This is a genomic window from Fortiea sp. LEGE XX443, from assembly GCF_015206815.1.
GTDB lineage: Bacteria > Cyanobacteriota > Cyanobacteriia > Cyanobacteriales > Nostocaceae > Nostoc_B.
Genome location: NZ_JADEXZ010000004.1, coordinates 1 through 115,343, shown reverse-complemented (window position 1 = coordinate 115,343; position 115,343 = coordinate 1). Strand labels below are relative to the sequence as shown.

General features: G+C 41.1%; 97 protein-coding genes, 2 tRNA genes and 7 pseudogenes. 52 read left to right on the top strand and 54 right to left on the bottom strand.

The features are described 5' to 3' along the window. Positions 1 to 23 precede the first annotated feature (23 nt). Together IQ259_RS03270 and IQ259_RS03265 are read right to left on the bottom strand one after the other, a co-directional pair. Positions 24 to 338 (bottom strand): hypothetical protein, encoded by a 315-nt coding sequence (locus tag IQ259_RS03270; protein WP_193880753.1) that lies wholly within the window; start codon positions 336 to 338, stop codon positions 24 to 26. 747 nt (positions 339 to 1,085) lie between these two features. Continuing rightward, positions 1,086 to 1,631, bottom strand: a complete 546-nt coding sequence (locus IQ259_RS03265; protein ID WP_193880751.1) for a DUF721 domain-containing protein — start codon at positions 1,629 to 1,631, stop codon at positions 1,086 to 1,088. Positions 1,632 to 1,756: 125 nt separating this feature from the next. On the opposite strand from IQ259_RS03265, the gene IQ259_RS03260 reads away from it, so the two are divergent. From IQ259_RS03260 to IQ259_RS03225, 8 genes are all read left to right on the top strand, one after another. Beyond that, positions 1,757 to 2,986, top strand: a complete 1,230-nt coding sequence (locus IQ259_RS03260; RefSeq protein WP_193880749.1) for a hypothetical protein — start codon at positions 1,757 to 1,759, stop codon at positions 2,984 to 2,986. Between the two features lie 84 nt (positions 2,987 to 3,070). Further along, on the top strand, positions 3,071 to 3,778 hold the full coding sequence (locus IQ259_RS03255; protein ID WP_193880747.1) for a PspA/IM30 family protein: 708 nt from the start codon (positions 3,071 to 3,073) through the stop codon (positions 3,776 to 3,778). A gap of 162 nt (positions 3,779 to 3,940) precedes the next feature. Next, on the top strand, positions 3,941 to 4,729 hold the full coding sequence (locus IQ259_RS03250) for a PspA/IM30 family protein (RefSeq protein WP_193880744.1): 789 nt from the start codon (positions 3,941 to 3,943) through the stop codon (positions 4,727 to 4,729). A gap of 208 nt (positions 4,730 to 4,937) precedes the next feature. After that, the gene (locus IQ259_RS03245; protein WP_193880741.1) at positions 4,938 to 5,273 is read left to right on the top strand and encodes a co-chaperone YbbN; all 336 of its coding nucleotides are present in this window, start codon (positions 4,938 to 4,940) and stop codon (positions 5,271 to 5,273) included. A 67-nt stretch (positions 5,274 to 5,340) separates the two neighbouring features. Further along, on the top strand, positions 5,341 to 6,540 hold the full coding sequence (locus IQ259_RS03240) for an LL-diaminopimelate aminotransferase (RefSeq protein WP_193880738.1): 1,200 nt from the start codon (positions 5,341 to 5,343) through the stop codon (positions 6,538 to 6,540). 211 nt (positions 6,541 to 6,751) lie between these two features. Beyond that, a complete protein-coding gene (locus IQ259_RS03235) occupies positions 6,752 to 7,288 on the top strand; it encodes a hypothetical protein (RefSeq protein ID WP_193880735.1) in 537 nt (178 codons plus the stop codon). 215 nt (positions 7,289 to 7,503) lie between these two features. After that, positions 7,504 to 8,490 (top strand): NF038130 family PEP-CTERM protein, encoded by a 987-nt coding sequence (locus IQ259_RS03230; protein WP_193880732.1) that lies wholly within the window; start codon positions 7,504 to 7,506, stop codon positions 8,488 to 8,490. Positions 8,491 to 8,892: 402 nt separating this feature from the next. Next, entirely contained in the window at positions 8,893 to 9,909 is a 1,017-nt protein-coding gene (locus IQ259_RS03225) for a carboxylesterase (protein ID WP_193880729.1), read from the top strand. Between the two features lie 42 nt (positions 9,910 to 9,951). Here the strand turns inward: IQ259_RS03225 and IQ259_RS03220 are convergent, their stop codons facing one another. Continuing rightward, positions 9,952 to 10,446 carry an ureidoglycolate lyase gene (locus IQ259_RS03220; RefSeq protein ID WP_193880725.1) on the bottom strand — a complete coding sequence of 165 codons (495 nt, stop codon included), beginning with the start codon at positions 10,444 to 10,446 and terminating at the stop codon, positions 9,952 to 9,954. Between the two features lie 79 nt (positions 10,447 to 10,525). On the opposite strand from IQ259_RS03220, the pseudogene IQ259_RS03215 reads away from it, so the two are divergent. Next, positions 10,526 to 10,777, top strand: a pseudogene (locus IQ259_RS03215) (hypothetical protein); the annotation flags it as partial. Positions 10,778 to 10,956: 179 nt separating this feature from the next. Here IQ259_RS03215 and IQ259_RS03210 read toward each other — a convergent pair. Continuing rightward, positions 10,957 to 11,649 carry an N-acetylmannosamine-6-phosphate 2-epimerase gene (locus IQ259_RS03210; protein ID WP_193880722.1) on the bottom strand — a complete coding sequence of 231 codons (693 nt, stop codon included), beginning with the start codon at positions 11,647 to 11,649 and terminating at the stop codon, positions 10,957 to 10,959. Between the two features lie 55 nt (positions 11,650 to 11,704). Beyond that, on the bottom strand, positions 11,705 to 13,714 hold the full coding sequence (locus IQ259_RS03205) for a GAF domain-containing sensor histidine kinase (RefSeq protein ID WP_193880719.1): 2,010 nt from the start codon (positions 13,712 to 13,714) through the stop codon (positions 11,705 to 11,707). 137 nt (positions 13,715 to 13,851) lie between these two features. Between IQ259_RS03205 and cobN the strand changes: the two genes are divergently transcribed. Together cobN and IQ259_RS03195 are read left to right on the top strand one after the other, a co-directional pair. Continuing rightward, the gene (gene cobN, locus IQ259_RS03200; protein ID WP_193880715.1) at positions 13,852 to 17,742 is read left to right on the top strand and encodes a cobaltochelatase subunit CobN; all 3,891 of its coding nucleotides are present in this window, start codon (positions 13,852 to 13,854) and stop codon (positions 17,740 to 17,742) included. Positions 17,743 to 17,760: 18 nt separating this feature from the next. Then, complete coding sequence (locus IQ259_RS03195) at positions 17,761 to 18,912, top strand: peptidoglycan-binding protein (protein ID WP_193880711.1); 1,152 nt, start codon at positions 17,761 to 17,763, stop codon at positions 18,910 to 18,912. Between the two features lie 109 nt (positions 18,913 to 19,021). Here the strand turns inward: IQ259_RS03195 and IQ259_RS03190 are convergent, their stop codons facing one another. From IQ259_RS03190 to lipA, 4 genes are all read right to left on the bottom strand, one after another. Then, complete coding sequence (locus tag IQ259_RS03190; protein ID WP_193880708.1) at positions 19,022 to 19,477, bottom strand: Fur family transcriptional regulator; 456 nt, start codon at positions 19,475 to 19,477, stop codon at positions 19,022 to 19,024. Between the two features lie 346 nt (positions 19,478 to 19,823). Continuing rightward, positions 19,824 to 21,074, bottom strand: coding sequence for an RNA polymerase sigma factor SigC (sigC, locus tag IQ259_RS03185; protein WP_193880705.1), 1,251 nt, complete (start codon positions 21,072 to 21,074; stop codon positions 19,824 to 19,826). A 525-nt stretch (positions 21,075 to 21,599) separates the two neighbouring features. After that, entirely contained in the window at positions 21,600 to 22,523 is a 924-nt protein-coding gene (locus IQ259_RS03180; RefSeq protein WP_193880892.1) for an NAD(P)H-dependent glycerol-3-phosphate dehydrogenase, read from the bottom strand. Positions 22,524 to 22,570: 47 nt separating this feature from the next. Continuing rightward, entirely contained in the window at positions 22,571 to 23,461 is an 891-nt protein-coding gene (lipA, locus tag IQ259_RS03175; protein ID WP_193880702.1) for a lipoyl synthase, read from the bottom strand. A 199-nt stretch (positions 23,462 to 23,660) separates the two neighbouring features. Here lipA and IQ259_RS03170 point away from each other — a divergent pair. Then, positions 23,661 to 23,734 (top strand) — tRNA-Pro (locus tag IQ259_RS03170). Between the two features lie 208 nt (positions 23,735 to 23,942). Here the strand turns inward: IQ259_RS03170 and IQ259_RS27025 are convergent. Both IQ259_RS27025 and IQ259_RS03160 read right to left on the bottom strand, forming a co-directional pair. Further along, a complete protein-coding gene (locus IQ259_RS27025; RefSeq protein WP_228014338.1) occupies positions 23,943 to 24,095 on the bottom strand; it encodes a hypothetical protein in 153 nt (50 codons plus the stop codon). A 210-nt stretch (positions 24,096 to 24,305) separates the two neighbouring features. After that, the gene (locus IQ259_RS03160; RefSeq protein WP_193880700.1) at positions 24,306 to 24,518 is read right to left on the bottom strand and encodes a hypothetical protein; all 213 of its coding nucleotides are present in this window, start codon (positions 24,516 to 24,518) and stop codon (positions 24,306 to 24,308) included. 414 nt (positions 24,519 to 24,932) lie between these two features. Between IQ259_RS03160 and IQ259_RS03155 the strand changes: the two genes are divergently transcribed. Further along, positions 24,933 to 25,751, top strand: a complete 819-nt coding sequence (locus IQ259_RS03155; protein ID WP_193880697.1) for a TlyA family RNA methyltransferase — start codon at positions 24,933 to 24,935, stop codon at positions 25,749 to 25,751. On the opposite strand, the gene IQ259_RS03150 is transcribed toward IQ259_RS03155, so the two are convergent. The 3 genes and pseudogenes from IQ259_RS03150 to IQ259_RS03140 form a co-directional block, all read right to left on the bottom strand. Next, positions 25,748 to 26,026: a Calvin cycle protein CP12 gene (locus IQ259_RS03150; protein WP_193880694.1), complete on the bottom strand. Its 279-nt coding sequence runs from the start codon at positions 26,024 to 26,026 to the stop codon at positions 25,748 to 25,750. The two genes, IQ259_RS03155 and IQ259_RS03150, sit on opposite strands and share 4 nt — an antisense overlap. A gap of 280 nt (positions 26,027 to 26,306) precedes the next feature. After that, complete coding sequence (locus IQ259_RS03145) at positions 26,307 to 27,656, bottom strand: GTP-binding protein (RefSeq protein ID WP_193880889.1); 1,350 nt, start codon at positions 27,654 to 27,656, stop codon at positions 26,307 to 26,309. Between the two features lie 190 nt (positions 27,657 to 27,846). Then, a pseudogene (locus IQ259_RS03140) lies at positions 27,847 to 28,152 on the bottom strand (Uma2 family endonuclease); the annotation flags it as partial. 421 nt (positions 28,153 to 28,573) lie between these two features. Between IQ259_RS03140 and IQ259_RS03135 the strand changes: the two are divergent. Genes IQ259_RS03135 through IQ259_RS03120 form a run of 4 tightly spaced genes read left to right on the top strand, consistent with a single transcriptional unit; the run spans position 28,574 to position 33,274 of the window. Further along, positions 28,574 to 29,767, top strand: a complete 1,194-nt coding sequence (locus tag IQ259_RS03135; protein WP_228014336.1) for a DUF4331 domain-containing protein — start codon at positions 28,574 to 28,576, stop codon at positions 29,765 to 29,767. Between the two features lie 5 nt (positions 29,768 to 29,772). Next, complete coding sequence (locus IQ259_RS03130; RefSeq protein ID WP_193880684.1) at positions 29,773 to 31,128, top strand: tetratricopeptide repeat protein; 1,356 nt, start codon at positions 29,773 to 29,775, stop codon at positions 31,126 to 31,128. After that, positions 31,125 to 32,603, top strand: a complete 1,479-nt coding sequence (locus IQ259_RS03125) for a nickel/cobalt transporter (protein WP_193880681.1) — start codon at positions 31,125 to 31,127, stop codon at positions 32,601 to 32,603. The genes IQ259_RS03130 and IQ259_RS03125 overlap by 4 nt, the downstream gene beginning before the upstream one ends. A gap of 53 nt (positions 32,604 to 32,656) precedes the next feature. Next, a complete protein-coding gene (locus IQ259_RS03120; RefSeq protein WP_228014335.1) occupies positions 32,657 to 33,274 on the top strand; it encodes a PEP-CTERM sorting domain-containing protein in 618 nt (205 codons plus the stop codon). Positions 33,275 to 33,615: 341 nt separating this feature from the next. On the opposite strand, the gene IQ259_RS03115 is transcribed toward IQ259_RS03120, so the two are convergent. Next, complete coding sequence (locus IQ259_RS03115; protein ID WP_228014334.1) at positions 33,616 to 35,766, bottom strand: ATP-binding protein; 2,151 nt, start codon at positions 35,764 to 35,766, stop codon at positions 33,616 to 33,618. Positions 35,767 to 35,936: 170 nt separating this feature from the next. Between IQ259_RS03115 and IQ259_RS03110 the strand changes: the two genes are divergently transcribed. Beyond that, entirely contained in the window at positions 35,937 to 36,077 is a 141-nt protein-coding gene (locus tag IQ259_RS03110) for a hypothetical protein (RefSeq protein ID WP_193880675.1), read from the top strand. Beyond that, positions 36,074 to 36,754, top strand: a complete 681-nt coding sequence (locus IQ259_RS03105) for a Uma2 family endonuclease (RefSeq protein ID WP_193880672.1) — start codon at positions 36,074 to 36,076, stop codon at positions 36,752 to 36,754. Before IQ259_RS03110 ends, IQ259_RS03105 begins: the two co-directional genes overlap by 4 nt. Positions 36,755 to 36,840: 86 nt before the next feature. Here the strand turns inward: IQ259_RS03105 and IQ259_RS03100 are convergent, their stop codons facing one another. The 6 genes and pseudogenes from IQ259_RS03100 to IQ259_RS03075 form a co-directional block, all read right to left on the bottom strand. Further along, positions 36,841 to 37,308: a DUF29 domain-containing protein gene (locus tag IQ259_RS03100; RefSeq protein WP_193880669.1), complete on the bottom strand. Its 468-nt coding sequence runs from the start codon at positions 37,306 to 37,308 to the stop codon at positions 36,841 to 36,843. Then, on the bottom strand, positions 37,301 to 37,756 hold the full coding sequence (locus IQ259_RS03095) for a DUF29 domain-containing protein (RefSeq protein ID WP_193880666.1): 456 nt from the start codon (positions 37,754 to 37,756) through the stop codon (positions 37,301 to 37,303). The genes IQ259_RS03100 and IQ259_RS03095 overlap by 8 nt, the downstream gene beginning before the upstream one ends. A gap of 506 nt (positions 37,757 to 38,262) precedes the next feature. Continuing rightward, positions 38,263 to 42,687, bottom strand: coding sequence for a HEAT repeat domain-containing protein (locus IQ259_RS03090; RefSeq protein ID WP_228014333.1), 4,425 nt, complete (start codon positions 42,685 to 42,687; stop codon positions 38,263 to 38,265). A gap of 18 nt (positions 42,688 to 42,705) precedes the next feature. Continuing rightward, on the bottom strand, positions 42,706 to 43,131 hold the full coding sequence (locus IQ259_RS03085; RefSeq protein WP_193880663.1) for a hypothetical protein: 426 nt from the start codon (positions 43,129 to 43,131) through the stop codon (positions 42,706 to 42,708). Positions 43,132 to 43,202: 71 nt separating this feature from the next. Next, the gene (recN, locus tag IQ259_RS03080; protein ID WP_193880660.1) at positions 43,203 to 44,948 is read right to left on the bottom strand and encodes a DNA repair protein RecN; all 1,746 of its coding nucleotides are present in this window, start codon (positions 44,946 to 44,948) and stop codon (positions 43,203 to 43,205) included. A 360-nt stretch (positions 44,949 to 45,308) separates the two neighbouring features. Then, a pseudogene (locus tag IQ259_RS03075) lies at positions 45,309 to 45,449 on the bottom strand (transposase family protein); the annotation flags it as partial. Here IQ259_RS03075 and IQ259_RS27715 point away from each other — a divergent pair. Together IQ259_RS27715 and IQ259_RS03070 are read left to right on the top strand one after the other, a co-directional pair. After that, positions 45,397 to 45,582, top strand: a complete 186-nt coding sequence (locus IQ259_RS27715; protein WP_339383935.1) for a hypothetical protein — start codon at positions 45,397 to 45,399, stop codon at positions 45,580 to 45,582. The pseudogene IQ259_RS03075 and the gene IQ259_RS27715 sit on opposite strands and share 53 nt — an antisense overlap. Before the next feature lie 54 nt (positions 45,583 to 45,636). After that, positions 45,637 to 45,921 (top strand): annotated as a pseudogene (locus tag IQ259_RS03070) (transposase); the annotation flags it as partial. A gap of 20 nt (positions 45,922 to 45,941) precedes the next feature. Here IQ259_RS03070 and IQ259_RS03065 read toward each other — a convergent pair. The 4 genes and pseudogenes from IQ259_RS03065 to IQ259_RS03050 form a co-directional block, all read right to left on the bottom strand. Beyond that, a pseudogene (locus tag IQ259_RS03065) lies at positions 45,942 to 46,682 on the bottom strand (transposase); the annotation flags it as partial. 165 nt (positions 46,683 to 46,847) lie between these two features. Then, positions 46,848 to 47,345 carry a hypothetical protein gene (locus tag IQ259_RS03060; protein WP_228014332.1) on the bottom strand — a complete coding sequence of 166 codons (498 nt, stop codon included), beginning with the start codon at positions 47,343 to 47,345 and terminating at the stop codon, positions 46,848 to 46,850. A gap of 194 nt (positions 47,346 to 47,539) precedes the next feature. Beyond that, the gene (locus tag IQ259_RS03055) at positions 47,540 to 48,823 is read right to left on the bottom strand and encodes an acetyltransferase (protein ID WP_193880654.1); all 1,284 of its coding nucleotides are present in this window, start codon (positions 48,821 to 48,823) and stop codon (positions 47,540 to 47,542) included. Positions 48,824 to 49,191: 368 nt separating this feature from the next. Beyond that, positions 49,192 to 49,383 (bottom strand): hypothetical protein, encoded by a 192-nt coding sequence (locus tag IQ259_RS03050; RefSeq protein WP_228014331.1) that lies wholly within the window; start codon positions 49,381 to 49,383, stop codon positions 49,192 to 49,194. Positions 49,384 to 49,907: 524 nt separating this feature from the next. Between IQ259_RS03050 and IQ259_RS27020 the strand changes: the two are divergent. Further along, positions 49,908 to 50,090 (top strand): annotated as a pseudogene (locus IQ259_RS27020) (ISAs1 family transposase); the annotation flags it as partial. Between the two features lie 309 nt (positions 50,091 to 50,399). Here IQ259_RS27020 and IQ259_RS03045 read toward each other — a convergent pair. The 4 genes from IQ259_RS03045 to IQ259_RS03030 all read right to left on the bottom strand — a co-directional run bounded on the left by IQ259_RS03045 (position 50,400) and on the right by IQ259_RS03030 (position 54,617). Next, positions 50,400 to 51,014: a hypothetical protein gene (locus tag IQ259_RS03045; RefSeq protein WP_193880650.1), complete on the bottom strand. Its 615-nt coding sequence runs from the start codon at positions 51,012 to 51,014 to the stop codon at positions 50,400 to 50,402. A gap of 258 nt (positions 51,015 to 51,272) precedes the next feature. After that, positions 51,273 to 53,201: an ABC-F family ATP-binding cassette domain-containing protein gene (locus IQ259_RS03040; RefSeq protein WP_193880647.1), complete on the bottom strand. Its 1,929-nt coding sequence runs from the start codon at positions 53,199 to 53,201 to the stop codon at positions 51,273 to 51,275. A gap of 70 nt (positions 53,202 to 53,271) precedes the next feature. Continuing rightward, positions 53,272 to 53,688: a DUF1824 family protein gene (locus tag IQ259_RS03035; protein ID WP_193880644.1), complete on the bottom strand. Its 417-nt coding sequence runs from the start codon at positions 53,686 to 53,688 to the stop codon at positions 53,272 to 53,274. An 80-nt stretch (positions 53,689 to 53,768) separates the two neighbouring features. After that, a complete protein-coding gene (locus IQ259_RS03030) occupies positions 53,769 to 54,617 on the bottom strand; it encodes a prohibitin family protein (protein WP_193880880.1) in 849 nt (282 codons plus the stop codon). A 141-nt stretch (positions 54,618 to 54,758) separates the two neighbouring features. Between IQ259_RS03030 and IQ259_RS03025 the strand changes: the two genes are divergently transcribed. From IQ259_RS03025 to IQ259_RS02930, 20 genes are all read left to right on the top strand, one after another. Beyond that, positions 54,759 to 56,567, top strand: coding sequence for an ABC transporter ATP-binding protein (locus IQ259_RS03025; protein ID WP_193880641.1), 1,809 nt, complete (start codon positions 54,759 to 54,761; stop codon positions 56,565 to 56,567). Positions 56,568 to 56,632: 65 nt separating this feature from the next. Then, a complete protein-coding gene (locus IQ259_RS03020) occupies positions 56,633 to 57,061 on the top strand; it encodes a hypothetical protein (protein WP_193880639.1) in 429 nt (142 codons plus the stop codon). A gap of 170 nt (positions 57,062 to 57,231) precedes the next feature. Beyond that, positions 57,232 to 57,873 carry a bifunctional 2-polyprenyl-6-hydroxyphenol methylase/3-demethylubiquinol 3-O-methyltransferase UbiG gene (locus IQ259_RS03015; protein WP_193880637.1) on the top strand — a complete coding sequence of 214 codons (642 nt, stop codon included), beginning with the start codon at positions 57,232 to 57,234 and terminating at the stop codon, positions 57,871 to 57,873. 259 nt (positions 57,874 to 58,132) lie between these two features. Further along, the gene (htpG, locus tag IQ259_RS03010) at positions 58,133 to 60,103 is read left to right on the top strand and encodes a molecular chaperone HtpG (protein ID WP_193880635.1); all 1,971 of its coding nucleotides are present in this window, start codon (positions 58,133 to 58,135) and stop codon (positions 60,101 to 60,103) included. A 141-nt stretch (positions 60,104 to 60,244) separates the two neighbouring features. After that, positions 60,245 to 60,481, top strand: a complete 237-nt coding sequence (rpmB, locus tag IQ259_RS03005; RefSeq protein ID WP_193880633.1) for a 50S ribosomal protein L28 — start codon at positions 60,245 to 60,247, stop codon at positions 60,479 to 60,481. Positions 60,482 to 61,023: 542 nt separating this feature from the next. Next, positions 61,024 to 65,994 (top strand): hormogonium polysaccharide biosynthesis protein HpsA, encoded by a 4,971-nt coding sequence (hpsA, locus tag IQ259_RS03000; RefSeq protein ID WP_193880632.1) that lies wholly within the window; start codon positions 61,024 to 61,026, stop codon positions 65,992 to 65,994. 34 nt (positions 65,995 to 66,028) lie between these two features. Beyond that, complete coding sequence (gene hpsB, locus IQ259_RS02995) at positions 66,029 to 66,724, top strand: hormogonium polysaccharide secretion pseudopilin HpsB (protein ID WP_193880630.1); 696 nt, start codon at positions 66,029 to 66,031, stop codon at positions 66,722 to 66,724. A 46-nt stretch (positions 66,725 to 66,770) separates the two neighbouring features. Beyond that, entirely contained in the window at positions 66,771 to 67,760 is a 990-nt protein-coding gene (hpsC, locus tag IQ259_RS02990) for a hormogonium polysaccharide secretion pseudopilin HpsC (protein ID WP_193880878.1), read from the top strand. Positions 67,761 to 67,799: 39 nt separating this feature from the next. After that, positions 67,800 to 68,471, top strand: a complete 672-nt coding sequence (locus tag IQ259_RS02985; protein ID WP_193880628.1) for a Tfp pilus assembly protein FimT/FimU — start codon at positions 67,800 to 67,802, stop codon at positions 68,469 to 68,471. Positions 68,472 to 68,686: 215 nt separating this feature from the next. Beyond that, the gene (gene hpsE / locus IQ259_RS02980; protein ID WP_193880625.1) at positions 68,687 to 69,658 is read left to right on the top strand and encodes a hormogonium polysaccharide biosynthesis glycosyltransferase HpsE; all 972 of its coding nucleotides are present in this window, start codon (positions 68,687 to 68,689) and stop codon (positions 69,656 to 69,658) included. A gap of 24 nt (positions 69,659 to 69,682) precedes the next feature. Beyond that, on the top strand, positions 69,683 to 70,666 hold the full coding sequence (gene hpsE, locus IQ259_RS02975) for a hormogonium polysaccharide biosynthesis glycosyltransferase HpsE (RefSeq protein WP_193880622.1): 984 nt from the start codon (positions 69,683 to 69,685) through the stop codon (positions 70,664 to 70,666). Continuing rightward, positions 70,663 to 71,658 carry a glycosyltransferase gene (locus tag IQ259_RS02970; RefSeq protein WP_193880619.1) on the top strand — a complete coding sequence of 332 codons (996 nt, stop codon included), beginning with the start codon at positions 70,663 to 70,665 and terminating at the stop codon, positions 71,656 to 71,658. Before hpsE (IQ259_RS02975) ends, IQ259_RS02970 begins: the two co-directional genes overlap by 4 nt. 18 nt (positions 71,659 to 71,676) lie before the next feature. Further along, entirely contained in the window at positions 71,677 to 72,345 is a 669-nt protein-coding gene (locus IQ259_RS02965; protein WP_228014330.1) for a Tfp pilus assembly protein FimT/FimU, read from the top strand. Positions 72,346 to 72,380: 35 nt separating this feature from the next. Beyond that, entirely contained in the window at positions 72,381 to 73,052 is a 672-nt protein-coding gene (locus IQ259_RS02960; protein ID WP_193880613.1) for a TIGR04282 family arsenosugar biosynthesis glycosyltransferase, read from the top strand. Positions 73,053 to 73,301: 249 nt separating this feature from the next. Beyond that, on the top strand, positions 73,302 to 74,141 hold the full coding sequence (locus IQ259_RS02955; protein WP_193880609.1) for an HpsJ family protein: 840 nt from the start codon (positions 73,302 to 73,304) through the stop codon (positions 74,139 to 74,141). Between the two features lie 130 nt (positions 74,142 to 74,271). Beyond that, the gene (locus IQ259_RS02950; protein WP_193880608.1) at positions 74,272 to 75,159 is read left to right on the top strand and encodes a glycosyltransferase family 2 protein; all 888 of its coding nucleotides are present in this window, start codon (positions 74,272 to 74,274) and stop codon (positions 75,157 to 75,159) included. 432 nt (positions 75,160 to 75,591) lie between these two features. Further along, the gene (locus IQ259_RS02945) at positions 75,592 to 76,365 is read left to right on the top strand and encodes a DUF502 domain-containing protein (RefSeq protein ID WP_193880605.1); all 774 of its coding nucleotides are present in this window, start codon (positions 75,592 to 75,594) and stop codon (positions 76,363 to 76,365) included. 104 nt (positions 76,366 to 76,469) lie between these two features. Continuing rightward, complete coding sequence (gene nusB, locus IQ259_RS02940; RefSeq protein WP_193880602.1) at positions 76,470 to 77,111, top strand: transcription antitermination factor NusB; 642 nt, start codon at positions 76,470 to 76,472, stop codon at positions 77,109 to 77,111. Positions 77,112 to 77,325: 214 nt separating this feature from the next. Next, positions 77,326 to 78,870 carry a signal recognition particle-docking protein FtsY gene (ftsY, locus tag IQ259_RS02935; protein ID WP_193880599.1) on the top strand — a complete coding sequence of 515 codons (1,545 nt, stop codon included), beginning with the start codon at positions 77,326 to 77,328 and terminating at the stop codon, positions 78,868 to 78,870. A gap of 844 nt (positions 78,871 to 79,714) precedes the next feature. Next, a complete protein-coding gene (locus IQ259_RS02930) occupies positions 79,715 to 81,106 on the top strand; it encodes a PP2C family protein-serine/threonine phosphatase (protein WP_193880596.1) in 1,392 nt (463 codons plus the stop codon). Between the two features lie 176 nt (positions 81,107 to 81,282). Here the strand turns inward: IQ259_RS02930 and IQ259_RS02925 are convergent, their stop codons facing one another. Next, positions 81,283 to 81,909: a hypothetical protein gene (locus IQ259_RS02925; RefSeq protein WP_193880593.1), complete on the bottom strand. Its 627-nt coding sequence runs from the start codon at positions 81,907 to 81,909 to the stop codon at positions 81,283 to 81,285. A 115-nt stretch (positions 81,910 to 82,024) separates the two neighbouring features. Between IQ259_RS02925 and psbP the strand changes: the two genes are divergently transcribed. Together psbP and IQ259_RS02915 are read left to right on the top strand one after the other, a co-directional pair. Continuing rightward, positions 82,025 to 82,570, top strand: a complete 546-nt coding sequence (gene psbP, locus IQ259_RS02920) for a photosystem II reaction center PsbP (protein ID WP_193880590.1) — start codon at positions 82,025 to 82,027, stop codon at positions 82,568 to 82,570. A 96-nt stretch (positions 82,571 to 82,666) separates the two neighbouring features. Continuing rightward, positions 82,667 to 83,266: a nucleoside triphosphate pyrophosphatase gene (locus IQ259_RS02915; RefSeq protein WP_193880587.1), complete on the top strand. Its 600-nt coding sequence runs from the start codon at positions 82,667 to 82,669 to the stop codon at positions 83,264 to 83,266. A 303-nt stretch (positions 83,267 to 83,569) separates the two neighbouring features. On the opposite strand, the gene IQ259_RS02910 is transcribed toward IQ259_RS02915, so the two are convergent. From IQ259_RS02910 to IQ259_RS02890, 5 genes are all read right to left on the bottom strand, one after another. Further along, positions 83,570 to 84,073, bottom strand: coding sequence for a phosphate-starvation-inducible PsiE family protein (locus IQ259_RS02910; RefSeq protein WP_193880584.1), 504 nt, complete (start codon positions 84,071 to 84,073; stop codon positions 83,570 to 83,572). 316 nt (positions 84,074 to 84,389) lie between these two features. Then, a complete protein-coding gene (locus IQ259_RS02905) occupies positions 84,390 to 85,739 on the bottom strand; it encodes a hypothetical protein (RefSeq protein ID WP_193880580.1) in 1,350 nt (449 codons plus the stop codon). After that, on the bottom strand, positions 85,736 to 86,158 hold the full coding sequence (locus tag IQ259_RS02900; protein WP_193880577.1) for a hypothetical protein: 423 nt from the start codon (positions 86,156 to 86,158) through the stop codon (positions 85,736 to 85,738). Before IQ259_RS02900 ends, IQ259_RS02905 begins: the two co-directional genes overlap by 4 nt. After that, positions 86,146 to 89,436, bottom strand: a complete 3,291-nt coding sequence (locus IQ259_RS02895; protein ID WP_228014329.1) for a CHAT domain-containing protein — start codon at positions 89,434 to 89,436, stop codon at positions 86,146 to 86,148. Before IQ259_RS02895 ends, IQ259_RS02900 begins: the two co-directional genes overlap by 13 nt. A 134-nt stretch (positions 89,437 to 89,570) precedes the next feature. Continuing rightward, the gene (locus IQ259_RS02890) at positions 89,571 to 89,720 is read right to left on the bottom strand and encodes a hypothetical protein (protein ID WP_193879959.1); all 150 of its coding nucleotides are present in this window, start codon (positions 89,718 to 89,720) and stop codon (positions 89,571 to 89,573) included. Positions 89,721 to 90,239: 519 nt separating this feature from the next. Between IQ259_RS02890 and IQ259_RS02885 the strand changes: the two genes are divergently transcribed. From IQ259_RS02885 to IQ259_RS02875, 3 genes are all read left to right on the top strand, one after another. Beyond that, the gene (locus tag IQ259_RS02885; protein WP_193880574.1) at positions 90,240 to 90,524 is read left to right on the top strand and encodes a hypothetical protein; all 285 of its coding nucleotides are present in this window, start codon (positions 90,240 to 90,242) and stop codon (positions 90,522 to 90,524) included. Between the two features lie 189 nt (positions 90,525 to 90,713). Beyond that, positions 90,714 to 92,120 (top strand): folate/biopterin family MFS transporter, encoded by a 1,407-nt coding sequence (locus IQ259_RS02880; protein WP_193880571.1) that lies wholly within the window; start codon positions 90,714 to 90,716, stop codon positions 92,118 to 92,120. A 38-nt stretch (positions 92,121 to 92,158) separates the two neighbouring features. Further along, positions 92,159 to 93,661: a carotenoid oxygenase family protein gene (locus tag IQ259_RS02875; protein WP_193880568.1), complete on the top strand. Its 1,503-nt coding sequence runs from the start codon at positions 92,159 to 92,161 to the stop codon at positions 93,659 to 93,661. 15 nt (positions 93,662 to 93,676) lie between these two features. Here the strand turns inward: IQ259_RS02875 and IQ259_RS02870 are convergent, their stop codons facing one another. The 6 genes from IQ259_RS02870 to IQ259_RS02845 form a co-directional block, all read right to left on the bottom strand. After that, positions 93,677 to 93,925, bottom strand: a complete 249-nt coding sequence (locus IQ259_RS02870) for a hypothetical protein (RefSeq protein ID WP_228014328.1) — start codon at positions 93,923 to 93,925, stop codon at positions 93,677 to 93,679. A 23-nt stretch (positions 93,926 to 93,948) separates the two neighbouring features. Continuing rightward, positions 93,949 to 94,386 (bottom strand): DUF29 domain-containing protein, encoded by a 438-nt coding sequence (locus IQ259_RS02865; RefSeq protein ID WP_193880565.1) that lies wholly within the window; start codon positions 94,384 to 94,386, stop codon positions 93,949 to 93,951. Between the two features lie 342 nt (positions 94,387 to 94,728). After that, complete coding sequence (serS, locus tag IQ259_RS02860; protein WP_193880562.1) at positions 94,729 to 96,009, bottom strand: serine--tRNA ligase; 1,281 nt, start codon at positions 96,007 to 96,009, stop codon at positions 94,729 to 94,731. A 110-nt stretch (positions 96,010 to 96,119) separates the two neighbouring features. Further along, a complete protein-coding gene (locus IQ259_RS02855; protein ID WP_193880559.1) occupies positions 96,120 to 96,737 on the bottom strand; it encodes an NTP transferase domain-containing protein in 618 nt (205 codons plus the stop codon). Then, the gene (locus IQ259_RS02850; protein ID WP_193880556.1) at positions 96,719 to 97,870 is read right to left on the bottom strand and encodes an XdhC/CoxI family protein; all 1,152 of its coding nucleotides are present in this window, start codon (positions 97,868 to 97,870) and stop codon (positions 96,719 to 96,721) included. The genes IQ259_RS02855 and IQ259_RS02850 overlap by 19 nt, the downstream gene beginning before the upstream one ends. Before the next feature lie 521 nt (positions 97,871 to 98,391). Beyond that, positions 98,392 to 99,258, bottom strand: coding sequence for an NAD(P)-dependent oxidoreductase (locus IQ259_RS02845; protein ID WP_193880553.1), 867 nt, complete (start codon positions 99,256 to 99,258; stop codon positions 98,392 to 98,394). Positions 99,259 to 99,389: 131 nt separating this feature from the next. Here IQ259_RS02845 and IQ259_RS02840 point away from each other — a divergent pair, with 131 nt between their 5' ends. Then, positions 99,390 to 100,286, top strand: coding sequence for a LysR family transcriptional regulator (locus tag IQ259_RS02840; RefSeq protein ID WP_193880550.1), 897 nt, complete (start codon positions 99,390 to 99,392; stop codon positions 100,284 to 100,286). Positions 100,287 to 100,351: 65 nt separating this feature from the next. Here IQ259_RS02840 and IQ259_RS02835 read toward each other — a convergent pair whose 3' ends face one another. Beyond that, positions 100,352 to 101,641 carry a Glu/Leu/Phe/Val dehydrogenase gene (locus IQ259_RS02835; RefSeq protein WP_193880547.1) on the bottom strand — a complete coding sequence of 430 codons (1,290 nt, stop codon included), beginning with the start codon at positions 101,639 to 101,641 and terminating at the stop codon, positions 100,352 to 100,354. A gap of 210 nt (positions 101,642 to 101,851) precedes the next feature. Between IQ259_RS02835 and IQ259_RS02830 the strand changes: the two genes are divergently transcribed. Further along, positions 101,852 to 101,925 (top strand) — tRNA-Val (locus IQ259_RS02830). A gap of 17 nt (positions 101,926 to 101,942) precedes the next feature. On the opposite strand, the gene IQ259_RS02825 is transcribed toward IQ259_RS02830, so the two are convergent. Beyond that, positions 101,943 to 102,674: a transposase gene (locus tag IQ259_RS02825; RefSeq protein WP_228014327.1), complete on the bottom strand. Its 732-nt coding sequence runs from the start codon at positions 102,672 to 102,674 to the stop codon at positions 101,943 to 101,945. A gap of 137 nt (positions 102,675 to 102,811) precedes the next feature. Next, complete coding sequence (locus IQ259_RS02820; RefSeq protein WP_193880544.1) at positions 102,812 to 104,656, bottom strand: tetratricopeptide repeat protein; 1,845 nt, start codon at positions 104,654 to 104,656, stop codon at positions 102,812 to 102,814. A gap of 220 nt (positions 104,657 to 104,876) precedes the next feature. Here IQ259_RS02820 and IQ259_RS02815 point away from each other — a divergent pair, with 220 nt between their 5' ends. Next, positions 104,877 to 105,332 carry a GFA family protein gene (locus IQ259_RS02815; RefSeq protein WP_339383927.1) on the top strand — a complete coding sequence of 152 codons (456 nt, stop codon included), beginning with the start codon at positions 104,877 to 104,879 and terminating at the stop codon, positions 105,330 to 105,332. Between the two features lie 15 nt (positions 105,333 to 105,347). Here the strand turns inward: IQ259_RS02815 and fetB are convergent, their stop codons facing one another. Beyond that, positions 105,348 to 106,124: an iron export ABC transporter permease subunit FetB gene (gene fetB / locus IQ259_RS02810; RefSeq protein ID WP_193880538.1), complete on the bottom strand. Its 777-nt coding sequence runs from the start codon at positions 106,122 to 106,124 to the stop codon at positions 105,348 to 105,350. Between the two features lie 484 nt (positions 106,125 to 106,608). Between fetB and IQ259_RS02805 the strand changes: the two genes are divergently transcribed. Then, entirely contained in the window at positions 106,609 to 107,757 is a 1,149-nt protein-coding gene (locus IQ259_RS02805) for a DegT/DnrJ/EryC1/StrS aminotransferase family protein (protein WP_193880535.1), read from the top strand. Between the two features lie 339 nt (positions 107,758 to 108,096). Here the strand turns inward: IQ259_RS02805 and IQ259_RS02800 are convergent, their stop codons facing one another. Next, a complete protein-coding gene (locus IQ259_RS02800) occupies positions 108,097 to 108,843 on the bottom strand; it encodes a DUF561 domain-containing protein (protein WP_193880533.1) in 747 nt (248 codons plus the stop codon). A 314-nt stretch (positions 108,844 to 109,157) separates the two neighbouring features. Here IQ259_RS02800 and IQ259_RS27015 point away from each other — a divergent pair. Then, a pseudogene (locus IQ259_RS27015) lies at positions 109,158 to 109,250 on the top strand (Uma2 family endonuclease); the annotation flags it as partial. Positions 109,251 to 109,614: 364 nt separating this feature from the next. Here the strand turns inward: IQ259_RS27015 and IQ259_RS02795 are convergent. From IQ259_RS02795 to IQ259_RS02760, 8 genes are all read right to left on the bottom strand, one after another. Next, positions 109,615 to 110,382: an MBL fold metallo-hydrolase gene (locus IQ259_RS02795; protein WP_193880531.1), complete on the bottom strand. Its 768-nt coding sequence runs from the start codon at positions 110,380 to 110,382 to the stop codon at positions 109,615 to 109,617. Positions 110,383 to 110,385: 3 nt separating this feature from the next. Next, positions 110,386 to 110,985, bottom strand: coding sequence for an aminodeoxychorismate/anthranilate synthase component II (locus tag IQ259_RS02790; protein ID WP_193880529.1), 600 nt, complete (start codon positions 110,983 to 110,985; stop codon positions 110,386 to 110,388). Between the two features lie 136 nt (positions 110,986 to 111,121). Further along, positions 111,122 to 111,574 carry a diacylglycerol kinase family protein gene (locus tag IQ259_RS02785; RefSeq protein WP_193880527.1) on the bottom strand — a complete coding sequence of 151 codons (453 nt, stop codon included), beginning with the start codon at positions 111,572 to 111,574 and terminating at the stop codon, positions 111,122 to 111,124. Positions 111,575 to 111,707: 133 nt separating this feature from the next. Then, on the bottom strand, positions 111,708 to 112,214 hold the full coding sequence (ybeY, locus tag IQ259_RS02780) for an rRNA maturation RNase YbeY (RefSeq protein ID WP_193880525.1): 507 nt from the start codon (positions 112,212 to 112,214) through the stop codon (positions 111,708 to 111,710). A gap of 44 nt (positions 112,215 to 112,258) precedes the next feature. Next, complete coding sequence (locus IQ259_RS02775) at positions 112,259 to 112,414, bottom strand: DUF3285 domain-containing protein (protein ID WP_193880523.1); 156 nt, start codon at positions 112,412 to 112,414, stop codon at positions 112,259 to 112,261. Between the two features lie 136 nt (positions 112,415 to 112,550). Continuing rightward, a protein-coding gene (gene prfB / locus IQ259_RS02770; RefSeq protein WP_193880520.1) for a peptide chain release factor 2 occupies positions 112,551 to 113,673 on the bottom strand; the annotation gives its coding sequence in 2 pieces (ribosomal slippage) (positions 112,551 to 113,600 and positions 113,602 to 113,673; 1,122 coding nt in all). Positions 113,674 to 113,800: 127 nt separating this feature from the next. Next, complete coding sequence (locus tag IQ259_RS02765; RefSeq protein WP_339383934.1) at positions 113,801 to 114,382, bottom strand: peptide chain release factor-like protein; 582 nt, start codon at positions 114,380 to 114,382, stop codon at positions 113,801 to 113,803. Positions 114,383 to 114,422: 40 nt separating this feature from the next. Continuing rightward, positions 114,423 to 115,343, bottom strand: a 921-nt coding sequence (locus IQ259_RS02760) for an IS4 family transposase (protein WP_193880517.1), incomplete at its 5' end; no start/stop codon positions are given.

Here is a 115,343-nt window from a genome sequence, read left to right as displayed (position 1 = left end):
CTGAGTCTACTAAGAGATAGTGGCTAAATTAGCACTGCCTTAGTCTCAGCCTCTTCAGGAATCAAATTAGGTATTTCCTCAATAGGCATAACAGCTATATTGTCGGCAACAGAAGCTAGAGAATGGGAAGTATCTAAGACTGGTGTTGCATCTGGCAAACTCCAAGAATCTTCTAAAGTTTCCCAAGAAGGGGCAAAAGGTGGTAGCGCTAAAGAGCAAGCTTTCCAACTGGCTTGCACAGGCGCTCCCAACTGTTGGCATGTTCCGCCACGGCGACCTTCTGGCTTGTAATGACGACAATATCTACAGGCAGATGTCAAAAATTTGCTCGGTTTCATTTGAGTTCATCTTTAGTGCTGTTCAGGGCTGATTTACATGTTTATATTTTGCGCTTAGATATAAATACGGAAATTGCCAACAAATTATTATTTACTCTAGGTTCTAGCGATCCCAGCATCAAAATAAACTTCAGGATGTTTTTATAATCTCGTTATATTTTTAAATGATTACGAAAGTAGCTACCTATTAATTTTTGGCTAAAAATAGCTAGGGATCAATGCTAAAAGTCAAGCTTTAGATTTAAATTTGGTTTACTTTTGCGCCTAAACCAAGCTTATATATAGCTAATCAACGATAAAATAGTGTATATATTGTAGCCATTTAAATATAAATTTACACAAGTATTACTGAGATATCAACAGTAAAAATTTATTGGCTAAGAAATACTGTTTACTAGATTCAGTATCCAGTAACTTGAGGAATCTGGGTTGTGTGTCTCGATAAATACGTTGTCTGGCAAGTTAACTTTCCAGAGTTAAAAATTATCTGTGTCCCTGTGTTAGCTTCAATCCGTCAATTAGTTTTTGACAGATTACTACTGAGGCTTGAGACAATTTTGAACATAGAAAGCACCTAAAATCCTTTCTAGATCAACAGAATTGGCTGGCCGCAGTTTTCAGCTAAATCTTTAGTTATTTGGGTAAATCTCAACTCAAAACCCTAATTATTAATTTCTAACTTTTTCTTGAACAGCTAGAAATTAACTCCAGATTTCTTAAGTATTTCCCAGTAGATGGATTGACTGTTTAAAACTGCTTAGAAGCACAAATAGCACACACTTGCCAGCGCTGGAGTTCACCGGGAGGAGTAGGAGATTGACATTGGGGACAAAGAGGTAAACCATGCGATCGCACCTGCATCTTTTCAGCCCATTGGCCAAACGCAGTCTGGGCATTTTCCAGTACAGGCGGCTCATCACGGCGAATATTACTCAAATTCCCTAAATAACTAGGATGTTCCTGGGGCAAACCTGTGAGTTGTTGTTGTGGTTTTGCTGACGGACGCTGCCAACCAGCTGTAGAGAACCGAATATCTACCAAAGGCTTAGGCAATTTTTCATTTAACTGTAAAAGTATAATTTGGCGTTTAAAAGCCAGATTCTGCGCCCAAGCAGCGCTAGAAGTCGCCACGCGCAAAACATCACGCTGAATCACCAACGGTTGGGTATGGTTAATTACCACGGCACCTACCACTTCTGCCCAAAATTGAAGCACCTTTTGAAATGGTTGCTCTTGCCATCTGGCTTGCTGTTCCAGAACGCCTAAAATATCATTGATTGATTTCAAAGACATCCTTATTCTAAGTGCTGAAATTCAAGATATTTCAAGAAAGTTGATAGTGATGCGAAAATTTTCGCTAGTATTAGCACAAATTATCTAAAGTTAATCCAACACTCTAGGTTAGAGGCAGACAGGCAATGAGTCAAAACTCACCCATAGATTCCGGTATTCAATTATCTAAAACACCTGGGTTGAAGCCAGCACTAGCCGCCGCCTTGGCCAGTTTGGAAGTGCAGCTAGATCAAGAGTTGGCTAGATATCGTCGCTCACGTATAGCATCAAAGACAGCTTATCAGCCACGGGCAGCATATATTAGCACTCAACCTCAGGCAGTAACAGAAATAACTGCATTGGCAGGTAAAATTCAACTACCGATAATAGAAGTAGAAACCAGTATACCGCCTGCACCAGTAACAGAAGCGCCTCTAGAAAAATCAGCGGCCAAGACAGAGGCAGAACAAAAGCCTCAACAGCCATCTTCTACCGATTCGAGCCAAACACAAATTCCTTTACCATCGTCAAATTCTACTAGCAGTATAGTGCCTGCGGTTGCTAACGCTGCTCAAAGTGAAAATCTGATGTCGGCAAAGGAAACCCCTAGCCAGCCAGAAGATTACCTAGAATCAAGCGAAGCATTGCTTCGGAGTTTGACAGATGAACAACAACAAACAAAGCCACCCAGTAATTCTAATGATAGTCTGCTATCACCTTTAGGTATTGGCTCCATGTTGTTGTTGTTGTTGGCTAGTCTAACCTTGGGTTACATAGTATTTAATCCTAAAAGCTTGCCGCAGTTGAGTCTAGATAAAATATTCAACAGCAATTCCGCTTCTAGTGCCGATAGAACTCAGACTCAGGTAGAGGAAAACCCGCCTCAACCCCCAATCCAGACTGAACTTACACCTATACCCAAGTATCCAAATTTGGCTGCTAAAGAGTTTCCAGAACTTAAAAATCCTAACGATATAGTTGGCTTACAACCAAAAATTCCCTCAACTGCGATCGCACCTGTGAATCCGCCTGTGGTAATTCCCACACCAATCACGCCGCCAGTTATTAACCGATTACCAGAAGTGCAGCCAGTACAACCGCCTATCGCTACAGTACAACCTTCACCTGTGCCAACCATCACTCCACCACAGGTAAACGCCCAAATCAAACCAGCAGCAGATGGGTTCTATCATGTCGTGATGGATAATGAGGGCGATCGCTCTGTTGTTGCTATACGGCAAGTAGTTCCCGATGCTTATTTATCGCCCAACAAAAAACTTATTTATCTCGGTGCTTTAAAAACCCAAGAGCAAGTTCAAAAAAGATTACAAGAACTACAAGCCCAAGGAATTAAAGCGCGAGTGCAGCAGCCATGAGTGACAAAAATTTACGATAGGATGAGGAAAACATCTACAAAATGCTCTGCCTGTTGACTGGCAACACATGAATGGAGAGCCGACATGGAATTAATCAAGCGTATCCTGCGGGTGATTCTTGCTAACCTCAATAGTTTGATAGGCAGTGCAGAAGATCCAGAAAAAATTTTGGAACAAGCCGTCACAGAAATGCAAGATAATTTGGTGCGATTGCGACAGGGAGTAGCACAAGCCATCGCTACCCAAAAACGCACCGAACGTCAGGCAATTGCGGCCAACTCTACGGCTGAAGATTGGTATCGCCGCGCCCAATTGGCCCTGCAACAAGGCAATGAACTTTTAGCAAGGGAAGCTCTTACCAAGCGTCGCGCCTACCAAGAAACCGCTACATCCCTCTCCAATCAAATAGGGCAACAAACTGAAATTGTAGAGCGATTAAAGAAGGATATGCGATCGCTAGAAGTGAAGATTTCTGAAGCCAAAACCAAAAAAGATATGTATATTGCCCGCGCTCGTTCTGCGGAAGCATCTTCTCGACTCCAGGAAATGCTCAGTGGAGTCTCGGCTACCAGCAGTCTCAATGCTTTTGAGCGGATGGAAGAAAAGGTTTTCCAAATAGAAGCAAAGTCAGAAGCCATAGCCCAATTAGACAGTGATGACTTGCAAAAACAATTTGCCTCCCTAGAATCTGCCAACGATATTGATACGGAATTGGCAGCCATGAAAACCCAGGTGCTACATGAATCAGAAAACACACCGCCACAGCAATTACCTAAAGCTCAAGAGCCTTAAAAACTGGTCAATTGCTACAGCCAGGGTTTATCTTAACAATTAATAGGTGTCGGGACGTACCGAACCAAGCCGGAAAGATTACATTGAAATAAGAAACTATTAAATAGTAAAAACCTTAACCGTCCAACCAAGTACCTAGACTGCAAAAGGAAAAACAAAATTATGGGATTATTTGATCGCATTAAGCGAGTAGTCAGTGCAAATATCAACGACTTGGTAAATAAAGCTGAAGATCCAGAAAAAATGCTAGAGCAAGCCATCCTGGAAATGCAGGAAGACTTGGTACAGTTGCGCCAGGGTGTAGCGCAAGCGATCGCCGCCCAAAAACGTACTGAAAAACAGTACAATGATGCCCAAAATGAAATCAATAAATGGCAGCGTAACGCCCAACTGGCACTGCAAAAAGGTGATGAAAATCTAGCACGCCAAGCCCTAGAACGCAAAAAAACCTTCACTGAAACCGGCACAGCCCTCAAAACTAGCTTAGATCAGCAAAGTACTCAGGTTGAAACCCTCAAGCGCAACTTAATTCAGCTAGAAAGCAAAATTTCTGAAGCCAAAACCAAAAAAGAAATGCTCAAGGCGCGGATTACTACCGCCAAAGCTCAAGAGCAACTTGAAGGTATGGTGCGGGGAATGAATAGCAGCAGTGCAATGGCTGCTTTCGAGCGGATGGAAGAAAAAGTCCTGATGCAAGAAGCCCGCGCCCAGTCAGCAGCCGAATTAGCTGGTGCAGATTTAGAAAGCCAATTTGCCAAGCTAGAAGCCGGAAGCGACGTAGATGATGAATTGGCTGCTTTAAAGGCATCATTACTACCACCCGCAACTCCAGCCAATCAGAACTTACTACCACCAGAGCAAACCACTCCTTCCCAAACAACCCCTCCGCAATCCAATGAAGTGGTTGATGCTGAGTTGGAATCTTTACGCAAGCAACTAGATCAAATGTAAAATTTGTTGGATACTGATTTGAGCTAGTCCCACACCTGTTGGTTGTGGGATTTTGCATCATCAGTCGTCATTGGATAAGTACTGACTTTCCCTGCGCTTTCATGGAAACAATCAAAAATCTCTATGGACTATAAACTATGGTCTATTGACGACTTTGGGATAAAGTATTTTTTGTGCCAAGTATTGATGTCAACTAATGGAGACTGCCATGAGTAAGGGTGTAATCACCATCACTGATGCTGAGTTTGAAACCGAAGTGTTGAAATCTGAGCAGCCTGTATTAGTTTACTTTTGGGCTTCTTGGTGTGGCCCGTGTCAATTGATGTCGCCAATGATTAATCTAGCTGCTAATCAGTACAGCGATCGCCTAAAAGTTGTCAAAATGGAAGTTGACCCCAACCCAGTTTCTGTCAAACAGTACGGGGTAGAAGGTGTGCCAGCTTTAAGGCTAATTCAAGAGGGAAAATTATTAGAATCAACTGAGGGAGTTATTAGTAAAGATAAGTTACTCAGTCTGCTAGATACTCATTTAAATAAAAATTAGTCAATAGTCAATAGTCGATAGTATTGACTGTTGACTATTGGCTATTGACCATTGACCATTTACCAACATGCAATTTGCACAGCGTTTACAACCCCTGCAATCTAACGTGTTTGCTGATATGGATAGAGCTAAAGCCTCTGCTTTAGCCGCAGGGCGACAGTTAATTGATTTGTCACTGGGTTCATCTGATTTGCCCACAGAGGCGCACGTCCTTGAGGCGATCGCAAAATCTCTTTATGATCGTAGTACCCACGGTTATTTGTTATTCTACGGCACACAAGCATTTCGCCAAGCGGCGGCTGACTGTTATGAGCAAAAATTTGGCATCAAAGTAAATTCAGAAACAGAGGTGCTACCTCTAATTGGTTCCCAGGAAGGTACTGCTCACTTACCTCTAGCACTATTAAATCCTGGTGATTTTGCCTTATTACTTGATCCTGGTTATCCATCTCATGCAGGGGGAGTCTACTTAGCCAGTGGACAAATCTACCCCATGCCATTACTCGCAGAAAACGGTTTTTTACCAGTATTTGCTGATATTCCTGCCGCTGTTGTGGCCCAGTCGCGGATGATGGTATTGAGCTATCCGCATAATCCCACGGCAGCGATCGCTCCTTTATCTTTTTTCCAAGAAGCTGTGGCTTTTTGTCAGCAACACAATATTGTCTTAGTTCACGATTTCCCCTATGTAGATTTAGTATTTGAGGAAACTAGGGGAGTCGGGAATAGTTTTTCCCAGTCTCACTCTTTAGTACCGTCAATTCTGCAAGCTGATCCAGAAAAAAGCGTCTCCATTGAATTTTTCACTCTTTCTAAGTCTTACAACATGGGCGGCTTCCGCATTGGGTATGCCATTGGCAATGCTGAGTTAATCAAAGCTTTACGCCAAATCAAAGCCGCAGTAGATTTTAATCAGTATCGGGGAATTCTGCACGGAGCGATCGCTGCCCTCACTGGCTCACAAGCAGGAGTCACAAATACAGTCGCTACCTTCCGCCAACGGCGTGATGCTTTCGTCAACGCTCTACACCGCATTGGTTGGCAAGTTCCTATCCCTCAAGCCACAATGTATATTTGGGCTAAATTACCTTCTCCTTGGCAACAAAATTCTGTAGAATTTTGTACTCAGTTAGTTAAAAAAACTGGTGTAGCCGCTTCTCCTGGCGCTGGTTTTGGTAAATCTGGCGAAGGATATGTCCGTTTTGCTTTAGTGCATGAGCCACATTTGTTAGAAACTGCTGTTGAAAAAATTGCCGAGTTTCTCTAGCACAGGAAGGTAAAAGTTTTACTAACCTGTAATCTCTAGAACGCTGTACCAACGTAATTTATGAAGTCTTTATTTTAACGTTACAAAAATTTTATCGATTGCTACCTGCGCCAGAGTTTTTTACGATAAACTACAGAGAAAATACTGAAAAGTAACCGAGATTCTAAAATTTATCGGTGACAGTATATTCAGAAGTAATCAATACAGGTTCATGGTGAGTAGTATTGTAAAAATCAGCATTTATGCTACGTCTTTCGCAGTGATTAGCGTTTTGGGACAGCATCCTCTTTGGGCGTTCAGCAACACTTCATTACGAAATAACTCACCTCAAGCTACAGATACATCGAACTCGACAGAAAATGATTTGCTGCTACGCGCCGCCCGTAACATAGAAGTGATGAATTCAAAGCCTGAAGCCACTGAGGAAACAATTGACAGCACAAATCATTACTACAGCCCTAGCTTTATTCCTGAACAAACCTCCACTGTAAGTGCTGCGCCACTTTCAACTTACATTCATCCATACAGTAATAAGTGGACAAATCTTAGTAGTGCCTCGCCCCAGAAGCGCAAAGTGCCAGAACCTTCAGTAATGCTAGGATTGATAGCGATCGCAAGCTGGTTTGGCATCCAGCGCCAGACGAAAAAAGCTCAGTCCAAAAAGTCATATTCAATGAGTTGTAATATTAACAACATCTGTAAAATTGATCTTTTAGTAAAACTACTTAAAAAAACAGCAAAATATTAGTCATCTTTTTATTCAGAATCTACGACAGCTTTACCCAATCAAGTCTCCCAGTTTCCTAAACTGGATTGGTGTGCGTAACTACTAAACGTGGCTAAACGCTGGTTATTATTTTTACCAGCAATATTTCTAAAAAGCCAAAGCCTGTAGTCAGGCTAACCCAATTCCAGAAACAAAGACAGTATATAAAATTACCTCAAAACTGGCGGAGACAATAAATGAAAAGAACTTTCCAAACACTTGTAATTGGCGCTTCAATGGCTATCGGCGTGAGTGCGATCGCCTCTGCCCCAGTACAAGCTGGAACCATGACCAATGTCACTATAACTGGTAATGATTACACCAAGTACAATGCCAACGGAACAAATACATTCGTAGATGCAGGTGCTGATTTATCGACCATTTTAACTGGTGACAGCAACAGCCCCACTGGTAACGTTGAGCTATTTGCTAGTAGCGAAAAATCTCCCCTCTCCCCAACCTCAGCTGCAACTACCTTTACAGCACTGAAAAGTTTCTTAGATTACAGCCAAGTTACAACTTTGAGCGGTGAACTTAATGGCAAACAAATCTCTTTGAGCAGCTTAACAGCTACTGACTGGTTTGGTGGATCTGCCAGCAGCATCAGCACATCAATTAGCAGCGCCTTGACCATCGTAAATGCAAATGCTCGTGCATTTGCTTTGAACACAGCAATTGGTGGGCTTTATAATTCATCTAACTTGGCAACCCAGTGGTTTAGCACAACTTTATCCACTTACGGTATGACAGCTAACCAGACACTCTTTAACCAGTTTCTACTCGCAGGTGGATTTCAACGCTTCAGCGACCCTAACATTTCCTACGTCAACCAAAATGATACCACTGGTGAAATCAAAATTGGTTTAGCAGGCCACTATGATGCAGCAGCCCTTTTAGGATTGACACCCAAACCAAATAATCCATTACAAGTCAGCGAACTTGTCAAAGTTTCCTATAATGGTGGGCCAGATCAAATCCTTTACAGTTATCAAGCAACTGCATCTGGTTTAGTTGCAGCGGATGATGGCAAGTCTCACAATGGTAACTATGAACTGAAAATCCAAGGCGTACCCGTAGAAATTAAAACTTCAACTTCAGTACCAGAACCTTCGGTAGTACTTGGTATGTTGGGTGTTGCTGGAATCGTTGCTACGCAACGCAAGTTAAAAAAAGTATCAGGTTAAAACTCCAGTTCACAACTCAACAAATAAGTAAAGGAGCAACTATGCTCCTTTTTTTATATACTTATTTAGCCAAAATTTTTACCTCTGTATTCTCTTTACTGTCTCCCAACTAAATATTCGCCTAGCTGCATCAAACCGTATTGAGCCGTGAATATGCCGTAAATAGAGTATAAGAACCGTACAAAATTGCTATATGTAATCTGTTTTTCAGCGCAAAGTAGAGTATATTTTCTGAAGAAACAAGACAGCCTGATGTTAAAAAAGCAGGTACGTAACGGCTCCTTGTATTTTGGCGAAGGTATTGATTGACATAAGTCTTGAATATATCATCTGCCAGATTTGGGAGGCTGAACAATTTAAGACAATATTACGGATAGATGCAGAAGTAAGACAAATAACCAAATGACAGTGAGCATCCAAAAGACGGCAGATTTTCTTGAACTAGTTCATCAATCAGAGTCCAAATCTGGACTTAAGAATGCAGCTTGTAGTTCAAAATTCTTGGTTCATCCCTACCTCACATCAAAAGTTTGTCTCTTCTTGCATGGTTTCACAGCAGCCTCTTACCAATTTGAGCCGCTTGGCAAAGCTCTCTTCAATCAAGGGTACAACGTTCTGATTCCGCTACAACCTGGTCATGGACTTGCAGGTGACTGGAACCGCCAAACTCCACCACCACTACCAACAGACATTCAGACTTATCAACAATTTGTGCTGGAATGGTTGCAAGTTGCTAAAACATTAGGTGAAAAAGTCGTAGTCGGTGGTTTATCAACGGGTGGAACCTTAGCTGCTTGGTTAGCGTTAGAACATCCCCAGCAAATTGAACAAGCTTTGTTGTTCACGCCTTTTTTGGGCAGTCGTCATATATTATTTGATTGGTTGATGAAAACTTTGCCAATTTACTTTGAATGGTTCAACAAAGATGCACCTGGTAATTTTGGCTATAAAGGTTTTCGGATTCCAGCATTACGGATATTTCTGGAATTGGGAGAGAAGATTTTAGAACAGGCTCAAAGGAGAGTTTCTGCACCTGTGTTAATGGTGTGTAGTGAAGGCGATCGCGCTGTTAACCGCACTAAACAGCAAGATTTGTTTAAAATGATCCTCCGGCAGCAACCAAAATCTTGGTATTACTGCTTTGATGATTCGCTGCACATTGAACATCGGATGATGACCAAACTGGAAGATAATGATTATGAAGAATTGGTGATTACTCTCGCCAGCGCATTTGTTAATAGTGATTTAACTTGGATGCAGTTTCAGCAAATGGCAACTGAGATAGCACAGGGCAAGACTTCTGAGCAAATCAAGCAAAAATTAAACCTTGATAGTCAAGCTTGCCAACAACTATCTGCAATGATGACTCAAAATTTTGGTTGCGATCGCCTCAAGTGCATCAATCCATCTCAAGCATAGATAAGAAAGTGAGATGTGTTTAATTAACCGCATATGAATCACTTACACCATCTCAAAGTCTAACTGATGACTTTGGCGAAAATCATGGGTGAAATGATCTACCACGTTTGTATCAGCTAGTTCTAAATTATAAAAATCGACAACTTCATGATCAAAATAAGGCCCGGCGTGCCAAGTTCCCTCATTTAATTTAATAAAACAATTCCCAGGAATACGGAAAGCCGCAAGTTCTTCTAAAACTGGTTCATCCAATTCATTATGGGGAGGACACACTGCTATGAACCAATCCTTACCTTCTAAAGAACCTAAACATTGAGTACATTGTACATGACGAGTAATTTTATTAAATTTGCGTCCGCGCTTTTCTAGACGCATAATATAAAATCGCGGAGTACCATTTTGCAAATTTAATTGAGCATCTTCTGTATCAAAAGCCTTACCATCTGAACTGCCAAAAATCACCTGTCCATAACGCCGAAAATTTTCCGGTGTGATTAATTCTGCTTGTAATTGTTGGACTGTCTGTGAGGTACTCATAACATTAATAAATTACCATTCTAATTCTGGCGTTACAGAGATGGTTTCTTAGGAGAGGGATGAATTGAGATCATCTACTGTGCAATGTCCATACTGCGGAGCTACGGAAATTCTTAAGAACGGAAAGTGAAAAGGTAAACAAAATCACATTTGTGCCAAATGCGATCTCCAATTTATTGACTTTTATGAGCCGCTGAAAGGATATTCTGATGAAGTGAAACAAGAATGCTTAAAAATGTACCTTAACGGCATAGGTTTTCGTGGGATTGAACGAGTTAAAGGAGTGCAGACGCTCGCGGACTCGCTAACGCTTCGCTATCATACTACTATATCTTGCACGCCTTCATCGAAAAACTTTATGCTATTCCAGGACAGAAGAAATGCTGACATACTCAGTTAAATTATTACTTTATTATTTGAAGTATCACATTGTACCTGCATAAATTGATTCATTCTTTGATTCAGCAATGCCTTAATTTATATTAGGAACTCGTGAAATAGTATTCAGCATTACGCTTGATTTTGCATTGCTCGTCGATAGTTCTTCACTTGCAAATCAATACCAGTGATGGCATTCCCAACTACGACAGCATAAGCACCCAAATCTAAAGCATGACGCGCCATTTGTGGTGAAGAAACACCACCTTCACAAATCACAGGACTATCTAATTCCTGAACCATTTGCGTCAGAAGTTCCCAACTAGGCGGAGAGTCATTATTAGTTTTGGCCGTATAGCCGTAAAGAGTTGTCCCCACAATATCTGCACCTGCGATCGCGGCTGCTTTTGCCGCCTCAATTGTATCCACATCAGCCATGACTGGCTTACCTAATTCATGATGAATTCGGCTAATTATCTCTACCACTGTCTCATTACCTGGACGATGCCTAGTCGTCGCATCGATCGCAATTATATTGGCTCCAGCTTGAGCGACAGCAGCCGCATGATGAAACTGTGGTGTAATGTATACATCATATCCAGGAATGATTTGCTTCCATAAACCAATAATCGGAACTTTTACTCGCTCTCGCACTGCGCTGATATGAAGTGGCGTATCTATCCGTACACCAACGGCACCATTATTAACAGCAGCCTGAGCCATTGCAGCAATAATTATTGGTTCATTCAGAGGTGAACTAACAGGCGCTTGGCACGATACAATTAGTCCTTTTTTTAAGGTATTAATTGAGTAGTCATTTGTCATTTGTCAATAGTCAAAAAATCAATATCTTTCTTTACTCAGCACGCCTTGCGCCCCGCTACGCTAACAGCACTCTGACTAACTGAGCAGGTATCCAGACAGTAAAAATGGAGCCAATACCCACAGTGGATTCTACTTCAATCCGACCGCGATGCAGTTCTACAAGTTGTTTAGTTAAAGCCAAACCAAGTCCCGTACCTTCATAGCGGCGACGATAGGGTGTATCGAGTTGCTGAAATTTCTCAAACATCAGTGGTAATTGCTCTTCAGAAATGCCAATTCCCGTATCTTCAATTTGAAAAATCGCAGTATTATCTTCTACCCAAATTCGCAGAGTGACGCTGCCACCTTCAGGAGTAAATTTAATCGCATTGGTTAACAAATTCCAGAGGATTTGTTCTATGCGCTCACCATCAGCACAAAAGCGATCGCGCCGTGGGTCAATTTGTAAATCAAGTTTAAGATTGACTTGTTTTTTAGTTGCCTTATCTAATAATGCAGCAATAGCATTTTCTGCCATACTTGCCAAAGAAAATTCATTAATATTTAAAACAGTTTTACCAGCCTCGATTTGTGATAAATCAAGGATGTCATTAATCATTTCTAATAAATGTTCTCCACTGTCGTGGATTGTTTGCAGATAATCTCGCTGTCTTTGACTCAACTCACCTAAAGGCCAGCGCAACAACGTAGAAGACATACCAATAACATAAGTTAAAGGCGTGAGTAATTCATGACTGATGGTAGCGAGAAATTCGTTGCGTAAACGACTAGCAGCTTCAGCCGCTAATAAGGCATCACGTAGAGCTATTGTCCTCTCAAGCACCCGCTGTTCCAGAGTTTGTTTTTCTTGAGTTAGCGATCGCATTAACTCAGATTGATGAATAGCGATCGCTAATTGTTCTGCAATGGAATTCAGTAAATTTTTCTCATTTTCATTCCATTGGCGCGGACTGTCACACTGATGTGCAATCAACAATCCCCAGAGTTTTTCTTCAAACATAATTGGTGCTGCTAATTTTGCTCTGACACGGCTGGTTCGGAGAAAATTTAGCAAACACTCTTCTAGCCCATAAGTTTTTTCGACATCATTCACCACTAAGGTAAAACCTTGGCGATATTTTTCCCAACAAGCTGAGGTTCGGATAAAGCAATTTTTTTCTTGGTAATGTAATACCGAAGGGATATTATCTGTACCTCTAGCTTCATAGACGATGCAACCCCCTTCTTTTTGCCAGTCTTGGATTGGGGGTTGAGCCGAATTTTGTCCGTTAATTGTTGAGTTTTGGGGATTGACCTTTGACCCCTCAAATTTATATATTACTAACCTGTCTAATTCCAAAAAATCTCGCACTTGTGCGATCGCCGTTGCCATAATTACTGGCAAATCTAAGCTTTTGCGGATTTTGGTTGTAACTTGATTTAATAGTCGCTCTTGAAAAATTTGTTTTTTTAAGGCATTTTCCATCGCCTGAAAGATAGAATCATCACTTTGATTTACACTGATATATTCGGTGACTATCTCATTATTTTGTGGAAGGAGATATTCTAACAACAACAGTGTAAATTTGCTTTGAAGCGTAGCATCGTTAGGGTGCAAAATTTGAATGTAGTGTGACAAATTTTGATAAGTATCAGAATCACTCACAAACAAATCTTTCAATTCCAAAAGAAAGGAGGCGATCGCTTCTGAATTAAAAGTCAACTTACTACTCACGGCTGTTAGCGGTAGCGGGAGTTGAGCAGCCTGCTGTAGACGCTTCTGCGGCTTACCGTAGGGTTGAGCTATCCCCGTAAGCGGATTGGTGTTGCTGAGTTCTGAATATTCTTCTTGACACCCCTGCTCCAAGTTTCCTCGCAAAAGCACACTAAAATGCTCAGAAACCACTACAGTGAATCTTTGGTTTTGCCATTCCTTGGGTATATAAATTCTCGCCAATACTGCTTCTGTTAGTACTAACCCAGTGTTTCCCAAAGATGAAGCCATTTGCTGCAACAATTCCCCAAGCTGATTAAATACAGCTAAAGGCAAATTTCGAGAAAAGCTCAAATCAGGGGAACTAAGCATTTTCAATGATTTAGTGAGAGGGGTTGAGAAGCCAGCGCATTGAACAGATTATCTATGCTGTAGCAACTGGCCATGCTAGGCTGAAATGTTTTTTTAATTATCTTCTAACCAACAGTTTAAGACGCTAAGGCAGGATTATGCATCGTATACATGCTAAATCAGTCGGATGGAATCAGTCAGAAGGGTTAATTTTTGTAGAACAAACTCCAGCACCATTTGTATTTATTACAGCTGCGGATACTGACATTCAAACTTTGGCAGTTGCAGTCAGCAAATTACCAATAAATTTTCCTGCATTAAGAGTAGCTAATTTATTGCAATTACAACAGCAAATAAGTATTGATTCTTATGGTGAGCAAGTTTTGGAACTTGCCGAGGTAATTATTTTACGTCTCTTAGGAGGACGTTCATACTGGGCTTATGGTTTAGAAGTTGTGCAGGAAATTGTACAACGTAACGGCGCAACTCTAATTGTTATGCCAGGAGATGACGCGCTTGATCCCGAATTAGTTTCTCAGTCTACAGTATCTGTCAATATTGTTAACCAAGTATGGCAGTATTTTAGCGAAGGTGGAGCAGATAATTTTGTTAATGCTCTCAAATTTATCTCGGATACTTGCTTAGACACTTCATTTAATCCCCTACCACCACAAGTAGTTCCCCGTGTCGGGTTGTATGAATGGGGAGAAAAGAGGCAAAGGAGACAAGGAGCAGGGAGCAGAGGGGAAGAACTTACCGTGAACCCTCCCTCCCTACCTCCAGCCCAGTTTCTCAAAGTTGGCATTTTGTTCTACCGCGCTCATTATCTATCAGGAAACACTAAGGTGATTGATGCTTTATGTGCAGCCTTAGTTCGGAGAAATTTACAACCTGTTCCAGTTTTTGTGTCTTCCCTACGTGATCCCACGGTTCAAGCCGAATTGAGCGAATTTTTCCAGCCCAAAGATGTAGAGCAAATAGCCGTACTGTTGAATACCACTAGTTTTTCACTGGCGCGATTGGACACAGAAATACCCCAAACAGAACTTTGGCAGCAATTAGATGTGCCAGTTTTACAGGTAATTCTTAGTGGTGGCTCTATTGAGCAATGGGAATCACAGTCCCAAGGTTTATCTCCCCGTGATATTGCGATGAATGTGGCGCTACCAGAGGTTGACGGGCGAATTATTAGCCGCGCGGTATCCTTCAAAGCTTTGCAAACGCGCAATCCTCAGCTAGAAACAGATGTAGTCGTTTATGAACCAGTGAGCGATCGCATTGAGTTTGTCGCTCAACTCGCAGCTAATTGGGTAAGCCTGCGTTCTAAACTGCCCCAAGAACGGCGAATTGCCCTAATTTTGGCTAATTACCCCAACCGCGACGGTCGTCTCGCCAACGGTGTAGGTTTAGATACACCAGCTAGTTGTGTGGAAATTCTCAAAGCTATGCAACTTGCTGGCTATCAAGTGGATAACCTACCAGCCGATGGCAACGAGTTAATTCAACGCCTTACTGATGGTGTAACAAATGATCCCGAAGCTAGAGAATTGCGCCCAGTTCACCAGAGTCTTTCTAGTGAAGAGTATGAAGAATACTTTGCTTCCTTACCGGAATCAGTCAAGCAAGGCATATATGAACGCTGGAAAGTAGTTACTGAAGAAGTATCTTCCCAATCCCCAACTCCTATTCCTGGAATTCAACTTGGCAACATTTTCATCGGTATTCAGCCATCACGAGGCTATGATCTTGACCCTAGTTTGAATTATCATGCACCAGATTTAGAGCCAACACATGCTTATTTAGCTTTTTATTACTGGGTTAGAGAATGTTTTGGCGCGGATGCTGTTGTACACGTAGGCAAACATGGCAATCTCGAATGGCTCCCTGGTAAAAGTTTGGCTTTATCTAGCAGTTGTTACCCCGAAGTTGCCTTAGGCGCAATGCCTCACTTGTACCCATTTATTGTCAACGATCCTGGTGAAGGTTCCCAAGCCAAACGCCGCACCCAAGCCGTGATTATCGACCACCTCACACCGCCAATGACCCGTGCAGAACTCTATGGCGCTTTACAACAATTAGAAAATTTAATTGATGAATTTTACGAAGCCGAAAGTTTAGACCCTTCAAGATTACCAGCTATCCGCGATCGCATCCGTGAATTAGTTATCAAAGAAAACCTCCATCTAGATTTAGGACTAGAAAACAAAGAAGCAATTTTCAATTTTGAACTATCAATTTTAAACTCATTAGATGGCTATCTTTGTGAATTGAAAGAAGCCCAAATCCGCGATGGTTTGCATATTTTTGGGCAATGTCCCCAAGGAACACAACTACGAGATTTAATCGTTGCGATCGCCCGTATCCCTAACCGCCATTCTATAGGCATCACCCGCGCCTTAGCCCAAGCCTGGAACCTGGATATAGACCCCCTCACTGACAACTTTAGCACCCTCTTCACCCCTCCCGAATCCCATTTTGCACCTCTGCATCTACAATCCTGTCGCACCATCGGCGATGTCGTCGAACTCCTAGAACAACACGCCGCCGAACTAGTCCAACAACTCCCCCACTCAGCACTCACACTTCGACTACGCTCAGTGAATAACACTCAGCACGGGCTAAACGCCCCGCTACCGCTAACAGCACTTAGCACTTCTCTTGACTGGATAAATTCAAAACTCCTGCCCTCCCTCCAACAAACCCACCAAGAAATTACCCATTTACTGCACGGGCTTGATGGCGGATACGTCCCCAGCGGTGCTTCTGGCGCACCTACACGCGGCAGGCCAGAAGTTCTACCCACAGGCAAAAACTTTTACTCAGTAGATATCCGTGCCTTACCCACAGAAACAGCTTGGGATGTTGGCAGAAAAGCAGCCGAGAACCTAATTGAATCCTATACTCAAGAACATGGTGAGTATCCCAAAACACTAGGCTTATCTTTGTGGGGTACAGCTACAATGCGGACTGGTGGTGATGACATTGCCGAAGCTTTAGCATTGATGGGTGTGCGGCCTGTATGGGATGGTGCTGCGCGGCGAGTCGTAGATTTTGAGATTTTGCCACTGACCATTTTGAGTCGTCCCCGCGTAGATGTCACCTTAAGAATTTCTGGATTTTTCCGAGATGCTTTCCCCAACTTAATTGATTTATTTGAGCAAGCAGTCATAGCCGTCGCTGCTTTAAATGAGCCTGTAGAACAAAATCCCTTGGCGGTGCAAGTTCAGCAAGATACACAGTACTGGATAGAGCAAGGTTTAACCCAGGAAGCGGCGATAATGCGATCGCGCTATCGTATTTTTGGCTCACAACCAGGCGCTTACGGTGCAGGACTCCAAGGTTTAATCGAATCGCAAAACTGGACTGATGACCAAGATTTAGCCCGTGCTTATATCAACTGGAGTTGTTACGCCTACACCAGTGCTAGTTTTACTCAAGATAAGAAAGAACTCACAGGAATTGCTGCACCAGAAGCATTTGAGCAACGCTTACAGCAAATGCAAATTGTTTTGCACAACCAAGATAACCGCGAACATGATCTGCTTGATTCTGATGATTATTATCAATTTCAAGGTGGTTTAACAGCAGCAGCCCGTTCTCTTCAAGGCAAAAACCCACAAATTTACTTTGGTGACAATTCCATTCCATCTCATCCCCGCATCCGCCAACTCAAAGAAGAAATTGCGCGAGTTTATCGTTCTCGCGTGATTAATCCTAAGTGGATTGCAGGAGTCATGCGCCACGGTTACAAAGGTGCGTTTGAAATGTCAGCAACTGTTGATTTTTTATTCGCCTACGATGCAACGACCAAATGCGTAGAAGACCACATGTATCAAGGGATAGCACAGTCTTATTTATTTGATACAGATGTTTTGCAATTTATTCAGTACAATAATCCTCATGCGTTGCGTGATATTGCTGAAAGATTACTAGAAGCACACAAGCGCGGTTTATGGGAGGATGTAGATATAACGACAATAGAAGATTTAAGAAACTTAGTACATCAAGCCGAAGCAACCATCGAAGAAAAATACATTCCAGATAAATAATTGGTGTAGGAATCAACTATGGACAACCTTGCATATTTGCATCTAGCTTTCGCCTACGAAGACTGTGAATCCAGTGAACTGGTGTCGCTGAGTGCTTTGTTAGACAAAGCATCTGCGCCAGACTGGAGAAAGCTTTCTGGTAAGGCTTGGAAGTATATGTTACCTCTGGCTCTTACCTTGTCTATTCTCAGTAGTGTTAATAGTGTCTTGGCTCTGGAAAGAGGCGATCAAGGCCCTTCTGTCAGAAACCTGCAACAAAAGTTGCAACAATCAGGTTTTTATCAAGCTCCCATAACCCAAGTCTACGATTTTCCCACAGAAGAAGCCGTCAGACGCTTCCAACAAGCCGCCGGGTTACCAATTGACGGCATGGTAGGGGCAAGCACGCTGCAAAAATTAGATAACTGGCGCAAGTCAGCTGCAAACGACCAACCTAAAAAACCCACGGTTGTGCGTACACAAGCCCAAACAACCACAGTGGCAGCTGCGAGTACACCAGCCAGAAAAACCACCCCACAAGCAACTAAACGCAACGATCCTCAATACTTAGCCAAAGGCGATGAAGGGGAAGAGGTCAGGATTCTGCAAGAACGGTTGCGGGTGGCAGGTTATTATTACGGAAATGCCACAGGTATATTTGGCCCAATTACCGAAGAATCTGTCAAGCGTTTCCAAGATGCTTATAAATTAAGCGTTGATGGGATTGTTGGCCCTGCGACACTTGGCAAGCTGCCACAAAGGGGCGTAGGTTTTGGTGAAGATACCGCGCCAAAACGAGCGGCGGATAGAGATAATCTTCGCATGGGCGATCGCGGTGAAGCAGTTAGAGTTCTACAAGAACAATTAATCAAAGCGGGATATCTACAGGGAGAACCAAACGGATACTTTGGTTCTTATACCTCAGATGCTGTACGTCGCTTCCAAGGAGACAATTTCTTAGCAGCAAGTGGCATTGCAGGCCCCACTACCAGAGCTAAGTTATATGGCAAGGTTAACAATGCACCTAAAAGTGATTTTAGTGTTTTGGAGATCCAACGACGACTCAGAGACAAGGGCTTTTATAAAGGAAAGCTAAACGGTGTCATGGCAAATGATACAAGAAAAGCAATTAAGCAAGCCCAAGAATTTTATGGTGTCAGTCTCAGCGATATTAGAAGCGGACGCTTTTAGCATCCGCTTCGGTTTGTCAATGTGAATCCCCAATAGATTGCTTACCTCCGATAACTGCTCAAACTACTGACTAATTTGAGTAACATCATTAGTTGATCCTGCCCCAGTGCTAAAGCGGCATTAATGCCCGTTGGCACTTGGGGCATACTGCATGAATTGTCATTTGACAGTCGAGGAGATGAAACCCTTCTTTTTGAGCAGTTTTTGCACCAATTTTTAAAATTGAATCATTTTTAAATTCAATCGTGGTGTTGCATCTCACACAAATCAAATGGTGGTGATGGTGGGGGTAAGGCTGGTTAATTTCGTAATGCTTATGTCCCTCCCCCAATTCTAATTCCCGCAAAATTCCCATGCGTGCCATCAGCTTCAGCGTCCGATAGATAGTGGAAAGGCTAATCCCTTCACCGTCCGTTTCTAAACGATGATACAAATCCTCCGCACTTAGGTGTTCACCTTGCGGAAGTTCCTGAAAAATGTGTAGAATTACTTCGCGTTGGGGAGTTAAACGCCAGCCTCTTTCGTTTAATTCTGCTTTGAGTGAAGTGGTTGTGTAAACTGTCATACTAATTTTTCTCAACAAAGCCTATTAGTTGAGAATATAACAAATGTTGTGAGCAATTTGCAACAATCGTAGCTTATTGACAATGTTTGTTAAATGCTCAAAGCTAGTTAATAAAATTCTTGTAGCAATGCTAAAGTAGCGATCGCCATCCTCAAGCCATATTTAAAAGTAGGGGACTAAAGGGAAGTTTTTACTAGCTGCAAAAGATTGCTTATAAGCTTGAGAAAGATTTTAGCCGAGGCGATCAAAACAATTTTTTGTTACAAAATGATTAGTCTAAAGTCAACAATCTATAGTTAAAATTTTGTTTGCTATTGATCATTGACTCTTGACCATTGACTACTCACTAAGTCAAAGACTCTAAATAGTCGCGGATGAGGTTGCGGCGCTTGGGTTGACGCAGTTTTTGCAAAGCTTTAGATTCAATTTGGCGTACCCGTTCCCGTGATAAATCAAGGGCGCGTCCAATTTCTGCTAAAGAGTAAGGATGACCATCTGCTAAACCAAACCGCATCAAAATTACATCCCGTTCGCGGCTAGTTAAATCAGCTAACAGATTTTGCAAGTCTCTTTGTAGAGATTCTCGCATCAACATTTCTTCTGGAGTAACACTGTCAGTTTCCAGTAATTCCCCTAACTCAGTATCTTTATCTTTGCCGACTTTGGTTTCTAAAGAAACGGAACGGGGTACTCTTAACAACACTTCTCTAACTTGAGATGGTGTCATTTCTAACTCAATTGCCAAATCTTCTAAGGTAGGAGTCCGACCTTTTTCTTGAGCAATTTTGCGTTGCGCTTTCTTAATTTTGTTTAATTTTTCTGTAATATGGACAGGGAGGCGAATGGTGCGACTAGAAGTTGCGATCGCTCTTGTAATCCCTTGGCGAATCCACCAGTAAGCATAGGTACTAAAGCGATAACCCTTAGTAGGATCAAATTTTTCTACGGCTCTTTCTAAGCCGAGAGTGCCTTCTTGAACTAAATCCAGTAATTCCAAACCGCGATTTTGATATTTCTTGGCAACAGAAACCACAAGGCGCAGGTTCGCCTTAATCATGTGTTCTTTGGATTGCAATCCTTGGGATTGAATTTGCTCCAGTTCTTCTACTGTAATTTTGGCAATTTCAGCCCAACGGCGCTTACCTTGTGACAAAATCGGCTTTAGATCCGCTACATTGACACCCGCAGTAGAAGCCCATCTTTCTAAAGACGGACGATGGCCTAGTTCAGAGGCTAGACGTTCCTGAACTTCAATTAATCGCAGATAGGGACTAACTACAGCATCACCTTGCTTGGCAGCATTGGCAAGTACTGTCCGCATCCGTAGGTAGCGCTGGACTTTTTGAGCTTCTGAAACTTCTTCATCACGCCCCAACAACCGGACTCGGCCAATTTCCTGAAGATATAGACGTACGAGATCCGTACTACGACGGTTAGCATTTGCACCAAAACTGGCAGGGTCAACGGAGACTATCTCCAAATCCTGGAGATCCTCGACTGACAAATCACCGTCGTCAACCGTAAGATCCGGGTCTAAAACCTGGCGGGACTTTTGGGAATTGTAGGCGGCATCCGGGTAAAAAGATGTTGCTGGCATATCGTCTCAATGGCTCCAGGTAACAATAGATTACGGTGAGTCAGCGCTACTAGAGGGTTTCCCCGACCTAGGCGACTGCAAACCCGAAGGGTCAGCTAATCAAAATCAACTGTTGCTATTGTTCCCGTGATTCTAGATGAAATAACACGGTTGAGGATTCCAATACAATTTTTTTTCAAAAACTGCACTGGTGTTTCCAACATTAAATGCCGAAATGCTCCGGCTGCTGAATATCTGATTGAACCAATAGCTATTCAAATCTACAGATAAGCTTTAAATTCTGAATTACCTAGTCAGCATTTCAATTTAACGAGTATTAGATGTTACTTTTGTATTTGGTATAAACATCTTTCAGTAAAATTATGTTTAACATCGGGCTAGTCATATCTACATGGCTATGAAAGTAATTTCCTGACGATTTAGTATTTTTATCTCAGGATTTTTTGGGAATCTCTGAAGTAAAACAAAAGCAGCGTGTAGAGAAGCCATTGACTTTTTACTTTTGCCCTTTTACTTTTGACTTACTCAGTGATACTCTGGCTTGATGTCTCGTAGCATCAATTCATCAAGTGCTTGTTGAGGTGTAACATCACCCTGGAGTAGCCGATAAACTTGCTCAGTAATTGGCATAGCTATATTTTGTTGCTTGACTAACTGCATTAAAACTTGGCAAGTGTTAACTCCTTCGGCAGTTCCTGGCAAATTGGCGAGAATATTTGTCAGGGTTTTACCACAAGCCATTTGATAGCCGACTTGGTAGTTACGACTCAAGGGACTATTGCAGGTGGCTAACAAATCTCCCAGACCAGACAAACCATAAAAAGTTTCAGTTTTCGCACCTAAAAAATTGCCGATGCGAACCATTTCCGTAAGTCCACGGGTGACTAAAGCAGCTTTGGCGTTGGTTCCCAATTGTAAGCCATCACAAACACCAGCAGCGATCGCCATGACATTCTTGAGTGTTCCTCCCAATTCCACACCTAAGGGATCGGGATTTGTATAGACCCGAAAACGTGGTGAAGAAAATACCATCTGCACTTTTTTTGCCGCAGTGGTGTTGTTGCTGGCCACTACAGTGGCCGCTGGCAATGATTTTTGAATTTCTGCTGATAAATTAGGGCCTGACAATACAACTACTCCATTGTCAGGAAATGTTGTTTGCCAAATTTGCGATGGTGTGGCGCTAGTTGTTGGTTCTAAGCCTTTTGTCGCCGTGACAAAAATTGTCTCTGGAGAGACGGGGCAAGATTTTATCTGCGAGGCGACATCTCTTACCCCTTTCATCGAAATAGCTGATAGTACTATTTGAGCTTCTTGGAGAACTGCGTCAAGAGTTTTTGTTCCTCGACGCGACCAAAGTAGCACCCTGTGGCCATTCGCAACTGCTAAATTTCCTAAGGCTGTACCCCAAGCACCTGCACCCAAAATTGCAATGGTAGTTTCTTGCACCACTGTTAATACCACTTAAACACTCATAACTAAAAACTTCTCCACACTCAGCACTCAGCACTCAGCACTTTTCGAGGGTAGCGTTCCATTAATTCCCGTACTTGTTCGGCGTGATATGAGCTTCTTGTCAGTGGAGAAGAAACGACTTGTAAAAATCCTAGTTCTTCGCCAAACGTCTGCCAAGCAGCGAATTGTTGTGGAGTAACGAATACATCGACTTGCAAATGTTTTTGACTGGGTTGGAGATATTGCCCAATTGTCAAAATGTCACAATTAACTGCACGTAAGTCTTGCATGACTTGGCGAATTTCGCTATCAGTTTCGCCTAGTCCTACCATCATGCCGGATTTAGTATATACCCAAGGTGCAAGCTGATGAGAACGCTGTAATAATTCTAGTGTGCGATCGTAGTTGCCTTGGGGACGCACCCGACGATAAAGGCGTTGCACAGTTTCTGTATTATGGTTAAGTACCTCTGGTCTAGCTTGCAGAATTATCTCCAAAGCATTCCAATTGCCACACAAATCAGGAATTAGTACTTCAATTGTGGTATTGGGTGAGACGCTACGTACCGCTGTAATACATTCCACAAACTGGGATGCACCACCATCGGGTAAATCATCTCGGTTTACAGAAGTGATTACTACATGATTAAGCCTCATGCGGCGAACTGCTTCTGCTAATCTTACCGGTTCTGTAGGGTCTAAAGGTTTGGGTTTTTTCTCGAAGTCAATATCACAGTAGGGACAAGCACGGGTACAAGCTGGCCCCATAATCAAAAATGTGGCAGTACCAGCATTGAAGCACTCACCAATATTTGGACAGGATGCTTCCTCGCAAACCGTATTGAGCGCTAAATCCCGCAAAATTTCTTTAACGTTACCGACGCGCTCCCATTGAGGCGCTTTTACTCGCAACCAGTCTGGTTTAACAGTCACAATCCGCTTTTACCACTGAATGTTATACAAGTCTAATCGTAGCAAGCAAAGCCCTGGCTGGAGATATCTATTATATATAGTCACTGGTCATTAGTGTTTTCTCTCTCTGCTCCCCCTACTTCTATCTTATCCCCCTCATCTCCTGACTCCCTTTTTCCAGTTAATTATGATACGCTAAGGAGTAAAGTCATTTTTTTAGCGGGATGTAGCGCAGCTTGGTAGCGCACTTCGTTCGGGACGAAGGGGCCGCTGGTTCGAATCCAGTCATCCCGATTTGTACATTCGCAGATTAAATGTCGTTATTAACGATTTGGATGTCGTCTTAACAAACTGGAGTTTAGACTAAGCAGCAAAAAGTGACCCAGGAAGGCTGAGTTGAAAACAAGTAGGCTTGAAGCAGAAAAATTGACAATCTTAAGCAGATTCTGGTTGTTGCTTGCGTGGCTTAGTTGTAGTCTTTCTAACGACAGGATAGCGAATTCTACGTTGTCGCAGTTGTCCGGGCTTCCAGCCTGGGGACAATCCTTTGAGGTTTGGGCGGACGGGCAGGAGTACCAACAGCTGCTAAAATGCTCTCCATCGACTGGGCAACCCGTCCTGGAGTCAAATTGTCTAAAAACTTTTGCCAGGGCAAAGGATTATCTGCAACGATATCACCACGGGTTTTGATTACGTGTTCCGAACCGTGCCATCATGGGCTGCGGCTAGTGCGAGATTTATGCCTTTTCTCCTCAACAGGCTTAAGCCATCTTTCTACTGTTCTAGTGCTAGGAGGTTTGCCATACTTTGACCAATACTTAAAGCCCTCTGCCTTTTCCTTGATTTTTATCAGCTTCTTTCATTCCTAATCTAAGTCTTCCCCCCGAAATCTCTGACTTTCTAACTTTGGTATCTCTGCTTCTAACTCTTTTTTGGCAAATTCGTAAGCTGTAGTTTCAATTTTCTCGGCGACCTGAGTGCGAGTCATGCGATCGCTGCCTTTATTCCCTTGTTTATAAATTTTGAGACTCAAGTTATACCAGTATTCGCTTTTTCGGTTAAAGTAATGCGGTGACAAATAATTTGCCGAAGTGGTCAAATTATTTGTCGCTCTACATAAAAAAGCAGGGGGGAAGGGAGCTCTTAGCAGGGGAGAAAAGCCACCTACAAGAGATGGGGTTTTAACCAAAGGTGAAAGGGAGCAAGGGAGCCTTCACCCACAAGGGGTGAGGTTTGTACCTATTGTACCTACAGTCCCCTCTTCTCCTTGCTCCCTGCCCCCTGCCTCTAATCAAGGTTCAAACTTAGCTCAATCATTTGTTGAGAACAGTGTCAATAATTGACAGATTCAAGGGTTACTGATTTTATTGTCAATAAACATAGAGATTTTTAGAAACTCTTAGTTCTCACAAACAATACTGGTTAAGGGTTTCTGGCTTTATAGCTCATCGAACTCACGTTAGATTTAAGATCATCAGGAGAGTCAGATTAATTGGTTAAACAACGACTCGATACATTATTAGTAGAGTTAAATTTATGTGCTTCTCGCGCTTTAGCACAAAGGCTAATTCAAGCGGGGGAAGTTCAGGTTAATGAACAGATAGTTGATAAGCCAGGAACAGAAGTAGATATTGCGGCGCAAATCAAAGTTAAAGAGCGATCGCGGTTTGTTTCTCGTGGCGGTGATAAACTAGCAAAGGCTTTAGAAATCTTCGCCATTCCTACTGTTGGACGGGTTTGTTTAGATGGCGGAATCTCCACAGGCGGCTTTACCGATTGTCTTCTCCAAGCTGGAGCCAGTTTAGTTTATGGTATTGATGTGGGTTACGGTCAAGTAGACTGGCGATTGCGTAACGATTCGCGGGTGGTTTTGCGAGAACGCACAAATTTCCGACAATTACAACCCCAACAATTATATGGTGAAGGCGATCGCATTCCTGATTTGGCGGTGGTGGATGTATCGTTTATTTCCTTAACCAAGATTTTACCTGCACTATGGCAATTAACTCAACCTTTACGTGAAGCGGTGTTGCTAGTAAAGCCACAATTTGAAGTGGGAAAATCCCGTGTGGGTAAAAAAGGTGTTGTCCGAGATCCTGACGACCAAGCTGATGCAATTTTTCAGGTATTACAAGCCGCTGATGAATTAGGCTGGAAATACAAAGGCTTAACTTGGTCGCCAATTACAGGACCGGCTGGGAATATTGAATATCTTTTATGGTTAGGAATGGAAAGTGAAACACCACCGCCAAATTTAGAAGTAATTAAACAACTAACGAAATCAGCAATAGCTGATTTACGCCAGAATTAAACATCGTAAATAAGACACTCTAGAGCTGCTGGATTTTTTTCACAAAAGCTTTCCAGAGAAGTTTTGGTTTGTTTTGCTTGCTGTTGATGAGATTTTTCAGCTTGTAATTCTTCAACAATATCCCAAGCTACAGCACAATTAACAGAACCGTCGCCGTTTATCTCACAAGTTGAACGAGCTTCTGAAATAGCTTCTAAAATTGCATCTTGAATATTTGTAGTTTCATTCTGCTCAGAGTGATTTGCAGTTTGAAATTTGTCGTAGGTTGCTGTCATGATAAATCTGCCTTTGTTTATTGAGATAGAGATTGAATGTCAGCTGCTGAGAAATAACTACAGAAGCTAACACTTTTAGTTTAGATAAGCTGAAAAGAGATTGCGGTGGTGAACGCCCTCTTTAAAAAGTATGAAGTGTGAAGTATGAAATTTATACTTCACACTTCATACTTCAATATTGCACCCAAATTGGCGTTTAAACTCAATTATCAGGAGAATTTGATAGAAATTGACGAAGAATCATGAATAGTAACAATTAGACAAATAATTCTTAGAATTCTCAATATTTCAAGCCTAGTTCTTGTTGCAGACGATACAGAATTGTATTTTTGTCAACTTGAGAGAGAATTTCTTGAATGACAGTACTAGCGCCCAACTGTCCCCAAGTGCAACCTTTTGCGAGATAAACTTGAGCAGCTTTACCCACAGAGTAAGCGCCATAACCAGCAATTCCAGCTTGAGCGATCGCACTGCCAGCAAAGCTAGTAATATTAACGGGGTTATCGCCACTAGCGATCGCCGCAGTACTTTTACCTAACCCTAATACAAAACTACTGCCTAATTCTCCTAATAATAAGCCGCCAGAGCTAAATAAAATAGTTTTGAGAATTTTCCCAGCCTCATAGCTAGTCATTGGTAAACCATACAACCGCGCCAAAGCCCGAATTAAAGCCAAATCAGCAACAGTTCCGCCGAGGATATCTAAAAAAGCCACAGGGTTGAGTGCTACAGCCAAAGCCTTATATCTAGTAAATTGCCAGATAATTTCATCAGCTTCTTGTTCGCGTAAATCGAGAGTTTTTTGCGCGATCGCGGCTTCTGCTTCCTGTGCTTGAACTAGTGCATTTAAAGCCAACAGCGATCGGCCTTCACGATTAAGAATATTTAAAATTGTCTGCTGAAGTTCCTCTATTTGTGGCGCTGGAGTTTCCCATTCATAACTTACACGATTATCAGGCCATTCAACTCGCACTTCCATCGGTGCAGGTTCCGCTGCCACCATGACGATTTCATCGGGTAACAAAGGCTTGGTTTGAGAATATCCCGCACCCAGTTGTTGTAAATTTTGGTAAATTGCTGCCCTGTCTGTATCTGGGTAAAGGTCTATTTTGTTAAATACTAAAATCAACGGTTTTTGTGCTTGACGTAATTCCAGCAACGCTTGATATTCAGTGCGGGTAATATCACCAGACACCACAAATAAAATTAAGTCTGCCTGATACGCCACTTCTCGCGCCATTTGCGCCCGCGACTCTCCAGCAATTTCATCTAAGCCAGGAGTATCAATTAACTCTACTACAATCTTGCCGCCTGGTGGTTGCCATCTCACAGAACGCGGCCATTGAGTCACGCCATTTAAAGGCCCCGTTTGCAGAATTTTCTCTCCCAGCAAAGCATTCAATATCGCCGATTTTCCCCGACTCACCAAACCAAAGGCAGCAATTTTAATTAAATTAGATTCCAGCTTATTAAGTGTGGCATTCAACGAGTCTATTTCTGGCTTTACCAAACCTGCTAATTCTAGATTCGATGACAGATGTCCTGATTTACGCAGATATCCATACCAAGATAACGCTTGTCTGAGACTAGCACGGGCGCGGTTTAAATGAGTTTCTTGCAAGTTACCCACGGAATTAGCTTGATTCAAAGTTGGACAAACAACAGGCTACATCTTTATTTTGCTCCAAATTATCGGTTCTCTGTGTAATTTTTCAGAAGGGGCAAAAATTTCGCGTCTCTACTGAATATTAATCATCGTTATGGATATGGATTTATTTTTGTTAACCATGTAAAAACCTGTTTAACTGTTAAATTAAGTCATCAAAGAAAATCCGTTCCCAAGCAAATACACTTACATCTGGAACAATCGAACGTCCACCATAGACACTCGAAGAGTGGGTTCCCGCAGGGTAAATACAGCGTAATTCGGGGAAAGCCAAGGCAATTTCTTGTTCTTTAGCAATTTGGTTAACTGCGTTACACAGTTTTAGTTGTAATCGCGAATGTTTGCCTTGTGGCATTGGTTTCTGGTAAATACGACCGTCTATAAACTCACCAGCAGGCTTTGTTTCTGGCAGTTTAAGGAACTCTGCTAATGAGATTGATTTGTGCAGCGTGGTTGTCATAGCTGTACAGAGAAATAATGTATTATCGAGGATTACTAAATTTTGATATTAAGTAGGTCGGTGTTAAAAATTGTCGTTATGACAATGCAGGAGGCAGAGGGCAGAAGGCAGAAGGGAAGAGGTTTTCAAGCTACTTTACTTTCCGTTACATAGTTCGGTTTATTTGCACCTTTCTACTTAAAGAAGTGAGTAAGAAGTGAGCAGGTTTTGGTCTGGAAAGTGAGTAGTAGGAGCAAATAAGCTGCAATTGGCAATCAGTAATAGCCGTAGTCTTTTTTGAAGCGCAAATCAACTTGCTATTTCCACACACAAGTAAGGACTAAAAACCTTAAGGAGAGCAACCATGAGAATAAATGCTCAGAGCATCACCTCTTCTATACGAATTGAAAGCAGGTTACTTATAAATAAAGCATTCCAAAATATGGCATTTTTTTCGATCAAGCGATCGCGTTACTGGACTAAAGCTACTTGTTTTTTTCGTAGCATAGCTGTTGTAGCTATTTTGCTTACAGCATTAATCTATGCTACACCGCCAGCTAAAGCTTCAGACCACCAAGACACAACTTTTCTGGCTACTAAGCTGACTGCTGCGGATCTCACAGACCTGTTTGTGTTTGAGAGTCCGACAAACCCCAAAAATGTTGTCCTAGTAATGGACTTTGACCCTTTGATTGTTTCAGGTGAGAATAGACCATTTGACCCCGACGTTCTCTATCAGTTCAAAATTGATAACACTGGCGATAGTGTTGAAGATGTTGTACTGCAATTTAAAGTCAATGGACAAGGCTCACAACAAACTGTCACGGTGCGCGGCCCAAGTCGTCCAATGATAGTAGGAACAGAGTCCGCTTTAGTTCCAGCAGCTTGGACAGGGCGACTCAACCAAGTATTTACCACAAATAATGGTATCAAGGTTTTCGTTGGTTCTCGTAAAGACCCATTCTTTTTCGATCTAGAACAGTTCTTCAAAATCATTCCAGATCGCAACTATATCGTTCAGCCTAATCCTAGTCCTCCTTTCACAGTTCTTACTTTCAGACCACCTGGTCAAGCACAAGACACCCTAGCCCCATTTAATATCCATTCAATAATTGTTGAGCTACCGAGACAACTCCTTGGTAATGGGAAGATTGGTGCTTGGATGACAACTAGTGTAAGAACTCCCAGACTGAGAAACGGAAACTTTGCTCAAATTGAGCGGTTAGCAGTTCCGGCTCTAAATGAACTTTTTATGGATTTTAGAGCGCATAACAACAGTAACCTTCAGACACCAACAAGAGATGCTAATAACCAGTCTCAATTTATTCGCGCCTTTGTGAATGCGATTGGTAGACCTGTAGGTATAGCTGATGCAGTTATCTCAGTAGCGATTCCTGATGTTATCCAAGCTGATCTTTCTAAACCCACTGGTACTTACTTCGGTACTCAGTTAGGTAACAACTTTGGCGGTAGAAGACCAAAAGATGATGTAATTGATGTCACAGCATCTGTTGTTTTTGGTGATGCAGTTACAGGGATTACAACTGGTCAAATTCCGGCGCTGACTAGCGATAATGTTGGGGCTGATAATGCTAATTTTTTGCCTACCTTTCCTTATTTAGGTAATCCTTTGTAGGGTATATGTATCTAAGAAGATTGTGGCTGTTAGTACTGATTAGCCTACTAGTTTTACTCATACCCTTTAATACACAAGCGCTAGGTTTAGACTACACCAAGAGTAAGTTAGACACATACTCCCACTCTGCTCTGGTCTTTCCTGATTATTTACAGCGATCGCATATTATCAGCGTCTATGAGGAGAAAGTTGCCCAATCTCCTGATTCTACAATCTTCTTACGTCTGTTAGCTGATCAATATTTGCGGCGGTTTCGAGAAATGGGAGATATAGACGATGTGTTAAGAGCAGAACAGGCGGCACGTAGTTCCTTAGCACTACAGCCACGCCATAATCAAGTGTCTTCTATGCTCTTAGCATCAGCCCTACTATCTCAACACCAGTTTCGAGAAGCTTTAGATGTATTAAATAACTCATCTGTTGATGATGTCAAGGTAGTCTCACTCAAAGCATCTATTCAAATGGAGTTGGGCGACTATGAAACAACTAATCAACTATTGCAGAACCTAACTGAGGAAACAGCAAACTCTGGTAACAATGCCGTTTTGGTTCGTTATTTAGAACTAACCGGCAATCTCGCCGCAGCGCGAAAACTGCTAGATGAATCTATGCAGGAGATGGACTCTTTTTACACAAACCCGGCAGAAACCCGTGCTTGGTTTCATGTCCGGGCTGGGGATCTGGCTTTTGCTGCGGGGAATTATGCTCTGTCTGAGCAGCGATATCTGGAAGCCCTTGACCTGTTCCCACGGCACATAGCTGCATTTACAGGACTAGCCCGCCTGTATGCCGCACAGCATCGATGGCAAGATGCGTTGAAGGCCGCAAACCAAGGTGTAGAAATGATGCCATTGGTAGAAACACTAGGGTACAAAGCAGATGCTCAACGGGCTTTGGGGGATCGAGAAGGTGCAGAGCAAACGGAAGATTTAATCGGGGTAGTCGCTTACTTAAGCAAGGTTAAAGGCATCTATGATCGCGCTTTGGCAGTCTACTACACCGAACACGGCATCCACTTACCAGAGGCATTAAAGATTGCCCGTAGTGAAGTGGCAGTACGAGATGATATCTATGCAGAGGATACCTTGGCTTGGGCTGCTGCGGCGAGTGGACAATGGCAAGAAGCACAACAAGCTGCACAACGGGCGACTCGCTATGGTACAGAAGATGCTTTGCTGCAATTTCATGCTGGCATGATTGCGCTGCACTTCAATAAACGCGAGGAAGCAATCCAGCGATTAACTCAAGCTGTTAACCTCAATCCGCAATTTCATCACAAGTATGCCGATGAAGCTCGTCAAGTTTTGGCTAATTTAGTACCGTCTGTCTCTACTCCTAACGTTATGGGAGGTTCTTTATGAACAAGCTGCTGCATCAATTAACTTGGATGGGTGCAATTATAGCAATGTGTTTATTGTGGATGCCGGGGGCTGAGGCTCATCCCTTAGGCAATTTCACCATCAATCACTATGCAGGAGTGCAAGTAGCACAGGATGGTGTAGGGATTGATTATGTTCTAGATATGGCGGAAATCCCGGCTTTCCAGGAAATTAATCAGTTAGATAGCAATCACAACTATAAAACTGAGCCTGGAGAAACAGTTCAATACCCTGCTCAAAAATGCGATGAGGTCAACTCATACCTGGAACTGCTAATTAATAAACAGCCTTTGGTACTTGCTTTGACTAAATCAGCAGTCGAATTTCCTCCAGGTGTAGGAGGATTATCTACACTGCGGCTGAGTTGTAGTTTTCAAGGGTCAATGGAGTTAAAAAGCGCGGATAAATTAGTAGAGTTTGAAGATAAATTCTACTCACAGCGCTTGGGATGGCGTGAAATTACTGTAGTAACAAAAGGTGTTCCCATTCAAGGTAATTTCAACTCAAACAGTATCAGCGATCGCTTGAGAAATTATCCCAATGATTTATTAAGCAGTCCTCTTGATCAGCGTCGTATTTCCTTGCAACTCAATCCGTCTTTAGTATCAAGCAAACAAACGCTATCACCGTCTGTTGAATCAACCAACCGCGTAGATAATGCTTTGACAGGAAGAAGTAACGATGTCTTCACGAGCTTGATTACTCAGGAAAATCATAGTTTATTGACTATCTTAATAGCTTTGGCGATCGCCTTTTTCTGGGGTGGTTTACACGCCCTCTCCCCTGGCCATGGAAAAACCGTGGTTGGTGCTTATTTGGTAGGTTCCCGTAGCAAGCCCCAACACGCCTTATTTCTGGGGCTGATTGTGACAATTACCCATACATCTGGCATATTTGCTCTAGGGCTAGTGACTCTTGGCACATCTCAATTTATGCTCACAGAGCAATTGTATCCTTGGTTGAGCGTAGTTTCTGGGATACTGGTGACTGTAATTGGGCTGAATTTACTGTTCAATCGATTGCAAGGTCATCAGGTTTTTCATACACATGATCATGTACACGACAACCATGTACATAGTCATCACCATCATCATGACCACAGCCACGTACACCACGCTCATTCGCATCATGAATCTTCGATGAACTGGTCTAGTACATTGGCGCTGGGAATTTCCGGCGGCTTGTTACCTTGTCCTTCAGCTTTAGTGGTGTTGCTAAGTGCGATCGCATTGGGACGAATTGGCTTTGGACTAGCGCTGGTGTCTGCTTTTAGTTTAGGTCTAGCGGCGGTGCTAACCGGAATCGGATTAATGTTGGTCTACGCCAAAGATCGGTTTGAGCATTTGCCCCTCCAGATACCAAAAATAAAAATGTTACCAATAGCCAGCGCTCTATGTATTACCCTCATTGGTTTAGGTATTACTTCACAGGCTTTGCTCACTCATCCGTGGAACTAGTTGAAGGGGACACGGAGACGGCTGAATTTTGGAAAAATAACTTGAAAAAGTATATGTCACAAGCAATCAGAAAATCAATTGTTATGGCCTCTGGGGCGATCGCTCTATCTCTAGGTTCTACCTTACCGTCTCAAGCTTTCACAGTTTCCTATTCTGGTGACACAACAAATGCACCAACTTTTAATCGTCCTGAAACGGAAGGGTTTGAAGGTGGTACTAACCCACCCACAGCACTTTCTAGTAATGGAACCGCTGTCCCTTATTTTAGCCAGGCTTTTTTGGTTGATACTACTGGTTCCTATGATGTTGTCGGCTCTCAAGCTTTCTTAGGCATTCAATTCTTGTATCAAAACAGCTTTAACCCAACTAACCCTTTAGTAAATTTACTCAGTGGAAATGATCCTTTCCCAGATGAGGGTAACTCTGGTTTTAACGGTTTGAGCTTAACTGCCAACAATCAATACTTTTTAGTTACTACTGGATTTGACAATAGCGATAACAGTTTCGGAACTTTTACTAATACTATTACAGGCCCTGGCAATATTACACTTGGAACCACTCCGGCAAATGTCCCCGAACCCTCTACAACTGTCAGCACAGTTGTCTTAGGCATTTTAGGTTGTGGCTTAATACTCAAGCGCAAACTGAAACAGGCAAAGTCTATTAATTAGCATTCCAATATCAATTCGTAATTAAGAAAGCCAGATTCAATCTCATTTGCTTAGTTTGAATCTGTAGCCTTCTTTTGGAGAATTGATGTTATTTCATGAGCGATCGCCAATTCCGAGTTTATCTGAAGAAAATATGAAACGATATATTTTCATTTTTTTAGTAACTGCTTTGTGCATAATCGGCTACTTTGAATTTAACTTGTCACAAGCTGAACAACTTTTTTGGCTGAATTTGAGTCTTTGATCCAGAACATCAAGATAATTCGGCGTTGTACATAGCAATTGATTTAAAATCCTCTGTAAATACAAGATAAATAGAGCTTTTGAGGCAGATGAGCTAATCAGCTGATTTCTCTTTGCCATAAAATATCTGCAAGTCTCATTACACCGGCTTTAAGATGGCGGCGATAAGTACTAAAAGGCAAATCTAGTAATTCAGCTGCTTGTTCTTGGGTAGGAGCAGGATTTAAATATGTTCGATAAATAGCACGGTAGAGTTTTTGATCACGAGGGGATGACTGTAAAGACTCAGCTGCTTGTTTTACCAACTGTTGTAAAGCCTTAACACGTTTACTCAAACTTGCTTTTGTCGCAGCTTGTTCTTCCACTAAGCCTGAGAGGACTTCGTATACACTGCGCGATCGCACTAAGGGATTATTCTGCAATGCGTCGAGACGACTAAAGTTCCGCAACACATTCTGTAGTGCTTCTACAAATTCTGACTGACTGAGAACTAACATAGGTTCACTAACTGGTGTGCGGTCTAGAGATTCTACAGCAGTTCCAACCTCTTTCCGCGCTAAAATTTCTTTCCATGCAGTTGGTGAAACAATGCGCCAGTCATGTCCATAAACACCATAACACCTTCCCCCGATGGTAAAGTCAGCTTCAGGAAGTCGCGTTAAGTCAAAGTAGTTTAACATTGCTGCCCAAGTATCAGCTTGGGCGCAAGGTAGAAAAGTATATGCTAACGCCGATGTTTTCTGAAAATACTGCACAAAATTAATAAAAATTAAACTTTGGGTGGGGGAGACAAATTGATAAGTATCCCGCGCCATCCAGAAACGGAAAATAGTTGCGCCTTCGTTAGCTCGTAATGGTGCATGGGTTTGGAGATATTGCCAAGATGCGATCGCACCCTGATCTACACTTAAATCTTCAACAGTTGCGGTATGCAATTCCACCATCATGGCAAATCCCGCAGGTTCGGAGTGTGAATCACGGAACACTATGACATTCTGCGGTTGGCGCTGCAACCAATGATCTGCTATTTTTGCTGATTCTTCCCCTTCATATTCTGTCACCATCTTCAGCAATGCGGTCTGATCGCTTTCTCGTAGTGAGTCAGTCACTAAACTACTTTGCTCACTCCAGGTAAAAGAGGAGCGAATATCCGAGTTATCCCGATGCAAGAAAATGTAATCAAGTAGCACTCGATGCTTTTCTGCCCCTTGGGTTTGCCCTAGGCGTTTACTATAGTATTGACGCGCTTGGTGGTGTAATTCAGTGTATAACTCCGGGTTGCGCCAACGCAAATCAGCAATTAAAACTTCTCGTGCTAAATCGTGGGGAAATAAACCCCATTGCCCTGATTCAATAAACGACAGTCCACGCAACCACTCAAATAAATTGTGGATATTGAGTGTATCTTCTAAGGCGTGAACCTCACCAACTGAAGCATTTTGAGGTAGAGCTAATATTTGATTAAGCGATGCTTCCGTAGTCAGTCGTACCACAGCACAAGCTTCCAAAGCCCTACGGTGTGCGGGTGTTGGCACTTCTTTTATGAATCTTTCCAATAGTGTCTTCACAATATTAGGAGCTGATTCTGCTTGAAAAGGGATTTCTTTTGCTTGAGCAAACACCTCAGCAACCAAAGACAATGCTAAAGGATGTCCGTGGGTAAAATCTAGAATCGCTCGGTGTTGTGTGCTGGGGATACCTCGCGTTCTCAGATAAATTTGGCTTTCTTCAGCAGAGAGATTGCCTAATGGTACAGTGTGCATCAAAGCTTGCCAACCTGGATCGCTGCACCAAGGAGATAAAGGGGGATTGCGTCCAGCAATGACAATTAAAGTATTACTAGACAGGTAAGGTAAGAATCTTTCCCGCAACCATTCATCTAGTTGAGCAATAGCTTCGTAAGTATCAATTAAAATTATATTACGTTCTTTTTTATCAGCTAGTACATGGAGGAGAGAATCTGATTCCTTCAATCCTATCAACGAGTGCAATGTGCTAATAAAAGATTCTGGCGCAGCTTCTATGTTGCGTGCTTCTACGTAAACACTAGGTATTTTATACTGTTCAGAAAACCGCAAAAACTGCTGCATGAGGGTTGTCTTGCCCACACCACCAGGGCCACAGACTTGCAAAATCTGAAAGGGTAACTCTGGAGATGTGATCGCCTTTTGAAATAGCTCCAGTTCCCGCCCACGTCCCACAAATCTGCGATTTCGTTCTGCACTTAGTCGCTCTAAGAGAGATGTCATTGGCATCCCTTCCTGAAATTTTACGTATAATTACTGCTTTACAGTATGAAGGATGTTTCGGCAAATTGTAAAATATACTTTGACTAAGTTTATAAATTCTATATACAAATTTTAAGGACAGAATACAAAATAGCATTGGCTCTCAAAAGCTTTGATATCGATTGATTGTGATGACAAAAGTCCGAAAGCCCAGCCAAAGTTACTTAACTTTGGGCTTGATTCAAGCTTTTTTACTATCTGCGGTAGAATGCGATCGCCTCAAACAACGCTGTTACAATAAAGCCATACTCGATGCCGTATCCATCCTATGACTATTGCGCCAGAAAAAAATCCGCAAACAGGCATCTGCCAGGATGTTATATTTCCTCCTGGTGACATATACAGTGATGAACCACCCTTGGAAAGCGAACTACACCTTAGACAAATCATCCTACTGTTAACTTGCCTAGAATGGCTGTGGCGAGATAGAAATGATTTCTACGCGGCGGGAAACTTGACGATTTACTACAGTCCCTATCAACGTAAGTCAGAATTTTTCCGAGGGCCGGACTTTTTTGTAGTCTTAGGATGCGAACGTAAAACCAGAAAAAGTTGGGTTGTTTGGGAAGAACATGGCAAATATCCCAATGTCATCGTTGAAATTTTATCTGACTCCACAGCTGACACAGACAAAAATTTAAAGAAAACAATTTATCAAGATACATTCCGCACACCGGATTATTTTTGGTTTGATCCTAACACCTTAGAATTAGCTGGGTTTCATTTATTAGATGGAGAATATCAACCTCTGCAACCAAATGAACATGGGCATTTGTGGAGTCAACAATTAGGATTGTATCTGGGTATTCATGATGGATTATTGCGTTATTTTACACCAGAGCATCAACTAGTACCCACACTGGAAGAAATTGCACAACAAGCACAGCAACAAGCAGAACGTCTTGCAGCAAAACTGCGGGAGTTAAATATCGATCCAGATACAATATGATGTCGAGTCCGGCTGATGGGTTGTTGCAAACGAATTTGTGAGGTCTGTTTGTTAATCAAATCTGCTAAACTGATTTACTCAAGCGATTACAGCCCGTAGAAATCCTCATTGAGAATTTGCTCGACTGAAAAAGGACAAACTATTGGATACTTACTTTCTTCCGGGACACGCACCCCAAATTTAGCCAACTTACTTTCTTTTATCGCCAGCTTTCGACCATCTGCATAAGCTTTTTCTATTGCTTCTACCAAAAAATTTTTGAGAGAAGGAGTATCTGACAAATTATTCAGAACTCGTTGACGATGTTCAAGCACCGAACCATACCAACTTCCTTTCATCATATCGGGTACATCGTGTTGAACCATTAACTTGAGTAAATGTGCCAACAAAATAGTCAAATTGCTCTTTAAAGCATTTTTCTCCGCTTTACCCAAATCAACCAGTTCCTCAATTAAATGCTCAATGTCGAGTGACTCAAATTCTCGATTCCGCAACTGTTGAATCGTTTGCTCGATCCAATATTGTAAATCGCGATCGTATAGGTTATTAGACATTCTTTAGATTAACTCCGTTTTGTTGCAATAATGTTTCTACATCATTAGGAAAAGGATAATCATCAGGAAACTTTGTTTCATATTCCTTGCTCATGTTTGTGTGTGCATTTTGATAACATTCATTGCATATAGTTAAAAAATAATTACGCAAACTAGGGGAATCTCGAAGGATGCGGCTTAATTCTTGTTGTGTACGGCTAATTGTTGCTTCCCAACCACCATAACATTCTGGTAAATTTACATAATTCCGTTTTAAGGCGTGTTCAAATAAAGTTGTCAAACGGCTTTCTAACTCCCGTCTATCTCTCTTCCCCAATCCTTCTATCTCCTCAATTAAGTTTTCCCAGTCTACATTGCTATAATCTTGGGATTTTAAGCTATTGACAGTCTGATCAATCCACAATGCAAAGTCTGTTACATAAAGAGTTTTTACTGGTGATTGAGTCATAATCAATTAAAAATTTTAGAATGCTTTAGCAATAGTTTAACGTGGATAAATACCGTCTCCACAAATAAACGCTTAATAGATATAAGCTACAAATGCTTAAGCATTAATTACAAAGACTCAAGCTGTTGTTACTAACATTCAAGCAATTATTGTAAATGCTTACGCAATTGCTGCAAATGAGTATTCATTTATAATTAATGCTTAATTTGTTTGCTTAAATTTTAAGCATTTATTATGAATGCGACAGCAATTGCTACAAATGAGTATCCATGTATAATTAATGCTTAATTCGTTTGCTTAAATTTTAAGCATTTATTATGAATGCGACAGCAATTGCTATAAATGCTGATGCAATTGTAGTAAATGAGTCAGCGTTTGTAATAAATGCTCAAGCTGTTGTTGTGAACGTACCAATATTTGTAACTTCCTCGTCTGTCTTTGGAGCAAATGAGTAAGCTGTAGTTACGATGGGGACTTGATTTGTAACGTCGCGGCTGCAAAAGTGCTTAAATGATTCTGGTGAAGAGGATTTTCTTTAAGCTTCGCATTGTGCGAGTGGCAAAATTATGATGATGCCAAGCTTGATAGAAATCGGAGTAAGGCATATTCTGGGCGCATTTCCAGGCTAAATCGTAGTATTCACCATCTAGTTGCCAATAATTACTTAAAGCTTTGACTGCTTGAAAACGATCTTCGTTATTCTGTAGAAATTCTTCTAAGCTTTCTGCTGCCCGTCTAGGAGGATATTTATTCACACTAGTTTGCAGCAAATACACCAAAGCCAAGATTGCTTCTTTATTACCTGGATTGATTTTCCATAAGCTATCTGCTGCCAACCAACGGGTAGGATCATTATCTCTAGAGTTATTGACAGGGATTGATTTCAGCACTTTTTCTAAGGTAGAAATCGCTGTTTGATTACCTATAGCAATTTCCTCTAAGCTATCTTTTGCCCACAAACGGATTTTTTTATCCAGCGTTGTTGATTGCATTAGTTGGACTAAAGCAGATATCGCAAAATCATGGCCTGTGCCAATTTCTTTTAAGCTATCTTTTGCATACTCACGGGTGTCGTCATCCAGCGTTTTGGATTCTAGCACTTTCATCAAGGCAGAAATCGCTATTTTATTGCCTGGGTCGATTTTTCCTAATATACTTGCTGCGTAACTACGGTTTTTGTTATCTACAGTTTTTGATTCCAGTACTTTCACCAAAGAAGCGATCGCAAATTCATCACCTGTACCGATTTCCTCTAAGTTATATGCTGCATCTTGATGGGTTTTGTCATCCACAGTAGTTGATTGCAGCAAATCTACCAAGGCAGAAATCGCCACTTTATTCCCTGGATCGATTTTGCCTAAATTTTCTGCTAACCGACCACGAATTTTGTTATTGAGAGTTAAGGATTGTAGCACTGGTTCCAAGGTAGCGATCATAAATTCATCACCTGTACCGATTTTCTCTAAGTTATATGCTGCATCTTGATGGGTTTTGTCATCCACAGTAGTTGATTGCAGCAAATCTACCAAGGCAGAAATCGCCACTTTATTACCTGGATCGATTATCCCTAAGCTTTCTGCTAACCGACGACGAATTTTGTTATTGAGAGTTAAGGATTGTAGCACTGGTTCCAAGGTAGCGATCATAAATTCATTACCTGTGCCGATTTCCTCTAAGCTATATGCTGCCTTCTCACGAGTTCTGTCATTCACAGTTGTGGATTGCAGCAAATCCACCAAGGCAGAAATCGCTATTTTATTACCTGGATCGATTATCCCTAAGCTTTCTGCTAACCGACGACGAATTTTGTTATTCAGAGTTGAGAATTGTAACCGTTGTTCCAAGATAGTGATCGCTGTTCCATTGTCTGTACTGATTTCCCTTAAGCGGTATGCTATCGATTGACAGGTGTTGTTATCGACTGTTTTTGATCGCAGCAGCTTCACCAAGGCGTTGATCGCAATCTGATTGCCCGAGTCGGTTCTTCCTAATATAGTTGCTGCCTGCAAACGGATGTTATTGTCATCCAAACTTGTAGATTGCACCACTTGTTCTAAGGCGGTAATTACTGTTTTATTGCCTGGGTTTATTGTCTCTAAGCTTTGTGCTACACGCCAACGGACTTTATCATCTACGTTGCTTGATTGCAGTAGTTCTACTAACGATGCGATCGCAAATTCATTGCCTTTGCCGATTTTTTCTAAGATATTTGTAGCCTGCGAACAGATTGTGTCATCTACAGTACTTGATTGTAGAACTTCCACTAAGGCGGCGATCGCAAATTCATTACCTTTGCCGATTTTCTCTAAGCTTTGTGCTACACGCCAACGGGTTACATTATCAGCAGTTGTGGATTGCAGTAGTTGTAACAAGGCTGGGATCGCAAATTCATTTCCTGGGTCAATTTTCTCTAAACTCTCGAATGCCTCTAAACGGTTGTAGTGATCCGCAGTTGCAGATTGCACCACCCGCACCAAAGCAAGAATTACTGTTTCATTGCCTGGATCAATTTTCTGTAAGCTTTCTACTGCACTTCTAAGGGTGGAGTCGCTCACATCTGGTGATTTTAGAAGTTGCACTAAAGCGGCGATCGCAACTTTATTACCCATACCGATTTTTTCTAAACAATATCTTACGCTATGACGGGTGTTTTCATCCACTGTTGTGGATTGCAGTAATTGAGCCAAGGCTGCGATCGCAGTTTCATCACCTGGAGCAATTTCCCCCAAGCTTTGTACTGCCCGCCTAAGTATAGATTCGCTTACATCAGACGATTGTAGTACTTGCGCCAAAGCTGCGATCGCTGTTGCATTGTCTATGCCAATTTTCCCTAATATCTTTATTGCCTCTAAATGAGTGTCTTCATCCACTGTTGTGAATTGCAGTAATTGAGCCAAGGCTGCGATTACCGCTTCATTGTCTTTGCCAATTCTCTCTAAACTTTTTGCTACGGGAAAAAATAAACTTACGCGATGGCCTTTGCTACTTGCTTCGCTTTGTGCCACTCGCAAACGAGTGTGGTGATCCGCAGATGTGGCTTGTAGTACTTCCACTAAGGATGCGATCATTGTTTCATTGCTGGGGTCGATTTTCCCTAACCTATATGCTACATATCTACGAGTGTCATTATCCAGATTTGTTGATTGTAGCACTCGCTCCAAAGGTGCTATTGCTCTTATCCGTTCTGTTTGTTGCAGTGCTGATCTAGCTTCCTCTTGAATTGGCTCCAGAAATTTTACCCAATTCTGTTTTTTAGATGAATAGCCAAAGTCCCATTTGATAATTTGTGCTACTATTTCATCTGCTTGAGAACAATCTTTAAACTCGGCAATTCCCACAACCGCTAAAAAGTAGGCGCGATATTCATAAAAACCCTTGTCTACATCTTTCCTATTCCACTGACCACATCCATCTTTAAAATTGACTAAAGCATTAATAAACTTTTGCTTTTGCCGTTTTAAATTTTCTTCTGGTCGTCCTAACCATAGCAAAATAACCTCTCTCCATTGTGGTTCAAAAATGCGGTAAGTTCCTTGTGCTGGGTTGTGAGGAACATGATTGAGAAACTCATGCCAATCATTCACATTTAAGGCTGCAAAATATTCTTGAAAGTTAGGATGAAAGAAAGCATAAACTCCCTCCTCAGTTTCAGCTACTCTATCTACTAAATTTAACCAGCCAATATCACAACCTAATTTAAATAATCTCTCACCCATTGCTTGACTTGCTAAACTGCTCGGCAAGCGAAACCGCGCACTACTGTTAATACCTGCAAAAGCTAATTTGCTTAAAGCTTGGTGTAATTTATCCTTTAAATCATCAGAGGCACACAACTTAGGAAATAACGCTGATTTCCATTCATAGAAATAACGGGTAAACCTCTGATAAAGTGCTGCTTTCGTTTCTGGCAATTCTCCCTGCTTATCCAAATCGAATGTCTGACACAACAGCGATAAGCGCAGAGGATTTGTTACCAACTTACGAATATTTTCATGCTGAGTTGCTTTTAACTTATCCTGTAGTGTCTTCCCTTTTGCTAAATTGCCAGCACGCTCAAACCACTCATTAATAAATTCATCAATTTGTTCTGGTTTAAACTCTTGAGTTTTATAAGTATCAAATCCAGTAAGTGTATTATTAATCTGGGCATCCCAAACATTTAAGCGACAAGTTAACACCACCCGCGCCTGTCTCAAAGATGCTGTCAGTTCTCGATTAATTTTGGCTAAGGCTTGCACAGGTGAATTTTCACCCATTTCATCTACGCCATCTAACAGTAACCAAACTTTCTGTTTACCAAAACAAGCAAGTAATTGACGTTCAATTTCTGGCGTGACGATAACATCAGATTTAACTAATCTCATCGCTTCAGGAAGCCATTGCTTGAGTAAATATTCCTCAATAGTTCTTTCCTGTAAATTGGCGAGAGAAATAAAGATAGGTAAATCTTGAGTGTTGTCTTTATTAATAAAGGAAGCAATGGTACTCAATAAAGTAGTCTTACCTGCTCCCGGTTCACCAATAATTGCAATATGTTTATTATTTCCGCTTGGCTGTGGTGTAATTACTTCTTGCAAAAATGTGTCATGTTCATAGTTTTTGACTATGACTTCTTGAGTTAATTCATAAACATTTTCCCTGTCTCGCTGTTCATCTAGCTGTCGGCGTTGCTGCTGTTTGCGTTCCACCAACCCCAAGGGAACATAAACGTTAACTTCAAAACCTCGTTCTGTTGCTTTGCGTCTGAGTATTGCTGCTTCGTGCTGACTGTTCAGCATAGCGATGCAAATCTCACGCCAGTCTGCCAATGTAAAACTAATAACTTCAGAACTAGCTAAAGCATTAACTGTCAGATTATTTATGTTAACTGTACCGCCATAACCAGCATAAGCCCCAATTTTGTCTGCTAACTTGCCAGAGTCTTCAGGCATAAATTAGCCATGCCTTTATCAAAACGTCATGTTTTCGATTGTACCAGTACCACCAATGACAACTTGCCCAATTTTGTCTGCTAACTTCGCAAAGTTATTAACAACTGAAGGCTGAGACTGGATTTCTGCTGCTTTATTTTTAATTTCCTTAGCAGCCTCAGACTGATCATTATTAACTGCTGCTTCCACTTCCACAACAGCTTGAGCAATTTCGGGGTCTTGTGCTGCTTGTGTCAGTTCCAGCACTGCTTGACCATAATCTAAAGGCTGCGGTTCATTACTGGTAAGAGACGGTACTTTATTCTTTCGGCGCAGCAATTCTATCAACTTACCAGGAGCAGTCCATAAAACATCACCAAGATTTTCGCCAATTTTCTCCTGTGCTTTAGTCCAGAGTATATTTGCGATCGCAGTAGCTACAGTAGTCAAGCTCACAGTTATCATAAATCCACTACAAATTAAGTTGATAGTGTAAAAATGTTATGTGTATAGTCTACTCGTAAAATTACTGATGCTTATAATTCTTGACGGCGATGGTTTGCAGCTTGTAACAGCAGAGACTCGGCAAAAGCGATCGCTTCTATTGCAGATTTACCACCTGCTAATTGCGCTAGTTCTTCCCGACGAGTATTTAAGTCATCTAAATGAGTAACTCGCACAACAGTCCGCTGTTCAGTGTTGCCATTGTTGGTTTTCTTACCTTTACCTTGGGTAATAGTTTGCTTATCAACTCGGAAATGTCGATCAGCCATCGCCGCTACTAAAGGTTGGTGCGTCACACATAATACTTGATGGTTTTGACCGAGTTGATATAATTTTTCAGCGATCGCTTGGGCTACTCTCCCAGAAACACCGACATCAATTTCATCAAATACCAATGTCCCCGCGGAGTCTGCTTGAGAAAAACAAGCTTTTAGTGCTAGTAAAAAGCGGCTCATTTCCCCACCAGAGGCAATTTCTGTCAATGGTTGCAATGGTTCGCCAGGGTTGGGACTAAAAACAAAGGTAATTTTATCTGCACCAGCCGCAGTTGGGATAATGGGTACTATATCAACTTGAAACTGTACCTTTTCCATCGCCAGAGGCTTTAGTTCTGATATCAAGCGGGATTCTAAATTAGTCGCAGCTTGGCGACGCAGTTTAGTTAACTTTTGGCAAGCTTGAGTCAGTTTATCAAAATACGCCGTTTCTTGTTGTTCTAAACTTTCGATAGATTGTTCACTATCGTTTAGTTCTGCTAATTCTTGTTGGATGCGTTGGTAATAAGCGATCGCTTCTGTAAGTGTCGGCCCGTACTTACGACAAATTTGCTTTAATTCCCTAATCCGTTCTTCTACTTCTTCTAACCTTTGCGGATCTGCTTCTAAACTGTCACCGTAGGCGTTAATCTGTCGTCCTACTTCTGCGACTGCTGTTTGTGCATCTCTCACCAATTCTAATAGTGGTTGCAGTTGGCTATCATATTCCACCATGTCGTTTAAGGTGGCTTCGCTGTCTCCTAATAAGTCTGCTGCGGCTGGGGTTTCACCGTCGTTTTGATACAAAGCCTGATAGACTTTGTAACTCATCTGTTGCAAATCAACGACGTGATTTAAGCGTTCCCGTTCTTGTGTCAGTTGTTCTAATTCTTGCGGTTCGTTGAGGTTGGCTGTTGTCAATTCCTGGACTTGATAGGTTAACAAGTCCAGTTGTTGCAAGCGTTCCCGTTCGGATGTGCGGCGTTTTTCTAAAGCGAGATGGGCTTGTTGGTAAGCAGCATAAGCTGTAGTAATCAATAGACGCTGCTGCATTAAAGCGTCACCACCGTATAAATCCAGCCATTCCCGGACTTGTGCAGGTTGTCCGACTTGGACAGTTTGACCTTGAGCCGTAATTTCCACTAGGCGATCGCGCAATCCTATCATGATTTGTCGATTGACTAACACACCATTCACCCGCGATCGACTGCGAATATTGGTACTTGTGGCTGTAATTTCTCGGCTAATTACTACTGAATTATCATCAATTAAATCTATTTCCTGTTCAGTCAACCAAGCGGCTAAGGCATGATTAAATTTAAAACTTGCTTCTACCATTGCCCGATTTGTTCCAGTCCGAATAACTCGACTGGAGACTTTACCACCCAAGGCTGCATCAATGGCATCTAAGATAATCGATTTTCCTGCACCTGTTTCACCTGTTAAGACATTTAGCCCAGCACCAAATTCTAGTTCCAGTTGGTCAATCAGGGCAAAGTTTTCGATTCGCAGACCAAGCAACATCAAGCTTCTCCCTTTGTAGTGCTGAGTGCTGTTAGCACTTAGAATGGAACTAGTAAGCCCATTTTACTCTAGTAAGTTTCCACAAATTTAACAACCCCTCAAGTAGTTAAAATTATTGAGAGTTCTTAAATTACTGAGTAATCCTTAACTAATTCATAAAACAGCATATTTGCCACCTTGGACATAAGCTTACCTTGAAAATGGTTACCGTTTAGCAGCTGCTTACTCGACTCAGTGGTACAGTTTTTGAGCGCAATGTGGCGCAGAATTGCAAAATTTTGTGGTGCGTTATCTTTCCTTATGCGACAGTCGTCTGCTCTTTCAGAGCCGCTTCGCGAACGTTTAATGCTACATCCAATTTAGCCAGTCATACTTTGTGCAGCCATATATTTCAATTGCCACCCAACTATCTGCTCCACAGATTACTGCACACAAAGCAATGGTCAAAATGTCAATCAATTTATGTCGTTTTGTACGATCTATTCGTGGGTCTGATATCACGGCAAAATGGTCAGCAATTGTGACTTTGGGCTTGAGCTTCACGCCTTCCTTGGGCAACATGACTATTTATTTTTACAATGACTTTACCATCAAAGCCTCATTGCTCAACCTCTATATCATCACCGATCGCTAATGATATCCCTCTCTTAGTAATTATGTACTATATTTAGATGCGTTCCCCCTGGCGAAAATAGTGATTATTCTTGATAATGCTAGTTTCCATAAAAGGAAAGATATTTTAGCTAAAATAGACTCAGAAATGCCAAATATTATTCTAGAATTTTTACCCCCGTATAGTCCAGATTATAATTTAATTGAATTAGTTTGGCATTCGGCAAAAGAATATATAGCTCATAGATTATTCGAGTCTGTATCGCAGCTAGAACAATTGTTAAATAAATTGCTCAATCAAGGTGGTCTTATTATTAAATGGGAGCGTAAGATTAAAAATAAAGGTAATGCTGTTTATTAAATTTAGCTGCGTAGCAGCTTAGGATGTTCATAAGGGATGTATAATGCCGAATCATGGCGTAACTTGGAAATTATGTGCAAGTTAACTTGTCGTGCCATCTGCAAAGCATTGTTGTTACCAAAATGACCATCTACTACTAAGTATGTCAGGGGAATAAACTGAGCGATTAACTCGAATAATGAACTAATCATCTTTTTAATTAGCAATAGTTCAGATGTTAATATCACTTCAGTTTTGTTTTTGTTTTTACTTCCTTTTGGTCGTCCCTTTCCACGTTTTTCTTGGGAATTTACTTTTTTGATGGGTGACAAGCTACTTATTTCTTCATCACTTTTTATTACCTGTTTTATCTTAATAGGAAATGACTGTCTCTCTTCCACGCTTACTAATGACAATACGAAGAAAGATAAACCATTAATTGGTTTACTAGCCAGGCTAGAAAAAAATCTATCTACTCCGTAAGTTTGCTTCCCCGATTTACTAACTACAACTTCATCTCCTGCAAGCAAATACACATCATTTTTTCGCCACAAATGTTGACGAAAAAACAGCCAAAACAATGTTGTCCAAGGTATGACTGTCGAAAAAAATCTCCCCATTGTCCGATAGCTACCGCCATCACCTGTCCAACGGGCAATTCCCAACATGGTGACTCGCCCGCTCATTCCTAACATAGCAATGATTATCTGGTTCAACTGACGCATCGTCGTAGCGTTTATCTGCGGCAGGAGGCATTGCAGCAGTGATAAGATGTCGGGCATGGGTTGATTGTGGCTTTTGAGTTATCGTTTGGGAAGACAATAACTCTACTACATCAGCGCTCTCTCTTCACCCTCTTATTTTGGCTAAGGTATTGATAGAAGTGTAAGGATTTAGAACACCATTTCCCCTATACCCTTACTTCCAAACCTGTGCCTAAGTCCTGACTATGAAGGATTTACACTGATGGAAGTAGCATTCGATTCAGGTTCAGTAGTTGCACCAACTGCCATGACTGTAGACCATTCACTGACGCGGTTATCATCTAGAACGGCTCGGACTCGATAAGCAAGCTGAGTTTTATGTACTAATAAGATTAAATCTCGGTTGAGTAAGCCTTGTGATTTGAGGTTTTGGTTTGATGCAGCTTGGAGATGAAAACAGCGATCGCTTTGACGTTGTAAATCTGGAGACTCACCATCCACCAGCACCTTTTGCAGTTCGTACTCTTTAGCCCCTGGATAAGCTTCCCAGCAAAGATTCCAGTAGGTTGACCAGTTAATCAAATTTGTTGTTGATTCCTTAACCTCATCCGACAAGGTAGAAACGAGTCCGGTAACTGGAGGTTGTACGACTTGCGGCGACTGGGAATTAACAGATTCTATATATCCAGGTTGCTCAACCTGTTGTGCAGCTATAGATGAACTGACATCAAGACCTAGCATCAGTCCGAATATCAAAGTGAGAAGCACAACCAATCGTAGGCATCGTGAAGGCATTAGGGGGAGGATTTTAAAATTCATAGTCATGCAAAACTTAAATGCTTAACCCGATTCTTCAAAATTAGGCATCAGATGCAGCAAAAAACAATCCTGCTACATCTAAGCCTCATTAAATTACAAATTGCGAATTGGTATTATTACCACTCTACCTTTGAAATTAGGCTGCCGTTATTGGCATAGATAGTTCTTGAACGGATATGCGTTCTAGAAGGTAGTGTGGAATTGAAGATACCGCTTTTTCTTCCAACGGCTGATTGGTTACCAATTTCTGCACGGAATATAACAACGTCAGGTGCTAACCCTACGTCATTACCTAGCCTAGTTTCCGGGCCACTATCAACACCATTGACAACCTGCCTACCACCATGAACTAGAACACGAGGCCCATAAGCATTTCCATTACCAATAGTCAGATTAGTTGTCGCTAAACCATGAAAGACAACATCGTTTGCTACACCGGCAAGTATCCCAATGTTAAAAGGTTGACCCTCATCAGCACGGATGGAAATTCTATTACCTAATTTCTGGTTTAAGGCTGCGAGAGAATCTTGCAGAATCACATTGCCGATGATGCGGTTAGGGTAGTTGGGATCTTGAGTAGTAACCCCACCTATGGTTGGCAAACTTGGTGTTGGGTTATTAGGGGTGGATGGACTGAAATTTATCCCTGTGACATTTGACGGATTGGCTAGGGCTAATTGTGTATAACCTTGGGCCAATGACTGATTAACTGCAATCACACCCTGCATCAATGCAACATCGGCTTCTGTCAGGTTAGACACCTTCCCCAAACTGCCACTAGTAGCTTCTATGTTACTAGTAACATTTTTACCTGGGAGGACAACTTTACCAGAGGGTAAGGTAACACCAGGTCCGACCCGCGAGAGAAAATTGACTACGGTGTTGAACTCTATAGTTGCACCGTCTACTTCAGCGTTGAAGGCGATGAATGTCTCTGGCTGAGTGTTGCTAAACACAACACCGCTCACGGGGTCAGTAAAAGGCCCAGTTGAGCCAGTAAGACCGATGTTGGCTGTACCTTTGACAGTGGCCAAGTGTGCCAGGATGACTCGCTCACCAATAGTTGACCCCGCTACTGAAGGTGTAATGCTCACTTGGTCTTGGACGTTGGATCCTTCACGGATAATGATGGGGCCATTAGTAGCATTTAACCGAGCAAATGGTGCAACGTAGACTTTTCCCTCCAAGGTAATATTTGCGGGATTGGTAATTATCGCAGCTGGGTCAATAAAATTAGCTTCCGTTGAGGCTGCTGTACTGGGACAGATAGGTCGGTTAACCGCAGTTGGACTACACGAAGCAAGGGTTGCAAGGGCTGGTTGTGCATCTACCTGTATAACTAGGACAAACGCAAGGATGATTGCAGTAAAGGCACTAAAAATTGTGCGAGGTTTGAACATTATAAAGAAGGCTCCTCACGAGCTATGGAGTATTTATTTGCCGGATAATTTGTGTTAACGAGGAAGAGATACTATTCAGTGCAAGGGTTGCAAGGGCTGGTTGTGCATCTACCTGTATAACTAGGACAAACGCAAGGATGATTGCAGTAAAGGCACTAAAAATTGTGCGAGGTTTGAATATTAAAAGAAGGCTCCTCACGAGCTATGGAGTATTTATTTGCCGGATAATTTGTGTTAACGAGGAAGAGATACTATTCAGTGTCCCCTACGGTGAGCGAAACGCCAGTCCAAGCGCAGGAATTAGCAAAAAATCATATTGCAATAATCCCCCTTTTCAACTCTTTCCTACTTGCTTATAAGATAGAGACTTAACCAGCCCAAAATCCGCTCAACAAGTTATAAACGTTGAGAAATGTGACCAAGTCATCTATCAGACCAAAAACAATACCAAGAAGTGATATTTGTGGAATTGTCGTCGTTGCGTGGGCAACCGCATTATTGTATACAGTCTCCCAAGCGTCCGGCCCGGTAGCCGTTGTTCCATAAACCTGTGTACTCATAGCCAAAATAAAGCCAAGCGCAGCTAGACTGGCTAGTATTGTGCGACGTTTTAACATTATTATTTGATACCTGATAGTTTGCCAAGTTTGTTTGACAGGGTAAACCGAAAAGGTAAGGGAAAAGCGGTAACTTTTCAATTTACCTGAGCTAATGAAGTAGAATTATTCCAAGCAGCGATTAACCGCTTACTTTCACACTAGCTTAATATTTTTTAGTAATTTAAGCTAGATATTTTGATATTAGTAAAATTTATATTTCTAATAAAAATGTAGTGCATCATAGAGTTTAAAACTTTGTAAGTTCCATTGAGTATCAGCGACAAAATATATCTACCTTGAGACATATTTTTAAATTAATTTGATCCCAAATATCTTTTTGTAGAAGATGCAAGGTATTGGTAAGGCAAGAGAAAGCGATAAAAAATTCGCTTGTAAGCATCTTCCTGTAATGCTTTTATAAATGTCTATGCTCTAAGTTATATGGCAAATACCATAGCTTTAAACGTTCGCGAAGCGGCTCTGAAAGAGCAGACGACTGTCGCATAAGGAAAGATAACGCACCACAAAATTTTGCAATTCTGCGCCACATTGCAGTTAATCTGTTAAGTAAAGAGAAACGGGTAAAAGTAGGAGTAAAAAACAAACAATTTCTAGCTGCAATGGATAATCAATATTTAACTAGATTACTTTCCTTGTCTTCAACCTAATTTTATTGGGCATTGAATCAGGCTGTAATTAATTTTCTATTTAGGTTGTAGTCCTTAATTCATGTTGCCCACTTTATACTAATTGTTGATTTAAAATCATATCTTCATGGCGAATGATAAGTTTTTAATACCTAAGTTTATCTTTTTATTTGCATTTACTATTTATAGAAGAGAATTGGCTTTATTCTATATATTTGAATTTGCTTCTCAATTCTTATTAGCAATTAAGATGCGTTCGCCCTGATGGGATAGAGGAAATACACCAGTCAGTGCGTTACGCATTTCCAAAAAACGTTTCTATCTTCATAATTAAACAGCAGTCAAAACAGGCTGGAAAGGTTGCAGCAAAATCCCTAAAATCTTATCAACTTCTTTGATATAGTACTCAATCTCATCAATATAAACAATCGTGCCTTCTAAAAATAAAAACTTCCAATTAGTTCCAGTAGTCACAGAACCATAAATGCGCTCAACTTCATTACCTTTGCTTTGATTGAATATCTGCGCCGCCACCATCGCCGCCACACATTGACCAAGACCGCCAATAATATCTTCTTTTTTAGCTTCAAATATAATAGTTACCGGAGCAGTAATATATAATTGCTCTTTAGAACCGCTAATAATATAGTCACAAAACCCTTGTAAGCCTCTTTGAGCATCAACATTAAACTCATTACCCGAAAACAGAGAAATTTGATTATTTAATAATCGTCTAACTTCGGCTAAAATTGGCGCAATTAAAAATTCTGACCTAGCTTTTTCAGTAGAAATAGATGTTGCTAAGGGAATATAATCACTAAGCAGAGTTTTTAAAGTTGCAGATGGTAATACTGGTTTGGTGTCAACAAATAAATTACGGCTTTCGTCCAAGGTTAAGCCAAAATCATTTTTAACTTTTGATAGGCTGAAATCACTGTAAGCCATTCTTAATGCCTCGTTATTATTAATAATTTCTCAGTATTACTTATCATTCATTAAGTTGGTCGTTATTAGTATTAAATCTGAGGATATATAATAAGGGGATCTCAGTGACTACCTGCCCCTGCTCCCCTGCGACCTACTTGTATCAAACTTAAAAAAACGGTATGAGGGGGTGGTGAGGAACTATCTCGCTACTCTAACTCACTAAAACACCTTTCTAGAGGAGCGATTGTTGAAAAATTCCACAAGCCTTCACTAATTTCAAGATTCCATCTCGGCTAATTCTAACCAGCGTTCGGTGGCTGTATCAATTGCTTGTTTGAGGTTTTCTACTTGTTCATAAAGTTTTTGAACTTGGCTATAATTTCCTGAAGAAACTCTATTCATTGCTGTTTCTGCTTCGGCTTTTTCAGTTTCTAATTGGGCAATTTTAGCTTCTAACTGCTCAAACTCGCGCTTTTCCCAATTGGATAGCCCACGACGTTTTTTATTGTCGCTATCCTTAGATTGAGTAGCTGCTTGAACTTCAAATTTTTTTGGTTTCTCTTGAGTTTTAGTAGCTTCTTGCTGGGCTGCTTCTTCAGCTTTTTTGTAGTCGAGATAGACAGAGTAATTACCTGGATACTGGCGGATATTTCCCTCTGCTTCTAAAGCAAAGATTGTGTCTACGGTGCGGTCTAAAAAGTAGCGATCGTGAGAAACTGCAATTACACTCCCAGTAAAATCTTCTAGGTAATCTTCTAGGACTGCTAATGTCTGTACATCTAAATCATTAGTTGGTTCGTCTAAAATTAAGACATTGGGCGCACTGATTAGCACACGCAGCAAAAATAAACGGCGTTTTTCCCCACCTGATAGTTTATGAATTGGTGCATACTGCTGGTTTCCTGGAAATAAAAATCGTTCCAACATTTGGGAAGCAGTAATTTTAGTACCATCAGCAATTTGAACAAATTCTCCTTCTTCTTTGATGTAATCAATCACGCGCTGATTTTCATTCAAAGCTGTGAGTAATTCTTCCGAATGTTGGTCAAAATAACCGATGTGGATGGTAGTACCAATTTCAACCTTACCTGCATCAGGTTGTATGCGTCCGGTGATGATATTCATTAAGGTGGACTTACCAGCACCGTTACCGCCAATGATGCCAATGCGGTCTTCGGGACTAAATTCGTAAGTAAAATCTTTAATGAGAGTGCGATCGCTGTAAGCTTTAGAAATATTCTTGAGGTCAATCACCTTCTTCCCAATACGACGGCTAACTGTGGAAATATCTACTTTCCCCAAACCTTGTTTAAACTCGGTTTCTCGCATTGCTTCAACACGCTGAATTCTGGCCTTTTGCTTTGTACTTCTGGCTTTTGGGCCTCGCTTCAACCATTCCAATTCCCGCCGCAACACTCCTTGATGCTTGCGTTGACTACTTACAGCAGATTCTTCTGCTAACGCTTTCTTTTCTAAGTAGTATGAATAATTGCCTGTATAACTATAAATGTCGCCTCGGTCAATTTCGATGATGCGATTGGTAACTTTGTCTAAAAAATAGCGATCGTGAGTAATTAATAAAAGTGCGCCACGAAAGCGGTTAAGATAACTTTGTAACCATTCCACAGACAACGCATCGAGATGGTTTGTCGGCTCATCCATGAGTAAAACATCTGGTTCCGATAGCAGTGCTGTTGCTAAGGCAATACGCTTGCGATATCCCCCAGATAAAGTAGCTATGGGTGCATCAAAATCAGTAATTCCTAACCTGCTGAGAATGATTTTGGCATTGGTTTCCAATTCCCATGCGCCAGTCGCATCCATCCGTTGCATAACCGAAGACAGACGAGACATCAACTGAGTATCTTCTGGGTAGTGCGCGAGTTTCTCAGATAGTTCTTCATATTCCCGTACCAGAATCATTTGTTCGCCACTGTCAGCGAAAACTTGCTCTAAAACTGTGCGATTTTCATCTAAATCTGGCTGCTGGGGTAAGTAGATGATTTTAGAACCAGAGTTAACTGAAATTTGACCACTATCAACTGGTTCTAAACCAGCAATCATTTTTAATAGAGTAGATTTACCAGAACCATTAGTGCCAATCAAACCAACTTTATCATTAGCATCGATGCTAAAGTTAGCATCCTTTAAAATTTCTTTAATGCCAAAGTCTTTTTTAACAGATTGTAGTGTAATAATACTCATAATATCTAGTATTTTTTTATGGATGAGCGTCAGTAGGTGAGGGATTTCCCCTACCCACATTTTCTCTGTTTTAAGCAAATAAATCGAGGGGTAAGTGTCCATACATTTCGTTAATTCCTCCTTCATAATAAGACTGGCAAGATACTAATACACCCCGATGATGTCCAGGATATGAATCGAGATAACATAAGCCATTTTTGCCATTCAATTTGATATAAACTGGCCCTTCAGTAGTGGGTAAATCGCTTGGTACCTCGTAACCCAAAGCATGGGAATAAGTTTTCATCGCCAGTAGCCCTTCTTCAGCTGTATCAGCACAAATTCCCAATATCTGATAATCAGAAAGTTTGGTAATCAAAATTAAAGCCTGACGCACCAAGGCTTTTTCAGAAGCATCAAGGATAGGTGCAATATCTAAACAGTTGAATTTATTCAGAAATTTTCTAGCTTCAGCCACGGTAAGAGGGAGATGGTTAGAATTTGGCATAAATTGGATGATGGTTTTTTAGATTTTGCCTTGGTGTGTGAGGTGAACACAGTGGAAGTTACTTGGATAATTTACCCAAATTATGGTTGGTTTTGAACATTTCCTAGGTTAAAGATGAAGGGTACACTACTTTGTGATTTATCACCCATAACTAGAACTTTCGGCATTTGCGCTCCGCCTGTTTTCCATGCTTCAATTGCTTCTTTTTGTAAAACTAATTGTCCGCCTTGGGCTTTGAGTGTTTCAGCTAAAAGTCTTTGTGCTTCTGCTTTACCTTTAGCACGATTAATTTCTGCCTGTGCTTCTTGTTCAGCTTCTCGCGCTACATAAACGGCTCTTTGTGCGCGTTGTTCGGCTATTTGTTTTTCTTCTACTGCTCTTGCAAATTCGGGTGAAAAAGTCAAGTCAACTACACTAGTATCTAACACAACTATTCCATATTTATCTAAGCGATCGCCTAAAGCGTGATCAAAGTCTTCTTTTAATTCACTGCGTTTGGTAATCGCCTCTTCTACTGTTCTTCTAGCAGCTGCTATTTTAAAAGCTTCCTGGGTTTGGGGGGCAATAATTTTCGATACTATATTTTCTAAAGTTCCTTGTTTTCTTCTTATCTCAACAACTTGTGAGGGATCAATGCGAAAGTTAATCGCAAATCTCGCAGATAAATTTTGCAGATCCTTTGTAGAACTTTCGGCTGGGACTTCAAATTTCTGCACTGTCAAATCATACACATCGATCACGGAAATAAGCGGTGGCTTCAAGTGAATCCCCTCCAATAAAGCGCCATCTCTAGCTTTACCTAAAATGCTAATCACGCCTGCTTGTCCTGGATTGATAATGATAAAGGAATTTAGTCCAATGATCACCACTATTGCTAACAATATTCCCAAAACACTAGTTTGCCAATTTCCTAATTGCTGACTCTTCAAGGTTGTATCTCCTTTTGAATTTTCCGGCAACTCCTGTATTATGGTGACACGTCCTTGTCCTGCTGAGTCTGTCTCAAGGTACAAACGTGAGATATTTCTGTCTGTCGTGTTAATATCAATAGCACGCAATTGTAAAAGACAGTGGCTATAGCATTTAATTCTCATCAGATATTAAAAAAGCGTAGACATTCAGTGCATCCCCTCCACCGCCTGCTTGACTACGGACACCAGTATCGTCAACAAATTTGGCTGGCTATTGCTTGCTCTATCCTCAATAAACTTTTTGATTTGGCTCCACCAGCATTAATTGGCGTGGCCGTGGATGTAGTAGTAAAACAGCAGGATTCTATCATTGCCCAGTTGGGTGTAAAAGATGTCTTTGGACAATTTTTGATTATTTCCCTACTCACTGTCATTATTTGGATACTAGAGTCAATTTTTGAGTACGCATACGCTCAAATTTGGCGTAATTTAGCGCAGAACATTCAGCATAACCTGCGGCTAGATACCTACAAACATTTGCAAGATTTGGAATTAGCTTATTTTGAAGAACGCAGCACTGGCGGTTTGATGTCCATCCTTAGTGATGATATTAACCAACTAGAGCGTTTTCTGGATGTGGGAGCAAATGATATTATCCAAGTTGCCACTACGGTAATAATTATAGGTGGTGCTTTCTTTATATTGGCTCCTAGTGTAGCGTGGATGGCAATGTCACCAATGCCATTTATCCTCTGGGGTTCCTTTGCTTTTCAACGGTTGCTTGCACCACGCTATGCTGATGTGCGGGAAAAGGTAGGTTATTTAAATGCACGGCTGGTAAATAATTTGAGCGGGATTACTACTATTAAAAGTTTCACCGCCGAAGATTATGAAAGTTCACGTTTAGCCGAAGATAGTGAAGGTTATAGAAAAAGTAACGCTAAAGCAATTAAACTTTCGGCTGCATTTGTACCCCTAATTCGGATGTTGATTTTAGTGGGCTTTACCGCATTACTATTGTATGGCGGACTGGCTGCTGTTGCTGGCAAAATAACTGTAGGGACTTACAGTGTGTTGGTATTTTTAATCCAACGTTTGTTATGGCCTTTAACTAGATTAGGCGATACCTTTGACCAATATCAACGAGCAATGGCTTCTACTAATCGCGTGATGAATTTGTTGGATACTCCGATTACAATTCATCCAGGGAATGTAGCTTTGCCTGTGGATAATGTGCGCGGCGAAGTAGAATTTAAAGATGTCACTTTTGCCTATAAAGATAGATTTCCGGTAATTACAAATTTATCTTTGCAAATCCCCGCAGGCAAAACGATCGCTATTGTTGGTTCTACGGGTTCAGGTAAAAGCACACTCGTCAAGCTGTTATTACGGTTGTACGAGGTGAAAACCGGAAGCATTATTGTAGATGGGATTGATATCCAAGATTTAAACTTGCGCGATTTACGCCGTTGCATTGGCTTAGTCAGTCAAGATGTATTTTTGTTTCATGGTACAGTAGCAGAAAATATTGCCTATGGCAGCTTTGATGCTACGGAAGCAGAAATAATTACCGCCGCCAAGGTAGCAGAAGCCCACGAATTTATTCAAAATCTGCCCCAAGGTTATGAGACAATTGTTGGGGAACGAGGACAAAAGTTATCTGGCGGACAACGCCAAAGAATTGCGATCGCTCGTGCAGTGTTAAAAAATCCACCAATTTTGATTTTAGATGAAGCTACCTCAGCCGTGGATAATGAAACCGAAGCCGCTATCCAGCGATCGCTCGAAAAGATTACAGTTGATAGAACCACAATTGCGATCGCACATCGTCTTTCCACAATCCGTAATGCCGATTCCATTTATGTCATGGAATACGGACAATTAGTGGAATCAGGAACCCATGCAGAATTACTGGAGAAAAATGGAATTTACGCTAGTTTGTGGCGTGTACAGTCAGGTTTGAGATAATTCTCACACAGAGGCGCAAAGAAATATTCCTGCCTTAATTACAAATTACAAATTACGAATTAATCATGATGTTTGGTAGTACCCAGTCGGAATCGGGAGATAGTAAGTGGCGTAGCCAGTTGAATAAATTTGTGAAAACTAATCAACAAGAATTGGCGGCGTTATCTTGGGGATTATGGTTACAAAATGGCAACAGTCAGGGTACTATCGGCATAGATTTACAGCCAACACCACATTTTGTTTATTGTCCCAAAGAAGCAATAGAAAAATTAAATAGTAACGTCGAAAATCGCCTGCAAGAAATTTTGGGAATTATTGAACATCATCAGCCAGAAGTGGAAGTGTTGATGATTGGTATTGGCAAGGGTGAGGTGAAGTTAATTCAGTTCACACCAGAACAAGCACCGTCTGATTGTTTTGAGCAACTTGGTAAAGATGTGGATGGGTTACTCGATTTGCTAGAACAACGAATGAACGAAAATTTGTGCAGTTAAGTTTAACTTCTATAAAGAAAGCTAACGTAATTTTACCACTTGTTTATGTAATATATCTTAGTTGAGTCACAAGTGAATAGCGATTTCTGTCTTAGACTGTTACTTAAAGTCATTTTGCGGGAAAACTTGAATCGGATACTCCCCAAAACTAGGTTAGGCAGGTAATTTTTATGCAGCTAATCACATCATTAGACCTGAAAAAATCAGAGTATTTATCAAAAGACAGATTCATAAGTTATCATCATCAGCTGCGCTTGATATTTTCCCTCGGTAATAAAGTTAAAAATGTTTTAGAAATTGGAATTTACAATTCATTATTAACAGATATTCTCAAGCGCAATGGCTATGAAGTAAATACAGCAGATATTGACCCTGATCTCAACCCAGATATAACTTTAGACTTAGCAACAGATTTTGCATTACCAAAAGACAAATTTGATGCAATTGTACTGTTTCAAGTTTTAGAACACTTACCTTATGAACAGTCAGAACAAGCTTTGAAAAAACTTGCAGAATCTACCAAGAAATATTTAGTAATTTCGCTACCACATAACAGTATATATTTAGCAATGCAATTTAGGCTTTCTGATATACCAAGATCAAGATATTTATCACTCAAAATTCCCAAATTCTGGAGTAATAAACCTGTATCTAATCAGCATTATTGGGAAGTAGGCTTAAAAGACTATCCCAAAAAACGGATTTTAAACTCAATTACCAATGCTGGTTTGACTGTTAAACAAGAATTTATCGAACCGATGAATCCATACCACTACTTTTTAGTCTTGGAAAAAACTACCAGCAATAATTAACATTATTCACTCAGCACGGGCTATCCTAACAGTACTTTCTGAAAGGTAGGGACATCCGAATCATACCTTGAGGGGAAACAATCCTGAAATAAGGAGCGTAGGCGCAGCCCGTCGTAGACATCGCTTAAGGTATGCTTTTAAAATCCTAATTGGTATCATGGCTGGCTGTACTATCTGGATTTACCCCTAAGTGCAGTAGACCAAGGTGTATGCGCCACAAGCATAAAATTTCAGATACTATCATCCAAAATTACAAACCATGCTAGAACAAGGCACTATCAGTATACATACTGAAAATATTTTCCCGATTATCAAGAAGTCCCTCTACTCAGATCATCAAATCTTCCTGCGGGAACTAGTCTCCAATGCTGTAGACGCTATCCAAAAGCTAAAAATGGTATCCCGCGCCGGAGAATACAATGGCGACATCGACGAACCAGAAATTCAACTTGCCATTGACAAAGATAGAAAGACTCTTTCCATTACCGATAACGGTATTGGGATGACAGCAGAGGAAGTCAAAAAATATATTAACCAAGTTGCTTTTTCTAGTGCGGAAGAATTTATCCACAAATATCAAGGAAAAGCAGACCAACCAATTATCGGTCACTTTGGTTTAGGTTTCTACTCTTCTTTTATGGTGGCGCAAAAGGTAGAAATCGATACCCTATCTTATAAAGAAGGAGCGCAAGCAGTTCATTGGAGTTGTGATGGTTCGCCAGAATTTACTTTAGAAGAGTCTCCCCGCACCACTCGTGGTACTACCATCACCCTCACTCTGATGTCAGATGAGGAAGAATATTTAGAATCAGCACGAATTCAAAATTTAGTCAAGACATACTGCGACTTCATGCCAGTACCTATTAAACTGGATGGTGAAGTATTAAATAGACAACAAGCACCTTGGCGAGAGTCTCCCAGTAGTTTAACCAAAGAAGATTATTTAGAGTTTTATCGCTATCTGTATCCTTTCCACGAAGAACCGTTGCTGTGGGTACATCTGAACACAGATTATCCCTTTATTATCAACGGCATTCTGTATTTCCCGAAAATGCGCCCAGATGTGGATGTAACTAAAGGGCAAATTAAATTATTCTGCAATCAAGTTTTTGTCAGCGACAATTGCGAAGAAATCATACCCCAATTCCTCACACCCATGCGGGGTGTAATTGATAGTAGTGATATTCCTTTGAACGTATCACGTAGTGCCTTACAAGGCGATCGCACCGTCCGCAAAATCGGCGATTATATAGCGAAGAAAGTAGGCGATCGCCTCAAAGAACTTTACCGCGACGACCGCGAGCAGTACATTAATACTTGGAAGGATCTCGGCACTTTCGTCAAATTTGGCGCTCTCAACGACGAAAAATTCAAAAAACAAGTTGAAGATATCATCGTTTTCCGCAGCACCGCCGACTTCGCCCAAAAAGCTGCTGAAACTCCCGCAGTTGAAGTACAATCCCAAGAAGGGGATGCTTGGCAAGATGTCATCCCTACGACATCCAGCAGTTCACCCTACACTACCATCAAAGAATACTTAGAACGCAACAAAGAACGCCACGAGAACCGCGTTTTCTACAGCACCGATGAAGCCAGCCAATCCACATACATAGAACTACACAAAAATCAAGGCTTGGAAGTCCTGTTTATGGACTCCTTCATCGACACCCACTTCATCAACTTCCTAGAGCGGGAATATAACGATGTCAAATTTACTCGTGTAGACTCAGACTTAGATAATACCCTGCTGGAACAAGATAAAGCTGGCGAAATAGTTGACCCCAAAACCAACAAAACTAAGAGTGAAGTCATCAAAGAGCTATTTGAAAAAGCTCTCAACAAACCCAAAGTTAACATTCGCACCGAAGCCTTGAAATCCGAAGACCCCCAAGGTACACCCCCTGCAATGGTTCTGCTACCAGAGATTCTCCGCCGCCTGCGAGAAATGAACGCCATGATGCAGCAGCAAAGTGCAGAGTTCCCCGAAGACCATATATTGCTGGTGAATACTGTCCATCCTCTAATTCAAAATCTAGCAACTCTCAGCCAAGGCAGTATTATTCAAGATGGCACAGAGTCACCTACCGGTCAGCTAGTCAACTTAATTTGTCAGCACGTTTATGATTTGGCTCTGATGTCACAGAAAGGGTTTGACGCTGAAGGAATGAAATCTTTTGTCGAGCGCTCAAATGAAGTACTGACAAAGCTCACAGAACAAGCTAGTAAATAACCTTTGTAGAGACGTTGCGCTGCAACGTCTCTACAGATGAGAAAACCTAACCCATAGCCTGAACTGTATTAGCAGCTAACTCTCCCTGATCTGTTTCCTAAGCCCTAAAATAGAAAGGCTGTATTCAAATCAAAATTAGCTATGTCTCGTCGCTGTGAACTAACTGGTAAAAAGGCAAATAACGCCTTTGCAATTTCTCACTCTCATCGTCGTACAAAACGTCTTCAACAGGCCAACCTCCAAAGTAAGCGCGTTTGGTGGCAAGGTGGAAATCGCTGGGTGAAACTGAAGCTATCTACCAAAGCCATTAAAACCTTAGAAGTCAAAGGTTTAGAAGCAATGGCTAAAGAAGCAGGTATTAACCTGAATCATTACTAAATCCCTAAAGCACAGTGAATTTGACAATAGCAGTAGTAGCCTCTCTCCCAACTTTTCGTCTTTTAGAGAGAGTTAGGGGATGAGGTTTGTCGAACTCACCTTGAATTAGATAAAAATATTGGTTCTATGAACCTCCTCATTTTGGGGAGGTTTTTAATTAATTGAGCTTTTTTTATCTACTTGACATGTTTTCTTTTGCCGGTGGGTAATCTAACTTTATCTGGCCAAACTTATCTTCATAAATTTGCCTTCAGATGCCATACATTTCTATAAAGTTAGTGTGAAGCATCAGTGTTTTATCCCACATCAGCAATAAATTGAATAATTCCCAAAAATCCGTATTTTCCGGAAAAACTAAAAACTTGAGTAATGATATAACTTAAAAATGATTTTCTGGTGTTTTACTGCATTGAGGAGTTAGTTAAACAGATTAAAAATTAACATCAATAAAATTTTTGTTTTGCTTGTAGATTCACTCAACAGATAAATTTCACAATTGAAAAAAATCCAACCGCAACAAACTACTTGACAGGAAAGCATTTATGTCTTTAAAACGCCAGCTAGTCAAGATAATAAAAATCTTCTCCAAACAAATTAGAAAGTATTCTTTATTTAGAGTTAAAAAGCAAATTAATTGGCTTCTACGAACTTTATTTCTTAGTAAAAGAAGACGCAGTTCTGTTAATGCCGGTTTTGTATTGCCGACAGTAGCAATGGTAGCACTGGTAGTTGTTTTGTTAACAACTGCAATTTTATTTAGGTCTTTTGATCGTTCTAAAAATGCTAGTAATGTGCGAGTTAACGAGGTGGTTCTCAACGCTGCCACTCCAGCTATTGACCGTGCTAGAGCTAAAATAGATGCTTTACTTGAAGACCCAACACTACCACGAGGAACACCCTCTGATAGTGCCTTATATGATGCTTTGACAAAAAATAAGTATAGTCTAGGTGATGAGATTCGGCTGAAACTAGCTGAGGATTTTAATGGTACATCTGGCATTCAAACTAGCACTACATTAGAGAATGATGAAACTTTAAAAAGTGCTTGGAAATATGCTGTTGACACAGATAACAACGGCAAAAAAGATACTTTTACTCTTTATGGAATTTATTTCCGTACACCCACCAGAAACGCCTCCACGGGGCAGTTTAATCGTAAAAGAAACGGTTTAGAAGCCAGAACTCCACCGATGGATAATGCTTTGACAAATACCCAGTGTAGCAATGCTGCTGGTTTTTCAACATTGGTAGGTAACTCCAGTTGGTATCAACTTCAAAGCGGTAATCTTGGTAAAAGCTTTTTTGTCTACACCGTGAATGTGCCGATAACTCAAGCAGCATATAACGCCATAACTACTAACCAAAGTCAATACGAACCATACAAAGGTAACAAAAGTGTTGCCGCATTAGAATTTCAACAAGACCGCAGTCGTGTTCCTCTAGCAAATAATGCTGTTTGGTTTGAAAATGATTTAGAAATTATCGTCGGTTCTACAGATTTATTACTGAATGGCAGAATTCACACAAATGGCAACTTATTAGTAGGAAGAGGTACAGGTAGCCTCGTTTTGCGGCAAGTTAGTAGTCAAACATCCTGCTTTTATAACCAAGAAAATGGACTAATTAGTGTTGGCGGTAATGTAGGTACGGGAAACGTTAACCAGACGACAAATCAAAGTAGTGTCACCGTTGACCTTTATCGAGGATTTGGAACAACACCCGTTGCATCACAAATTAGTAGTACTGAAAAATCTACAAGCAGTAATGGTGGTTCACAAATCGGATTTAACGACACAGCATACAATCAACGCATTGCTCAAATGAAGATAAGTGGACTGGCTGCATGTACAGCTTGTCAGAGTGCTACTACTGCTAATGCTGTAGTAACCGCTGTTAACGCCAGTGGATACCCAGATGACGTGAAAAGAAATGTGGCGGCTAAAGTAAAAACTGGTGATGCTGCGGATACAGCTAAAAATGTCCTTTCTGACGAGGTAGAGATTTATCTGCGGAATCGGACAAGACGAGTACCTTTTGCGGAAGCGGCTAGTACCTATACAGCTATTAATGCCAGCTTAACTCCGCAAGCAACCTGGAGAGAACCAATCAACAGTAGTAATCAATTAACTGGTACTACTATTACCCTGAATGAAACTAGATTATCTGCAACTTATCCCACCTTTCAGAAGCAAAAAGGTACTCAGCTTTATTTAGGCGATCGCACCTTTGTTGGTAACAATCTACCAGCAAGATGGTTACTCAACGGCCAATACGTTGGCTCAGACGGTAAAGATTTTGTAAAAAATAGTTCTGGTAATGGCATCAACTGGAATGAACCGCCTTCTCCAGATCCGGCGCAAAATCAAAAAAGATGGCGTAATACTCAGATTCAAGCGATCGCAGATTTAGGTATTTCAGACCGCAATGGTTTTTGGGAAGAAAAAGCAGCAGAAAATCCCATCAACGATTTAGATAGTGTAGGCGGTGTCAGAATCGTCACAGGTGCAGGAATATACGTTGATAGCCCTAATCTTGATGGCACAACAACAGGTGCTTCCTACAATCGCTCAACGTATTCTTTTCTACCTAATCCTCCCGCCCCTGTTGTTACTACTGGTGGTATTATTCCTGTCTGGCCTGATAACATGCCAATGTCTAGCCAAGCATCACCCACTTTGAAAGGTGATCTACTCATGCGAGCTACAGCAGTTTATCACTATAAAGTAGACTACGGCATTGACCAAGAACCAATAGCTTGTGTAAGTAGCTACTATGACCCAACAGATGCGACCACAAGTAAGAATAAAACTGGTTTAACTGTAACTCCACCACCTCCTGCTACACCCACAACAGTCAATTTGCCTTGGAATGCTGCTGCTGGTGGTAAATCTAATAATGGCATTGTTTATGCTTACCCAGGCAGAAGCACATTCACAACCAACAAAACTCTTCTGGAACGACAAGCCAAATTAAAGTTCCCCAATGGACGGTTGGCAAACGAACCCTTAAAGAAGGCTCTGGATAAGATTGGTACTGGTACTACAGTACCCAGTACAGGCTTACAATTGTCTCATTATTCAGCAATTGATACTGCCCTTTGCGCCATTTCAATTCTGAACAACGAAGCTGGTTTTGCTACCACATTAACTAACAAACCTCCTCATGGCGCAATCAAAGAAGCAACTTTCTTAGATGCAAGGGAAGCAAAACAGATCAGTGCATCCAGCGCATCAACTAACTACGACCTCGACTTAGAACAGCGTCAACCTTTAGAAGTTCGCGTAACTGACATTGATTTAAGTGAATTACGAGGCACTGTTATAGCAACAAGCGAGTATTTACTACCTTACAGTGGTATTATTTATGCCACTAGAGAAGATGCTTTACGTGACGATAGTGACACAACTTCTGAATCTGAGTTACTCAGCCCCACAGATTTTAAGCTTGACCCCACACGTCGTCCCAATGGTATTCGCCTCATCAATGGCAAGACTTTGGCACGAAAAACCAGCACAGATAACAACGCTTACTTTGCCAAAGAAAAAGGTTTGATTTTAGTAACTAATTTACCTGCATATATTAAGGGTGAATTTAACTTACATATACCTAGTCTAACCAGTACTACAGAACTGGAAGAATTTACAGAAAAAGAGCCAGCTACTAACTTCTACCTTCGTACTACAGCAGAAACACGATTTGCTTGTCGTCGCAACAGAGGTGGTTGTCCGACAACTAATTCAGGTGATTACTGGCGGCCAGCGACTCTAATTGCCGATTCCATGACACTACTATCTGGTGGTTATGTAGATGGTGTTCGTAGGGATGGCGATTATAACCTCAACAATAATACGGGCATTCCAATTAATGGAAACCTAGACTTTTCTAACTTAACCTACGCCACAATATCTGCTCTAGACGATACAAAACGAAAACGTTTGCAAAACGGTTTTGTGGAAAACTATTTTGCTACCAATGCAAGCTGGTGGCAAACTAGTGGCTTTCCCAAAACAGACGCAGGTTCTTATGCTCGTAACGGTGTAACACCAATTCAGCGAAGAATTGATGACTACCCCATGTATGTCATGGAGATATGCCGTAAGGAGTTAATTGACCAATGTACTCCCAGTGATTGGGTAGTTGGTTTTGATACTAACGGGGATAGTGATTTAGATGATACTTTCGTATGGGGGGATTTAAATTCCGACGGTGATACAGATGACCCAGGTGAAACCATAGTTGAGAAAGATATTAAAACTTATCAACTGGGTAAAGCTATCATCACTGCTTACGGTTCCAACATAGCTGGTGGAGACAACATACTGAATCTACCTAATAGCGAATTAAGTTGGTCTACTGGATTTATTACCCCCACTACTCCTACCAATACTTTTAATAGGAATATTAGACAAAGACTTGGGGCCGGGGATACAGGTGGCGAAGTCCCGTTACCAGTACCAAATAAACCATCAGGCCCACTAGTAGCAGCAGATAGACTTTATCCCCGTCGAGTTGCCTTTGCACGCAACGACACAAACCAACTAGTAGAAACTACTGCTGGTATTTATCAGCCTATGGGGATAGGTTGTCCTCTTGACACCACTGGTAACACATTTGCTAAAAACGGATGTCTTTACGCTGCTGGCACTTTAACAGCCGGGACTAATTATGGTCTAACGGGAGACAGCGCCTTGTGGTTTAGAACAACTAATAGCACAACTAATCCAGGGGATCTAACAACAACTGCTGTTACATACGCAAGTGATAAACCATTGTTCTATTATCCACCTATTGATGCTGATAATGATGGTATTCCAGATTTAGATGGTCAGCCGCGCCTGATACCAGTGTTGCAAATTCATAGAGCCACGGGTAATGCTGGTGTTAACCAAGCTAGTGTCAGAACTGATGCAGCGACAGTAGCCGGTGGCGATGATTTTAGGGCTAATTGGCTACAAATCCCCACTCCCAGTACTGGCACTACATTTAATGCAACCTTTGTATTAGGTAATAGCCCTAGTAGACCAGAGGAAGTTTCAGCAGGTTTGCAAAACTTAGTGCGATTCTCGGAAGACTGGAGAAACGTAACAGCCAAAATTAGCGGCAGTTTTATTCAGTTAAAGCGCAGCACCTATTCGACAGCACCCATTGCACCAATTTTGGATGCTCGAACAAGTACTATAGCCTCTGCAACTGATAATTTGAGTCTTTTTGACTACGCCTTAGACAATTACCCCACTCAGAACAGTGATGGTGTTTTACCTTCCTACTCGCCGCCTGACAGACAATGGGGGTTTGATGTGGGATTGTTATCTGAACAACCAGACTTGTTTGCTCAAAGATTTACCTTACCGTCAACAGGTCGTCCAAATGAGTTTTTTAGAGAAGTAGGCCGAGATGATGTTTGGGTAAAAACCTTGCTTTGCGCTGGTCAACCAGCATCAGGAGTCACTTACACAGCAGCCGTTCCCAGTGAATATCGCCCAAGTGGCTGTCCATCCATACCAAACGACTAAAAATCAGTTTTTTGTACATATTGGGTAAATTGCCATGATAGGGAAACAACAAATAACAGAAGCAGCCAAGAAAGCAATATCTGACATACATAACGAAGGAGGTTTTACTATTGTTGAGTCTTTGGTGGCGATATTTGTAGCAACTATTTTGCTGGCTGCGATCGCTCCAGTCATTACCCTATCAGTGGCAACCCGTGTACAATCTCGACGGGTGGAATTGGCAACCCAAGCAGCTAAAGCTTACATTGATACAGTCCGCACTCAAAAAATAGCAGCCCCACCGGAAAGTGGAACTAACACTCTTTCTAATAACCCTGCACCCACAGCTACAGGAACTCTCACCTGTTCTGCTTCTAACTCTTACTGCACAGCACCAACAACACCAACAACATCAGCATTGTATTGTGTAGATTTTGATAGCACTAACAACTGTGAAACTAACAGTCTTACAGACGTGGTTGTCCAAGCTTTTCGCTACAACTCAAACAACAGCAATAGTAACCCTGCGATTACGGGATATACTTTGGGGCTAAGGGTTTACAGAGCGGATGCGTTTAAAAGTAGCGCTACTTTACTCAAGAATACAGCTACAAGCAAGGTAACACAAAGAACTTTTACCGCAGGCACAGGTCAGCGCACAGCCCCTGTAGTAGAAATGACAGCAGATATCAGCGATATTGTACCTAAATATAGTGACCTTTGCGCTCGCTTTAGTGGTGGTTGTAATTGAAGGTTGATTGTTAATTACTTGTGAACAAAAGGGAAACCGTAACATGATGAGTTCACTTAAATTTATCCTGATTACTCAACTAAAACATTCCAAAAACAATGATCAAAGCAACGGTTTTACACTGATTGAGTTGCTGATAGCTATGGTTATAGCGGCGCTTGTGATCACCCCTTTAATGTTGTTTATGATGGGTGTTTTAGATGGCGATCGCAAAGAACAGGCAAAGACAACAACTGAACAAGAAATGCAAGCAGCAATAGATTACATTGCACGCGACTTACAGCAAGCAGTCTATATCTATGATGCTCATGGAGTAACAAGAAACCGCAACACGACAGATGTCACTTTGTCGGGAATCCAAGACCAAATACCACCAGTAAAAACTGCTCCTAATTGTACCAGCGCAACTGTTTGTACACCCGTACTAGTTTTTTGGAAGCGTGAATTTTTGGCTGGTAGCGTTGGTGTTACTTCTCCTACTGATACAACAAGAGATGACGGCTATGCTTATTCATTGGTCGCATACTATTTAATTACTAATACAAATGGTAGTAACACTACTTGGTCTAAGCAAGCACGGATTGGTAGGTTTCAAATCCGAGGCCAAGTTAACGCAGCTAATACTAACACTACCAACAATACTGGTTTTAGTCCTCCACCACTTGATCCAAACATCACTGGTTCTACGCTTAAAGAAAGAATGAATCAATGGAGGACTTCGTTAACTTCATCACAAAATTACAGTAGTCGTGTAGAAACCTTAGTTGATTACATTAGTACCACTAGCCCTGCAATTACCACTAATACTGCTGGAGTTTGCCCTGGTACAAACGCCAGTCCTAAACTTGTAGGTAGTCTTACAACTGGATTTTATACCTGTGTAGATGCTGCCGAAGTATTAGCACAAGTTTTCATCAGAGGTAATGCACTTGCTCGGATACAAAACAATAACCTAACTTATCAAAATTCTCAAAAAAGCTACTTTCCTAGTGCAAGTGTTCGAGTACAAGGACGCGGATTTTTATTTACTAAATAACCTTTATAAATTCCTTAGCCAATTTATCAAACAAGTAATATGCACAGGACAAATTTAATTTTTTTTAAGACAATTAAAAATAACTACGCATCTAAATATATTCAAGATGATGCTGGCTTCAGTTTGGTAGAAGTTCTAGTTGTGACTGTAATGATAGGAATTTTAGCCGCCATTACTATTCCTAATTGGTTAGGTTTTACGAACAGACAAAGAGTTGGTAAAGCTAATGATGCTGTCTTAGCAGCATTACGAGAAGCACAGCGAGAAGCAAAACAGAAAAAACTCAGCTACAGTGTAAGCTTTAAAGTTGAAAGTAATACTCCTAAGTTTGTGATTCACCCTGATTCTGAGCAAGCATCTACTATTCAGGATCAACCTAATTCTAAAAGGTGGAAAAATCTAGGAGAAGATTTAGGAATTAAGGCAGACCAATTACGACTTTTAACTAATCTCTCTAGCAAAAATACTGTTAACGCTACTAACCCAGCAGTTAACCAAAGTCCAACATATTTGAGCAATCCGCAGACGATTGCCTTTGACTATATGGGAACTTTGCCAAATGCAAACTTTGGTACACTACCAACGGGATCTGGAGAAGCAGCTGGATTAAAAATTGTGGTTGGTACACCCAACAGTGCTACAAAGCGATGTGTCATTGTGAAAACTATCTTAGGGTCAATGCTAACAGAAAAAGACTCTCAATGTAATTAAATACATCTAATTTGTAGTCAATCACGGCTAAAAATCCATGAAAATACGGTACATAAGACTGGAGTTTGATAGCAAAATTGTAATATCAACTCCAGTTTGCTTTTTTCAGGTGTACTTTTCGGCTAGTAACTAATTAATCCAATTTCAACAGCACAGAATATTTTTTCAATATAAATTTTCAACATATCCCTAGTAGAAAATATAACTTTCACAAAATGACTGAGAGTATTGATTTTACAGTAGCTATTCCCACATACAACGGTGCTAGTCGTTTGCCTGAACTCTTAGAACGACTACAAAATCAACTACATACTGAACATTTATCTTGGGAAATTATTGTTGTAGATAATAACAGCACAGATAATACGGCTGAAGTTGTGCAAAGTTATCAAGCTAATTGGCCATGTTTTTATCCTTTGAAGTACGTCTTTGAAGCCAAACAAGGCGCGGCTTACGCTCGCAAACGTGGAGTCGCAGAGGCTTTAGGTAACTTAATAGGTTTTCTGGATGATGACAACTACCCACTATCTAACTGGGTAGCAGAGGCTTATGCTTTTGCTCAAAAAAACCCTAAAGCTGGGGCTTATGGTAGCCAAATTCATCCAGATTGGCAAATAAAGCCATCAGAAGAATTTCAACAGCGTATTGCTCCTTTTCTAGCAATTACAGAGCGCGGTAATCTACCTCTACTTTATGAAACAAAAAATAAATTACTACCTCCTTCTGCAGGGCTGGTTGTTAGGCGACAAGCTTGGTTAAATAGTGTACCCCAAAAAACTATCTTAACTGGTAGAACTCCTGGTAGTATGCTAACCAGTGAAGATTTAGAAGTGCTTTCTTACATCCAAAATGCTGGATGGGAAATTTGGTATAACCCAAACATGGAAATTTATCACAAAATACCAAATTCTAGATTACAAAAAGATTACCTAATGCCCTTTTTCAAAGGTATTGGACTCAGCCGTTATGTTACTAGAATGGTAAATACAAAATATTACAATAAACCATTTGTATTTTTGGTTTACTTAGTCAACGATTTACGTAAAATAGTTTTGCATTTTCTGAAATACAGAGGTAATTTTAAAGATAATTTAGTAGCGGCTTGCGAAATGCAGCTATTTTTAAGCAGTTTGATTAGTCCTTTTTATTTGTGGAAAAAAGGCTATTTAAATAACACAAGCAATTAATCCACTATCACTACTTCTGAATCAATGAATACAAGGTTAGATGTTTCTATTGTAATTCCCACATATAATGGTGCTGAACGTCTGCCCAATGTTTTGGAATGTTTAGTCAACCAAACAGGCGTTGAAACAATTAATTGGGAAATTATTATTATTGATAATAACAGTTTTGACTCTACGGCTGAAGTTTTTAGCAATTACGAGCCACTCTATAGCAATAACTGTTGTTTAAAATATTTTTTTGAGACGCAACAAGGAATCGCTTTTGCGCGATCGCGTGGTGTAGCTGAAGCTAGAGGTGAATTTATTGCGTTTCTAGACGATGATAATCTGCCTGAAGCTGATTGGGTTTTCCAGTCTTATCAATTTGGACAAGAACATCCTCAAGCTGGTGCGTGGAGTGGTCAAATTCACGGAAAATTTGAGGTAGAACCACCAGAAAATTTTGTAAGAATACAGGCTTTCTTGGCTGTTAGAGAAGATGGGCAAGAAGCATATATATTTGATGCAGATAATTTAAAATTGCCCCCTGGTGCTGCGCTGGTTGTTCGTAAACAAGCATGGATTGAAAGTGTGCCTCAAAAATTAATTTTCAAAGGTAGGCTAGGAAAATTGATGCTTAGTGGTGATGACACAGAAGCACTTCTATACATAAACAAAGCTGGTTGGCAAATTTGGTACAATCCCGCGATGCACGTTCATCATCAAATTCCTCACTGGCGATTTGAAAAAGATTATTTATTAAAACTGGCTCGTGGTTGCGGTTTATGTATTTTTCAACTTCGCCTAATCAATGCCAAATCTTGGCAGAAACCCATAATTTTATGCAGAACTTTTCTGGGGAATATCCGCCGAATTCTGCATCATCTTATGAAGCGTAAAGGACATCTAGGAAATGACTTAATTACGCTTTTTGAAATGGAGTTTTATCTAGCTAGTATGATGAGTCCTTTTTATGCTTTAAGATGCCACTTGTCTAATAAATTTGCAGATAATGGAAATAAATCATGAACGAGATAAGTCATAACTATCCCAGAATTTCTGTCATTATACCTGCTTATAATAGTGAAAATACTATCAAAGCGACAATAGATTCTGTTTTAAACCAAACTTTTGCTGACTTTGAATTAATTGTAATTAACGATGGTTCAACTGACTCTACTTTAGATATTGTTTCACAAATTCAAGACTCTCGCCTCAAAGTATTTTCTTTTGAAAATGCTGGTGGTAATGTGAGCCGCAACCGAGGACTACAGAAATCAGTTGGAGAATTTGTAAGTTTTTTGGATGCAGATGATATTTGGACACACCATAAGTTGGCAAGTCAATTAAAGGCTCTGCAAAATAATGTTGATGCAAAAGTTGCTTATAGCTGGACTGATTATATAGGTGAGAATGGTAAATTTTTAGTTGCAGGAAATCATGTTACTGTTGATGGAGATGTGTATGAGAGATTATTAGTAAGTAACTTTTTAGAAAATGGTTCAAACCCATTAATTTGTCGAGATATTTTACTTGAATTAGGTGGCTTTGATGAATCCCTAGTTGCTGCTCAAGATTGGGATATGTGGTTAAGATTAGCGGCTAAATATGCTTTCATCTGTGTTCCTGAAGTGCAAATTTTATATAGAGTTAGCGCTAATTCACTATCTTCTAATCTTGCTAGACAAGAAAAAGCTTGTTTAGCAGTTTTAGAACGTGCTTATTATGCTAGACCATTAGTAAGTAAAAATATTTGGAATTTAAGCCTAACCAATCTCTATAAATATCTAGTATGTAAGGCTTTGCAAAAGCCATTTAATCGACAAAAAGGTATAGTAGCAGCTAAGTTTTTAGCCTTATTTTTTATTCATGACTATTCAAGATTCAAAAGAGGTAATTTCACAGTTAAATTACTATCAAAAATTGTTTTAATGGTTGTTCTTCCAGTTAATTTGTCTACATTGCTACTGACCAAAGAAGATACTAAAACTACAAAGACTCTTCCTTTATTATCTTCTTAATAGTAATCATCAAAGTAATTGTATAACTATTTTCAGGTGCATTTATCTTATAGAGTAAAGTTAAAAAATATCTTAAGTAATGACTCTAGTAGTGGCTTCACGCTACCGGAAATTTTAGTAGTTGGTTTAATTATTGGTGTTTTATCTGGAATAGTTTTACCCAGTTGGTTAGCTTTTATTGAAATTAGAAAACTTAACGCGGCTCAAGACAAAGTTTATTTTGCTATGCGCCAAGCTCAAAGCCAAGCTAGTAAAGATAAATTGAGTCAACAAGTAAGTTTTCGTGAGCAAAATGGCGTTGTACAGTGGGCAATTCATCAAGCTGAAACAGGTGTGTTCATCCCTAACTATGTGATAAATAATCAGAATTTATGGCAGAGTTTAGCGCCAAGTATACATATTGATCAAGATTTAAACATTAAACATAAATCTGAGATGACTTTGCCAAAACAGACTATTCAAAATCAGCAAGTGTGGCGAATTGTATTTAACTACCAAGGTTGTCCAGTTTACCAAATCGGAGATGAGTGCAGCAGTACTTCTCTGCAAACACTAGGACAGTTAACTATTTATAGCGATCAAGGCGGGAAAGCTAGGCGCTGTGTTTATATTTCAACGATTTTAGGAGCAATGCGTAAAGGCAAAGAAAATTCCGTAGCTAATGAAAATGATAAATATTGCTACTAAAATATTTTGAGTTGTTGAAAAATTAAGGTTATTGCTTGCTGAAATTACCAGAAATTCAAAAACAGCACTTGATTATTTTTACTCGCTATCCAGAACCAGGGAAGACGAAAACTCGACTGATACCCGCTTTGGGTAGTATTGGTGCTGCTAATCTGCAACAGCAGATGACTGAACATACTACGTTGCAAGCTAAAGAATTACAAAAAGCTGCTGATATATCAGTAGAAGTGCGGTTTGCTGGCGGTAGTTTGCAACTAATGGAAGATTGGCTGGGGTTGGATTTATTTTACCAATCTCAAGGTGAAGGTGATTTAGGTTTGCGGATGGAGCGATCGCTGTTTGATGCTTTTCAAAACAGTGCCGAACATGTAATTATCATTGGTACCGACTGCCCTGAACTGACTTCCCAACTTTTGGCGACAGCTTTCAAACAACTGCAAACTGCTGAATTGGTGCTTGGCCCTGCTCTTGATGGTGGCTACTACTTAATTGGTTTGCGTCGCCTCATCCCCGAATTATTCGCTAACATCGACTGGGGAACTTCTCAAGTATTACAACAAACAGTGACTATTGCGGAAAAACTTGATGTATCACATGTGTATTTACCTGCTTTGGCCGATGTTGATCGACCAGAAGATATTTCAATTTGGGAGGAATTTTTACAGCAGGAAGTTGCATTGAGAGAAAATAGCGACGTAGAAGCTTAAAATAACAGTTGTCTTTTGCAGCAATACCAGCTAACCTCATATTCTCAAACACCAAGTATTTTCTGAAGACACACAAGATAACAAGTGCTACCGTGGTGTAGTTTAAAACCTACAGGTAACTACTAGTATTACATTTGCCTTTTCCGTATAAGAGCATAGTTTTATTGAACAGACAAAGTTATGGGAACAATATTCCAGTAACTTTAAATAGGACAATCAAGCTGATTCACTATAAGTTTGGAAAATATTATGACTAATCGTTTTACTTCCGGGAACGCATCTCTCGCGCTCAAAGTGATTGGGGTAGTTTTAATTTTGTCCTTTTTGCTGGACTTTTTAATTTTGTTGTTACCCTTTCAACCCACCGATCGCGGATGGCAAATCAACTTAGCAACTGCCCTAGTTGATCGCGGTATTGTGCCTATGGTAGGTTTAGGTTCCCTGTTAATTGGCTATTGGATTGATAGTGCTATTGATGGCGATCGCCCAAGCGGTATCGACTTGCGATTCCCAGCTTTTATTCTATCCAGTATCTTAGGGCTAATTTTCTTGCTGATTTTCCCTCTGCACCTGAATAATGTCAATCAAGCCAAAGCCCAAACTATCAATCAAATTAGTCAAGAGGCAGATCAGGCAGAAACCCAACTGAAAAACCAGCTAAATCAATTTCAGGCTCAACTAAATACTGATCAGGGTAAGGCTCAATTAGAACAACTCCGCGCCCAAGCAAGAGCGCAGTTTTCTGAGTTAATGAAAGATGATCAAAAGTATAAACAAGCTCTTGAAAGTCCCCAACTGCCGCAATCACAAAAAGATTTACTCAAGAAGTTTAAAGCTAATCCTCAAGAACTGGACAAATTTATAGCCCAACAAACAGATCCTCAAGGACTAGCCACTCAACGAGTCAGCCAAATTCGCCAGCGCAAAGAAGATGCTGAAAAACAAGCTAGAGACAATGCGTGGAAGTCTGGATTACGGATTGGAATGAGCAGTCTTTTGTTGTCTATTGGCTACATTATTATCGGTTGGACAGGGTTAAGAGGTGGCGGCGCTCCACAAACGAGTGGACGTAAAGCAGCTGCACGGTAAGGAAAGTATGAAGTATGAAGTGTGAAGTATGTAGACACCCGTTGGGTGGCTTCCCGAAGGGTAATTTTATCCTCCACACTTCATACTTTTTCGTAATTAACAGTTAGTAAAATTGCTATAAAATCTGCAAATGTTCTCAATTTACATACTTACATATAACGAAGAACTAGATATTGCACCTTGTATCGAGTCGGCAATGCTATCAGATGACATCATAGTTGTAGACTCGTGCAGTAGCGATCGCACTGTGGAAATTGCCAGTCGTTATCCCATCCGCGTTGTCCAACATGCCTTTGAAAGCCACGGTCGTCAACGGACTTGGATGTTAGAATCTATCTCCCCGAAACATGAGTGGGTTTACATTCTCGAAGCTGATGAGCGGATGACACCAGAACTATTTGCTGAGTGTGAGCAAGCTATGGGGAACCCAAACTACATTGGCTACTACGTGGCTGAACGAGTCATGTTCATGAATCAGTGGATTCGCTACAGTACCCAATATCCCCGTTACCAAATGCGTCTTTTCCGCCACGGTCAGGTCTGGTTTACAGATTATGGTCACACAGAACGAGAAGTTTGCAACGGTGCTACTAGCTTTTTAAAAGAAACCTACCCGCATTACACTTGTAGCAAGGGTTTGAGCCGTTGGATTGAAAAACACAATCGTTATTCCACAGATGAAGCCAGGGAGACGCTACATCAACTAGAAAATGGCAAAGTTGACTGGCGAGATTTATTTTTGGGTAAAACTGAAGTAGAAAGACGGCGTGCCTTAAAAGACTTGTCTTTGCGTTTACCTGCCAGACCTTTGTTACGCTTTTTATATATGTATTTTCTTTTAGGTGGCTGCTTAGATGGTCGCGCCGGAATGGCTTGGTGTACATTGCAGGCTTTTTATGAATACTTAATTTTGCTGAAAGTATGGGAGATGAAGTATTTGCCTACAGCTAGTTTAGACACAACATATCAAATTGAGGAAAGCAAAGCCTTAGCTAAACAGATTGCTGGAGAAGGATGAGGAGGGAAGTGCAAATGATGAAGTCTGAAATTTCAGACTTCATCTTTGGTAGTTTCTGTCACCTAATTTTATTAAAATTTATAACAAAAGTTTTTCAGAAAAGTCTCCTTGACTGACTGGCTAGTTCTGGGCTAATTAAAAGCAATCTTGTAGCTGTGTTGTCTAGCTTTGAGAATCATAGGCAGATTTTGATAGAGCGCGGTAGGATCAGTAATAATTAAAATAATTGCAACAATCATTTACACGCTGTACAAAGAAAAGTAACATCCTCGCAGATGGAACAACTGTCAACCAGTTTGGTTGAAAATAAATACTTTTCCAGCAGCAACAGCCTACTATTAAGGCAACAGGCGGTCTGTTACCTTTTCGGACAATAGCTTATGGTCAAAAATGTCATAAGTACGGCTTTCCCCATCTGAAATATATGTTGGGATGAATTCCGATCATCAGAATTTCACTAAGCTAAAAAAGGAGAAACGGGGTTTGGGAATCGATCGCCTAAAGCAGGACTTAAAAAATGACCTGATAGCTGGATTGTTAGTGGTGATTCCGTTGGCAACAACTATCTGGCTAACGATTACGATCGCCACTTGGGTAATCAACTTTCTCACCAAAATACCCAAACAACTAAATCCTTTTGATGGGCTACATCCGATATTAGTAAACATACTGAATTTGGCAGTGGGTTTAGCCGTACCACTGTTAAGTATTCTCTTAATTGGGTTAATGGCTCGAAATATTGCTGGGCGGTGGTTGCTCGATGTTGGTGAGCGAGTATTACAGGCAATTCCCTTAGCGGGACAAGTATATACAACCCTGAAACAGCTTTTAGAAACAATACTCAAAGATTCTAATGGCAAGTTTCGCGGTGTAGTTTTAGTAGAGTATCCCAGAAAAGGAATTTGGGCGATCGCTTTTGTTACAGGTGCGATCGGTAGTGAGATTCAATCCAAGATGTCTCATCCAATGTTGAGCGTTTTCATTCCCACCGCTCCCAACCCAACAACAGGATGGTATGCAGTAGTACCAGAGGATGAGGTAATTAACCTCTCAATGTCCATAGAAGATGCCTTTAAGGTCATAGTCTCTGGTGGGATTTTTGCCCCAAATACGCCCCTACCTCCCCTAATTCTGGCTCAAGAACAAAATTTGGCAACTTCAACCAGAGACACAAAGCGTTCAGTAATTTCCACCGAAGAAATATAAAATCTATCCGGCAAAGACACAAGTAAATAGATATTATGAATGTCTGGCTCTGCCAAAATCAATTAACTTTTAACCCCCAATTTAGTGCTTAAGCACTCACTTCCATGCAAGACCGCAAACCTCAACAAATCGCTCGCGAACTGGCGCTGTTAAGTCTTAGCCAGCTACCTGTAAACCCTAAAAAATTAACCGAAGAACATCTGCCCAAATTAGTGTTAGCAACTGTGCGTACCCTCAGAGCAGAAGTTCAAGATACCCTAGACAATGCTGCTGCTGAACTCCAACGCAGTAACGATCGCCTCTTAACCAGCCAAACTCGTGCTTCAGACATGAATACCGCGAGAACTATGCTGCAAGAAGCAATCTCTTACACTCAAACTGCTATTAATCAATTGGGTGCAGCCGTTGAGTTCCCCGAATTGATTCAACTAGCAAATCAAGACCGAGAAGTTGGCAGATATGCCATCCAGATTGTCAAAATAGTCAATGAACATCGCATCTTAATCGATGAACAACTAGCTGCTGCTTTGGTAGATTGGCAAGTCAATCGCCTAGCGCAAATTGACCGCGATATTCTCCGTATCGCTGTGGCTGAAATGGAGTTTTTCAACCTTCCTAACAGCGTGGCGATTAATGAAGCAGTGTTGCTTGCCAAACGCTACAGCGGTGATGAAGGTCATCGATTCATCAATGGGGTTCTGCGCCGATTCACAGAACAAAAAAAATTGACCAGTGTTTTATCCTAAATTTGTAACCATTATGAATGCTAAGTTGTGAGTTGAACGTGAGGAGAAGTCAGTTGCTTGCGGGGTATTAATTACCCCTCCCAGTACTCGACATTGAGAGGTGAGGATATCCCGGAGGTTTTCACCCTAGGGAAGAGTAACAAATTCAATTAAACTCATAACTTACTAACTCATAACTCCTAACTTAACATCACAACTAACACCGTTAGCGGCAATGGCTTTTAATTGGTTTCGTCGTCAAGATAACGATTCTTCTAATATCCCCTCTCCAACCCAACAGGGAGAAACGGCTCCAACACCAGCAACCCAATCAGAGGCAACCGAAACATCAGATGCAAACCCAGCAACTGCACCAGACTCGGCAGCAGACTTGTTGGCGTTTGCTAAAGCTGCCTACAAAAACATTCAGCAAAAACAACAGTCTGAACCTGAAGAAACAGCCTCAGAGACGTTAGCAGCAGTAACGGAAGAGGTAATAACCTCTAACCAAGAACCTGCGGCAATTATAGAAACGCCATCACCAGAAGTACTAGAGACAACTGTTGAGGAATTACCTGCAACAGAGCCAGAAATTGCAGTCACAGAAACAGAGCCAGGCGAGCCAGCTGCTTTGTCTTTCTTAGAACGAGCAGCAGCAGAACGGCAAGCCAAACAAGAACGATTGATCGCCAGCGCTATTGAAGTACCAGAACCGGAGTTGGCGCAACCAGCTACTCTTAGCCAAGAAACTGACACAGAAATACCGGATTTGGTGTTTGACGAAGGATTTGTCTGGTCAGCAGAATTGTTGGCGGCTCAAGGTAGACGAGCAGAAGATATTTCTATTGAAGAAATAACTTGGCTGAAAAAGTTACGGCAAGGATTAGACAAAACCCGCCGAAGCATTCTCAACCAACTTAAAGCAATTGTTGGACAAGGGCCACTTAACCAAGCGGCTGTAGCAGAAATTGAATCTGTACTTTTACAAGCCGATGTGGGTGTAGAAGCCACAGACCATATCATCAGTGCTTTACAGAAACAACTGCGTGAAGAAATTACTCCCCCAGAAGAAGCGATCGCTTACTTAAAAAAAATTCTGCGGGATATGTTAGATGAGCCAATTCGTAAATCTGACAAACCTAGCTTTGCCCCAGAAAAAGACAATTTAAATATTTGGTTAATTACTGGTGTAAATGGTGCGGGTAAAACTACAACTATCGGTAAAATTGCTCATTTAGCTCAAAAATCTGGCTATAAATGCTTGATTGGTGCAGCAGATACTTTCCGGGCGGCGGCTGTAGAACAGGTGAAGGTTTGGGGAACCAGAAGCGGCGTAGAAGTAATTGCCAACCCCGGTAAAAATACAGACCCAGCCGCCGTGGTATTTGATGCGATCGCCGCCGCCCAAGCACGAGAGACAGAATTATTATTAGTTGATACCGCTGGGCGATTGCAAAATAAAAAGAACTTAATGGATGAACTGAGTAAGGTTCGCCGGATTATCGACAAAAAAGCTCCTAATGCCAAAATCGAATCCTTGTTGGTACTAGATGCCACCCTCGGACAAAATGGCTTGCGCCAAGCGGAAGTATTTTCTCAAGCAGCCCAACTCAGTGGTGTAGTATTAACCAAGCTAGACGGCACAGCCAAGGGAGGTGTAGCACTGGCTGTGGTGCAGCAGTTGGGTTTACCGATTCGTTTTATTGGTGCAGGCGAAGGAATTGAAGACTTACGTCCTTTTTCTAGCTACGAGTTTGTCGAGGCGCTCTTGAGTGGTTAGCACAACATCCTACACTGACGTTAGCTGATGCAGAAGTTTTGTCAGCAGCGGACAGTGTAGAATCTGTTAACTAGGCGATCGCAATAATTTCCACATGCACAGTCTTAGAGGAGTGCGTTACGCTTCTGTTGAGACACTCACTCAAGCCTAACTTCTGCAACAATCAACTGTACATACGTGCAAGGATTGTACTCTTAGCAATCACCTTGTAAACCAAATTGAGAACTGCTATAAATACTGGAAAAAACAAAAAACCTGAAGCTCTTTAGTTCGTGACTAGGCAAAGGCGAACCCTGCTAAAATTTCACTACTGCTGTTCTAACAACCTAAACAAGCTGGTCTAACTGAGGACTACAGTATGAAGTTGCCTAATTTAAGAATCCATTAATATTCTCTGGAGATAAATTAGACGTTAGAAAACTGCTCAAACTACAACAACAGATGAAACTTTTAACTTAAAAGTTTCAGTTATCGTTTAGTTCAGTATCTGTCGATTTTTTCTAAGACAATAAAAACTTAAAAAAGTTGAGAAAATTTATTTATTAATTAAGGAATTTTATGTTTCATGATGTATGATTTGCTAATCCACTTCCCTAATACTGAAAAGCTTTCTAGGCAATAGAGGAAGTTACTGATTTATGCTAATCATTTTTTCAGTAAAAATACACGATCTGTATTTAGTTAGAAACGAAATCAGCAAATGCCATACTTTTTTCTAGCTAAACCCTACGTCTTTCTACTCTTGCTAAATTGACAAATCTTGTCTCAATATGGTTTAGCAATATTTTTCTCAAAAAATTTATTAAGTAATCTACAATCTATTACTCTTAACTGGATAGTATCTGTGCCTGTGTCTCAAGTGCCTTTTCAACCTACTGATAGTAATAACAGTGCCGCGACGGATGTCACACCAGTCGTGGCACTAAAAGAACTCGTCGCCAGGTTACACCGAGAACAGAACAAAATTCAAGATTTACTGAGTTCTTTAGGATTTGCCCTCAGAAGCTTCAATAATTTGAATCAGTTTTTAGAACTAATTCCGTTGATGGCAACGAGGGTAACAGATGCCGATGGTAGTGCCTTATTTCTCTACAAACCTAACGGTCAAGTCAGATTAGAGCAGCTACACTGGCAGGATAGTCGCCAGCGCAAAAATATCCGCAAAGCGCTAGAAACAGCAAGCAGTCAAATTACATTGCTACCCAATGGCACCCCTCTAGCAAATTCTACGGGGATTTTAGACGATCAGATGCACCGCTATTTGGGGCCAGATGTACAAATATTTGGCACGGCAATTTTAGTCAAGCATACAGAACGAGGGTGGCTCTACGTCTTAAGCCGTGATCCAGATTATAGCTGGACAGAAACCAGACAAAAACTAGTGCGCTTAGTCGCAGACCAAACAGCAGTCGCAATTGAAAATGATGAACTAGCTGTAGAACTGAGGAAAAAAGAACGCCTAGACCAAGAATTAGAAATTGGAGCAGAAATTCAAAGGCGACTTCTACCACGTCAATGTCCTAATATTCCTGGTGTAGAACTAGCTGCGCGTTGTAAACCTGCTAATCGAGTAGGTGGCGACTATTACGACTTCATTCCTACCAATCATAATCAGTTGCAGTTAATCAGTAGAATTTCTCCAGAAACCAGTCGTTGGGGTTTTGTGATTGGGGATGTGATGGGGAAAGGTGTCCCGGCTGGATTAATCATGACAATGATGCGGGGAATGTTGAGGGGTGAAGTATTACATGGCAATTCCCCATCTGGAATTTTGCAAAATTTGAATCGAGTCATGTATGCGGATTTAGAAAATTCTCACCGCTTTGTGACGTTGTTTTATTCAGAGTACAATCCCAGAAATCGCATTTTGTCGTACAGTAATGCGGCACATAATCCTCCCTTATGGTGGCACGCAGCAACAAAAACAGTTACCCGTTTAGATACTCTAGGGATGCTTATTGGTTTAGATGCTAATAGCCAATATGAAGATGCTCAGGCACAGTTAGAACCTGGAGATACAGTAATTTATTATACAGATGGCTTGACTGATGCGGCGGCCGCTAGTGGCGATCGCTTCGATGAAGAAAATTTTGTAGCAGCCTTCAGCGCCGCTTGTCGGTATTGCAATGGGCCAGAAGAAATTGTAGATTATTTATTTAACCAAGTTCAGCAGTTTATTGGTGCTGATAGACAAAACACTGATGATATGACACTTGTGGTTTTGCAGATTGTTTAGTTATAGCAGTAGCCAAGACAGTTAGGACATCGGCCAATGATAAAACTCATGCACTAAAAGACTTTTAACCCTGTCACATGCGGTCACTGAGCGGCTGGTGAGCGCAGTCGAACCATGCCGAAGTGTCACCTGTTCCCTGTCACCTGCTATAAGACAAAAGAATAATGGCTATTACACTACCCTGTAGGGTGATTTTGGTTACCCAGAACAAGTTCTAGCCAATGAGGATAAGCATAAGAATTTGCACCTATGAGTTTTGTCCCTTGATAGTTATTGAATACCCAATTTGCTGTTACTCGGAGATTTTCTAGCAGATGGGTATATTCTCCAACAGCTTCCACTGCAAGGCTCCACCAAGTTTGCTCCTGAATTAGCAATTGGGTAATTTCCACACTACAACCGTTATCCATACTTTCATTGGCAGAAACAGCTTGCAATGAAGAGTCTGGTAAAATTCGATAATATTGCAAACGGCGCACTTTTTGAACCTTCACCCAAACAGAACTATTAAAAACCATTGCAGGTTGAAAACTTTCTCCTGTGGAATCGTTACACATCCACTTACCCCATTTTTCTCCCTGACCTTCGACCAATTCCCCAAAACGCAGTATGCCCAATTCTGCTTTGCGCCATTTAACTTCTAAGCGTTCTTGTCGCAATTTAATCCCCACATAATCACATCCTGGAGCATAAAGATACCAGTCTTCTCGTTTTTCTGGTGAACAGTTTTGTGGAAACCAGTCTTCAATCTCTGATGGTATTATACCAGGGTAAAACCAGCGCAATTCAATAGTTGTGAGCATAGGTAACTAATCTCCTCATCTGATACCTTATCCGCTGCGACCCAGTTGATGGGACAATGAAAACGATCAATAACCCTTAGTTTGTGTTGCTTCCAGCCCAAAGGAATCTTTAACAATGTGGAAACGAATTGCATTTATTTTGTTATTAATATTGAGCTTCAGCTTGAGTAATCCTGATGTAGCGGCTGCGGCTGGATTCAAAAGCTATGTAGATACTACTGATGGCTATCAGTTTTCATATCCCAACGGCTGGTTACCAGTTAAAGTTGCCAATGGCCCTGATGTTGTTTTCCATGATTTGATAGAAATATCTGAAAATGTCTCTGTAGTTATTAGTCCCGTTCCTGAAGGTAAAACTTTAAAAGAACTAGGCGCTCCTACTGAAGTTGGGTATAAATTGGGAAAAGCAGCCCTTGCACCTTCAGATTCTGGTCGGACAGCCGAATTGGTTGATGCACGAGAGAAAGAAACAGAAGGTAAAGCCTACTATATATTAGAGTATCTGGTGAAACTTCCTGATAAACAACAACGGCATAACATCGCTAGTGTTGCTGTTAGCCGTGGTAAGCTGTTTACCTTCAACGCCTCTATTCCCGAAAAACGTTGGTCGAGGGTTAAACGAACTATGGAAAATGTTGTAGATTCTTTCACTGTGTATTAATTAGAAATTGGGAGTGGGTGAGAAATCAAAAGTAAAAAGGTAAAATTCAAAAGTATTTTTTACCTTTTTACTTTTAATACCCAATTAGCAAACCTCATGAAAATTCCTGAATTTGTACTAGCTTCTGCTTCTCCAGCACGCCGCCGCTTGCTGCAAACTGTTGGTATTGAACCGATAGTTAGACCGAGTGATTTTGATGAGTCGCAAATCCAACTGAGTGAACCTGCAAAATTAGTCCAAGTTCTGGCTCAACGGAAGGCGGAAACTGTAGCACCGCAGTTTGAATCAGCTTTAATTATGGGTTGCGACTCAGTTTTAGCTATCGATGGCGAGATTTATGGCAAACCAGCAGATGCAGCAGAAGCGATCGCTCGTTGGCAATTAATGCAAAATAATATTGGCGACTTGTACACTGGTCATGTGTTGATTGACACATCACAAAATCGTACTTTAGTAAAGTGCCAAGTAACAAAGGTTTACTTTGCAAAAATGAGCGATCGCGCTATCCAAGCTTATGTGGCTACAGGCGAACCTCTCAAATGTGCTGGCGCTTTTGCTTTGGAAGGTTTTGGTAGTTTGTTTGTCGAAAAAATTGAAGGTTGTCACAGCAACGTGATTGGCTTGAGTTTACCTCTACTACGACAAATGTTGGCAGAACTAGGATATGAGGTCACAGATTTTTGGGGCGTTGCATAAATAGGGAAAATCAGGGACTTCCAAAAAATAAAATGTTCAATTATTAAGAATAATAACTATTGTGTAATGATGGTATCTTGACAAACCGAAAAAATCATTAACTGCTTACGTATCGCTTTACTTTATAGTAAATAATACATTAATTAGCTTTTAGCTGCATTTAGGGCTAAACATCCCAAAGTTTAGCCAGATTTGTGCATATTTCAAGTTAACAATGCTTGAGTTTTTAACTGAGCAAGGAGTTTTTTTAAATGTCGCTGTACCTATATAAACCAATTCATCTCTTTATTCAGCAACGCCCAGTTACTCTGAAGTTACAGTTCCATCGGATAATATTTCTGTTGATTTCGGTAATATTTCATGATTTGCAGGATTAATCTGTTCAAAAAAGCGAGACATTAAAGGTAAAGCAATAAAAATTACTGCCAATACTAATAAAAATGCAGAAATTCCGAAAATTTGATTTTGTTGTATTTCCAGTACACCGCGCAAGATTACCTCTCGTAATGCAGAAACTATAGTAATTTCTACTGCTGCTCCTACTGATATTTGTTGAGATTGTAGGTAATCAATTAGTAAACGGAATAGCTCTACGAGAATCAAAATAAACAAAATATCAGATGTTACTTCTCGTAAATCTAAGGGATGTAAAAAGGAGAGAAACATGTCTCCTAGTCTAATCAGCATCACACAAAATAAACCAAGACAGAGAGAGATAATAATAAAGTCTTGAAATCTTTCTAAATTGGTAACAATTGTATCTCGTTCAAACCAACTATTGACTTCTTTGATTACACGTTTTGGCATAATCGCTCCCAATATCATTGATTTACCTATTTACATCATAGGCAATTAAAAAAATAAAAATTTTATTTAATATATTTTTTTCTCTCGATTTCATAACATATATTTAGCTTGATTTGTTATTTTGTTTACAGCAAATAATTAAATTTGTAAAATGCAGTTTTGCATACATTAAAAAATAAAATTACTCTACTAAATCAGTCTCAATAAACAGAAAACTTGACGACCAAATATTTTTACAGTACAAATACACTAAGTTTATTTGCTGATTGCGTAAACATATTACACTCCACAACTACACCATTAGGAGAGCCAATATTTAGCGGCGAATTTTGGTAAGCAATATCCAGGCTATTATACTGGTGAGCAAGCCTGCGAAAACGCTTAAACCAAAGGCTGTTGTGAGGAAAAAGGGTGTTTTGCTATTTGGAGGAAATTGAGCCACCAAGACTGAAGATGCGATTTGACTGGTGGCGAGTCCGATACCTGCGATCGCTATTGTAGTATTGAGGGTGCGATCGCTTTTAGTCCGCTCAATCTCAATTATGCCTTGTACAGTCTTAATGTAATTTTCCATTAATGTTAAATTTGGGCTAAAGTTAGCTTGGTCAGCCTCAATTTGTGCTACAAACTTTTCTTTAGCATAGTTACTGAATATTTGTAAAAATTCCCAATCGCTATTACTATCTAACTTGCAAAGTTCTTGATAGCGTTTTTGATAATTGTTAATGTTAATCTCAATAGTGCGTCGCTGGTCGTCTAAATAAGCTAGGTTATTTGTATACTTTAATAAAATTTCTGGTGTTTCTTTGAGAAAATTTTCGATTTTATTAATTTGAATACCGGGATTTTTTAAGCTGGCATTTAAATTATTTATAGTAGTTTGTGCTAGTTTAGCTGCTTGTTTTAAATTATCTTTAATTTCCCGACTTTGAGAGTCAGCCCAAAGTATTTTATGGCGACATCTTAGCAATTGAATTAATTGCGGATATAATTTGCTACTAACTTCTCTGACTGCATCTGTTTTGAGTTGATAGGGAAACAAACAGATTAAAACATGATAACCATCACTCAAATTTTGCGCTGGTGTAGGAATTTGCTGCAATTCAAATACAGTTCCACCAAAAAACAAACCTTGAACGATAAAATCTTGTTGCCGATTTTGTATAGAATTGAATTTTAATTGGTTATAACATTCTTTTGCTGTAGCTATTGGGTCTTGATTATCTGTAGCGAGTTGACCCCAAATTAGCCAAGTTTGACCAAGTTTACCATTTTGGTGGTTAATTTTAGCAAGAATTTCTGTTTGTAGTTTTGAAAAACAATCAATCGATTGTGGAGAGTATTTATAATCAGTTATGTAGTTAGCAGTACAGTCTACTTGCAAAGCATAAGTATCTCCCAACTGCACAGGATAATAATATCCATTTAAAGGTGCTGGGAAAATTTCAGCTTTTTTACGACCCAGTAGTTCCCAGTAATCTGAACTATCTGTTTCAGCTTGGGCGAGTTCTGCTAGTTTTTTATTATCTAATTGATTACCATAAACTTTCTGCCAAAAAAGTTGACGATTTTGGTTAACTTTTTCCTCATCTTGTCCCAAACCTGCTTTGAGGTCATATAGAAATAAATCGAGCGTGGGATAAATTAACTGATAATTATGATTCATAAAGAAAGAATGGTGGCGATAACTTCTTTCGCTGCTTTCACAGGATTTAACGCCTGAAAAATTTGCTGAGATAGTAATATTAATTTATTTTGATCAACTTCTTGGTCAAACTTGACTAGTTCATCTTCAATTTCTCTAGAAGCGTTGTCAATTTCGGTATTTATAGCATCTGGTACATGTTGAGGCAAACTTTCCACGCCTTTACTGCGAATTTTAGCAATACCTGCCATATTTTCATAAACCTGATCGTAAACTGTTTTTAGGGGAGGATAGCTATTTGCAATTCTATATAGTTGATCAATATCTCCAGGAATATTTATTGTTTTTAGCTGTGCTTGAATATCATCTGGTAATGGTGAATTAATTTGGTATAGCGATAAAATAAAGGCTTTTAATTCAAAGGCTTCTATTGGTTGCATGATAAAAAATTGCCAGTAATGGTAAAAGCTGCCCAGAAATAAGGGTGATTATAGGGTTGATTACTAGGTTTTGGTTGATTTTTAAGATTATTTAAACGAGCTAACCATAAACGCCGCAACCCACCTTCTGGCAATTTGTCGATTTCTGCTGCATACCATTCTGCAAGTTCAGCATTTGTAACGTAGCGCAACCATTGGGTAGCCTCAGCTAAAGCCATCGCCTCAGAATTACCTTGGTGCAACAGTTGATAAAACCGCATCATCATCACTGCACTAGGTTCTGATTCTACAGTCCATAATGTACTGACAACATGAGCCACACCGCAACTCATAAAACCGCTAACAAGTCCCACATATTCTGTAGTGATGGTGTGATTACCTGTAATCGCAGTTTCGCAAGCTGCGAGGCTGACGAGTTGATAGCTTGTCAAATCAAAATGGCGGATATCTGCCAAAGTCAGCTTATCTTTACCAGCTAACGCCAAAAAAGACAAAGCCGGATTGTGGAAATTGTATGCACCATGTCCAGTGAAGTGGAAGATATTGTAACCTTGGGGCAAAGCACTCATCATTGCTGCTTTTGTTACTTCCTGAGAACGTATGCGAGTAGGGTTAGTAAACATACAACTGATGACTTGCGACTCAATTTGGGCAAACTCCAGTGAAAGATATGTGTTTTCGGGATGTTCAATACTAAGTAGCTGGTATAATTCATAGCCCCCCTTTTTAAGGGGGGTTGGGGGGATCAATCCGATTTGGACACTAGGTAAATAACTGATAGTAAATTCCGGCGGAAACAGTGCGTGCAGAGGTAAGCGGTGCAAATCTCGGTGAGGAATTAAGATGATTTTGAACCTCTCTTCTGCGAGGCTACCGTGTATATGCAAATCATCTGATCCCCCTAAATCCCCCTTAAAAAGGGGGACTTTGATTTTATTCTCCCCATTCCCTTGTAGGGAAGGAGGTTGGGGGGTTAGGTCTTGCAAGATAGCAGGAATATTGAGAATATTAGCCAACTCATCAAGCATTCCCGGCAAATTATCACGCCAAGTTGCGGCTGCTTCACCTTTTTTACCTTTGGGATAATCAGCGTATTGTTCATTCCAATTTTTCAGCCAGTCTTCAAAATCTCGCAGGCGTTGCGCTTGTCTGATCACACCGTTTTCTTCAACCAATTGCCATTCTCCTAATACAATTGGTTCTGGTGTGTCGTGTTTTAGAATGAAAGTGTGTAGGGCGTAGTGGCTAAGATGCCAGTAGACAATAACTGTTGTAGGGTTTAACAGTTGTCGCATTTGTGAGTAACTGGGCGAGGAAATCTCATCACTCCACCCATCCAAAAGCCAACTTAAGCAAGCATTTTTTCCCTGTTCTGCTAATTCAACTGCTTGCACCAACTCCCCAGACTGTATGGCTAAATCAACAGTTAACTGCTGAAGCCAGGCAAATTTTAAAGTTAGTTGTTTTTTGTTCTTATCAGGGCGATTTGGTTCATCCAGCAAACGCCGTAAAACATCTGTTCCCTGCCGCTGGAGTTCTACAGCTTCATTTGTTTCACCCAAATCTGAATGCACGCGAATTAAATCTTGCAAAACTCCCAGATGCAACTCAGGGAAATCTGCGGCTGTGAGAGTTTTTAGTGCTTCATTGTAGCTTCTAACAGCGTTTCGCCAATAGCTACGAGGATAAGAATCTCCTCTTCCTCTAAAGTAGTGAGCATTACCTATTGCTTGATGTAGCAATCCCCAACCTTCCGGGTGAGTTTCTTCCTGACAATATTTCAAACCTTCCTGATAGCTTGCTAATGCACCCTCATAGCCACGCCGATTAAGGTGAGAATTTTGTCTAGCAATGGGACTAGAGAAAGCTAAGAACTCATTACAACTAACTAAATATCCTGCTGCATTACCTCGATTTAACCAAGCTAGGTGGAAGTCTCGTTTAAATTTGAGAGCGTTGTCATAAGATGCGATCGCCTGTTCATCCTGCCCTAAATTACCTAGTGCTACACCCCGGTTGTACCATGTTTCGTGGAAGTCTGGTTGAAATTCTAAAGCTTTTTGGAAAGATGTAATGGCTTCTTTATATCGATGTAAGTGATCGCATAGGACAATACCCCGGTTGTGCCATACTTCGTGGAAGTCTGGTTTAACTTGGAGGGCTTTGTCATAAGATGCGATCACCTGTTCATATTGCCCTAAATTACCCAGTGCTACACCCCGGTTGAACCATGCTAAGTGGTCGTCTGGTTGAAATTCGAGGGCTTTGTCATAGGATGCGATCGCTTGTTCCCATTGCCCTAAATTAGCCAGTGCTACACCTCGGTTGAACCATGCTAAGTGGTCGTCTGGTTGAAATTCGAGGGCTTTGTCATAGGATGCGATCGCTTGTTCCCATTGCCCTAAATTAGCCAGTGCTACACCTCGGTTGTGCCATACTTCGTGGAAGTCTGGTTGAAATTCGAGGGCGTTGTCGTAAGATGCGATCGCTTGTTCATATTGCTCTAAATTAGCCAGTGCTACACCTCGGTTGTGCCATACTTCGTGGAAGTCTGGTTGAAATTCGAGGGCGTTGTCGTAAGATGCGATCGCTTGTTCATATTGCTCTAAATTATGCAGCGCCACACCCCGGTTGTCCCATGCTTCATGGAAGTCTGGTTGAATTTTGAGGGCATTATCGTAAGATGAGATCGCTTGTTCATATTGCTCTAAATTATGCAGCGCCACACCCCGGTTGTCCCATGCTTCATGGAAGTCTGGTTGAATTTTGAGGGCATTATCGTAAGATGAGATCGCTTGTTCATATTGCCCTAATTTAGCCAGTGCCACACCCCGGTTGTCCCATGCTTCGTGGTCGTTTGGTTTAAGGTTGAGGGCATTATCGTAAGATGAGATCGCTTGTTCATATTGCCCTAATTTAGCCAGTGCCACACCCCGGTTGTACCATGCTAAGTGGTCGTCTGGTTTAATTTTGAGGGCATTGTCCCAAGATGCGATCGCACCTGCATAATCTCCCGCCATCAATTGTTCATAACCTTGATTAAACCAAACCTCCGCCTCTCCCTCCTCCGCGTCCTCAGCGTCTCTGCGGTTCGTTTCTCCCCCCTCCAGCAACCCCCTATTACCCGCCACATCTCCCACTTCCCCAACACTCAACTCCGCATCTGTTAACTGGGGTAGTTCCTCTCTCCTCAATTCCCGCTCCGGAGGAGACACAGGTTGACGAGTAAATAAACGCCGCAACAATCTTTTGAGCCACTGCCAAAGCCGCTTGAGCATACACCACATCATGTATTGCTTTATGCAATATTTTAGCGCTTTTGCGTATATTTTGCGTCTTACAGTGTGCGAGATGCCATTAACTTAACTCTCTTTAAGAAAACTTTATTGATCGAGCGTAAAACCCCATCCCTTTATGGGTGGGGATGTAAGCGAGTCAGGGACTCTGGTAAAATACGATTATCTACCTGAGACATGACATTTCTTAAATGCAACACCAGTTGTTGAAGAATAAGAAAAAGTGGTTTGTCGGTGATGGTAGAAATAATTGAATCTGTATTCACTCTCGTGAAATGGATTCAAATTCTTCTCCCTACAAACAGTTCGGCTGTGCCGGGGAGACAGGGTACGGTCAATTACCCGTATGTTTCAACCGATTGTTTCGGTTAGTTACAAGCCGCATCTCCTTGTGGGTGGGGCAGTTGACTAAAATGCCTGATTGCTTGCGCGTTTTACTGTTTTGAGTAAGCAAAATACCAAAATGCCTGCTCAAAATGCCTAAATGCTTACTCATTTTGGTGTTTTCCGCAGGCAAAATGCCAAAATGCCTTCTCAAAATGTCAAAACGCTTTCTCATTTCAGTAGATCGCGTACTCATTTTGATGTTTGCTGTCAACAAAAAGCTTGATTGCTTTCTTAAAATACCTAGATGCTTTCTCAATTTCACTATAAAATAAGATTGTTATATGTAACTCACCGTTCGCGCAATTGAGGATAAGTTTGGTGAAGTAGATGAAATAAGGAAGAGTATCTAACCAGGCGTTGGCGTTCCGCCCACTATAGGTAATCATTGTCGGCAACCCTTGTGCCAAGGTAAACATGCCGTTGGTACTGTGTTTCAGGGAGAATTGATTAGCCTTGCTGAAAAAGTAGCACAACTGCGATCGCCAAATTTATTAGAACTATCAAATAATCTTAAACTCAAATTACTAATAGACTCAGAATTAATTACAGAAGAAGAATATATTTACGCTAAAGTAATCAAAAAATTTGATCTTGACGAACATATTGTGATGATTCAATTTACATCTTTATCACTAAAAGCGATCGCCATTCTATATAAATTAATCATGGTCAGTAGTCAATAGTTTCATAATTCATGTACCTTTCTCCTGTCAGAGACGCTACGCGTAGACTTTGGCGTGAGTTCAGTCGAACGCTTGCTTCCCGTACCTTTCGGGAAGCCGCGCAAAGTGCGTCTACACACTTCAGACTTCACACTTCAGATTTTCTCGATATTATAGAAAAGTAGACAAAACTTAAAAAATATTTATCAAATGCTCATTGACTCCTCTGGCTTGTCCAAGGTCAAAGATTCAGTAAAAGAAAAAATCTTCTTCGGCCATGAACCCAGTGCCGAGTTAATTGCTATTCTTAGCGTCTACTTTGTCCAAGGAATTTTAGGGCTGGCGCGTCTAGCAGTAAGCTTTTTCCTCAAAGATGAATTATTGCTGAGTCCGGCTGAAGTCTCGGCAATGTTGGGAGTCGTTGCCCTACCTTGGATGATCAAGCCAGTCTTTGGCTTTATGTCTGATGGCTTACCCATTTTCGGCTATCGTCGTCGTCCGTACTTGATATTGTCCGGCATACTGGGAGCGATCGCCTGGGTAAGTATGGCTACAGTAGTTCATAGTAGCTGGGCAGCCACAATGGCGATCGCTCTCAGTTCACTTGCGATCGCAGTTAGTGATGTCATCGTTGACTCACTGGTAGTAGAACGAGCCAGAAAAGAATCCCAAGCCGATGCGGGTTCACTGCAATCCCTATCTTGGGGTGCATCTGCCCTCGGAGGTTTAGTTACAGCATACTTTAGCGGGATGCTCTTAGAACATTTCACCACCCGCACAATCTTTTTAATCACTGCAACTTTTCCCCTCATTGTTTCAGGAGTAGCTTGGTTAATCGCTGAAACTCCTGTAAACAAAAACACTAACGACAGTAATAACGCTAACCCTCTAAGTATTCAGCATCAACTCAAGCAGCTACGTCAAGCAGTCAGCCAAAAAACAATTTGGCTACCAGCCGCTTTCGTCTTTATCTTGCAAGCTACCCCAACAGCTGAATCAGCCTTCTTCTACTTCAGCACTAACGAACTGCACTTTGAACCAGAATTTTTGGGACGAGTCCGCTTAGTCACAAGTCTAGCCTCGTTGATGGGCATTTGGATTTTTCAACGTTTTTTGAAAAGTGTCCCATTTCGCGTCATCTTTGGTTGGAGTACCGTTATTTCAGCCATTTTAGGGATGACAATGCTACTGCTGGTAACTCATACTAACCGCGACTTAGGTATAGATGACCGTTGGTTTAGTTTAGGAGACAGCCTCATCTTGACCGTTATGGGACAAATTGCCTACATGCCAGTGTTGGTATTAGCAGCTAGACTTTGCCCTCCTGGAGTAGAAGCAACTTTATTTGCTTTATTAATGTCAGTTTTCAACTTAGCAGGTATGGTTTCCTATGAAGTTGGAGCCATTATCATGCACTGGTTGGGTATCACAGAAAGTAATTTCGACTCACTATGGATTTTGGTAATCATCACAAATCTCAGCACCTTATTACCACTGACATTTCTGAATTGGCTACCAAAAGACGATACACAAATTGAAGCATTACCAACTAACAACGAACCACCATTTTTAACAAATTTGATTTTACAAGAACAAGAATCAAAAGCAATTGAATAAAAAGCCCCCGGCATCTCTGCGTGAAATAAATCAAAACTATGCAAAATTTAAAAAACCAAGAAAAATCCTACACTCGTGAAGATTGGCAAGGAGGATATCAATCTCTCACCCAAGAATTTGACTATTGGATTGACGATGTAGAAGGACAAATCCCTCTAGAACTGCAAGGTACGCTGTTTAGAAACGGCCCCGGCTTACTAGATATCAATGGACAACCTATTCATCATCCTTTTGATGGCGATGGGATGATTAGCCGCATCACCTTTGTTAATGGTCGCGCTCATTTCCGCAATCGCTTTGTTCGCACCGAGGGCTACTTAGCAGAACAGAAAGCCGGAAAAATTCTTTATCGCGGTGTATTTGGCACACAAAAACCCGGCGGTTGGCTGGCTAATATCTTCGACTTCAAAATTAAACATATTGCTAACACCAACGTTATTTATTTGGGTGAGAAACTCCTAGCACTATGGGAAGCTGCTGAACCCTATCGCCTCGACCCCTACACCTTAGAAACCTTGGGGAAAGAATATTTTAACAACACCTTATCAGACGGTGAAGCTTTTGGCGCACATCCTCGGCTTGACCCCAGTTGCGAACAAGATAACGGTCAACCTTGCTTAGTCAACTTCTCAATTAAACCCGGACTATCCACCACAATTACAATTTTTGAGTTAAACCTAGCAGGGAAAGTTGTCAGAAAACAAGCTCATAGCGTTCCGGGATTTTGTTTCATTCATGATTTTGTCATTACCCCCAATTACTGCATCTTCTTTCAAAATCCCGTTGCCTTCAATCCCATACCCTTCGCCTTGGGAATGCGTGGTGCAGGAGAATGTATTAAAGTCCAGCCAACTCAGCCTACGCGGATTATTATCATTCCCCGTTTTCCCCAGCCAGGGCAAACAGAAGTCAAAATTTTAGAAACCACATCAGGGTTTATTTTCCATCATGTGAATGCTTTCGAGGTGGGCAATGAGATTTTTGTTGATTCCATTTGCTACGACTCTTTACCAGAAGTAGAACCAGACAGCGATTTTCGCCAAGTTGATTTTGAAAAACTTGCACCGGGACAACTTTGGCGGTTTTACCTCAACCTTAGTGATGGAAAAGTGCAACAAAAATTAATTGAGGGTCGCTGTTGTGAGTTCCCCACTATTCATCCGGCGAATGTGGGACGCAACTATCGATATTTATACATAGGTGCGGCTCATGCAGAGATTGGAAATGCTCCCCTACAAGCTATCTTGAAGCTGGATTTGGAAACGGGAGAAAGACAACTTTGGAGTGCTGCACCCCGTGGTTTTATGGGTGAACCAATTTTTGTTCCCCTTCCAGGTGCAGAAAAAGAAGATGACGGCTGGCTGTTGGCTTTGGTTTATGATGCTGCGTATCAGCGCTCAGATGTAGTAATTTTAGATGCCAATGATGTGAATCAAGGTGCTGTTGCTCGACTGCACCTAAAAAATCATATCCCCTACGGCTTGCATGGTAGCTTTACATCTAAGGTATTTTCGACAACTAGCTATAGCGGTTCTCAGTAACGTACTACTCGAATTTCAATATTTACTCAAAGCCTTCAATCTTCGTTCCTCAATCAACTCTTGAGAAAGCTTTATACTAGCGGGAATATATTTTCTAAAAAGAGCCTGAGCTTCTTGGATAGAAGTTTTCAGGCTACTACTGATTGGTTGATCTTCTAGTACAAGGACAGCATTATATTCACCCACGGGTAGGTCTACAGAAGAATTGATTAATAACTGGCTATCTTTGATAACGGTGACAATTATGTTTAAGCTTTTCATCATAATATGTGCTAATTAGAAATTTTTTAATCGTCCCAAACTGTATAGGTTTCTTCAAAAACCTCATGCCAACTTAAAGCAATAACTTCTGGTTTTTTACCCATTTCATCCCTAGCATCCTGTTTTGCAGCTTCAAAACACTTATCCCAAATTGACTCTAAAAACTCTCGATTGAGACTGGGCATTTCCTCTTGACTATCTGCAATTTCTCTCCTTGCTGATCTAATAGAAATTACCCAACTAGCACTACGTTTTTCAGGTTGACATTTCCACTTAATTATATGTAGCATTAGTCGAGTTAATTGACTAATCACTGCTCTTTTTTCTGATCGCCCCATGGACTCCGCTAAACTCTCCAAAATATGATCAACTTCTGTCATTTTGCCCTCCTGTAGCAATTGTCTTGCCTTTACCACAGCTAAGTATGGCGATTGAAATACCAATTCATCCCATGCTACTGTCATGATTTATTACTTCTCCTAAATTTTCAATTTGCTGATTTATCCAAATAGTTGCTGTTGCTTCATCGGTTTCAATTACTCGTTTTGTGCTACTATACCGCGAGGTAAACGCTGTAATTGTACAGGTTGATTTTCGCTTTTTAAATTGGCTTTTTTTCCTGTATTCCATAGTAGTTGCTACAGAAGAATCTTGCGTAATTTATTTATACTATGTACAAGTATTATAATAAATTCCAAGGGTATACAAGAAATTTTTCTACATAATCAGGGTTAGGGATTATACAGATTTTTTCTGTATATCCCTTGTTTTTATGCTGAAGTCTTTACTGTTGTAACTTCTTTCAATTACAACACCTCACGCCCCAAGAAAGGTTGCAATACTTCCGGTATCAAAATTGTTCCATCTGGTTGTTGATAATTTTCCAAAATCGCCGCCATAGTTCGCCCAACAGCTAAACCGGAACCGTTTAAAGTATGGACAAATTGCGTGCCTTTCTTACCAGCTTCCTTAAAGCGAATATCAGCCCGGCGTGCTTGAAAATCAAAACAATTAGAACAACTGGAAATTTCTCGATACTTCTCAGAAGATGGTAGCCATACTTCTAAATCATAGGTTTTTGTTGACCCAAAACCTAAATCAGCAGTACATAAATTGAGGACTCGATAAGGCAATTTTAAAGCCTGTAAAATTGCTTCCGCATTCCCTACCAATTTTTCTAATTCGTCAAAAGAAGAACTGGGATGAACAATTTTTACCAATTCAACTTTATTAAATTGATGCAGACGAATTAAACCGCGCATATCCCGCCCATAACTTCCAGCTTCTCGACGGAAACAGGGAGTGTAAGCACAGTGATAAATTGGTAAATCTTCCGCGGCTAAAATTTCCCCACGGTAAAGGTTAGTAACAGGAACTTCTGCTGTGGGAATTAACCACAATTCATCATCAGCACACTTAAAACTTTCTTCAGCAAACTTCGGTAATTGTCCTGTTCCTGTTAAAGAATCAGTATTCACTAACAAGGGCGGACTAACTTCTACATAGCCAGCCGCGGTTTGCGTCTTCAGCATAAAGTTAATTAATGCTCGCTCCAACGCTGCACCAGCCCCTATCAAGTTGACAAAGCGACTTTGAGCAACTTTGACAGCACGCTCAAAATTGAGAATACCTAGCTTTTCGCCAATTTCCCAATGGGGGATAATATTTGGGTTCTGGGGTATGTACTCATCACCCCAACGCTTTACCTCTACGTTTTCTTCCTCGCTTTTACCTACAGGTGTGGAGTCGCTAGGTAAATTGGGTAGAGCTAGTACAAGCTGTGTAATTTCAGCCTTCAGTTCTTTTTCTTTTGGTTCCAGTTCACTCAACTGAGCTTTAATTGAGTTACCCTCATCACGCAAAGTTTGAATTTCTGGATCTTGCTGATTAATACCAGATTTCATCTTCTGCCCGACAAGTTTACCAATTTCGTTACTCCGAGCTTGGAGTTGACTGCGGTTTCCCTCCAATTCTCGTTGTTGCTTGTCTAACTCTAATATCGGCTGAAGGTCATAATTACCACTACGACTATTCAACCGTTCTTGAACTAATTGCGGATTTTCCCGTATTTGCTTGATATCCAGCACAGATTTTTCTCAGTTTTTAGCCTAGAATCTTGTTTATCAATACAGTTAACATACAAAAGTTCAGCATATATTAATTTTGGCTAACAGAGATGAGAAAATTTAGTTAAAACTCAAATTTGCACAGTTGTGGGTTGCCTATTTTCTGCCAAAAGCTGCTCGTAATCTTTTGGTGTATCCAAGTCGATTAAACCTTCTGGGAAAGGTATCGCCAGAACTTCCTGAGCATAGTTTTTGATTAACTGTTTTGCCCCGGCTGTACCACTGAGAGTAGTGAGTTTGGCAAATAAAGCGCGGTTAAATAGTGCGGGAACGCCCAAAGTATAAGCATATTCTGAAGCCACAATTAGCTTACCAGAGGTTTGATGCACTTCAACTAGCTGATTGATAAATTGAGGGCTGACAAAAGGTTGATCGCACAGCATGATGACAACGGCTTCTGCATCTGGATTGATGGTATTTAAAGCTTCCATCCCCACACGAATGGAGGTACTCATTCCCTCATTCCAAAGGGGATTTTTTACGATATGTACTTGTATTGGGTCGATTTCTGGTTGAATGAGTTCAGCGTATGCTCCTAGGACAACTATAACTGGTTGACAAACAGAGGCGATCGCTACTTCAACTATATGACGAATCAAACTCTGTTGATTATACCTCAGTAGTTGTTTAGGTGTTCCCATTCTGGTGGATGCACCAGCCGCTAGGACAATTAAACCGACATCAGACATGGTGTTTCCTCGCCATGAATTGAACCTGAGCGCTTTTTGAGTAAACCACCTGAGCGATTGGCTAAAACTGCTTGAATTTCCGCTACGATAGAGAGCGCGATCGCTTCTGGTGAATCTGCACCAATATCAAGCCCCACAGGTGCAAACAACCGCTGCATTTGTGCAGCAGTTGGGATAAATCCCTCCGATTTTAGGTCTTGTAACAATTGTTGAGTCCGGCTTTTTGGCCCCAAGATACCGATGTAGCGCACTGGAGATGGTAACAAAGTTTTCAGCAAGGCTAAATCGTTTTTATACTGATGAGTCATGACTACAGCAACAGTGCGTGGTGTCAGAAGATTGTGTTTGTGAATTGCTTGGGGTTCGCTCAAAATAATTTGATCTGCACCAGGAAAACGCTCAGAGGTAATGTATCCTGGTCTGTTATCAACAACTGTAACGTCCCAACCTTGGTGTTTAGCAATGTTCACAACTGGAATCGCATCATGACCTGCACCGAAGACTATTAAAGGAACAAGGGGATGAATAACTTCTAGGAATACTTCAGCAATGCCATTATTTAATTTGTAAGATTTTACGCGAGAATGTTCTTGTTGGAGTGCTTGCCGAGCATCGACTAAAACTTGATGAGCCAAATCTTCATCTGCAATATTATTAACCACCGTACCATCTGGCTGTAAGAGCGATCGCGAAGCCACTAAAACACCACTTTCTCCAGTTACATTAAATACTGTAGCCATTACCCCTGGCTGCTGACTGTAAAGACATTCGGCAAAAAATTCTAACTGACTTTTAGCTAATGGGTGAGTCAACGGCTCAATGAGTACCTCAACTACACCATTACAACCCAAACCAAATCCCCAAGTAATATCATCGCTGGCGGTGGTGTCATACTTGACAACAACGGGTTCACCACTATAAAACATCAGTGGTTGTGCGATTTCAAATACATCGCTTTCTAAGCAACCACCGCTGACACAGCCAATCATTTGCCCAGATTCAATCAACAACATCCGCGCACCAGGGCGACGATAAACAGAACCGCTAGTTTTAACTACAGTAGCTAGGGCTGTTAACTGCCTTTGATTTTGTGTTTGCTTAAAAGCTGCGAGGATGTTTTGCAGTTCTTTCATAGATAGTTTACCAGTTGATAATTGACAATTGACAATTGACAATTGTTACATTCAAGGTTTAGAGCCTCTCCTTTTAAGGCTACGGTATACATACAAGTTTCCTGAGCCGCGATGTAAATGCGTCAACCTGCGATGTGAATGCGTCAACCTACAATGTGAATGTATCAACTTACAATGTGAATGCGTCAACCTGCAATGTGAATGTATCAACTTGCAATGTAAATGCGTCAAAAAAAATTAATCTACTAGTCTGTCAAATTAGTTTTGTAGGATAAAGGAACGAACCGCATTCTCTACGAGAGGCTTCCGCCAACGCGCAGCGTCTCGCAGAGAAGGGCGCAAAGGGTGCAAAGATGCTACGCGTAGCGTCTCGCAGAAAAGAAAGGGAAAAAGAAGAGAATCAAAAATTGATTTATCCCACAATTTAAACTTGACAAAGTACGACCTTAGTGGAGTGACAACTATAAAAAACTTGTGTGTACAAGTTAATATTAGGATTCCTATCTAAATATATTGAAAACTTAGATAAAAAGTTGAGAAACACCTGTAATATTATCGCTGCCATATCCTTGAGCGATCGCTTGCACATAGATTTCGTGAATAGCTGTAGATGCTGGGGTGGAAGCTGCAACCATTTGTGCTGTTTGAGTCATATAGCGGAAATCTTTCTCTACTAAATCAATTGGAAACATCGGTGCATGGTTACGCTTGAGCATCAAATTTCCTGCACCTTTGGTTGATGGACTGATCACTGGTAATTCACCTAGACATTCAAGGGCTTTTGCTGGTTCAATCCCGTTCTTGCTCAACATTCCGAGGATTTCTGCCAATGCGGCTACTTGGATACCAAAAAGCGCATTGACTGCAAGTTTCATCGCCATTCCCTGAGCAATAGAACCAACGTGATGAATTGTGGAAGCTCCTGCTGCATAAATGATATCTTGAGCGATCGTCAAGGTTTCTGCACTCCCGCCGACGAGATAAATAAGTTTTTTGTCTGCGGCTTGCGGACGAGAGCCGACAACTGGAGCATCAAGAAAATTCCCCCCACAGCCTTCGATTTCTGCTGCTAGTTCTTTTGTCCATGCCACAGTTAGCGTACTTGACTCAATGGCGATCGCATTTTTGCCAAGTCCCATGACTGCACCCGTTTCCTCATCAAGCCAAATCACTCGTGAAGCATCGTTATCAGTGACCATACTAATAACAATATCGGCGTTTTCAGATGCCTCTCTGGGTGTTGCGGCATAAATAGCTCCCTTATTTACCAACGGGATCGCTTTCTCCGGTGTGCGATTGTACACAACAACCTCATGGTTAGCATCAAGAAGATTCTGGGCTACACGAGATCCGATTGCTCCAATTCCCAAGACTGCAACTCGACTCATATTTTACCTCCAAGTAAGCTTGAGTTACTTGAAAATATAGTTGTTACTTTCCTCGTAATAAATACTCATTCATGAATGAATCTCATGTATGCTTTGCACGAATCGATATTTATTAGTAGTTAAATTCGACGATGGATTTATCAGTACTGCAAATCTTCGTGGAAGTGATGAGACAAGGTAGCTTTGCTTCTGCTGCACGCGATCGCAATATTGATCCATCTTCAATTTCACGAGCGATCGCAAGTTTGGAGTCAGAACTTGGTGTCAGGCTATTTCAGCGGACAACACGCCAATTGTCACCAACTGAGGCGGGGATTGCTTATTTTGAGCGTGTCGAGCCACTCGTTGAGGAAATGCAACAAGCAATTAACTTAGTGGCGGACATTGCTGGACATCCAAAGGGAACACTCCGGGTTACGGCTTCTGTCTCATTTGGCTTAAAGTGTATTGTGCCGCTCTTGAGTCAATTTGACACGATGTATCCCGAATTGACTGTTGATTTGTTACTTACAGATGCGGTTGTAGATTTGTTAGCCGAAAGAATTGACGTGGCGATTTGTCTGGGAATTCTTGCAGACTCAACCTTAATCGCTCAACAACTCATGGTTACTCGCTATTCAGTTTGTGCTAGTCCAGGTTATCTGAAGCGATGGAGTCAGCCGAAAAGACCGACAGATTTGGCACAACATAATTGTCTTCTCTTCCCACTATCAGGCTTTAGATCAAGATGGATATTTAAGGATGTGAATGGAGAAATCAGCGAAACCTCTGTACATGGACGCACGATCATCTCCAGTGCGATCGCATTGCAAGAATGTGCGATCGCTGGGATGGGTCTAGCATTGCTCCCGCACTGGCTGATTGGCGAAGATTTATATACTGGTAAACTCGTCAATGTGTTTCCAGATTATGAAGTGACAGCAACAAATTTTAATACCGCTGCTTGGCTTGTCTACCCTTCCCGTGCTTATGTTGCTCTCAAGGTTCGGGTATTCATCGATTTTCTGAAGCAACATATTTCTAACTAGTAGAGACGCGACATGTCGCGTCTCTAGCAATACAGATTGTTTTTTAGTTGAACTTGATCAAATCATCAAGGATAAAGACCGCGATCGTTTAATGCCTGTGCCACACGACCTACACCCAAAGTGTAAGCTGCTAAACGTAGGGGAACGTGCCGCACTTTAGACTGTTGAATAACTTGACGGTAAGCTTGCACCATCAAATGTTCCATTTCGCGGTTGACTCGTTCTTCATCCCAAAATAGGTAAGACAGACCTTGCACCCATTCTAGATAACTTACCACCACACCCCCAGCATTCGCCAAAATGTCTGGTAGTACAATAACTCCTCGCGCTTCTAATGCTAGGTTAGCTTCCAGAGTCACAGGCCCGTTAGCTGCTTCTGCGATAATTTGCGCCTGTATTTGATGGACATTCTCTTCAGTAATTTGGTTTTCCAAAGCGGCAGGAATCAAGACATCGCAAGGCAAAATCAGTAATTCGGCGTTACTAATTGGTGTGGATTGAGGAAAACCAATCACACTCTTGTGATTTTCAGCAGCGTAAGCTTTTAAAGCCGGAATATCCAAACCATCGCTCGAAAATACACCACCTGTAGCGGTGGACACAGCTATCACTTTTGCCCCAGCTTGGTGTAGCAATTCGGCTGCTGCGCCACCAACATTTCCAAAACCTTGAATAACTACTCGTATTCCTTCGAGAGATTTACCTTGGTCTGCCAAAGCTTCACGCACAATAATCATTGTGCCGCGTCCAGTCGCCTTTTCCCTACCGAGGGAACCACCAACAGACAGCGGTTTACCAGTCACAACCCCTGGTACAGCATGACCTACATTCACTGAATAAGTATCCATCATCCAAGCCATTTCACGGGCAGAAGTACCCATATCTGGTGCTGGTATGTCTACTGAAGGGCCGATATCCTTAATTAATTCGCTGGTATAACGACGCGTAATCCGCTCTAATTCCCTAACACTATAATGCTCTGGAGCGATCGCAATACCTCCCTTAGCACCACCATAGGGAATACCCAATAATGCACATTTCCAAGTCATTAACATAGCCAGCGCTGAAACTTCCCGCAGTGTCACCGCCGGATGGTAACGAATTCCGCCTTTGTAAGGGCCTAAAACATCCGAGTGTTGTACCCGATGTCCTGCCAGTACACGCACTTCCCCATTATCTAGTTTCACAGGAATCGAAACTGTCACAACTTTGCGCGGATGGCTGAGAATTTCTAGTAAACCTTGATCTAACCTTAATTCTTTAGCGGCTGCTTCTAAGTAACTACAGGCTTGATCAAATGGACAGATGTGCGCTGGCGTAGCTGCTTCCAGCGGCAATGTAGGTGTTGCAATCATAAAAGTTTCTCCTAATCGCGGTATCTTTGCGAACCGGATATTATATATATGCCTAGCTTATCCTGTGATTTGGAAAAAAATATAAATTTTGTAGTTTTTGTTACATTTTTTCTGATTAACATGCCAAACTTGAATCGGAGAAATCCGATTCGGACACGCTGACTTGCACAAAAGATAAATATGCGCTATGATAGAAAGCTGTGTGGTTAAGGACGTATAGCTCAGTTGGTTAGAGCGCTACGTTGACATCGTAGAGGTCACTGGTTCGAATCCAGTTACGTCCATTCATGTTGTACAGTGACTAATTATTTGTCACTAAATTTTTATAGCCTTGCCATAAATCTATACTCACTTCTTCTATGTGTTCTAAAATCTCTGTTCCCCATCCTACAAGGGTTTCCCTGATTATTTCTTGGGTTCGCCCTTTTAATATAGCAATTAGTTGAGATTTATCTAAATCTATTAATACAGCACAATAATTCCCTTGCCCTTTCACTAGAGCTATTTCATCGATTCCTAGTCTGATTAATTTTTGCGGTTTTAATTCTTCTAGTTCTGCGGCTGCATCTTTTAATATTCTTTCTATTTCTTCTGTAGTCACTACTCCTTTTTTGGCTACATTATGTATATCCGCATCTATTACTTCTTGAATAATTTTCTTAGCCAATCTCTTTATATAAGTTCTTCTTTTACTTACAAAATTCAACTCTTCACTAAATGGTTTCTTACATTTTGAACATTTGAACTGTCTTCTATTTATTTCTAAAAATACTTGCTTTTCTCCCCAACATAAATCTTTGACTATATATCTATGGTTCTGATGTAATCTTTGACTTGAGGTTCCACAACGAGGACACACACTTTCTTGAGCATTTGACTCAATACCTATGATTACTCCTATCCCTTGATGCTGTCGATGTGAGATTACTTTTACTCCTTCTAGATTCAGTAGTTTTGTCAGTAGTTTATTTTGCTTTTTTAGACTCATGGCTGCCAATTTACTTTTTTTCTTCTTGTTTCTGATTACAGCCAATATTAAATACTGCTTCCCCGTCAATACTATCAAGGCTTTTACTCATTATTTGACACATCTTTTAATTTTTATTTATCTTCTTGACTATATTTTTGGCATACTAGTTACTGAAGAACCGACAAATAGAATCGAGATAATTACATATCTTGTCGATATATTTCTAACAATTCTGGTATGTGATCATAGCCATCAATACCGATAATTGCCATGATTTTAGGACGATGTTGCTGTAAAAAGTTTTGGAATGCTTCTTTACCTATTTGTCCTTGTAAAATTGTTAATAAACCTGCTGGTTGTCGCCATTCATTAGAAGCAATCTGCTCTAAAAGATACATTCCCAAAGCACCAGTGTAAATAGCTTTTTCTGCATTTTGGAGATGATAATAAGCTTCGGCTAAAGATGCTAAGTTTCTTCCTTGGAGATACAAATCTCCGCAAGTTTGTGCTGTTTTAAAACCGTCTTCTAAATATTTAATAGCAGTTGGCGCTTCTTTAATTACGAGATAGGCAATACCTAAACTACTCAAACACAAGGCTTTACTTTGGATATCTCCTAATTTCTCTAATAACTTTAAACCTTGTTCCAAATAATTAATTGGCATCCCATAGGTTTCTGGTTCAATTTGTTCTAGTTGTTGCGATCGCATGACTTCGCTGTAACCCAAGTTCACCAAAGCGTTGGCTTCGCCTGTGCGATCGCCTGCTTGCCGACTCAAGATTAAGGCTCGTTGGCTATAATTAATCGCCTCGCCATAATCTTTTTCTTGGACGTAGGTACGGCTGAGATGGTTGAGATTGGCAATTTCACAAGGGCGATCGCCTGCATTTCTGGCTATTTCTAATGCTTGCTGATGAAAATTAATTGAGCGTTGATACTGCCCTAAAGCCCGTTGAGAATATCCCAAAAGCGTCAAGATTCTGGCTTTTTCTTGGGTTCCTTCAACTTGGCGTAACGGTTCATCTAAATAATCTAGAGCATTTCGTAAAGAACTACCCGAAAAGGACGCAAAGATTCCACCATAAAGCGGGAAATAAGAACGCTGGGCAAAGTTTCGCAGAATTTGCAGCATAATTTGTGAACCACCGTAACCATATATAGCCGCAGCGTTACCCAAACCACTAGCCAACTGACTCCAAATCACTGCAAAGGTCAAAAACGTCGAAATTGATAATTTTGAGCCTGCTTGCACATTATATGGTTGTTGGTCAAACCAAGTAACTAACCCGCGTTGCAAATACTGTAAAATCAACGCCATTTCTACCCAGTTACTGAGGGTAACATTACGTTGCTGTTCGGCAAATTCAATGGCTGATTGTTCTAAAGCTAGACTACGAAACAGTGCTTGGGGGAAGTCGCTGTTAACTTTCTTTGCCCAAGTTGCCCAAGGGCCGTTTTCTCCAGGTACACCGCCAAATCCTAATTCTCGATTCTGCTCGTACATCCAACTAATTAAGTTGTCTTGGAGGCTTTGCCAACTAGCCAAACCACGGGTGATGCCTTGTGATATTTGTTCTATGTCAGCATCTACTTGAGCAAATTGTTGTAAAGCTTTAGCTAACTGCTGTAATTGTGATGAATTGAGCGGTTGCTTTTGATTGGGATCTGTGAAACGTAAAAATGTAGCGAGGCGTTCATCTGCTGAAGCTGTGGTGATGTCTCTGACTGCTAATGCGATCGCTTCTATGGCTTTATTTTGTTCCCAATAACGTTGCCATTGGTTTTGAATTGTCTTGATTGCTCTGAGACTGCGGTTAGCCTTAGCTTTTTTGAGTTCATCATTTTCGCCGTCCACTTGACTTTGGATGCTACTCAAGCGATCGCTCAACGCTAACTCAAATATTTCTCCTGTACCAGATGTTATACCTTTTTGCAACATTTGGTACACCATCTCCACAGAGCTAATTTTGCCCTGGAGGGTAAGTTGCACAATTTCGTCAATTAAAGCGAGGTAGCGATCGCGCAATGGCAGAGAGTCTGACACTTTGGCTATTGGATAACTTTACATTAATTCCTATTCTAATGTTTAGAAGCGTGAGTAAGAAAGAATTCACGGCACTGCATTGTTGATGTGACGGCTTGCATTGTTGATGTGACGGCTTGCATTGCTAATACGACAACTTGCATTGTGAATGCGACAACTTGCATTGTGAATGCGACGACTTACATTTACACTAATAGCTAGTTCTCAAGGAAAAAAACTTGTGAGTCTTCCATATACTGGGGGTTGTCAATGCGGCGAGATTCGTTACGAAATCCGCGCCCAACCTTTAACTCTCTACCTGTGCCATTGTAAAGAATGTCAAAAACAATCCTCTAGTGCCTTTGGTATGTCATTGACTGTCAGACGAGATGCTGTAGTTATTACTCAAGGACAACCAAAAGCTTGGATTCGTAAAGCCGAGAGCGGACGTGAAGTAAAAAATTTATTCTGCGGTAACTGCGGAACGCGGTTATTTCATGATCGGGCTTACAATCCAAATACTATCAACGTTAAAGCTGGGACGTTGGATGATACAACAAAGTTACGTCCAGTTGGCAACATTTGGATACGCAGCGCCCAGAAGTGGGTGATGATTTCAGACGAGATGCTTAATTACGACGAGCAACCAGATGATGTGCATCTGTTATGGGACAAATGGACACAACAGCATTCATAAATTTTTAGCTTTACATCACCTTACCAACTGCGCCGCTGAATTAAAAAACTGACGACACAATCCCCTAGTAACTAAAATTGTCGTCAACAAGTTAGCCACAGCAACCATAAACACAATTACAATCTCGTAAGACACAGCATCTAAAGGGTTTACTCCGCCTAATAACTGTCCGGCGGTGATACTGGGAAGAGTAGCCATAGCAATGAGCATCATTTGATTAATAGTTGGAAGCAGCGCGGCGCGAATGGCTTCGCGGCGGTATTGACTGACGGCTTGTTGCGGAGTTGCGCCTAAACTTAAATGAGTTTCGATTTCCCCAGAGGAATTATTGATTGTACTAACTAAACGATCGCCAGCGATCGCCGCTGCATTCATTGCATTACCAATAATGATTCCCGCTAGAGGAATTAAATAACGTGGTTCATACCATCTATCTGGTTGCAGAATCAAGAAGTTGGTGTACAGCAACGTGAAAGCGGTACTTACTAAAATTGCTCCCCAAACCACAGGTAATACTAGGGGAATTTTCTGGCTGATACGATTTCGCGCGACAATCACCGCAATTGTTAGCATAATTGCTACAATCCCTAAAACTGCCCAAGCATTATTTACGGCAAAGATAAAATCAAAAACGTATCCCAATACCAGCAGTTGTAAGATGGTTCTACCTGTGGCAATGACAAAATTTAACTCTATTCCCAATCTTTCCCAGACAGATAAACCAATAGCGATCACCATCAACCCCACAGCAAATGCTAAATCAACTAAATCTAGCTTGATTAAATCTTCCACGGTTCTTCCACCTCCTGGGATTATCTGATCACAACAGCTTACCAAGAAGACGCGGCGAGGGAGAGAAGGAGAGACGCGGAACGCAAATCTTCTCAATATCAATCAAAGGAAAGCGAATTTATTCAATGAGAAGAAGAAAATTCGGCGTTGCTTAGTTGCAGGATAATTTTGGGATTTCCATCAACAGTAATCACCGCCTCACCGCGTCCTCCTGTATCGTTCTGTCCTCTTAAATTGCATCAATCTCATAAAATGACTTCTCAGAAGCCTTTTATATTGACACTTTTTCAGAGTGTCCTACGAATTACGAATTACGAATTACGAATTAGTATGATATCTTTACCCATACAATAATTTCAGTAATAACCCTTTTTGATGCGTATCCGGGGCGACAGTCTATTGAATAACTGTTTGATGTCAAAGTCAATCAGTTAAAATCGACAGTCGAAGTGCATCCTTTGTATCTTCAGATAACATAAAACTCATGTTCCAAAGCGTAAATTCTGTTCCTGCCTTTGATATCAAGCAGCAATACGCCACTATCGAAGCAGAAGTGAGTGCAGCAGTGTTAGAAGTTTTAGCTTCTGGGCGGTATATTGGCGGCCCAGTAATTGAAAGCTTTGAGCAAAAATTTGCCGCCTATCATCATGTTAGTAATTGTATAGCTTGTAACTCTGGAACTGATGCGCTCTACTTAGCGCTACGAGCTTTAGAAATTGGTGCAGGTGATGAGGTAATTACGACACCATTTACCTTTATTGCTACGGCTGAAGTGATCAGCGCCGTAGGAGCCAAACCTGTTTTTGTAGATATAGACATTAATACATTTAACTTGGATTTACAGCAAATAGCTGCGGCGATTACACCCAAAACCAAGGCGATCATTCCGGTGCATTTATTCGGACAGCCTGTAGATATGGCAGAGTTGATGGCGATCGCTCATACTTACAATTTAACGGTCATCGAAGATTGCGCTCAAGCTACAGGAGCAACTTGGGATGATCAAAAAGTTGGCAGTATGGGGCATATTGGTTGCTTTAGTTTTTACCCTACTAAAAATCTCGGCGGTTGTGGCGATGGTGGGGCAATTACCACTAACGATTCAGAATTAGCAGCCAAGATGCGAGTAATCAAGGAACATGGGCAAAGAAATCGCTACTACTACGAAGAAATTGGGGTAAACAGTCGCTTGGATGCGATTCAAGCAGCGATTTTGCAAATTAAACTGCGTTATCTCGATAATTGGAATCAGCAAAGACAGGCGATCGCATCTTATTACCAACAGTTTCTCTGTCACATTCCAGGGATTATCGTACCTGAAGAACTCCCTGGAGGAATGAGCGTATGGAATCAATACACGATTCGCGTGGTGAGTGAATCACGAAACGGTGCTAGTGCTTCACGTCGGGAATGGGTGCGGAGTCAATTGCAAGAACGGGGTGTAAATTCGATGGTTTACTACCCTTACCCCCTACATTTGCAGCCAGTTTATCAACATTTAGGCTACAAACCAGGGCAATTGCCAGTAGCAGAGCAAACCTGTCATGAGGTTTTATCTTTGCCCATGTTCCCAGAACTGACAACCCAGCAGCAAGACCAAGTGATTTACGCCCTGAAGGATTGTTTGGTGTAAAGAAAGTCTGAAGTATGAAGGATGAAGTATAAAAGCCTTCATCCTCCTATGAATATAGGACTTACGCAGGAACTCTGTGAAACTCTCATAACTTCGCGTTCTTCTCCCAAGGGGAGACGCTACGCGAATGCGTCCTTTGCGGTTCGTTTTTTCATAATTTTGCGTAAGTCCTAGAATAATTAACGTGAATTCGACAAGTTTTTTTTGACCTCTCCCCCAACCCCTCTCCGACGCGGAGAGGGGTGTAAAGAACTGGAAAAATTAAAGTTTTAGAGCCTCTCTCCTGAAGGGGAGAGGTTTGGAGAGGGGTTTTTCTACCAATCGAACTCACGTTATGATTTAAGCGATCGCGCGGTTGTTTGCAGTTGCTAAAACTTCAACTAACCCACGCACAACAGCAATCATCGCTACTTCGCTGTTGAGTTGGTTGATGGCGGAACCGACACCAACACCAGCAGCACCAGCCGCGATCGCTAAGGGTGCGGTGACGTTAGAAATGCCGGAAGCGCACAATACTGGAACTGATACGGCGCGAGAAATTTCATAAGCTGCTGCCAAAGTGGGAGCAGCTTTTTCAATTAATCCCAGAGTGCCAGAGTGAGCAGGTTGGCTGCTTGTACCGCCTTCGGTTTGGATAATATCAGCACCAGCTTTGACTAGTTCTTCTGCCAGTTGTACCTGTTGATCTAGTTCTAAGATGTGGGGAACTGTCACTGATAAGGTGATTTCTGGTAAAAGTGCGCGGGTTTGCTGAGTCAGTGCTAATACTTCCTCAGCCTCAAATCTGCGTCCTTGAGCGTAAAAGGAATCGAAATTACCAATTTCAATTAAATCTGCACCAGCAGCCACAGCTTGGACAAATTTTTCTGGCTCAACTGCCGATACACAAACTGGTAAATTAATCAAGCTTTTCGCCATTGCGACCAGCGCAGGATCAGCGGCGATATCAACAAAAGTCGCACCACCAATCTCGGCAGCTTTAATGATAGCAGCCACGCGATCGCAATCAAAGTTATTCAAACCGCTAATTACTTTCAGAACGCGGTGGTTGGTAAATGCACGTTGCAGTGCAGGATGTATTGTCATAGTTCGTCTTTTGTAGCTACGAAGGTAGGAATATTTTTACACTACTAAGCATTTGCTGCTAGGGGGTAATGAGGCGATGAGGAAACTAGCAATACGCTTTGGTTAAGCCAAATACTAGATAGACTAAGGGTTATCACTCAAGTTTACTGAGATGAAATGCAACTTAAAGAATTCTAATTGAGTTAAAAGAATCAGCCAAATATCATGATTTGACCATATATTCATCGCTATTTACCAAATAGATTATTACTTCATTATTTGAAGTATCATTCTATTCCTCTGTTTTCTTAATTCATACCGCAATCAGCAACGCCTTATTAAATTTGCCTAACTTAGTTAATAAACCTTTGTGGAAAAAGGCATCTACTGTTTCTCAAGCAGAATCAATTCCATTAGTAGTGGAAGTAGATTGAAAAGAATTGAGCAAACAGTAATTTCAGCAGTACAGAATAGAAAACCATTGAGCCAATAAAGAATTGCACTTACTCGTTTCCCATTACAAAATTATACCAATTTGAAGAATGATCTCTACAAATGTAGGTTGGGTTGAGGGACGAAACCCAACGCCTTAAAACCTTGTAGATGTTGGGTTTCACTTCGTACCCTTCGGGAAGCAAGCTACTACCCAACCTACGCATCTGTCGCATTCTTTTTTTAAATTGGTATTACCTATTTTCTTTCTTTGTGTCCTTCTCTACGAGACGCTGCGCGAACGTGTCCTTTGCAGTTCGTTAAAAAATTTAGGGAGTCTAATAGTGTAATAGGAGTAGTTTAAAATTTGTAGCTTAAAACCTGAATTACCTTATCTTCTGGTAGTTTATCAGCAGTTACAGTAAGAGTATCACTATTACTACGGCGCACACTTACACCTTGCACCAAATTAAGAAACTCATCCAAGGGGGAAATGTCACACGCATTAGCATCAGCAGCCTGGGTGCGGTAGTGAGTCGGAATCACTAGTTTGGGATTTAATAAATCAATCGCCTGTTTAGCTTCTTCAGCATTATAGGCTTTAGCACTTCCTCCCACTGGTATGAAGAGGATATCAGGACGACCCATGAGAATTTTTTGTTCAAGGGAAATGGGTGCAGCAATACCCCCTAAATGCAGGATATTAATTCCCCCTTGCTTCCAACCCCAAGCGGTATTTTTACCAAATTGTCTACCACCCTTGCGATCGTGGTCTGTGGAAATCCCTTGAAACTTAATACCTTGGAACTCATAAACGCCAGGTTCGTAGACTAGCTTGGGATTTCCTGGCAAATCTTCTACTGCACCTTCGTCTAGTAGTTGACTGCTAATCAAGACCAAATTTGCTGTGACTTTGGGCGCACGATAACCAGCAGTACAACCAATTGTCCGAAATGGATTAGCGAGAATTTTCACCCCGCCACCAGTAATTAGAAAGCAAGTATGACCCAACCACTGAACTGATACACCGCTAGATTGTGCTTCAGCTTCAGAGTGAGAACCTAAAGTAGTAATTAAAGCTGTGACTAAACCCGCCCCAGCATAGCCCATCAACTGTCGTCGTTTCATTAATTACTCTCTCGTCTGTAATTGTTCCAGAAAGTTTCGCAGTAACTGTTTTCCTGAAGAAGTTAGGACACTCTCTGGGTGAAACTGGACTCCTTGGATGTGAGGATAGTTCCGATGTCGCACTCCCATAATTGTGCCATCTTCTACCCAAGCAGTGATTTCTAAAACTTCGGGGCAAGTTGTGCGTTCAATCACCAGACTATGATATCTGGTGGCAGTCATAGGATTCTCTAATCCCTGGAAAACACCTACATTAGTATGAGACACATGAGAAGTTTTGCCGTGCATTAACTCTGGAGCAGAGACGATTTTACCACCAAATACTTGACCAATACTTTGATGCCCTAAGCATACGCCCAAAATTGGCAGGTTGGGGCCAAGTTGTTGAATTAAATCAAGGGATATACCTGCATCCTCTGGGCGACCAGGCCCAGGAGAAATCACTACAACGTCTGGATTTAATGCCCGAACTTCTTCTATGGTGATTTTATCGTTCCGAAAAACATTAATGTTTGATGCTACTGGAAACTCTGCTGCTAGTTCTCCCAAGTATTGCACCAAATTGTATGTAAAGCTGTCGTAATTATCGATGACTATAATCACAGCTTAAACTCCTGGTGTTGATTACTCATACCATTGTGCTTGATTGTTACCAGATTCTAGCTATAAACGCCATCGTCAGTAATTATTTAATTTGTAATTTAAAAATTTTTATAGATAAGTGTAATGACGTTCAAACTTAGAAATTAGACATAATTAACACTACTAATGGCGGAAGCAGTAGCGTACAAGCAACTAATATTGCTACCAAAGCCGAGACAAGTACAGCACCAGCAGCACAATCTTTAGCAATTTTTGCTAGGTCGTGGTAGGTCTGCTTGACTGTTAAGTCTACCAGCGACTCAATAGCCGTGTTGACCAGTTCCAGTGCTAGAACTAAGCCACTGGTGATCCCAATTACTGCTATTTCTACAGGGGACAAATGTAAGAATATGCTTAAAGCGATCGCCAAAGCACAAAAACTCACATGGATGCGAAAATTGCGTTGAGTTTGAAAGCTGTAGGTGATACCAGTCCAAGCATACTTAAAACTAACAAGTAAATTAGCAGCGACTTGCCAGGAGAATTCCCGTTCCTTGCTTATTAGTGTTGGTAACTGGTTTGGTGGTGGAGGAGAAACTTGTTGGGACATAAGCTGAAAACCGAACAATAAACTTAGGTAAACTGGGAATTTTCACCGATTGTAGTAATCTAATCAATTTCTAGGCATTTTCTACACGAGTATTATAAAAAGATGCCTAAAAATTAACATGGATATAAAAACTTTAATATTTTATGTCGATATCAATACCAATTGTCTCCAGTAATATCACTTGCTGTTTGAGCATTTGCATCAAACTATCATCGTCTGGGTGATCCCAGCCCAACAGGTGTAACAGACCATGAGATGCTAACCAAGCTAACTCAGTAACTAAACTATGCTCTTGCTGTTGAGCTTGACGTTGGGCTGTATTTACCGAAATAACGATATCACCTAAATACACAGGCTCATCAAGCATTTCCGCATTGTAAGGAAAATTTACCTCTAAAGCCGCAAAAGCTAAAACATCTGTCGGCTTATTTTGGTGTCGATATTGGGCATTAAGTGATTGAATTTCTATATCATCTGTCAAACGCAGCCCTATTTCATAGCTTGGCGCTGGTGATAGATGAGGTTGAAGATTTTCCAACCAGCGATAAAACCAGTTCTCCCAAGTTACAGCCGCAATATTTAAATCTGTTTCTGGGGATGACTCGGAAAAAATGTCCTGCAAATTTAGTTCAACTTGCACCAACTACAAACTCTCCTACTCGCACTTTGGGTTTTGGTTGGTCTTTAGTGGGTCAGGTAGGCTAGTCCAATGAGGACAGCTAATAGCCCCACAGTAGTTAAGAGAAAATGTTTTACGGAAGTGCCGCCTTTGCGTACCATATTCCGCATGGCAAGTTTAACGTAGCTAGGTTGAGGTTCTGTTGAAGGAGAGTTGCTCATAATAATTTCGTGACAAACTCTTTTACATATAAATGTAACAGTTTCCTCTGATTTCTCTTGCCATTTTATCTATTTTCGGTCTGAGAATCAGGAAATGGGTAACAGAGTCATCCATCACCCATGATTTATTTCACTTTTAAGTAGAAGTAGTTTCTACCAGTTGATTTTCTTGCCGCAGATAAGATTGGATGAACATATCGAGGTCGCCGTTCATTACATCAGCGATCGCAGTTGTTTCGACATTGGTACGCAAATCCTTTACCATCTGGTAAGGATGGAATACGTAGTTACGGATTTGATTACCCCAAGAAGCTTCCACCATATCACCGCGAATTTGAGCAATTTCTTGCGCCTTTTGTTCACGGGCAATAACTAGCAGTTTGGCTTTGAGACGGGCGAGGGCTTTTTCTTTATTTTGCAGCTGCGATCGTTCTTCTGTACACCGCACAGCAAGACCTGTCGGTAAATGTACAATTCTTACTGCTGTTTCTACTTTGTTGACATTCTGCCCACCCTTACCACCAGAACGGGTGGTGGTGATTTCCAAATCCTTATCTGGGATATCCAACTGCACAGAATTATCTATCTGCGGCATCACTTCCACCCCAGCAAAACTAGTTTGCCGTTTGCCATTGGCATTAAAAGGTGAAATCCTGACTAAGCGATGTGTACCTGTTTCTGACCGCAAATAGCCATAGGCGTAGCGACCAGTAATTTCTAGGGTTGCTGATTTAATACCAGCTTCATCACCCTCAGATTCTTCACTTAGTGCTACTTTATAGCCCTGATCTTCTGCCCAACGTGTGTACATCCGCAACAGCATAAATGCCCAGTCTTGAGCATCTGTGCCACCAGCACCAGCGTTAATTGTCAGCACTGCCCCTTCAGCATCGTAGGGGCCAGAAAGTAGCTGTTGTAACTCCCACTGGTCAAGGTCACGATTTAGCTTAGTAATGGTAGATTCCGCTTCTTGCAGTAGAGACTCGTCGGTTTCTAACTCCAACAGTTCCACCACTGCCTTAGTGTCTTCTAAGCTGGCTTGCCACTGATAATAAGTATCCAAGTGGGCTTTGAGGTCGTTAAGTTCTTGCAGCGTTTTTTGGGCTTCGGGTTGATTTTCCCAAAATTCTGGCTGCGCTGATATTTGTTCCAGGTCGTGAATTTTCGCTGTCAGTGCAGGTACGTCAAAGATAGTCCTGGGTTTTACCCAGGCGGCTAGACAACGTTTCGATTTCGCGTTTGAGTTCTAAGACTTCCATAGTGCTTGCTAAGATTAAGAGCGCCTTGATTTTCCAAGTTTGCTCTCTAGATTTTATTTGTTTTTTTGATTTTAGCGGCAGTTGAGTAAATTTTCTGGCATCGACTGTGAAATTATACAAAACTGGGCTATTGACTGGGTGAGGTTAGCAGATTTTGTTGCAGGTAAGCTTTAATGAACAAATCAATTTCACCGTTTAAAACATCTGTTGCAGCAGTTGTCTCAACGTTGGTGCGTAAATCTTTGATTTTTGTGTAAGGATGCAAGATGTACTCACGGATGATTTTGCTGGATAAATCTTTGATTCGCTTAGGTTGAATCTCAGCAATTGAGTTGACACCTTGAGCAAGTGCGATCGCCCATAATTTCCCCTTCAGAATAGCCAAAGCTTTCTTTTGATTGCCCATCGGGCTGCGTTTCTGATCACACAATACAGTAATGCCAGTAGGAAGATGAACAACTTGCACCCATGTTTCTACACGGTTTCTATTTCCCTGATTACGAGCCACTGTAATTTCTAAATGCTTCTGTGGTATTTCAAATTCCAAGGACTCATCTAAAATAGGGAGGACTTCTATCCTAGCTAAACTTGTCTGCAAATTACGGCTGGTATCAAAAGGCAATACTCGCTGGAATTTATGTATTCCCAATTCTGATTTCAGACAACCATAGGCATAACGTCCTGTAATTTCCCACATAGCAAATTTAATGCCAGCGACATCACCATAAGCTCAGAGGGTGACAACCTACCTATAAAGTTTGCTGCATAAGGGATAGGGCATAAAAACCACGCTGAAAATAGAGTCGTTTATGGGGTTTGAGGGCAATCAGACTCAGAACCCAATCTGCCCATAATTCCATCCCATAAGGCCATCGTTGTCCGTAGAGTCCAAAGCTAAAGTGACTCTGGCGTGGGGTGTGGTCTTTGTGTGATTGGATACGACCAGCATAGATATCTATGCCTAATTTTTTCATCTGTTGCCCTTGCATGGTCGCCAAACTATAAGCCAGAGCAATCAACAAGACTAAGGCTAAAAAACGGGTGTCATTAACCTTGGTGTCTTCTAAGTTATAGCCACTTGTTTTATAATCCTTGAACATTTGTTCAATGCCCCAACGACAACGATAGACTGCCAATGCTTGTTGTAATGTTGGGAGGTTAGTTAAGATATACCAAGGTTCTTTTGCTCCCTGATTATTATATTTTCGTCTCCAATAGATCCCTAAATTAAATAGTCCGATTCCATCCCCTTTATTGCACCTCACTCCCTGATAAAATTTAGACATTCCTGGTTTGAATCCCAGATTTTTCAGGACTTGATACTCCTGATTCAATGCTGTTGGGAAATGTCGGTCTTTTTTCTGCCTCAGAGCGAAAAATACACCCCTGTCATCCATCCATTGAGCCAGTTTATGGCTGTGAAATTCTCGGTCTCCTAGTACTAAAATAGGATATTTTTTAAATAGAGTCAGCACTGTTTTCAGCAGCCGTTTTTGAGTATTAAAATTACTGTTCCCTACCTGTTTTAAGACTTCCCAATACAAAGGAAGAGCATGAGTTCCCCAGACTAAACTCACCATAAATACATTTCTTCCCTTCCATTGAGTTCTGTCAATTGCAATTATCCAATATCCATATTGATTAGAGGCAGGGGGCAGGGGGAACGGGGC

Bases quoted from the DNA above. Each gene is read 5' to 3' on its own strand.
- IQ259_RS03270 (WP_193880753.1), bottom strand. From the start codon at position 338: ATGAAACCGAGCAAATTTTTGACATCTGCCTGTAGATATTGTCGTCAT.
- IQ259_RS03265 (WP_193880751.1), bottom strand. From the start codon at position 1,631: ATGTCTTTGAAATCAATCAATGATATTTTAGGCGTTCTGGAACAGCAA.
- IQ259_RS03260 (WP_193880749.1), top strand. From the start codon at position 1,757: ATGAGTCAAAACTCACCCATAGATTCCGGTATTCAATTATCTAAAACA.
- IQ259_RS03255 (WP_193880747.1), top strand. From the start codon at position 3,071: ATGGAATTAATCAAGCGTATCCTGCGGGTGATTCTTGCTAACCTCAAT.
- IQ259_RS03250 (WP_193880744.1), top strand. From the start codon at position 3,941: ATGGGATTATTTGATCGCATTAAGCGAGTAGTCAGTGCAAATATCAAC.
- IQ259_RS03245 (WP_193880741.1), top strand. From the start codon at position 4,938: ATGAGTAAGGGTGTAATCACCATCACTGATGCTGAGTTTGAAACCGAA.
- IQ259_RS03240 (WP_193880738.1), top strand. From the start codon at position 5,341: ATGCAATTTGCACAGCGTTTACAACCCCTGCAATCTAACGTGTTTGCT.
- IQ259_RS03235 (WP_193880735.1), top strand. From the start codon at position 6,752: ATGGTGAGTAGTATTGTAAAAATCAGCATTTATGCTACGTCTTTCGCA.
- IQ259_RS03230 (WP_193880732.1), top strand. From the start codon at position 7,504: ATGAAAAGAACTTTCCAAACACTTGTAATTGGCGCTTCAATGGCTATC.
- IQ259_RS03225 (WP_193880729.1), top strand. From the start codon at position 8,893: ATGACAGTGAGCATCCAAAAGACGGCAGATTTTCTTGAACTAGTTCAT.
- IQ259_RS03220 (WP_193880725.1), bottom strand. From the start codon at position 10,446: ATGAGTACCTCACAGACAGTCCAACAATTACAAGCAGAATTAATCACA.
- IQ259_RS03210 (WP_193880722.1), bottom strand. From the start codon at position 11,649: ATGACAAATGACTACTCAATTAATACCTTAAAAAAAGGACTAATTGTA.
- IQ259_RS03205 (WP_193880719.1), bottom strand. From the start codon at position 13,714: ATGCTTAGTTCCCCTGATTTGAGCTTTTCTCGAAATTTGCCTTTAGCT.
- cobN (WP_193880715.1), top strand. From the start codon at position 13,852: ATGCATCGTATACATGCTAAATCAGTCGGATGGAATCAGTCAGAAGGG.
- IQ259_RS03195 (WP_193880711.1), top strand. From the start codon at position 17,761: ATGGACAACCTTGCATATTTGCATCTAGCTTTCGCCTACGAAGACTGT.
- IQ259_RS03190 (WP_193880708.1), bottom strand. From the start codon at position 19,477: ATGACAGTTTACACAACCACTTCACTCAAAGCAGAATTAAACGAAAGA.
- sigC (WP_193880705.1), bottom strand. From the start codon at position 21,074: ATGCCAGCAACATCTTTTTACCCGGATGCCGCCTACAATTCCCAAAAG.
- IQ259_RS03150 (WP_193880694.1), bottom strand. From the start codon at position 26,026: ATGACAGCAACCTACGACAAATTTCAAACTGCAAATCACTCTGAGCAG.
- IQ259_RS03135 (WP_228014336.1), top strand. From the start codon at position 28,574: ATGGCATTTTTTTCGATCAAGCGATCGCGTTACTGGACTAAAGCTACT.
- IQ259_RS03130 (WP_193880684.1), top strand. From the start codon at position 29,773: ATGTATCTAAGAAGATTGTGGCTGTTAGTACTGATTAGCCTACTAGTT.
- IQ259_RS03125 (WP_193880681.1), top strand. From the start codon at position 31,125: ATGAACAAGCTGCTGCATCAATTAACTTGGATGGGTGCAATTATAGCA.
- IQ259_RS03120 (WP_228014335.1), top strand. From the start codon at position 32,657: ATGTCACAAGCAATCAGAAAATCAATTGTTATGGCCTCTGGGGCGATC.
- IQ259_RS03115 (WP_228014334.1), bottom strand. From the start codon at position 35,766: ATGACATCTCTCTTAGAGCGACTAAGTGCAGAACGAAATCGCAGATTT.
- IQ259_RS03110 (WP_193880675.1), top strand. From the start codon at position 35,937: ATGACAAAAGTCCGAAAGCCCAGCCAAAGTTACTTAACTTTGGGCTTG.
- IQ259_RS03105 (WP_193880672.1), top strand. From the start codon at position 36,074: ATGACTATTGCGCCAGAAAAAAATCCGCAAACAGGCATCTGCCAGGAT.
- IQ259_RS03100 (WP_193880669.1), bottom strand. From the start codon at position 37,308: ATGTCTAATAACCTATACGATCGCGATTTACAATATTGGATCGAGCAA.
- IQ259_RS03095 (WP_193880666.1), bottom strand. From the start codon at position 37,756: ATGACTCAATCACCAGTAAAAACTCTTTATGTAACAGACTTTGCATTG.
- IQ259_RS03090 (WP_228014333.1), bottom strand. From the start codon at position 42,687: ATGCCTGAAGACTCTGGCAAGTTAGCAGACAAAATTGGGGCTTATGCT.
- IQ259_RS03085 (WP_193880663.1), bottom strand. From the start codon at position 43,131: ATGATAACTGTGAGCTTGACTACTGTAGCTACTGCGATCGCAAATATA.
- recN (WP_193880660.1), bottom strand. From the start codon at position 44,948: ATGTTGCTTGGTCTGCGAATCGAAAACTTTGCCCTGATTGACCAACTG.
- IQ259_RS27715 (WP_339383935.1), top strand. From the start codon at position 45,397: ATGTCAATCAATTTATGTCGTTTTGTACGATCTATTCGTGGGTCTGAT.
- IQ259_RS03060 (WP_228014332.1), bottom strand. From the start codon at position 47,345: ATGCTAGGTCTTGATGTCAGTTCATCTATAGCTGCACAACAGGTTGAG.
- IQ259_RS03055 (WP_193880654.1), bottom strand. From the start codon at position 48,823: ATGTTCAAACCTCGCACAATTTTTAGTGCCTTTACTGCAATCATCCTT.
- IQ259_RS03050 (WP_228014331.1), bottom strand. From the start codon at position 49,383: ATGAGTACACAGGTTTATGGAACAACGGCTACCGGGCCGGACGCTTGG.
- IQ259_RS03045 (WP_193880650.1), bottom strand. From the start codon at position 51,014: ATGGCTTACAGTGATTTCAGCCTATCAAAAGTTAAAAATGATTTTGGC.
- IQ259_RS03040 (WP_193880647.1), bottom strand. From the start codon at position 53,201: ATGAGTATTATTACACTACAATCTGTTAAAAAAGACTTTGGCATTAAA.
- IQ259_RS03035 (WP_193880644.1), bottom strand. From the start codon at position 53,688: ATGCCAAATTCTAACCATCTCCCTCTTACCGTGGCTGAAGCTAGAAAA.
- IQ259_RS03020 (WP_193880639.1), top strand. From the start codon at position 56,633: ATGATGTTTGGTAGTACCCAGTCGGAATCGGGAGATAGTAAGTGGCGT.
- IQ259_RS03015 (WP_193880637.1), top strand. From the start codon at position 57,232: ATGCAGCTAATCACATCATTAGACCTGAAAAAATCAGAGTATTTATCA.
- htpG (WP_193880635.1), top strand. From the start codon at position 58,133: ATGCTAGAACAAGGCACTATCAGTATACATACTGAAAATATTTTCCCG.
- rpmB (WP_193880633.1), top strand. From the start codon at position 60,245: ATGTCTCGTCGCTGTGAACTAACTGGTAAAAAGGCAAATAACGCCTTT.
- hpsA (WP_193880632.1), top strand. From the start codon at position 61,024: ATGTCTTTAAAACGCCAGCTAGTCAAGATAATAAAAATCTTCTCCAAA.
- hpsB (WP_193880630.1), top strand. From the start codon at position 66,029: ATGATAGGGAAACAACAAATAACAGAAGCAGCCAAGAAAGCAATATCT.
- hpsC (WP_193880878.1), top strand. From the start codon at position 66,771: ATGAGTTCACTTAAATTTATCCTGATTACTCAACTAAAACATTCCAAA.
- IQ259_RS02985 (WP_193880628.1), top strand. From the start codon at position 67,800: ATGCACAGGACAAATTTAATTTTTTTTAAGACAATTAAAAATAACTAC.
- hpsE (WP_193880625.1), top strand. From the start codon at position 68,687: ATGACTGAGAGTATTGATTTTACAGTAGCTATTCCCACATACAACGGT.
- hpsE (WP_193880622.1), top strand. From the start codon at position 69,683: ATGAATACAAGGTTAGATGTTTCTATTGTAATTCCCACATATAATGGT.
- IQ259_RS02970 (WP_193880619.1), top strand. From the start codon at position 70,663: ATGAACGAGATAAGTCATAACTATCCCAGAATTTCTGTCATTATACCT.
- IQ259_RS02955 (WP_193880609.1), top strand. From the start codon at position 73,302: ATGACTAATCGTTTTACTTCCGGGAACGCATCTCTCGCGCTCAAAGTG.
- IQ259_RS02950 (WP_193880608.1), top strand. From the start codon at position 74,272: ATGTTCTCAATTTACATACTTACATATAACGAAGAACTAGATATTGCA.
- IQ259_RS02945 (WP_193880605.1), top strand. From the start codon at position 75,592: ATGAATTCCGATCATCAGAATTTCACTAAGCTAAAAAAGGAGAAACGG.
- nusB (WP_193880602.1), top strand. From the start codon at position 76,470: ATGCAAGACCGCAAACCTCAACAAATCGCTCGCGAACTGGCGCTGTTA.
- ftsY (WP_193880599.1), top strand. From the start codon at position 77,326: ATGGCTTTTAATTGGTTTCGTCGTCAAGATAACGATTCTTCTAATATC.
- IQ259_RS02925 (WP_193880593.1), bottom strand. From the start codon at position 81,909: ATGCTCACAACTATTGAATTGCGCTGGTTTTACCCTGGTATAATACCA.
- psbP (WP_193880590.1), top strand. From the start codon at position 82,025: ATGTGGAAACGAATTGCATTTATTTTGTTATTAATATTGAGCTTCAGC.
- IQ259_RS02915 (WP_193880587.1), top strand. From the start codon at position 82,667: ATGAAAATTCCTGAATTTGTACTAGCTTCTGCTTCTCCAGCACGCCGC.
- IQ259_RS02910 (WP_193880584.1), bottom strand. From the start codon at position 84,073: ATGCCAAAACGTGTAATCAAAGAAGTCAATAGTTGGTTTGAACGAGAT.
- IQ259_RS02905 (WP_193880580.1), bottom strand. From the start codon at position 85,739: ATGAATCATAATTATCAGTTAATTTATCCCACGCTCGATTTATTTCTA.
- IQ259_RS02900 (WP_193880577.1), bottom strand. From the start codon at position 86,158: ATGCAACCAATAGAAGCCTTTGAATTAAAAGCCTTTATTTTATCGCTA.
- IQ259_RS02895 (WP_228014329.1), bottom strand. From the start codon at position 89,436: ATGCTCAAGCGGCTTTGGCAGTGGCTCAAAAGATTGTTGCGGCGTTTA.
- IQ259_RS02880 (WP_193880571.1), top strand. From the start codon at position 90,714: ATGCTCATTGACTCCTCTGGCTTGTCCAAGGTCAAAGATTCAGTAAAA.
- IQ259_RS02875 (WP_193880568.1), top strand. From the start codon at position 92,159: ATGCAAAATTTAAAAAACCAAGAAAAATCCTACACTCGTGAAGATTGG.
- IQ259_RS02870 (WP_228014328.1), bottom strand. From the start codon at position 93,925: ATGATGAAAAGCTTAAACATAATTGTCACCGTTATCAAAGATAGCCAG.
- IQ259_RS02865 (WP_193880565.1), bottom strand. From the start codon at position 94,386: ATGACAGTAGCATGGGATGAATTGGTATTTCAATCGCCATACTTAGCT.
- IQ259_RS02855 (WP_193880559.1), bottom strand. From the start codon at position 96,737: ATGTCTGATGTCGGTTTAATTGTCCTAGCGGCTGGTGCATCCACCAGA.
- IQ259_RS02850 (WP_193880556.1), bottom strand. From the start codon at position 97,870: ATGAAAGAACTGCAAAACATCCTCGCAGCTTTTAAGCAAACACAAAAT.
- IQ259_RS02845 (WP_193880553.1), bottom strand. From the start codon at position 99,258: ATGAGTCGAGTTGCAGTCTTGGGAATTGGAGCAATCGGATCTCGTGTA.
- IQ259_RS02840 (WP_193880550.1), top strand. From the start codon at position 99,390: ATGGATTTATCAGTACTGCAAATCTTCGTGGAAGTGATGAGACAAGGT.
- IQ259_RS02835 (WP_193880547.1), bottom strand. From the start codon at position 101,641: ATGATTGCAACACCTACATTGCCGCTGGAAGCAGCTACGCCAGCGCAC.
- IQ259_RS02805 (WP_193880535.1), top strand. From the start codon at position 106,609: ATGTTCCAAAGCGTAAATTCTGTTCCTGCCTTTGATATCAAGCAGCAA.
- IQ259_RS02800 (WP_193880533.1), bottom strand. From the start codon at position 108,843: ATGACAATACATCCTGCACTGCAACGTGCATTTACCAACCACCGCGTT.
- IQ259_RS02795 (WP_193880531.1), bottom strand. From the start codon at position 110,382: ATGAAACGACGACAGTTGATGGGCTATGCTGGGGCGGGTTTAGTCACA.
- IQ259_RS02785 (WP_193880527.1), bottom strand. From the start codon at position 111,574: ATGTCCCAACAAGTTTCTCCTCCACCACCAAACCAGTTACCAACACTA.
- IQ259_RS02775 (WP_193880523.1), bottom strand. From the start codon at position 112,414: ATGAGCAACTCTCCTTCAACAGAACCTCAACCTAGCTACGTTAAACTT.